This is a genomic window from Bacillus cereus group sp. MYBKT14-1, assembly GCF_051915185.1.
GTDB classification, from domain to species: domain Bacteria; phylum Bacillota; class Bacilli; order Bacillales; family Bacillaceae_G; genus Bacillus_A; species Bacillus_A cereus.
Genome location: NZ_JBQAEF010000007.1, coordinates 114,949 through 230,291, shown reverse-complemented (window position 1 = coordinate 230,291; position 115,343 = coordinate 114,949). Strand labels below are relative to the sequence as shown.

Sequence of the window (115,343 nt, the reverse complement as noted above, 5' to 3'; positions counted from 1 at the left end):
GCTGGAATGTATGGGGTATATTGTAGATATTTCAAAATGGAATGGAACTATTAATTGGGATATTGCAGCATCTCAGCTAGATTTAGTGATTGCTAGAGTTCAAGACGGCTCTAATACGGTGGATTTTATGTATCAAAATTATGTTAGTGAAATGAAAAAGCATAGTATCCCATTCGGTAATTATGCTTTTTGCCGTTTTATATCTATTGCTGATGCAAAGAAAGAGGCACAAGATTTTTGGAATCGTGGTGATCAATCTGCTAAGTTTTGGGTAGCAGACATAGAAGTTCAAACGATGGTAGATATGCAAGGCGGGACACAGGCATTTATTGATGAATTACGCCGTTTAGGTGCGGAAAAAGTAGGATTATACGTAGGGCATCACACGTATTTATCATTTGGAGCATGTAATATTGAAGCTGATTTCGTATGGATCCCTCGTTATGGAGGGAATAAGCCAGCATATCCATGCGATATGTGGCAATATACGGATTCAGGGAATGTTCCTGGGATTGGGAAATGTGATCTGAATCGATTAGTAGGAAATAAGTCACTTTCTTGGTTTATAGATTCCAACAAAGCAAATCAATCTAACATAGTGTATACACAGCAACCGAATGGCATTGGTATTGCAGTTTCGAAATATCCTGATGGATACGGAATAAATTTATATGAAACTCCCATGACCCCTCAATTTACAGGTGCACTCACTCAGAAAATTCCATATTTAATCTTAACGGGTTATTGGGGAGGCGGTGAGCAAGATATGATTTGTTTAGGGAACGATAAGCAGTGGGCATATTTAAAACATTTTAATGTGAAATGGTTTTATGCAACTTCGAAATATCCTGTCGGTTACGGAGTAAATTATTATGAAGAGCCTGAATGTATGAATTATAAAGGGAATATAGATGGATCGACATCTTTTCGAGTGTGGGGTAGAGTGGGAAATGCGGTAGATATCGGGCAGAATAGTTGGATACCTGAAAAATATGTAATTATTAAGTAACTATAGCGGCAGTATTGTTTTTAAGGAGTATGTAAAGAGTCTTCTTACTATACATAATAGTAAGAAGACTCTTTACGTTTAAAAATGAAAATACATGATACATAGTCTACTCATATGAAATGAATTACATGTAGAAAACACACTGTTTTCACAATGACTGTGTATAGTTAATTTGCATAATGATAAAAGTGAGGTATTTGAATTGAAAAAGAAAAAAATATTTATTGGAACAATTATTTCATGCGTGATGCTAGCATTATCTGCATGTGGTTCCTCAGACAACGTAGTAACATCAAAAGTAGGGAATGTTACAGAGAAAGAATTAAGTAAAGAATTACGACAACAATATGGAGAAAGTACTTTATATCAAATGATGTTAAGTAAGGCATTGTTAGATAAATATAAAGTTTCAGATGAGGAAGCAAAAAAGAAAGTAGAAGAAGCAAAAGATAAAATGGGTGAGAACTTTAAATCGACTTTAGAACAACTTGGATTGAAAAACGAAGATGAATTAAAAGAAAAAATGAAGCCAGAAATTGCATTTGAGAAAGCGATTAAAGCAACAGTTACAGATAAAGATGTGAAAAATAACTATAAACCAGAAATGAAAGTAAGTCACATTTTAGTAAAAGATGAAAAAACGGCTAAAGAAATAAAGGAGAAAGTAAATAATGGTGAAGATTTTGCTGCCTTAGCAAAACAGTATTCAGAGGATACTGGTTCAAAGGAACAGGGCGGGGAAATATCTGGTTTTGCTCCTGGGCAAACAGTGAAAGAATTTGAGGAAGCTGCGTATAAATTAGATGCAGGCCAAGTAAGTGATCCGGTTAAAACAACTTACGGTTACCATATTATTAAAGTGACGGATAAAAAAGAATTGAAGCCATTTGATGAAGTAAAGGATAAAATTCGTAAAGATATAGAACAACAAAGACTACAAGATACGACAGGTAAATGGAAACAACAAGTAGTCAATGATTTATTGAAAGATGCTGATATTAAAGTGAATAATAAAGAATTTAAAGATACATTTAAATTTCTAGAAAAGAAATAATGACTGTAATCATAATTAGAAAAGGGAACTCATATAGAGTTCCCTTTTCTAATTAGTGTGTGAGTTATAAATAGATAGTAAGACAATACAATATTACATTTAAATATTAAGAATTACAATGGAAAATTATGGTTTATAATTATTTCAACGAAAGTGGATATTCTACGGTTTTCATTATGCAAGTTTATTACATATATTTACTCTTTAATAATGAATATCGAACATAATTTAAAAAATAATACATATAATGTTTTTGAATAAATATTTAACATGGATAATTAGTAAAAAGCTGAGCATTCGATTGGAAAGGATGTTCTTTTTGTTGTGAAAATTTTAGGATAAAGAATGAATCGTTTTAAACGCGTCATTTACCACATCAATAAATTAAGGTGGGGAGAATATATGAAAGTAATCTTTCAAGGAGAGGGCGGAGCGAAAATTTTTGAGTCATATGATGAAAATATAAGTGATTTATTAGTTATATTAAAGAAACGAAAGGGATTAAAATTGGGATGGTTGAGTATAAAGTGTTAAAGTACGAACTTAATTATTTTCGTCATCCGAAAAAAGCGGATACAGAGAGAGAGTTACATGTAATAGTACAACCTAAGTATATGTAATAAAATATAATAATAAAAATCACTGATTCAGTTTTGTAAAGTTCCATAGAGTATGTAAGAAAAGAGAGTGTTGTAAATGCTCTCTTTTCTTATGCTTTGTGAGTTCGTTCATCATAGTATATGTTTTCAGTTATAGATGGTTAATAAACGATAAAAATTTAAAACTTTTTCGTTTAGGCAGGGATTTTATATTTGAGTAAATAAATATACTATGAAGTATTTTTTATACGAATATTGGAGGAGTATAAAATGAGTTTAGCAAGTTACATAGGCTGTAATGTAGAAATTCCGTTAACGGATCCAGATTCTAATGATGTAATTGTTTTTGGACCGTGTTTTTCAGATGAAAGTATGCTTGAAATTGTACAAGATTATCAATTCCAAACAAATTACACATATGAGGTTTCAACTAATTGGGGAATTGAACTTGTCGAGTGGCAAAATGTAAAGGAAAAAAAAGAAGCGAAAGAAAAACTTTTAACTTTATGCAAGATTATGGAAAGTTATTTGGAAGATGGAGACTATTTCGAATTATTTAGTTGTTGGGTTGGTGATGAAGATAAGGAACGAGTAGGGGAATTGAACTTAAAAATAAATCATTTTAATATAGATGAATTATGTATTCCAGAAAGAACATTAGTTAGGATAGAAAAATAAGCTTTGAATATTTTTTAGAAAAAGGCGATTTCACTTTGTGTGAAGTCGCCTTTTAGTTTTTATATGCATTTTATATAAGAAATGAAAAGTTTATTTGATAAAGGAAAAAATATGGAGATAAATAAAATTATGTTTTTTGTTAAGAAATAATAAGTATAGCTCTTCTCAAAGGAACGTAAGTTCGTGTATAATAAGAACGAATGTTCTTTTAAGAGGTAACCTAATTATAGTTTAGAAGTAAATTCGAGTTTAGTAAGTATTAAAAATAACTAAGGGATAGCATGAATAAATAAATGTATAAATGATCAAGGAGATAAAAAATGAACGATGTAAAGATACAAAAAGAAGAAAGAGAGTGGGTTCCGTTTACAGTAATGTCCGAACAACTTTTAAATATGAGAAAGATTATTGGAGAGAAATTAAAAGTACAAAAACCGCTTTTAACAAATGAAGCAAAAGAGAGGATTTCTGATAAATTATTAACGTCATTACTGTCTGAGAAAGAAATATTGGTAACATATTTTGAAGATGGTTACATATTAACAAGCTACATGACTGTTGTACATATCAATCCGGTAAAACAAATTGTAATTTGTACAGACGCCTTTTATAAAACTTACGTATTTAACGCTATGGATATTATTGAAATAATGTAAAAGAAGCTGAATATTAAATGGCAGCTTTTTTTATTTCTGATTTATGAGACAAATAATATAAGAAAAAGCAGCTAGCTTTGTGCTAGCTGCTGAGCCCCAGGGAAAGGGAGAAAAAGATAGGGTACTCCAAAATCGATAAGAGCTGTCAAACAGCCTGATTATAGTATAGACAAATTAAAATTTTCTATACAAAAAGTTGAACATAAGATTAGGCTGTACCCACTTGGTTTTGATCTGCAAGGTCAGAATCAAATGTATTGGTCGCGCTAACACCGCTAAAAGTATTAACAACAAAACCAACGTTTGATGCGCCGGAACCATTATAAGCTTTCGTATTTTCTTTCGGAGAAACGTTGTAGAAATCACCTAAGTTAAATGATCCATTACTATTTTGTACAACTAAATTTCCTACAACTGATGGCATAATTTTCACCTGCTTTATAATAAGTTGTTAACATTACTATATGGAGTTATAGTCCAGATGGTTCATATAATAAAAATTGTGGAATAGTAAAACGTTTGGAGCATGGATTTCAATAAAAGTGTGTTAAAATTAATATAATAAAGTTGAGTAATTTTTTTAAAAAATTTGTATAATTGATATATATGAAAATAAAGGAGGCAAAATGTAATGAAAGATATTATGAAAAAAGTTGATTTAACAGATGCCAAATCAAGTAATCTTGTTGCACTAATTTATAGTAATGAAGTTATATTAGTTGAAGACGCATTTTGTCCAAATGAAATAAAATTAAAGTTTAATGAAATTGCAATTTTATCTGCAATTAAAACAGCTCATATTGCGAAAGTGTCTATTAGGAAAGAACTTGAAGCGCTTTTTCATGATACGGGTGTTATATTAGTGAAACAAAATGTTGATTATGGTAGTAGCCAATCTATTACCATGCATTTTGAGCAATTTAAAAAGTTGCAAGATGAGATTGAACATTTAAATAAAAGTATGTAATAAAGCAGCTAAATAAAGGTTCTATCATAAAGGTGGAATGTGTTGTGTTGAAAAAGTGGTTTAAAAATTATTTGGGTGAATCGCATTGTAAACATAAATATGTTTTTATTAAGATGCAGGATAATGAGGATTTTAAAAAAGGTACATTAGGTGTAGTTTATATTTACCAGTGTGAGAAATGTGGAAAAGAGAAGTTGAAATATAAAAACAATAATGAAATAAACAATGAATTTTTAGATATATAGCAAAAAGTAACCATGATGGTTACTTTTTTTGTTTATGTATACAATATCAAAACCATTACCAAAGTATGAGTTGAGTTGATACTATAGTAAATCGCTGAATAAAAATGAAGAGAGTAAGATATAGGGAAGGAGGATGAGAGAAATGAAGCGAAAAGAAATTAGTAAATCTGTAATTATTACAGGCGTGACACAAGGGTTAGGGCGTGCGATGGTTGATCGATTTCATGAATTAGGGTGGAACATATATGGTTGTGGACGTTCAAAAGATAAAATTGAAGAACTAAAAAAACAGTACAGTAAAATACATGATTTCCAAGTAATTGATGTTTCAGATTCTCAGCAAGTTAACAATTGGGCAAATTATATACTTAATACACATACAGCTCCCGATATGATAATAAATAATGCATCGATTGTAAATCAAAATGCACAACTTTGGAAAATTACGGCTCAAGAATTCGAAAATGTAATAAATGTAAACGTGAATGGTGTAGTAAATGTAATAAGAGCATTTGTTCCAGCGATGGTAGCTAGGAAAGAAGGAATTATCATTAATATGAGTTCTAGTTGGGGGAGAGAAGGTGAGGCTGAGCTTGCGCCATATTGTGCCTCGAAATTTGCTATTGAAGGTATCACTAAATCTATGGCCCTGGAATTACCCCATGGCATGGCTGTAGTTGCTTTAGATCCTGGAGGGAGTATTAGTACTCCGATGCTGAAGTCATGTGCGCCACAATATATAAATGAATCGCCTACACCTGAAACTTGGTCACATAAAGCAATTGAATATATATTGAATATAACAATAGATAAAAATGGAGATTCATTGACATGCCCAGCATGCATATAAAAAGCACCTTTAAGGTGCTTTTATATTAGTAGCACATTATATCATTCACAAAATTACATCTAAAAAATAAAATAAAAGATTAAGGGTGAGATTTGTTTGTTTTGAAAGCTTTAGAAAATATTTAAATAGATGATAAAAATGAATCCAAGCAGTTTAAAAGTGACAGGGGCATGGTTTCAAGTGGGAGGGAATCTTACAGCTGCTATTGGAACGACAAGAGGATTTATTGGAGAAGAGAAAGTTGAATCGGATCTTGTTATTGTAGGAAGCTCATTACAAGCCCTCGGATATATATTACAAATCATTGCGAGCAATTATGATGATGGGGAAGAAAAAAGAGAAAATCAAAATATAGGCTTAGAGAATCAAAGTAAATTACTTGATCAAATAGGAATTGAGTTATTAGCATTAGGCAATATATCAAATGTAATAGGAACATATTTTAATATAAATGAACAATTGAAAGAAAATGATTATCTTATCATTACAGGGAACAGTTTACAATCGATCGGTGCTTTTTTAGGAGTAGAAGCAGCTTTGTTGGATATAAATGTATTACAGAAAATTATTATACTGGGTAACACCATGCAAAGTTTAGGGGCTGGATTACAAGCGTATCAAGGTGTTTCAAATGTATTGAAAGATGAGAGAGAAAATGAAGATAGTATTTTTGATAAGAAGGATCAGAGAACCATTGCACTCATTGGTATTTGGATACAAGCGATAGGAACGTTAATTTCTGCAATTGGAGTAACTGCAATAGAGGAAGAAAATAGGCTAGAAAACAATGAAAAGGTTGAAATACTTATATAAATAGAAGGAGATACATTGATTTTAGAGGTAGGTTAAGATTAAAATGGTAGTAGGTTTTTTTGCGTATATTTTGAAAAGTGATATATAAAATACAAAATAAGGAGTTTTCAAGGGATGATGTATTTATTAGCAATTCTTCTTCCACCTGTTGCTGTATTATTTTGTGGAAAACCAATTCAGGCAATCATAAATTTCATATTAACATTAATATTTTGGGTTCCAGGAGTTATACATGCAATTCTTGTAGTGCATGATAAAAAAGCTGATCAGCGTTTGAAAAAACAAATTCAAGCATATGATGAAATTAATAAGAGGAATCGAAGATAATTCATCTGCAAAATGTTTTTAAAAGAAAGGAGGATTAACCTCCTTTCTTTTTTAGTGGGTGTTAAGTTTAGATTTTTGTGTGGCGGAAAGAATTTTTAATGTAAGTATTATGATAATAACTTTTAGATTGTGCATGTAATAGGCCAGTATAAATACTTTCTGGTACATTAAAGAAATCGTACATACCATTCTTTAATTGGATTCGCAAAATCATAGAAAAAGGATTATAACCAACAGCAACTATATTTTTTGAAATTACGGGAGATAGCTTCATCATTACGCAACTCCTCACTTTTCATTTTTAATACTTTTTTGTAGATGTTGAGGTTGTGATGTTGAAATCCTTATAATTTAAGAGGTATTATACTTATATGCAATATATTAAATGTTTGTTATACGTAATTATAAGGAAGTTCACACGAAGTACATATCGTTGTGCTATTTTTATTTCACCTTTGATTTATAAATAAGAAAATATTGACCATTTGAAAAAAAGGTATATTATTTATACGAGGTATTAAAAATTCACTTTTTACATTCTATGCTTCAAGGGGCAGCGTTATTAGGAAAAATAGAAGTGAAAATAGTTTGTATAAGAAGTATTCTAAAATTTATAATCTGTGAATTAGGAAAATATTGAATGCTCCAGGTCAATATACTTTCTTAATCAAATTTATTTTAGAAAGTGACCTCAATATTTTTAAGTAAATCAACGGGAGAATTGAAAGGCAGGAGAAAGTAACATGTCAGAAAATTATCGTTCTCGAGAGGAACGACGACAAGTTAAAAAGAAAAAACAACCAGCTTCTAAAACACAAAAGCCAAAAGGTAAAACATCATTCTTTCGCAAGTTTTTAATTACTTGTTTATTACTTGGTATTGTTGGTTTAGTGGCGGGGGTTGCTACCTTTTTCGTAATGATTAAGGATGCACCAAAACTTGAGAAAGCAAAACTTGTTAATCCGTTATCCTCAAAAATTTATGATAAAAACGGGGATTTGGTATATGAATATGGAAAAGAAAAAAGGACGAATGTTACGTATGAGCAAATACCTAAATTAGTAGAAAATGCATTTTTAGCGACAGAAGATTCACGTTTTTATGAGCATAGCGGAGTAGATTTTAAAGGTACTGCCCGTGCTGTTCTAGTAAGTCTTAAAGGGGATTATGGTTCTCAAGGTGGAAGTACGATAACACAGCAAGTTATAAAAAACTACTTCTTATCAATGGACAAAACACCAAAGCGTAAGGCGCAAGAAATATATTTAGCTTATAAGCTAGAACAACAGTATTCAAAACATGAAATATTAGAGATGTACTTAAATAAAATTAACTTAGGAAACCGTTCATATGGGATCGCAACAGCAGCACAAAACTACTATGGTAAAGAATTGAAGGACTTAACATTACCAGAAGTTGCGATGCTTGCAGGTTTACCGAAAGCACCGAATAACTATGATCCAACGAAAAAAGAAAATGTTCAAAAAGCAACAGAAAGAAGAAATGTTGTTCTAAGTTTAATGAACCGACATGGATATATAACAAAACAGGAAATGGAAGAAGCATCAAAAGTTGACGTAGAAAAGGGGCTTAAGCCTGCAGCTCAACTACAAACAATGCCATACCCTGCATTTATGGATGCAGTTGTGAAAGAAGTAGAAAAAGAATTACCAGATGCTAATATCGGTTCTGACGGTTTAGAAATTTATACAACGTTAGATCCGAAAGCACAGAAACTTGCTGATAATATTTTAAATAATAATATCATTGATTATCCGAACGATAAATTCCAAGGTGCATTCACATTTATGGATACGAAAACAGGAGAAGTTCGTGCTATAGGTAGTGGCCGTGGAGAAAATAAAGCTGTATTTAAAGGGCATAATATGGCAATTGAATTAGATCGTGCAGCTGGTTCAACGATGAAGCCGATTTTCGACTACGCTCCTGCAATTGAATATTTAAAATGGGCTACGTACCATCAAATTGATGACTCTCCATTTAAGTATTCAACGGGACAAGAAGTACGAAATGCAGATAGAAGTCATATGGGTCCAATTACAATGCGTGAAGCATTAAAAATGTCGCGTAATATTCCTGCAATTAAAACTGCAAAAGAAGTAGGGATTAGTAAATCGAAAGAATTCTCTGAGAAACTAGGTATTACATTTAATACAGCACCGACAGAATCGACAGCGATTGGTACAAATGAAGTATCGCCAACTGAAATAGCGGGTGCTTATGCGGCATTTGGTAATGAAGGTAAATATACGAAACCGCATTTTGTTAAGAAAGTCGTTTATCCAGACGGTAAGTCACAAAGTTTTGGACAAAAACCAAAACAAGTTATGACAGATTCTACCGCATACATGATTACTGATATGCTTCGTTCTGTAGTTACATCAGGTACTGGTACATCGGCAAATGTAGGCTCTTTAGATGTAGCTGGTAAAACGGGTACGACAAACTATTCATCAAAGCAATTAGCTCAATATAAAATTCCAGAAAGTGCAACTCGTGATAGTTGGTTCGCTGGATATACACCGCAATATACGATGGCAGTATGGACTGGGTATATGAAAGATGGTAAAGACGAGTATATTAGTAGTAAAAATACGAAAATTGCACAGTTGATCTTTAAAGAAATGATGAGCGAAATGGCTACAGATAAATCACGCTTTAAAATGCCAAGTAGTGTTATTCAAGAAGGTAGTGAGCTACGTATAAAAGGTGAAAAACGTGATTCATCGCCAAATACTAGCGTACCGGATACAACGGAGCAACCAAAACAAGATCAACAGCAAAAAACTGAAGAAGAGAAAAAGCAAGAAGAATTAAAGAAACAAGAAGAACTGAAAAAACAAGAAGAACAAAAGAAACAAGAGGAACTTAAGAAGCAAGAAGAACAAAAGAAACTAGAAGAGCAAAAGAAACAAGAAGAACAAAATAATGGAAATGGCCAAGGAACGACACCTCCAGCAAATAACGGAGGAGGTCAAGGAAATACGACACCTCCAGCAAATAATGGAGGAGGTCAAGGAAATACGACACCTCCAGCAAATAATGGAGGAGGTCAAGGAAATACGACACCTCCAGCAAATAACGGAGGAGGTCAAGGAAATACAACTCCACCAGCGACCACACAACCAGAGACTGGCGGTAATGCAGGAGAGACCCCTGCTAATAATGGGCAATAAGAAAAATTTATAAAAAATATTAAAAAGCACTTAAGATTTGTGAAAATTACAATCTTAAGTGCTTTTTTCGTTTAAATGTAGTAGCTATGAAATGATGTGTTTTAAATGTTAAACGTACCATAAAAATTTTGAAAATAAATTGATGGGAAATGATAAAAGACTTGAGCCTGAGGTAGTGGAGCGTGGCTAGGATGATAAAAGGTAGTGCTACTTGGATGGGCACCATGATGCCAAAATGAAGGGGTAGCTTGACCTGGTGATTGGTATTGTTGCCAAATTGCTGGAAGTTCAATGCCGACATCGGAACTTGCTGTATGAACGGCGGGGGCATGTATTTCGGGTATCGAAGGAACCGCGACAGTTACTCTTGATGATAATACCCACATAAAATAATCACTCCTAAGTTGTGATAATAAATTAGTATATTCTTTTCACACGTATAAAGGTACATATATAGGACTTTCGTTTAAAATATGCGTACAAAGTCTTAAGACTAATGTAAGCTGATGGTGGACTATTTAATATGAAAAGATACGTCTATTTGCGGAGGGAAAAGAGATAAAAAAAATATACAATGAGGGTGTTAATCGTAATATTTTACGAGTGTATGGAGGTATTTTTATGGAACGATTATGGACGAAATCATTTATTCAAATGACTTTCGCAATGTTATTTTTATTTACAGGATTTTATTTACTTGTTCCAACGCTCCCGCTCTTTATTAAAGAGATAGGTGGCAATGAATCGCAAGTTGGACTTATGATGGGGATGTTTACAATAGCTGCTGTTGTAATACGACCGATTATTGGAGGAATGTTAGATCAATATGGTAGAAGATCCTTTATTATTTTCGGACTCATCTTTTTTGGCTTAACGATGTATTCCTATAATATAGCATCGACTATTGTCCTTTTAGCTGTTTTACGTGTTATTCACGGAGTAACATGGGCTGTTTCTACAACAGCTGTTGGAACAGCAATAACGGATATTATTCCAGATTCACGCCGCGGTGAAGGTATGGGTTGGTACGGGATGGCGATGACAATTGCAATGGCGATCGGACCTATGATTGGATTATGGGTTGTGCAAATTTATTCATTTGATGGTCTATTTTTATTAGCGACGTTGTTATCTTTTATGGCAGTCGTATTATCATTAATAACGAAGATCCCATTTACGCCACAAAAAGAAAAAGGGAAAATTCAGCTATTTGAGAAATCCGTATTAACAATCACGATTGTAGTATTCTTTTTATCGTTTGCATATGGAGGAATAACAACCTTTTTACCGTTATTTGCATCATCAATTCATGTAAACCCGGGAACTTTCTTTCTTGTATATGCAATTGCATTAACAATTGTAAGACCAATTTCAGGGAAACTATTAGATAAGTATGGAGAAGTATTCATCATACTTCCAGCATTATGTATTACTATTTTAGCTATAGTTGTTTTAACTATCTCAAATGGTTTGATAGGTGTAATTATCGCAGCAACATTATACGGTATTGGATTTGGTTCAGCGCAGCCAGCTTTGCAAGCGGCAATGCTTACAATTGTCGATCCGAGTAAAAGAGGAGTTGCAAATGCTTCATTTTTTACAGCGTTTGATTTAGGAATCGGGTTAGGTGCTATTTTACTTGGAGTTGTTTCACAAATGTTTGGTTATCGTATTTTATTTTCAGGGAGTGCAATTTCAGCATTGATAGCCTTAATTATTTTCGTCTTCTTTGTAAAACAACGATTAGGAAAAAAAGAGTTTGCGTAAACTGGAGGAATAAAGATGAGAATTTCAATTGATCGTAAAGCTCTGCAATGGTTCCAGGAAGAATTACGTATAAAGCACGGTGAATCTGTACGTTTTACTGTAAGGTACGGAGGGGATAGTTCAATTCAGCCCGGATATTCTTTAGGGGTTGTTGCTGAGAAACCCGATGGCGAAATAGTGTCAGTTGAGAAGGAAGGTATTATATTTTTTGTAGATTCTGATGATCTTTGGTATTTTCAAAACTATGATTTATTTGTAAGTTATCATGAGGAAATGGAAGAAATTCAATTTAATTATGTAAAATAATAACTTTATTAAAAATGAATAAGTTTTATATAAAAATTATATTTAAGAGATAGTGAAATAAATATCATATAGTAACGAGCTGTATTTATGTACAGCTCGTTTTTTCTATTTCTCAAATAAAATTAGAATAATTGTATATTTGGCGGTGTTATATGAAAAATCTTTATATCTTGTTTTTGAAAATACGCAAAGAAGTCTATCCTTTCTTTATAAAATATAAGAATTATTTTCAAAAAATTGTATTGTTACAGTAAGAAAAGTGTAGGAAACTTATCATTATAAAATAAATTGAAATCTTCTAAAAACTCTGATACATTGAAATAGAAATGTAGTTTCACAATATTGTAAAGGCTTACAGTTATGTGCACGAAGATCTATTAGGATTGGAGGAAATAATGATGAAAGCTGAAGAGAAATTTTCCCCGGGATTAGATGGTATAGTAGCAGCGGAGACGAAAATCTCGTTTCTTGACACAGTAAAAGGTGAAATTGTAATTCAAGGGTATGACTTAATCGAACTCTCAAAAACAAAAGAGTATTTAGACATTGTGCACCTTTTATTGGAGGAACACCTACCGAATGAAGATGAAAAAGTAACACTTGAAAAGAAATTAAAAGAAGAATATGCAGTACCAGAAGGTGTATTCAACGTACTAAAGGCATTGCCTAAAGAGACGCATCCCATGGATGGATTACGTACAGGTGTGTCAGCGTTAGCTGGTTACGATAATGATATCGAAAACCGCTCGTTAGAAGTGAATAAAAGCCGAGGGTACAAGGTGTTAAGTAAAGTGCCAAACATTGTAGCGAATAGCTATCATATTTTAAATAATGAGGAGCCAATTGAACCTCTTAAAGAATTATCTTATAGTGCGAATTTCTTCTATATGTTAACTGGTAAAAAACCAACTGAACTTGAGGAAAAGATCTTTGATCGTTCCCTTGTTTTATATAGTGAGCATGAAATGCCAAACTCTACATTTACAGCTCGCGTTATTGCATCAACACAATCAGATTTATACGGTGCTTTAACAGGTGCAGTTGCATCTTTAAAAGGAAGTTTACATGGCGGTGCAAATGAAGCGGTTATGTACATGCTTTTAGAAGCTGGTAATGTTGAGAAATTTGAAGAGTTATTACAGAAGAAACTATATAACAAAGAAAAAATTATGGGCTTTGGACACCGTGTTTATATGAAGAAGATGGATCCAAGAGCACTTATGATGAAGGAAGCTTTAAAACAGTTATGTGATGTAAAAGGTGATTATACACTATATGAAATGTGTGAAGCTGGAGAAAAGATTATGGAAAAAGAAAAAGGAATTTATCCAAATCTTGATTATTATGCAGCTCCAGTATATTGGATGCTAGGTATTCCAATTCAACTTTACACACCAATCTTCTTTAGCTCTAGAACAGTGGGGTTATGTGCGCACGTTATTGAGCAACATGCAAATAATCGTTTGTTCCGTCCTCGTGTAAATTATATTGGCGAGCGACATGTACTTAGTAAATAAGAACAACTGGGGAGTTGTTAGCGCCGCCCGCCAGATGGGTGTTTGACCGACACCCATCATTAATAATAACGAATTTTCGACAGAAAGGGAAGAATAGCATGATTAAAACAAATGAAATTAAGCAAAAAGATGCATTATTAGAAGAGATTACCGATTATGTATTAAATAAAGAGGTTACTAGTGCAGAAGCATTCAGTACAGCTCGTTACGTATTACTTGATACACTTGGATGTGGAATTTTAGCACTGCAATATCCAGAATGTACGAAATTACTAGGACCAGTTGTGCCAGGAACAATCGTGCCAAATGGTACACGTGTACCAGGTACGTCTTATGTACTAGATCCAGTAAAAGGTGCATTTAATATCGGATGTATGATCCGTTGGTTAGACTATAACGATACTTGGCTTGCAGCAGAGTGGGGACATCCATCTGATAACCTAGGTGGAATTTTAGCAGTTGCAGATTATATTAGCCGTGTTCGTATTTCAGAAGGAAAAGAAGCTTTAAAAGTACGTGAAGTATTAGAAATGATGATTAAAGCACATGAAATTCAAGGCGTGCTTGCTTTAGAAAACAGCTTAAACAGAGTTGGTCTTGACCATGTATTATATGTAAAAGTAGCAACAACTGCAGTAGTTGCGAAAATGCTTGGCGGAACACGTGAAGAAATCTTTAATGCATTATCACATGCGTGGATTGATAATTCTAGTCTTCGTACATATCGTCATGCTCCAAATACGGGCTCACGTAAATCATGGGCTGCAGGTGACGCAACGAGCCGCGGTGTTCATCTTGCAATGACTGCTCTAAAAGGTGAAATGGGTTATCCAACAGCATTATCTGCGCCAGGATGGGGATTCCAAGATGTATTATTCAATAAACAAGAATTAAAATTAGCAAGACCACTAGAGTCATATGTAATGGAAAATGTATTATTTAAAGTGTCATATCCAGCAGAATTCCATGCACAAACGGCTGCAGAATGTGCTGTGAAGTTGCATCCGGAAATTAAAGAGAGATTAGATGAAATTGACCGTATTACAATTACAACTCATGAATCAGCAATTCGTATTATTGATAAAGAAGGTCCATTAAATAACCCAGCTGATCGTGATCATTGCTTACAATACATTACGGCAATTGGTTTATTAAAAGGAGATATCGTTGCAGACGATTATGAAGATGCAGTAGCAAACGATCCACGTGTAGATGAATTACGTAATAAGATGGTTGTTGTTGAAAACAAACAGTACAGTTTAGATTACCTTGACCCGAACAAGCGCTCAATCGCCAACGCTGTTCAAGTTCACTTTAAAGATGGCACAGTAACAGAAAATGTGGAATGTGAATATCCGCTTGGTCACCGCTTCCGTAGAGACGAAGCAATTCCAAAAGTTGTTCAAAAATTCACTGCAAATATGGCAGGTCATTATTCTAGTAAGCAACAAGAACAAATTCATGAAGTTTGTTTAAATGAAGAAAAACTAGAAAATATGAATGTAAACGAATTTGTAGATCTATTCTTAATTTAATAATAGGGGGGAATTTAGAATGGCTTGGGTTGTGAAAAAGCAGTCAACACAAGAGGAGCTTGCGAATCGATTCCGAGCTTTAGTAGAAGCAAATGAAATTTTGCAAATTCCAGGTGCTCATGATGCAATGGCAGCTCTTGTTGCGAAAAATACAGGTTTTTCAGCTCTTTATTTATCAGGAGCTGCTTATACTGCAAGTAAAGGTTTACCAGATTTAGGTATCGTGACGTCTACTGAAGTGGCTGAGAGAGCAAGAGATTTAGTAAGAGCTACAGACTTACCTGTTCTTGTTGACATTGATACAGGATTTGGTGGTGTACTAAATGTGGCGAGAACAGCTGTAGAAATGGTGGAAGCGAAAGTAGCAGCTGTCCAAATTGAAGATCAGCAATTACCAAAAAAATGTGGACATTTAAATGGTAAGAAACTTGTTACTACAGAAGAATTGGTTCAAAAAATTAAAGCGATTAAAGAAGTTGCACCGAGCTTATACATTGTAGCACGTACTGATGCTCGTGGCGTTGAAGGATTAGATGAAGCAATTGAAAGAGCAAATGCATATGTAAAAGCAGGTGCAGACGCAATTTTCCCTGAAGCGCTTCAATCAGAGGAAGAATTCCGTCTATTTAATAGTAAGGTAAATGCACCTTTGCTTGCGAATATGACTGAATTCGGAAAAACTCCATATTATAGTGCAGAGGAATTTGCGAATATGGGTTTCCAAATGGTTATTTATCCTGTAACTTCACTTCGCGTTGCAGCGAAAGCGTATGAAAATGTGTTTGCTTTAATTAAAGAAACAGGTTCTCAAAAAGATGCACTTTCTAATATGCAAACGAGAAGTGAATTATACGAAACAATTTCATATCATGACTTTGAAGAGTTAGATACTGGTATTGCAAAAACAGTATTATCAGAAGATCAATAGATAAAGCAGCGAAGGCGATGAAAATACATCTTTGGCAAAATAAAATGCTTGATGTGAAAAATCATCGCCTTCTATTTTCAAAAAAGATATTCCACTCATCGTAGACGAGCATAAGCAAAAAGCTATGAAAGCCGAATGATAGGGGGATACATATGGAGAAAACGAAGTTACCATGGGATGAATTTTTTTCACTTAATAAAGATATAAATCATACTTACTTTACACCAGAAGATTTTTCAGGTGATGAAGATTTAATCGCAAAAACGACAGAACAATTCGTTAAACAAGAAATTGTTCCACAAATGGAGAATATTGAACAACATAACTATAAAGTTTCTCGTCAATTATTTGAGAAAGCTGGAGAACTTGGATTATTAGGCATTGAGGTACCAGAAGATTATGGCGGGTTCGAGTTAGGAAAGGCTGTCTCAGGTCTTGTAGCAGAGAAAATGGGTTACGCTGGTGCGTTTAGCGTTTCTTTTAATATACACGCTGGTGTTGGTACATTGCCTTACATATATTATGGAACGAAAGAGCAAAAAGAAAAATATTTACCGAAAATCGCATCGGGAGAATGGATTGGGGCTTATGCTTTAACAGAGCCAAATGCTGGTTCGGATGCATTAAGTGCAAAAACAAGCGCCGTATTGAATGAAGAGGGAACAGCTTGGAAGTTAAATGGTGAGAAGCAATGGATTACAAATGCTCATATGGCAGATGTATACGTTGTTTTTGCGAAGACAAATAAAGGAATGACAGCGTTTATTGTCGAAAGAACATGTGAAGGTGTATCTATTGGATTAGAAGAAAAGAAAATGGGGATTAAAGGTTCTTCAACAGCGACTCTTATTTTAGAAGATGTTGTCATCCCTGCTGAAAATGTTTTAGGGGAAGTTGGGAAAGGGCATCACGTAGCCCTTAATATTCTTAACTTTGCTAGACTTAAACTTGCTTTTGGAAATATTGGAACAGCAAAACAAGCAATTGGTTTGTCGGTTCAATATGGAAAAGAGCGAAAACAGTTCCAAACGGAATTAGTAGACTTTACGATGATTCAAGAGAAAATTGCAAATATGATCATTGCTACATATGGAGCCGAAAGTGCAGCTTATCGTACGGCAGGTGTAATCGATGAAGCAATTCATGAGAGCGATGAAGATCTTATGAAGAAAATGTCCCAATTTGCAATTGAATGTGCACTGAATAAAGTAAATGCTTCTGAAACACTTGCTTATATCGTAGATGAAGCTGTACAAATTCATGGTGGTTACGGTTATATGCAAGAGTATGAGGTAGAACGATTATATCGTGATGCTAGAATTAGTCGTATTTTTGAAGGAACGAACGAAATTAATAGATTAACAGTTGCCAAAATGTTAATGAAGCAAATCGAACAATTAGAAGATACTGAAGTAGAAAGTGATGTAGCAAATGTAGAAAGAAACCATCGTTACATTTTATTAGCGAAAAAATTGTTGAAACAATCTTTGAAAACGCTCTCTAAAACTCCAGGCCTAAAAATTGACCAAGAACAAGAATATTCACGTGTAATTTCAAATATGTTGACGGACGTGTACGTCATGGAATCAGCGTTTTTACGTACGAGAAAAGCGGTAAGTAAAAATGGTGAGGAAAAAGAATGTACGAAGCAATTAATAACGGATGTTATTTGTGAAGAAGGATACCGTAAAGTAGAAGAAGCGGCGATTTCTGTACTTTCAGCGGCTGTCACAGAAGAACAAGATAGACATGTGATTTTAGCTGAAATCCGTCAATTATTAGTGCCTTTATACACGAACGTATTTACGAAGAAGAGAGAAATTGCGAAAGCTATTATAAATCGCGGGAAATATATTGTGTAAATAGGAGGAAAGCGATATGAAAAAGATTGGTTTTATCGGTTTAGGTAACATGGGCCTTCCAATGTCAAAAAATCTAGTTAAATCAGGTTACACAGTATATGGCGTGGACTTAAATAAAGAGGCGGAAGCGTCCTTTGAAAAAGAAGGCGGAATTATCGGTCTATCAATCTCAAAACTAGCAGAAACATGTGATGTAGTTTTTACAAGTTTACCTTCACCTCGCGCTGTTGAAGCGGTATATTTTGGAGCAGAAGGATTATTTGAAAATGGTCACTCGAATGTAGTTTTCATTGATACAAGTACGGTATCGCCGCAGTTAAACAAACAGTTAGAGGAAGCTGCAAAGGAAAAGAAAGTAGACTTTTTAGCAGCACCTGTGAGCGGTGGTGTAATAGGAGCCGAAAACCGTACATTAACGTTTATGGTTGGTGGATCAAAAGACGTATATGAGAAAACGGAATCTATCATGGGCGTACTAGGCGCGAACATTTTCCACGTTAGTGAGCAGATTGATAGTGGTACAACTGTTAAGTTAATTAATAACTTATTAATTGGTTTTTATACAGCTGGTGTGAGTGAAGCTTTAACATTAGCGAAAAAGAATAATATGGATTTAGATAAAATGTTTGATATTTTAAATGTAAGTTACGGTCAAAGTAGAATTTATGAACGTAATTATAAAAGTTTTATAGCACCTGAAAACTACGAGCCAGGATTTACTGTGAACTTATTGAAGAAAGATTTAGGATTTGCAGTTGACTTAGCTAAGGAAAGCGAACTCCATTTACCGGTAAGCGAAATGTTATTAAACGTATATGACGAAGCGAGTCAAGCTGGATATGGTGAAAACGATATGGCTGCTTTATATAAGAAAGTTAGCGAGCAATTAATTTCTAATCAAAAATAAATTATACAAAGGAGAGAATACAATGATTACAACTGAAATTAAACGAGTAAAAAATCACATTAACGGTGAGTGGGTTGAATCGACAGGTACGGAAGTAGAAGCAGTTCCAAATCCAGCGACTGGAAAAATTATCGCTTACGTTCCACTATCTCCAAAAGAAGATGTTGAAAAAGCTGTTGAAGCGGCAAAAGCAGCATTCGAAACATGGTCTAAAGTACCAGTTCCAAATCGTTCAAGAAATTTATATAAATATTTACAGCTATTACAAGAAAACAAAGATGAGCTTGCAAAAATCATTACGCTAGAAAATGGTAAGACGCTAACGGATGCAACAGGTGAAGTACAGCGTGGTATTGAAGCGGTAGAACTTGCAACATCTACGCCAAATTTAATGATGGGTCAAGCACTTCCGAATATCGCTAGCGGAATTGATGGATCGATTTGGCGCTACCCAATCGGAGTTGTTGCTGGTATTACACCGTTTAACTTCCCGATGATGATTCCGTTATGGATGTTCCCACTTGCAATTGCTTGCGGTAATACATTCGTATTAAAAACATCTGAAAGAACGCCACTTTTAGCGGAGCGACTTGTAGAATTATTCTATGAAGCAGGTTTCCCAAAAGGCGTATTAAATTTAGTGCAAGGCGGAAAAGATGTTGTAAATAGCATTTTAGAAAATAAAGATATTCAGGCTGTTTCGTTCGTTGGCTCTGAGCCGGTAGCTCGTTACGTATATGAAACAGGTACGAAACACGGAAAACGTGTACAAGCATTAGCAGGTGCGAAAAACCATGCGATTGTAATGCCAGATTGCAATCTTGAGAAAACAGTACAAGGTGTAATTGGATCTGCATTTGCAAGTAGTGGAGAGCGCTGCATGGCATGCTCAGTAGTAGCAGTAGTGGATGAAATTGCTGATGAATTTATTGATGTATTAGTAGCAGAAACGAAAAAATTAAAAGTAGGCGATGGCTTTAACGAAGATAACTATGTTGGACCATTAATCCGTGAATCTCATAAAGAGCGCGTTTTAGGCTATATTAATAGCGGTGTAGCAGATGGGGCAACTTTATTAGTAGATGGCCGTAAAATTAATGAAGAAGTTGGAGAAGGTTACTTTGTAGGTGCGACAATCTTTGATGGCGTGAATCAAGAAATGAAAATTTGGCAAGATGAAATTTTTGCTCCAGTATTAAGTATTGTACGTGTTAAAGATTTAGAAGAAGGTATTAAACTAACAAATCAATCTAAATTTGCAAATGGTGCGGTTATTTATACGTCAAATGGTAAACATGCACAAACATTCCGTGATAATATCGATGCTGGTATGATTGGTGTAAACGTAAACGTTCCAGCACCAATGGCATTCTTCGCATTTGCAGGAAATAAAGCTTCATTCTTTGGTGATTTAGGTACAAATGGTACAGATGGCGTTCAATTCTATACACGTAAAAAAGTTGTAACTGAGCGCTGGTTTTAATATAGAGTAAACAACCAAATCAGTTATTAGATGAAAACCACCACTATTAATAGTGGTGGTTTTCGTCTTGTTAATTATTTTTTTCAAAAGCTAGTTTAATACCAAATCCAATTAGGACGACTCCTGTTAGCCCTTGAATATAACGTTGCGTCTTCGGTTTTTTCATAAAAGCACTAATTTTATCAATTAAAAATATATAAAATGCAAACCAAATGACTGTTAAAACGAGGTAAGTAAGGCCCATTACAAGAAGTTGAATAAATGTATTATGATTTGGATTTAAAAATTGTGGTAAAAAAGTTAAAAAGAAGACTGCTACTTTAGGATTTAATAAATTTGTAAGAAATCCTTGGCGAAAGCAAGAAGTATGTTCGTTTTCATTATTCAAAGATAGATCATTTGTATCTAAGTTTTCTTTGTTTCTTACTGCTAAAAGGGCTTTAATACCGATATATATTAAATAGAGAGCCCCAACGTACTTGAAAATAGAAAATAAAAGAGCTGACTTTACAATAAGTGCAGAAAGACCAATTACAGCAGCTAAAGTATGAATTAATAGTGCAATACATGTACCAAACACTGTTTTCACTCCACCGACTTTACCAGCAACCAATGTATTTTTCGTAGCCATTGCTGTATCTGGACCAGGTAAAATGATGAGGCAAATAGACATAATGATGAAAAGAAGATAATTTTCTATCATAGCCGTCCCTCCTTTTTATTTTTAGAATATTTGATTAAAATCAGTGTAGCACAAAAATGGATTTAATAAAATTAAATTTTATTAAAAATAATTAAATGAAAAAGACTATATAGTAGCTGTAATTACACTACTATATAGCCTCGATTTTATACCGCTATTTGCGGGTAGTAAGATTTTCATCGCACAAGATTTAGCTGAAGAAAAGAAGTTAGGTGGGGGATGAACAAAACCTCCCCTCATGACAATTTCATTTTATGCATTAAGTAAGTTAAAGAAACGATTCACATCTTCTTCTGAAACGTCACTTAACTGTTTATATTTATAATTCGGATTTTGATCTTTATCAACGACAACGGAGCGTACTCCCTCGAAGAAATCTTCATGTCTCATGAAATTTTTAGCAAGTATAAGGTCCGTAGCGAAACATTCTTCAACGGATTTATCTTTTCCATCAATAAACTGTTTTAATGTTACTTTTAGTGAAATAGGGGATTTTGATAACAGTGTTTCTTTCGTTTTTAGAGCAAAGGAACTTTCATCTTTCTCCAATGAATGGATGATTTCTTCAATTGTATCGAAAGCAAAATGTGAATTGATTACTTCTAATGAAGGAGCAAGCTCGCTTTCTAAGTTTGGAGCAGTTGCAAATGTACGAATAACTTCTTTTAAATTAGTATGTACATCATCTTCTTTATGCCAATTTACACTTTCAAGTTCAGTAAGAAACTCTGGTAATGAATCAGATGTCATAAAGTAATCTGCAGCATTAATAAATAATACGTCAGAAGCTTTTAAAATAGATGCTGTTAAAGCAACGAAGCGTCCTGTATATCCAGGTGCTTTATTTAAGAAATATGCAGCTCCGACGTCTGGGAAGAAGCCGATATTCATCTCTGGCATTGCCCATTTCGTACGCTCAGTTACAATGCGATACTTCGCACCATTTGTAAGACCGACACCACCGCCCATTACAATTCCATCTAAACAAGCAATAATCGGTTTTGTATATTGATAAATATATGTATCAATTTCATACTCTTCTTCAAAAAAACGTTCTGCATGTTGCAATGCCACTTCATTGGAACGCGCTTCATAAAGAGTTTTAATGTCGCCACCTGCACAAAAACCTTTTGTGCCAGCTCCTTTTAACACGATAAGTGCAATACGCTCATCGTGTTCCCACTCTTTAAGTTTTTGTCCGATAGGTTGTAACATGTCATAAGATAAAGAATTAAGTGCTTTTGGACGGTTTAAAGTAATTGTTGCAACGCCGTTTTCACTAACAGAAAATAAAACTTGTTCAGTCATAATGCATCCTCCCTTACATATCTTCTTATTCTTAATTCTTGATATGTACTGAAATGTCCTTTATAAATTTTGTCAAAAGTTGACGGTAAATATTAATTTGGTCACTGCATATTTTGACGAGTTATCTTTGCAGGATTTCAGAGACTGAGGGGGAATATTACAACATTACTGTAAGTGTAATTATTTGAAGTTATAATGATAAAAGCGCTATTATATAGGTGTGAAATGTTCATTATCAATTCTAAAAGTGTGTTTGAAGAAAAAATAAATCGTACAATTGTAATAAAAAATTTTACACTGAATTAGAAATAGAGAAAGGAGAAATCGGAATGCCAGGACCTTTACTATTGTCGGTTATTATTTTGTCTTTTTTAATGATAGGAATAACGCAGTATTTTCATCATACAGATACGACAGAAGAAGTGAAGGATAAAGTACGTCTCGTATTTCCGATTTTTATAATATCTATTTCATTCTGTATTTTATTAAATAAAGATGGCTACATTGTCGCAGTGTTCTCATTTTTCGTCGCAATCGTCTTAATTACTGTTTTATATTATGTAATGAAAGACTTTATACAAAAATAAAGATGTCACAATAGGCATTTTTATTTTGGGAGAAATGTAAAATTTCACATACCGTATTTTATATAAAATACATAAAGCATATAACAATAGAAAAGTGTGTACTTTGCTGTGTATGTACTTGTCAATCTTGCATAGCCACTATACTATTAAAATGTAGAGATTATAAAAAGGGGTTGTATCTATCATGAAATTTGAGATGCACACAAAAATTATTTCAAATGAAAAAGAAGTAAGATTACATATTGAAGAAAATATATTTCAATTAATATTGGATGGTTACCACTTATTTACAATTCAAGAAATATTGCCTTTATATAAATCAAATGAAGAAAGAATTGGAAGTGCAACGATATTGAAACTAGAGTGGGAGAACGGAAAAACTACAATAAACTATCAACTTGTTTCACTAAAATCAGTAAATTAAAAGGAGTAGAAAAATATGAAGTTATTTCATACAGCGGATTGGCATTTAGGAAAGCTTGTTCATGGCGTGTATATGACTGAAGACCAAAAGATTGTATTAGATCAGTTTGTACAGGCTGTTGAAGAAGAAAAACCAGATGCTGTAATTATTGCAGGGGATTTATATGACCGAGCAATTCCACCTACAGAAGCAGTAGACTTATTAAATGATGTGCTGCAAAAAATAGTTATTGATTTACAAACACCAGTTATTGCAGTAGCTGGTAATCATGATAGTCCGGATCGTATCCATTTTGGAAGTAGTTTAATGAAAAAACAAGGATTACATATTGCAGGTCAATTTCAATTCCCGTACGAACCTGTTGTACTAAATGATGAATATGGAGAGGTTCACTTCCATCTAATACCGTATGCAGACCCAAGCATAGTGAGGCACGTGTTGAAAAATGAAGACGTACGTTCTCATGATGATGCGATGCGCATTTTTATGAATGAGCTCTCTGAAACGATGGATAAAGAAGCTAGACATGTATTTGTTGGACATGCATTTGTAACTTCTTCAGGAGAAGCGGAGGAGAATACAAGTGATGCAGAACGACCACTTTCAATTGGTGGTGCTGAATATGTAAATAGTCATTATTTTGATAAGTTTCATTACACAGCGCTTGGACATTTACATCAAGCGCATTTCGTACGTAATGAGACCATTAGATATTCAGGTTCACCACTTGCCTATTCAATTTCTGAAGAGAAACATAAAAAAGGTTATTACATTGTAGAACTGAATGAAACTGGTGAAGTAGCAATTGAAAAAAGGTTACTTTCACCACGTCGTAAAATGCGAACAGTAGAAGCGAAAATAGATGAATTATTACAGCACCCAGTAAGTGAAGATTACGTATTTGTAAAATTATTAGACGAAAACCCTGTCTTACAGCCAATGGAGAAAATACGATCTGTATATCCAAATGCAATGCACGTTGAAAGAGCGATGCAAAGGCGAGAACTCACAGATACAAATGAAGTAACGGTTTCAAGACATAAAACGGATGATTTATCTCTTTTAAAGGCTTTCTATAAAGAAATGAAAGGGTTAGATTTATCAGAAGAGAAAGAACGCCTATTTATAGATGTATTACAAACAGTGCAAGAACGGGAAGGTGAACGAGGATGAGACCGATTCAGCTTATTATGACAGCATTCGGGCCATATAAACAGAAAGAAGTAATCGATTTTGAAGATCTTGGAGAACATCGTATTTTCGCTATTTCTGGGAATACGGGAGCTGGAAAAACAACGATTTTTGATGCGATTTGTTATGTGTTATATGGTGAGGCTAGTGGAGAAGAACGTAGTGATACGAGCATGCTTCGAAGTCAATTTGCTGATGATAATGTTTATACAAGTGTTGAATTAACCTTTCAGTTAAAAGGGAAACGCTATGAAATAAAACGACAACTTGGACATAAAAAACAAGGGAATAAGACCATTACAGGACATGCAGTAGAATTATATGAAGTTATTGATGGAGAAAACGTTCCAGCCGTCGATCGTTTTCATGTAACAGACGTAAACAAAAAAGTGGAAGATTTAATTGGGTTAAGTAAACATCAATTTAGCCAAATTGTTATGTTACCCCAAGGGGAATTCCGAAAACTATTAACATCTGAGACTGAAAACAAAGAAGAGATTTTACGTCGTATTTTTAAAACGGATCGTTATAAATTAATGCGTGAGTTACTTGATCAAAAGAGAAAACAATGGAAAGATGTCTTGCAAGAAAAACAAAAAGAGAGAGAGCTCTATTTCCGTAATGTTTTTAAATTACCAATCCGTGATGGAGCATTATTAGAGACATTAGTGGCACAAGAACATGTAAATACGCATCAAGTAGTAGAAGCGTTAGAACAAGAAACAACCGTGTATAAGATAGAGGTTGAGCAATTACAAGTAGAACAAGATGTTCAAACGAAGCAATTAAAGGATGCAGAAACACGTTTTCATGCAGCAAAATCTGTAAATGAGAAATTTATAGATTTACAACAAAAGAATGAGAAATATAACACTTTACAAGAGAACCGTGCAGCAATTGAAAGGAAAGAAAAATCCTTTAAACGTGCGGAACAAGCAAAGCGCTTATTACCATTTGAACAATGGTATGAAGAAGCGATGGAAAATGAGCAGAAAGCTGAAAGTTTGTTAAAACAGATAAGCGTCAAACAAGAACAGATAATGAATAGCTTTGAACTTGCTAAGGAGAAGTATGAAGTAGTAAAGAATAAAGAAGCTGAACGAGAAGAGGCTAAAAAACTTGTTCAAAGATTAGAAGAGTTACAAGCGATTATTGAATCATTAGCTGAGAGAAAGCTGAATTTACAAAATGCCGAAATTCAAATAGGGAAATTAAAAGAAAGTATGCAAAAGTTAGATCAACAACTAGAAGAGCATACAAACAAAAAACAGAGAATGTCTGATGAATTGCAGCAATTAGAACAAGCACTTGAGCAATATGTAGCTAAAGTAGAAGAACTAACGAATATGCGAGAAGATGCAAAAGTTTTAAAGCAAGCATATGATGTTTGGCAAGAAAAACAAAAATTCGAGCAAGAAAAAGAAGCGGCAAATAATAAAATGCAAGTGGCAGTTCGTGCATATGAAAACATGGAGCGCCGCTGGTTAAGTGAACAAGCTGGTATATTAGCTCTTCATTTACATGACGGTGAATCTTGTCCGGTATGTGGTAGTACGAATCATCCGCAAAAAGCTACAGAACAAAGTAATGCGATCGATGAAAAAGAGTTAAACGATTTAAGAGATAAGAAGAACATTGCTGAAAAATTACATGTGCAAGTAGAGGAGAAATGGAATTTCTATCGACTACAATATGAACAAGTGATAGAAGAAGTTGTGAAGCGCGGCTACAACTCGGAAAAATTAGCTGAAACATATAGTGCACTTGTTCAAAAAGGAAAACAATTAGCTGCAGACGTTAATACGTTAAAAGCAAGTGAAGAAACACGTAAGCAGATTGCTGCGAACATGAAAAGCGTAGAAGAAAAAATAGAAGAACTTCAGAAACAAAAACGAGAAGTGGAAACAATGCAGCACCGTACAGAAATGGAGTGTATGCAACTTCGTACGTCATATGAACATGATAAACGAAATATTCCAGAAAACTTACAAACAGTACAAGCTTGGAAAGCACAGTTTGACCAAGCTATGCAGGAACTTAGGTTAATGGAGGACGAATGGAAGAAAGTGCAGGAAGCGTATCAGCATTGGCAAAATGAAAATATACGTATTCAAGCAGAACAAAAAGGTGCTTCTAATCAATTTGAAAGTGCAAAATTAAAGAAAGAAGAGACTTTCGCACGCTTTATGAAAGAGCTAGAACAAAGCGGGTTTACAGACGAATTCACGTATAAAAAAGCCAAATTAAGCGATCACGAGATGGAAATGTTACAAAAAGAAATTCAAGGTTATTATTCATCGCTTGAAGTGCTTGCAAAACAAATTGAAGAGTTACAAGCTGAATTAAAAGATAAAGAGTATATGGATATTACAGCGTTAGGTGAACACATAACAGAATTACAAATTAATCTCGATATCATTAAAGAAAAACGTCAACGTGCGCAAAATGCGGTAACATATATTTCTGATTTACATGAAAACATTAGACGTATTGATGAGCAAATTCATGAGGAAGAAAAAGCTTTCCAAGAACTTGTTGACTTATATGAAGTAATGAAAGGTGATAACGAGAGCCGTATATCATTTGAACGTTACATCTTAATTGAGTATTTAGAACAAATTGTTCAAATTGCAAACGAACGATTACGTAAATTATCAAACGGACAATTTTATTTAAAACGAAGTGAACGAGTTGAAAAGAGAAATCGTCAAAGTGGATTAGGCTTAGATGTGTACGATGCATATACTGGCCAAACACGCGATGTAAAAACACTATCCGGCGGAGAGAAATTTAATGCATCACTTTGCCTAGCGCTAGGAATGGCAGATGTCATTCAAGCATATGAAGGTGGTATTTCCATCGAAACGATGTTCATCGATGAAGGGTTCGGTTCATTAGATGAAGAATCATTAACGAAAGCAGTAGACGCCTTAATTGACTTACAAAAATCAGGCCGATTTATCGGTGTCATTTCACACGTACAAGAGCTGAAAAACGCAATGCCAGCTGTATTAGAAGTAACGAAGCAGAAGGATGGATGTAGTCAGACGCGGTTTGTGGTGAAGTAAGCTTAGAGAATGGAGTAGGGAATCTACCGATACTTTTAGTGTCATATGTATGAATCATAAAACGTCGTCTCTTCATATTAGAGGCGACGTTTTATTTTATAAAATATCTATGAATTATCTGTAGAAGGCGGCGTATTCTCCAAACGATTATAAGCTTTAAAAGCTGAAATTGCCGATATAACCCCGCCTACTAAAAATAAAGTCGATCCTCCAACTAAGATGATACGACTGACATATGTTTCCCGTGCTTCTTCGACTTCTTCTTGTAATGCTGTAGGCATATGAATCCCCCCTTTATAAAAGTTGTTTTATCTCGCTATTTACCGTGCAGTAAGACCCACATCTAAAAATTCAGGGGAAGCAAAGAATTTAGGTGGGGCCCTGCTGCCCGTAAAAGCCCGATTGGTGAGGGCTGATAATCAGTGGGGGATGAACAAAAGCCCCACTGATTAAAGTTTCACTTTATAAATAGTATATACAAACGCCTAAAATGTGTTAAAATAACTGATGATTTTACGCAGTGAGTAATTAGATGAGTAGGATGCGAGTGGCTAAGTAAATCTTCATCACAAATTTATGTGAACTTCACATAGAGCACATATTAACATTGTATTATGTATATGTACCAAATAAATAAATAAATAAAGTGAATGTAAGTTCTGTTTTCAAAAATTTAAAATCCTTTTATTTCTATATGAAAGTTTTAATCAAGGGTTTTAAAAAATTTGGAAATAGATCTTATGAATATGGAATTCATATAAAAGGGGAATGTCTTATGACAACATATACGAGTGAAATGAGAAAAACTTTAGTTTCAGAAGAAGATGTAGATATTTTAAAAATTATGGCGCATCCAATCAGACTGCAAATTGTAAATGAATTAAGTACGAGAAAAACTTGTAATGTAACACAATTAACAGAGTTACTGAATATTCCGCAATCTACTGTTTCACAACATTTATCAAAAATGAAGGGTAAAGTGTTACGAGCAGAGAGAAGAGGTTTAGAAATTTATTATCATATTAACAATTTAAAAGCGAGTAAGATTGTTAATGTTTTAGGGTATATAAACTAGTGAAATATTTTTATATAAAATAGCCCCTGCTGTTGAGCAGGGGCTATTTTGTGTTGTTTTATGTATTTGTATTTAAAACTTTATAGTTTTTATGATTTACAATTGTTCGATCAAATTCAAAAGTACCACCGCTTACATTTGTAATTTCAACTAAGACCGATTCAGTATAAAGTTTTAATACAGATCCTGTAATCTTTAAATTATTTCGTTGAAAAAGTATAGTATCCCCTACGTTTGCTTTCATAGTACCTCCTCATTAAAGACAGAAATATTTTTTTATTATATATATTAAACCACGGATAGATATATTAGTGAATATTTAGTTTTATTTATTGGGAAAAAATTTGTTCTCTAATAGAAGAGTATAAAGTACTCTTATGTTAAAAGTTATATTTTATTTAAGTTTATCCCGCTATTTGCTGGGCAGTAAGACCCCCACCTCAAAATTCAGTGGAAGCAAAGAAGTTAGGTGGGGGCCCTGCTGCCCATAAAAGCCCGATTGGTGAGGGTTGATTAAAGTTTCACTTTATTATAAGTAAATTGTTTTCAGCATTAGCGAAACAATATTTCTATGTAAATACTGCAGAGAAGCAAATTATTCAAAAAACAGACACTATGTAGCCCAAAACGTAAAGTAGATAAGTAAAGTTTTTTTCAGGAGTATAAGAAAAATATACGTTTATTAATAAGATCTCTAATTGGTAGAATTCCAATTAAAAACATAGAAAAACTTTAATATAAAAAGGTAATCAATTACAAATGGAGAAGTAATATATACGAAAGGAGAGATTTATATGAATAAAGGGAAAAAACAAGTTAGTCAACTTAGTTTTCTGGTGAATTTTATGAACGACAAGGGGAGTCTTGTGAAAATTTAATAGTATTATAGTATCCCCTTGTGAAAAAATGGTTGGGGGAATATATAAATGATAACAGAAATGAATATTAAAGTAGTTTGTGAAGAATCGTTTTCAAAAAGAGAAATAAAAATTTTAGAGACGTTTCTTTCAACTTTATCGGGACATTCTAATGCTCTCGTTACAAAAGAGGGGATGTTTTTAAACCCATTAAGTAAAGAGAAGAGTGTGATTTATTATCACAACTTTGTATTTGTAAAATCACTTACAGAAGAAATGTGTGCAGAATTAAAAGAAGTTTTAACAAGACGTATTAAAAATGCTTTCATTATGATGGAATTTGTAGAGCCAATTGTTACATTTGAAGAAACAATTATAAACGTATAAAAAAAGTCAGGCTTATGAATTGAGCTAATAAAACCGTCTCTTTAATAAATAGTAAAGAGACGGTTTTATTGTTTCACTTTTTAAAAAAGGGTTCAAAAACAAATGTAAATCGAGCTTATACAAAAACTACTTATTAAATAACTGTTACGTATTTAATAAGTAGTTTTTGTATTTCATCCTTCGTTTTTTGTAACTGATTCTACGTTTTTGACGCTCTGTATTGTAAGTGCTTACATGAATGGAAACATCTTATACAATGAAGGTGTCAAATCAAAAGAGGTGACCAAAATGAACATAAAAAAAGTGAATTTAGCGAATAGCATTGAAATAGAAAGAGGAGGCGGAAAGGTATGAAAAAATCAACTGTTAATCCATGGCTTGTTGTCCTTGGCACAGTTATAGTACAAATGGGGCTTGGGACGATATATACATGGAGTTTATTCAATCAGCCTTTAGTTAGTAAATACGGTTGGAGTCTTAACGCTGTTGCGATAACTTTCTCAATTACTAGTCTTTCTTTAGCATTTTCAACTTTATTTGCGAGTAAATTGCAAGAAAAATGGGGACTTCGTAAACTTATTATGATAGCTGGATTAGCATTAGGACTAGGATTAATACTTAGCTCACAAGCGTCCTCATTAATATTACTTTATGTACTAGCGGGAGTTGTTGTAGGTTATGCAGATGGTACAGCATATATCACTTCACTATCAAATTTAATAAAGTGGTTTCCAGAGCGTAAAGGTTTAATTGCTGGTATTTCTGTCTCTGCATATGGTTCAGGTAGCTTAATCTTTAAATACGTTAACGCACAGTTGATTGAATCAGTTGGTGTATCGCAAGCATTTATATACTGGGGTTTAATTGTTACAGCTATGATTGTAATTGGTGCTTGTTTAATCCATCAAGCTGCAGATCAAGGAGCAGTTCATGAAACAAAAACTACGGAATACACAACGAAAGAAATGTTAGGCACAAAACAAGTATACTTATTATTTATCATGTTATTTACATCATGTATGAGTGGCTTATACTTAATTGGTATGGTAAAAGACATTGGTGTTCAACTTGTAGGACTTAGCGCAGCAACAGCAGCTAATGCGGTGGCTATGGTTGCAATCTTCAATACATTAGGTCGTATCATTTTAGGACCATTATCGGATAAAATTGGGCGTTTAAAAATCGTTACTGGTACTTTTGTTGTTATGGCGAGTTCAGTCTTAGTTCTAAGTTTTGTAGATTTAAATTATGGTATTTACTTCGTATGTGTAGCAAGTGTAGCGTTTTGCTTTGGTGGAAATATCACTATTTTCCCAGCTATTGTTGGTGATTTCTTCGGTATGAAAAACCATAGTAAGAACTACGGAATTGTGTATCAAGGATTTGGATTTGGAGCGCTTGCAGGTTCCTTTATTGGTGCACTTCTAGGTGGATTCAAACCAACGTTCATGGTGATCGGTGTATTATGTGTCGTGTCATTCATTATCGCAATTTTAATTCAAGCACCTAAACAGAAAAAAGAACAAGAAGAAGAGTATCGCAGCGTAGCATAAGTATACAAATCTTCTATAACACTATGATTACAAAAAAGCATCCTATTCTATTAATTAGGATGCTTTTTTTATGAGTTATTTTAACAAGGTTAAATTACTTTTGGGATTTTTATAGATGTAAAAGTGAGTGGGATACCCATTTGGATTATATTGGAATATAATAAATTGATACATCGTATTCGAAATATATATTAAATCTTAAATGATAAAGAAGACATTCATTAGTATTTGTAAGATATATTTTCAGAAAAATATTGAGAAAATATATACTTGAGTTTTTCATAAAGCATTGTAAATGAACGTATCTCTAGTTTATCTTCTACAATTTTAAAAAGAGGGGTTCGAATTTTATTTATAATATAAGTACATTCAATGCGTTTACATATGATTTTATTAAGAAGCATTAAAATGCTTTATCTGAAAAATAAAAAAAGATTGACAAGTTTATTGAGAAACATTATCATTTCGGTGTAAGATAGTAAATGAAAAACATTATCAATAAAATGGATTTTAAAGTAATGCGCACTTGACCAATTAGTTTAGTAAGTGTATTATTTTTTACAACACTAATGATAATGAAAATCAATATCATTAGTGTTGCTTAATGAAATTAATGTTTATGTGAAAGGATAGAGAAAATGAACTTAGGGGAATTTGATGGGCAAACAGTTTTAGTAACAGGTGCAGCACAAGGCATAGGCAGTGTTGTTGCCAAAATGTTTTTAGAAAGAGGAGCCAAAGTTATTGCGGTTGATCAAAATGAAGAGGGGTTAAATGTACTCTTAAATCAAAATGAATTAAATAATACACGTATGAAAACGTTTCGTTTAGATGTGAGTGATAGCGCCGCTGTTGAAAACATGGTAAATCATATTGCAAATGAAATAGCGCCAATAGATATTTTAATAAACGTTGCAGGGGTTTTACGTATGGGACCAATTCATTCGTTAAGTGATGAAGATTGGAATAAAACATTCTCTGTAAATACTACAGGGGTTTTCAATATGTCCCGAGCGGTAAGTAAAAATATGATGTTAAGAAAATCTGGGGCAATTGTTACAGTCGGTTCAAATGCGGCAAATACGCCAAGAATGGAGATGGCTGCGTATGCTGCGTCAAAGGCTGCAACGACGATGTTTATGAAATGTTTAGGACTAGAGCTTGCGGCATACAATATACGCTGCAACTTAGTTTCTCCAGGTTCTACTGAAACTGAGATGCAAAGATTACTATGGGCTGATGAGAATGGAGCTAAAAATATAATTGCTGGTTCTCAAAATACATATAGACTCGGAATTCCATTACAAAAAATTGCACAACCTTCAGAAGTTGCTGAAGCCGTGTTATTTTTAGCCTCAGATAGAGCAAGTCATATTACAATGCACAATTTATGTGTCGATGGCGGTGCTACGTTAGGAGTTTAATAAAAATTTAGGAGGTTATTATATTATGAATGAACATATAGCTGTAAAGGAATTGTCAGAAAAACTTTTAGAAGATTATAAGACTGAATCTTCATTCTTTTTCGCTTCACCAACTCGAACTATATTAGCAGAAGGAGAGTTTACTACAGTAAAGCATCGTGAAATTGAAAATTTCCCAGAGCTTGTGCAAGCGACATTAAGTAATGCGAAACAAGCTGGAAATCCAAATCCTATCGTTGTGGGTGCTTTGCCATTTGATCGTAGAAAAGAAGTCCAACTTATCGTACCAGAATATAGTAGGATTTCTGAGCGTTTACAATTGGATACAACAAATCAGCTTGAAACAAATGAGAACGTAACATTTGAAATGACGCCAATGCCAGCCCCTGAAGTTTATATGAATGGTGTGAAGCAAGGAATTAAAAAAATACAGGACGGTGATTTAAAGAAAATCGTTCTATCTAGATCGTTAGATGTTAAATCTTCGGAAAAGATTGATAAGCAAAAACTTCTGCGAGAATTAGCAGAACATAATAAGCATGGTTATACATTTGCTGTGAATTTACCGAAAGATGAAAAAGAGAACAGTAAGACGCTAATTGGAGCAAGTCCTGAATTACTTGTTTCACGTAATGGTATGCAAGTTATTTCTAATCCGTTAGCTGGTTCAAGGCCACGTAGTGAGGACCCAGTAGAAGATAAAAGAAGAGCAGAGGAATTACTTTCTTCTCCAAAAGATTTACATGAACATGCGGTAGTAGTTGAAGCGGTTGCCGCTGCACTTCGTCCGTATTGTCATACATTACATGTTCCAGAAAAGCCATCAGTTATTCATAGTGAAGCGATGTGGCATTTGTCTACAGAAGTGAAAGGTGAACTGAAGGATCCAAATACTTCTTCTTTACAATTAGCAATTGCCCTTCATCCTACGCCAGCAGTTTGCGGAACTCCGATGGAAAAAGCAAGAGAGGCTATACAGCATATTGAGCCATTTGACCGCGAGTTCTTTACAGGAATGCTAGGATGGAGCGATTTAAATGGAGATGGAGAATGGATTGTTACAATTCGTTGTGCTGAAGTACAAGAAAATACACTGCGTTTATATGCAGGAGCTGGAGTTGTTGCTGAGTCAAAACCAGAAGATGAGTTAGCAGAAACATCAGCTAAGTTCCAAACAATGCTAAAAGCTTTAGGGCTAAGAGATAGTTCACTTAATGAAAAATAGGGGGAAGAAAGAATGCTAGTAGGTTATACAGAATGGCCAAAAGAATTTGCCGATCGTTACCGAGAAGAAGGATGTTGGCTTGGTGAAACATTTGGAGGAGTGTTAAGAGAGCGGGCTGAGAAATATGGAGATCAAATCGCGGTTGTAAGTGGTAAGAAGCATATAACATATAGTGAACTTAATAAAAAGGTAGATCGTTTAGCAACAGGTTTACTGAATTTAGGAATAAAGAAAGAGGACAGAGTTGTAATCCAGTTACCTAACATTATCGAGTTTTTCGAAATATGTTTTGCACTATTTCGAATTGGAGCGCTTCCTGTCTTTGCACTGCCGTCACATCGAAGCAGTGAAATTAGTTATTTTTGTGATTTTGGCGAGGCGAGCGCTTACGTTATTTCAGATAAGGCTCTCGGTTTTGATTATCGAAAACTAGCAAGAGAAGTGAAAGAGAAAGTGCCAAATTTACAACATGTAATTGTAGTGGGAGAAGAAGAAGAGTTTGTGAACATAAATGATCTGTATATGGATCCCGTCTCATTACCAGAAGTTCAGCCAAGTGATGTTGCGTTTCTCCAATTATCAGGAGGCACAACAGGTCTTTCTAAATTAATTCCTAGAACACATGATGACTATATTTATAGTTTACGTGTTAGCGCTAAAATTTGTAATTTGAATGCAGAAAGCGTCTATATGGCAGTTCTTCCAGTAGCACACAATTACCCAATGAGTTCTCCAGGGACATTTGGAACTTTCTATGCGGGTGGAAAAGTGGTATTGGCAACTGGTGGTAGTCCAGATGAGGCATTTGCTCTTATCGAAAAAGAAAAAGTTACAATTACAGCGCTCGTTCCGCCATTAGCAATGATTTGGCTTGATGCTGCATCTTCTCGTAATACCGATTTATCGAGCCTAGAGGTTATTCAAGTAGGTGGTGCTAAGTTTAGTGCTGAGGTAGCAAGACGTATACGCCCTACATTTGGATGTACGTTACAGCAAGTATTCGGTATGGCGGAAGGGTTAGTGAACTATACAAGATTAGACGATCCGGAAGAAATTATTATTCATACACAAGGTAGACCAATGTCTGCACTCGATGAAGTACGAGTTGTTGATGAAAATGACAACGATGTACAACCGGGCGAAGTAGGTAGTTTATTAACACGAGGTCCATATACAATTCGTGGTTACTATAAAGCCGAAGAGCATAATGCACGATCATTTACAAAGGATGGATTTTATCGCACAGGTGATCTTGTAAAAGTAAATGAACAAGGATACATCATTGTAGAAGGAAGAGATAAAGATCAAATTAACCGTGGTGGTGAGAAAGTTGCTGCAGAAGAAGTTGAAAATCATCTATTAGCACACGATGCGGTCCATGACGTAGCAATTGTATCTATGCCTGACGATTATTTAGGTGAACGCACCTGTGCTTTTGTTATAGCTCGCGGACAAGTTCCGGCAGTAAGTGAATTAAAAATGTTTTTAAGAGAACGTGGTATAGCGGCTTATAAAATTCCAGATCGAATTGAATTTATTGAATCATTTCCGCAAACAGGAGTCGGAAAAGTCAGCAAAAAAGAACTACGTAAAGTCATTGCTGAAAAACTTATTACAGTAAAATAATAATAAAAACCGGAAGGAAGTGATTAGATGGCTATTCCATCTATTTCAGTATATAAAATGCCAATTGAATCAGAACTACCGAAAAATAAAGTGAATTGGACACCAGATCCGAAACGTGCAGTACTTTTAATTCATGACATGCAAGAATATTTTCTTGATGCATATAGCGATAAAGAATCACCAAAAGTAGAACTTGTTTCAAATATTAAAATGATAAGAGAAAAATGTAAGGAACTTGGTATACCAGTTGTTTATACAGCACAACCTGGTGGGCAAACGTTAGAACAACGAGGTTTATTACAAGACTTTTGGGGTGACGGTATACCTGCTGGACCAGATAAAAAGAAAATTGTTGATGAACTTACTCCTGATGAAGATGATATATTCCTAACAAAATGGAGATATAGTGCATTTAAAAAGACAAATCTATTAGAAATTTTAAATGAACAAGGAAGAGATCAACTCATTATTTGCGGTATTTATGCGCATATTGGCTGTCTTTTAACAGCTTGTGAAGCATTTATGGATGGTATAGAGCCGTTCTTTGTAGCAGATGCAGTTGCTGATTTTTCACTAGAGCATCATAAACAAGCATTGGAGTATGCATCTAATAGATGTGCAGTAACGACATCAACAAACCTACTGTTAAAAGATTTACAAAGTGTAAAAGGTGATGAGGGTGAAGGAATCACTATACAGGAAGTGCATGAACTAGTTGCACAACTACTTCGTGAGCCAGTAGAGAGTATTGATATTGATGAGGACTTATTAAATAGAGGGCTTGATTCGGTCAGAATTATGAGTTTAGTAGAGAAGTGGCGTCGTGAAGGGAAAGAAATCACTTTTGCAGATTTAGCAGAACGTCCAACTGTTACAGGTTGGTACAGTTTACTATCTTCACAAACAGCACAGGTGCTGTAACAAATAGACTACATAATAAAGGGGTAGTAAAGAATGCCTAACAGTCAAAAGATTCGTCATTCGTTATCATCTGCGCAGTCTGGTATGTGGTTTGCGCAACAATTAGATCCGCTTAATCCAATTTATAATACTGGGGAATATGTAGAAATAAACGGAAATATTCATCAAGACATTTTTCAATTAGCTGTACGTAAAGTTGTAATGGAAGCAGAAGCACTTCATGTTCGCTTCGAAGAGGATGAAATTGGCCCATGGCAAGTTATTGAAGAATCACAGTTTCATATGCATTTTATTGACGTTCGTAAAGAAGAAAATCCTGAAGAAGCTGCTAAAGTATGGATGAAAAATGATTTATCTATGCCAGTCAATTTGAAAAAAGATACTTTATTTACTGAAGCACTTATTCAAGTCGAAAATAATCGTTTCTTTTGGTATCAGCGCATCCATCACATTGTGATGGATGGCTATGGATTTTCACTTCTTAGCCAAAAAGTAGCGAATGAGTATACATCACTTATAGAAGAAACAAACAAGAATGAAAAGCCATTTGGTTCTCTTGCAAAAGTTGTGCAAGAAGATATTGAGTATCGTGAGTCTAAACAATTTCAGGAAGATCGTACTTTTTGGTTAGAAAAGTATGCAGATGGACCAGAAGTTGTAAGTTTGGCAGAACGAGCACCGAGAACATCAAATGGATTTTCACGAGAAACAGCTTATTTATCTAGTTCTAGCACGAAAACTTTACTAGAAGATATCAATATTTCGTTAACAAGTTGGCCGGAATTCATTGTGGCTGTAACAAGTATTTATATGCATAAATTAACAGGTGAAAATGATATTGTTTTAGGTTTACCGATGATGGGACGTCTAGGTTCTGTATCTATTCATACACCAAGTATGGTAATGAATTTAGTTCCACTTCGTATTACAGTAACTCCAAATATAACTCTTGCGGAATTATTGCAGCAAGTTTCTAAAGAAATCCGAGATGTACGTCGCCATTATAAATACCGTCATGAGGAATTAAGAAGAGATTTAAAGTTACTAGGTGAAAATCAAAGGTTGTTTGGACCGTTAGTGAATGTTATGCCTTTTGATTACGGGCTTAATTTTGCTGGAAATCGTGGTATTACGCATAACTTATCAGCAGGACCTGTCGATGATTTATCGATAAATGTATATAAACGTTTTGATCAAAATGAGATAATGATTCATTTTGATGCAAATCCTGAAGTATATAATAACGCGGAGCTAGCATTGCATAAAGAAAGATTTATGAATCTATTTGAATTAGTAATAAATAATTATGAGAAAAACGAGTCGATTGGAAAAATAAACATTACTCTGCCTGAAGAAAATCATAAAGTTTTATTGGAATGGAATGAAACGAAGGAAGACGATGAATTAATCAGTCTGCCTATATCATTTGAAAAACAAGTGAAAAAAAATCCCAATAAACTAGCGATTACTTGTGACGGTGTAATCCTTACGTATAAAGAGCTAAATGAACGAGCGAATGAACTAGCACATTATTTAGTAGAAGAAGGAATACGACCAAATCAGTTTGTAGCTTTAGTATTCCCTAGATCAATAGAAATGGTAGTTAGTATGCTAGCAGTCTTAAAGGCTGGTGCAGCGTATTTACCAATAGATCCAGAATACCCAGCAGATAGAGTTACTTATATAGTAAATGATGCAAAACCAGTTTGTATCATAACACATTCATCTGTTTCATCTAAGTTAGTTATAGAAAAGGATATGAAAAAAATTGTATTAGATGACGAAGAAACGAAACTAGCGTTACATACATATTCTCGTATGAATATAGCATGTAAGAATGATGTATCACTGTTAAACCCAGCCTATACAATATATACTTCAGGCTCAACAGGAAACCCAAAAGGTGTAATTGTTCCTATGAGAGGTTTAAGTAACTTTTTAATGGCTATGCAACAAAAGTTTTCATTAAATGAAAATGATCATTTATTAGCAGTTACAACGTTTGCATTTGATATTTCTGCACTAGAAATTTATTTACCTCTTATTAGTGGTGCAAGTTTAACAATTGCGCAAAAAGAAGACATACAAGAGCCTTCTGCATTAACGACACTTTTACATGAAGAAAGAGTGACCATTATGCAGGCTACACCGACGCTTTGGCAGGCGTTAGTAACTGATTATCCAGAGAAGCTACAAGGGCTAAGCATACTTGTTGGTGGTGAAGCTCTTCCAGCGCATTTAGCAAATAAATTACGAGAATTAGGTTGCTCAATAACTAATTTATATGGACCAACTGAAACGACGATTTGGTCTACTTTCATGAACATTGATGAAGGTGAAAAGGGCATACCTCCTATTGGAAAACCAATTTGCAATACAGAAGTGTATGTATTGGATGCAGGGTTACAACCAGTGCCACCTGGAGTTATTGGGGAATTATATATTGCAGGGGAAGGACTTGCAAGCGGATATTTAGGAAAACCTGAGTTAACAGCTGAACGGTTTGTTGCAAATCCTTATGGAGAATCAGGGAAGCGCATGTACCGTACAGGAGATCTTGTGAAATGGCGTAGTGATGGTGCGTTAGAGTACATTAGTCGCGCAGATCATCAAATTAAAATTCGTGGATTCCGAATTGAATTAGCTGAAATTGAAACGGTATTACAACGACATAAAAATATTCAACAAGCGGTAGTAATGGTACGAGAAGATCGCCCAAATGATAAGCGCATCATTGCGTATATCGTTGCAGAAGAAAAGGAACCGATTAATCTTTCAGAAATTCGTTCTTATGTTTCAGAAAGTTTAGCGAATTATATGATACCATCAGCATTTGTTGTGCTAGAAGAATTACCATTAACGCCAAATGGTAAGGTTGACAGAAAGAAATTACCTGCTCCTGATTTTAATGGAATGAACAACGAGAGAGTTGCTAGAAATCCGAAAGAAGAAATATTATGTGATTTATTTGCAGAAGTACTTGGTGTTTCTCGAATTAGCATTGATGATAATTTCTTTGAAATGGGTGGACATTCACTTCTCGCATCTCGTTTAATGGCAAGAATTCGTGAAACGTTAAGTGTGGAATTAGGAATCGGGAAACTATTTGAATCACCAACTGTTGCCGAACTGGCGAAACAATTAAACCATGCAAAAAGCGCAAGACCAGCTATTCAGAAAGCAAGTAGGCCAAATGAAGTTCCACTTTCATTTGCACAGCGCAGGTTATGGTTCTTAAATTGTTTAGAAGGTCCAAGTCCTACTTATAATATTCCGCTAGTCATTCGTATGAATGGAATATTGAATCGGGAAGCATTACAAGGTGCTTTTTATGATGTAGTTGAGAAACATGAAACACTTAGAACAATTTTCCCTAACGTATTAGGTAGTTCCTATCAGAAAATTTTAGATATGGAAAACTTAAATCTAGAAATGGTTATAACTAATACATGTAAAGATGAATTAGAAAGTGTACTTTCAGAGGCGGTAAGATATAGCTTTAACCTCGATTTTGAGCCGGCAGTTCGTTTGCAACTTTTTACAGTGAGTGAAAACGAACATGTATTATTAATTCTATTACATCATATTGTAGGTGATGGCTGGTCGTTACAGCCGTTAACGAGAGATTTTACAGCGGCGTATAAAGCGCGATGTCAAGGTGACAGAGTTCAGCTGGAGTCACTTCCAGTTCAATACGCAGATTATGCACTTTGGCAACAGCAATTGCTAGGTGATGAAACGACACAAGAGAGCCTTATTTCAACACAATTAGATTTTTGGAAAGAAGAACTTAAAGGTTTACCAGACCAAATGGAGTTACCTACAGATTTCCAGCGTCCAATTGAGACGAGTTACCGCGGGGAAACAATTCATTTTCATATAGATGAAGGTATGCATAGTAGGTTAGTAGAGCTTGCACGTAAAAATGGAGTTAGTTTGTTTATGGTATTGCAAGCAGGGCTTAGTGCACTATTTACAAGATTAGGTGCAGGCACTGATATACCAATTGGAAGTCCGATTGCTGGAAGAAATGATGATGTACTTTCAGATATTGTTGGTTTATTTGTAAATACATTAGTGTTACGTACAAATACTTCAGGAGATCCAAGTTTTAAAGAATTATTAAATAGAGTGAAGCAGGTAAATCTTGCAGCTTATGAAAATCAAGATGTTCCATTTGAAAGGCTTGTTGAAGTATTAAATCCAGTACGTACTCGAAACAGCCACCCGTTGTTTCAAGTTATGTTAGCTTTTCAAAATACACCAGAAGCAACGTTTCATGTACCAGATTTAGAAGCGAGCCTTGAAATTCAAAGCGTTGGTTCTGCAAAATTTGATTTAACATTTGAAATTAGTGAGAGTAACGGGGGTGACGGTACTCCGAACGGTTTACATGGATTACTAGAGTTTAGTACCGATTTATATAAACGTGAAACGGTTCAAAAACTAATAGAACGATTCATTTTGTTATTAGATGATGCAACTACAAATCCAGATCAATCCATTGGCAGATTAGAAATATTAACTTTAGCAGAGAAAAATACAGTGTTAGAAAAGTGGAATGGTGGTTTTCAAATTGCACCAGAAATGACATTGCCACAATTGTTTGAAAAGCAGGCTCATATAAATCCAAATTCTATTGCTGTTGTCTTTGAAGATAAGAAATTAACTTATGAAGAGTTAAATAGAAAAGCAAATAAAATAGCTCGATTCCTAATAGCAAAAGGGATTGGTCCTGATCAACTCGTTGCTTTAGCGATGCCAAGATCATTAAACATGGTTGTAAGCTTATTAGCTGTTCTTAAAGCTGGTGCTGGATACCTTCCGTTAGATCCAGATTACCCAGCAGACCGTATTTCATTTATGCTACACGATGCGAAACCATCATGTGTTTTAACGAATTCAGAAGTGGAAATTGAATGTAATGAGGCACTAAAAGTTTTAGTTGATGATGTGAAAGTAATAGCAGAGGTTGAGAAATATAGTGAAGACAATATTGATGAAGTGGAACGAATTAAGCCATTATCTCCATCACATATTGCTTACGTTATTTATACGTCAGGGTCAACGGGCAGACCGAAAGGCGTTATGATACCTCATCAAAATGTAGTGAGACTTTTAGGAGCAACTGATCATTGGTTCCAGTTTGACGGAAACGATGTTTGGACGATGTTCCATTCATATGCTTTTGATTTCTCGGTTTGGGAAATTTGGGGACCTTTATTATACGGAGGGCGTTTAGTTCTAGTTCCACATACTGTAAGTCGCTCGCCGAAAGAATTTTTACAGCTTCTTGTTAAAGAAAAGGTTACGGTTTTAAACCAAACTCCATCAGCGTTCTACCAATTGATGCAAGCAGATCGTGAAAATGAAGAGATTGGCCAAAAATTATCTTTACGATATGTTGTTTTTGGAGGAGAAGCACTTGAGCTAAGTCGCTTAGAAGATTGGTATAGTCGACATCCTCATAACGCACCAAAGCTTATTAATATGTATGGTATTACAGAGACGACAGTACATGTTAGTTATATTGAATTAGATGAAACTATCGTCTCTTTACGGGCAAATAGTTTAATTGGGTGCAGTATACCTGACCTTAAAGTGTATGTGTTAGACAACTATTTACAACCAGTCCCACCTGGAGTAGTTGGAGAAATGTATGTTGCAGGTGCAGGACTTGCGCGTGGATATTTAGGAAGAGCAGGATTAACGGCTGAACGCTTTATCGCAGATCCATTTGGCAAGCCAGGTACAAGAATGTATCGTACAGGAGACTTAGCTCGCTGGCGTAATGATGGGACGCTAGATTATATAGGACGTGCAGATCATCAAATCAAAATTCGTGGATTCCGAATTGAATTAGGAGAAATAGAAGCAGTCATAATGAAGCACCCTAAAGCTGAGCAAGTAGCCGTTATTGTACGTGAAGATCAACCAGGGGATAAACGGTTAGTTTCTTATATCGTTGCATCAAATAATGAAGCAATTGATACGAATGAAATGCGTCAGTTTGCTAGTGGTAGTTTACCAGATTATATGGTTCCATACGCTTTTGTAGTAGTAAATGAGTTACCTTTAACTCCAAACGGTAAATTAGATAGAAAGGCATTGCCAGCTCCAGCATTTATCGCATCATCTTCTAGTCGTGGTCCAAGAACACCGCAAGAAGAAATGTTATGTGACTTGTTTACAGAAGTGCTAAGTGTACCTCAAATTGGAATTGATGACGGATTCTTTGATCTTGGTGGTCATTCACTCCTTGCAGTGCAGCTTATGAGCCGCATGAAAGAGGCGCTTGGAGTGGAACTAAACATTGGTACTTTATTTGCAGCACCGACGGTTGCAGGGTTAGCTGAAAGACTTGAGATGGGGAATGGTCAAAGTGCACTTGATGTGTTGCTTCCATTACGAGCAAGCGGGGAGCAATTACCACTATTTTGTGTACATCCAGCAGGTGGATTAAGTTGGTGCTATGCAGGACTTATGAAATCTTTAGGAACAGATTATCCAATTTATGGTGTGCAAGCACGTGGTATTGCTAAAAATGAAGAACTTCCAAAAAGTTTAGAGGAGATGGCGGCGGATTACTTGAAACACGTTCGTGAAGTACAGCCTCATGGACCATATCGTTTATTAGGTTGGTCGCTTGGAGGAAATGTTGTGCATGCAATGGCGGCGCAATTACAAAATGAAGGGGAAGAAGTAGAATTACTTGTTATGCTTGACTCTTATCCTGGACACTTCTTACCGAATACGGAAGCGCCTACTGAAGAGGAAGCGTTAATCGCATTACTTGCTTTAGGCGGATATGACCCAGATAACATGGATGGTAAACCACTTACAATGGAAAGTGCAGTTGAAATCCTTCGTAAAGATGGAAGTGCATTAGCAAGTCTTGAAGAAGAGACTATATTGAACTTGAAAGAAACATATGTAAATTCAGTAGGGTTGTTAGGGAAATATGTACCGAAAGTTTATAACGGAGATATCCTGTTCTTTAGATCTACTGTTATACCAGACTGGTTTGATCCTATTTCTCCAAATACGTGGCTAAATTATTTAGACGGGCAAATTGTGCAGCACGATATTGATTGTAGACATAAAGATCTATGTCAGCCAGGGCCGCTTACGGAAATTGGACAAGTATTAGCGAAATATTTGCAGAATAAGAAAGGGGTAAGTAGAGTATGACGAATCCATTTGAAAATGATAATTACACATATAAAGTATTAATAAATGAGGAGGGCCAGTATTCTCTCTGGCCTGCTTTTCTCGATGTACCTATTGGCTGGAATATCGTATATGAAGAAGCTAGTAGGCAGAGCTGCTTAGAATATGTTGAATATAACTGGAAAGATTTGAATCCAAAAAGTAATCAAGTTCGCGAAAAAACATTAGCAGGAAAACGATAATGAAAGAAAAACTAAATCCAAAAGTAGTTGTAAGTATCGTTTATATAACTGCGATGTTTATGGCTGCGATGGACGCAACGATTGTAAATGTAGCACTGCAATCGATAAGTAGAGAACTACAAGTACCTGCATCTGCAATGGGGACGGTTAATGTTGGGTATTTAGTTAGTTTAGCTGTTTTCCTTCCGATTTCTGGTTGGTTAGGAGATCGATTTGGTACGAAAAGAGTGTTTTTAATTGCTCTTTTCGTATTTACAATTGCCTCTGCTTTATGCGGAATGGCTAACGATATTACTTCATTGAATATTTTCCGTATTATTCAAGGTGCTGGTGGAGGGCTTTTAACACCAGTTGGAATGGCAATGTTATTTCGAACATTTTCACCAGAGGAAAGACCGAAGATTTCTCGGTTCATTATACTTCCAATTGCTGTAGCACCAGCAATTGGTCCTATCATCGGTGGTTTCTTTGTAGATCAAATGTCTTGGCGTTGGGCATTTTATATTAATCTACCGTTTGGAATCGTTGCATTGCTATTTGGACTTCTATTTTTAGCAGAGCATGTTGAAAAATCAGCTGGTCGCTTTGATTCGCTCGGCTTTATTTTATCAGCACCAGGATTTGCGATGCTCATATATGCGCTCAGCCAGGGACCATCAAAAGGGTGGATTTCTCCAGAAATTATGAGTACTGGAATAGCTGGGGGTGTATTCATTACATTGTTTATAATCGTAGAACTGAAAGTAAAGCAACCGATGTTAGATTTACGTTTATTAAAAGAACCAGTGTTTAGAAAGATGAGTCTTATATCATTATTTTCATCAGCTGGTTTACTAGGAATGTTATTTGTTTTTCCACTTATGTATCAAAATGTGATAGGAGTTTCCGCGCTGGAATCAGGACTTACGACATTTCCAGAGGCGATTGGATTAATGATTTCTTCACAAATTGTGCCATGGTCATATAAAAAATTAGGAGCGCGAAAGGTAATTTCTATTGGATTAATTTGTACCGTGGTTATCTTTGTTTTATTAAGTTTTGTAAATCACGATACGAATCCGTGGCAAATCCGCGCATTATTGTTTGGTATCGGTATTTTCTTAGGTCAATCTGTCGGTGCGGTTCAATTTTCTGCCTTTAACAATATCACGCCGCCTTCTATGGGGAGAGCTACTACTATATTCAATGTGCAAAATCGATTAGGATCAGCAATAGGAGTAGCTGTTTTAGCTAGTATACTAGCTGGTTTTGGAAGTAATAACGCTCAATCCGATTTTTTACCATATCAAGCAGCATTAATTGGATCAGCAATATTTTTGCTCATAGCACTACTATTTTCTTTACGTATTTCCGATAAAGAGGTAATGTCAAAGAAGAAAGAAAAAACATTATCTGTATCAGAAAAAGAGAAAGTACTTGTCAATGAATAACAATATACGCATGCTTTCTTATGAAAATTGATATTCGTTGAATAAAGGAGAGTTTACATGATAGAAAGTAAAGTTGTAGATTCTATTCCAACTTTGAATGAGAATGATTGTCAAATATGGTGGGCAAGAATTTCGGATTTACAATCATGGCATTACAATTTACTAAATGATATAGAGCGAGAGAAAGCAAATTCGTATCATCATTCGGCAGATCGAGCTCGTTTTATAATAGGTTGCGTAATAAGTAGATTAGTTCTCGGTAAGATACTTTCTATGTCACCAGTCCAAGTACCAATTGATCGAATGTGCTCAGTATGTAAAGTGCAGCATGGAAGACCACAATTACCAGAAGGTATGCCGCAATTATCCGTTTCGCATTCAGGTGAGTGGGTTGTCGTTGCTTTTACAAAATCTGCACCTGTTGGCATAGATGTAGAACAAATGAATCCAAATGTAGATGTTATGAAAATGGCAGAAGGTGTATTAACAGACATTGAAATAGCGCAAGTTATGAAACTGCCAAATGAACAGAAAATAGAAGGATTTTTAACATATTGGACTCGAAAAGAAGCGGTGCTGAAAGCGACAGGTGAAGGACTAATGATTCCGCCAGTACATATTACAGTATCAGCTCCAAATGATCCTCCAAACTTGTTGGTTTTTAAGGATAGACAAGAGTTATTAAATAATACAATGATGGAAGATGTAAAGCCTAGTTTAGATTATAGGGCCTCTATTGCAATATTCAGTAAGGAAGTAACTGAAATTACGCAATTAGATGCGGCAGCACTTTTAAATCTTAAATAAAAAAATTATAGAAGAGGTGTTCCTCATGTTAGTAGCGGAAAATAGAAAGAATGAATTCACTTATAACGTACAAGCAATTAAAAATATTTTATTTTCTGGAGATACATCATCCATTCATGCTTTAGAAAAGCTTTTAAATGATACAGTTCAGTTTGATGTTCTTGAACAAGAGGCACTTGGTAGACAGTACATTCCGAAAGAAGCAAAGAATTTCTTTGATAAAGATGGAACATTTCTTTACCGTGTATCTAATGTTAGTTATAAAGGCAAGGTGTTATCTGAAAATCTAATTTTTGCAGACACTTCGTTTTTACCGGACGCAATAAAGAGTGAATTAGAGAGTGGAAATATTCCTGTTGAAAAGCTTATAGAAAAGATGGAAGTAAGAAGAAATGTATTATATGAAGGATATCAGCCATCTGGAAATATTATCGAATTGTTTGATGGATGTTCTGTTACAGCGAATGTGTATCCAACTAGAAAGTATCAAATTGTAAGTAAATGCAAATGTGTATTTTATATTTGTGAAGTGTATCATGCAGAGAATATAAAGCAATTGCTTAAATAAAAACAAGAAACCAGCCTATAAAATGGCTGGTTTCTTGTTTATTTAACAGCTTCTTTTAATTCTTTACCTGCTTTAAATGCAGGAACTTTACCAGCGGCGATTTGAATTTCTTCGCCAGTTTGCGGATTACGTCCTGTACGAGCAGATCTTTCGCGCACTTCAAAAGTTCCAAAACCGATTAGTTGAACTTTATCTCCAGATTGTAATGCATTAGCAATTGTGTCAAATACGGATTGTACAGCTGCAGAAGCGTCCTTTTGAGAAATATCAGCTGATTGAGCTACGTTTTTAATTAATTCTGTTTTGTTCATGTTTTCACCTCATAAAAAAATTTTTGGAATGAATGTTTTAGTATAATAGATAGTAAAGATAAAGCTATCACTATGATTAGATAGAATACTATATAATTATGTTAATTTCGTTGCAAGAGACTGAATCCCTTCTATTATTTAGGGATTAATTAAGAATCGATGCATATAAAAAGCTTTAGTATGAGGATGAGGGGGAGTATATGAATGATTTTTCGTGAAAAAAATGAGAAGGAAAGTATATTAATTCGTCAACATGACCATGGTTCTTTAGCTGGAGAGATTGCAAAACATATAAAAGAAGGCTTTTTTGAAAGTAAAACATATTTAAAAGAAACAGTTGATGCAATATATGAGCATGACAGAGGATGGATAGAGCTTGATAAAGTACCAATTTTGAATGATGCTAAAAATATTCCATATACATTTATGGATTGTCCAAGCCCATTACGTTTTGTTTTTTATACGATTGGTTTGAATGAAATTGAAAATTCTAATCCATACGGGGCATTGCTTTGTAGTAAACATTTTTTATCATTTCCACTAAACGAGGAAGATGAAGAGATGATGTCATTTTATAAACATGAATTAGAACGACAAAAAAGAATCTTGAAAACGTTAACAAAAGAACAGTTTGCGATGTTCGATAAACATTATAAATTATTAAAGTTTTGTGATGAACTTTCTTTATACGTATGTATGAATAAGCCTGGTGTCAAAAAGAAAGATGAAATTGATTTATTTAAAGATGGTTTTGAAGGAACAGAAATGTTTAATAGTGAAGAGGAGAAACTTATTCAAGCTGAATGGGTGGACGAGGAAACAATTCGGATTACACCATTTCCATTTCAAACGGAATTTTATACGTATGTAAAATATAAAACGATAAATAAGCATGAAATGAAAGAAAAAGGGATTGCAAAGGCTGATAGAGAATCAGAAATGAAGAAACAAACCATTCGTTTCATACAATAAGGAGGTAATATAAATTGAAAGATTATATATTAAAACAGTGTGATTATCATGCTTGGGCCAATACAAGATTATTCAATCGATTAAAAGAGTTACCAAACTATGAGACGATTTTTAATGAGCAGATACAGAGTGTATTTCCATCCATTAAGGATACTTTTGTGCATATTTATATTACAGATCAAGTGTGGTTACATATATTGCATGGTAAAAGTATGAATGAAGCAATACAAGACCGAGAAGATTTACGAAAACAAATTGAAACTAAATCGTTACATGAATTAGAAAAAATGTTTGAAAACATGGCAAATCAATATAAAGATTTTTTAATTACAATACAAGATGTGAATGCTGTATTTGTTATTGAGAATCCATATGTAGGGAAATTAGAAACTTCGATTTTAGAATTAGTGCAACATGTCGTAAATCATGGTACATATCATAGAGGAAATATAACAGCGATGATCCGTCAACTTGGTCATTCGTCGACAATGATGGATTTTGTACTGTATTTACATATGGTTAAAAAGCAGGGAGAGTAATATAGTTTGTAAGAAGGAGAGGCTTTAATTGTAGAAGTCTCTCCTTCTATTTTATCCGGCATTAATGGTAGATCGACTGATTAAAATTTTACTTTATTTATTAAGAAGCTTTATTTTCTTGCAATTGCTTAGCGTATTGTACAGCCTTATATGCATTGACTCTACCGTTTTTCCAGTACGTACCTGTACCACTAATTTTATCAGTAGTAGACTCAATAATTTGGCGGATTTGTGTATTGCTATATCCTTGATTTGCTAAAAGAGCAGCGACTCCTGCAACATGAGGTGTTGCCATAGATGTACCACTTAATGATTGATACGTGCTTCCTTTATATGTTGAATATATATTTGAACCTGGTGCTGCAACATCTACCCAGCTACCATAAGTAGAGAATGAAGATTTTCTATCTGATTGATCTGTAGAACCAACTGCAATTACTTCGCTGTAATAAGCAGGGTAATTAGCTTTTGTATTTCCAGCATTTCCAGCAGCTGCAACTATAACAGAGCCTTTATTCCATGCATATTGAACGGCTTGTTGTAATGCAGTACCACCATTTGGAGCTCCTAAACTTAAACTAATTACTTTTGCACCCGAATCAGCAGCTTCTCGAATACCTTGCGCTACAGCATCAAGAGTACCACTTCCTTGATTATCTAATACGCGGACAGCATAAATTGAAGTTTGTGGGGCAACACCAGCAATTCCGATGCTGTTATTCGTAAGTGCTCCAGTAATTCCAGCGCAATGTGTACCATGACCATTACCATCATCAGATGTATTGTCGTTATCAACATAATCATGCCCGTAAATTACTTTCGAAGCCAGATCAGGGTGTGAGCCTTGAACTCCTGTATCAATAATAGCTACTTTTACACCAGGATCACTTCGTTGGCTATCCCAAGCTTGTGGAGCTTGAATCTTTTGTAATCCATATTGATTATTAAAATATGGGTCGTTTGGAGTCCAAAAGGCGTGAACGTAATAATTTGGTTCTGCATATTCCACATCTGGATTATTTTTATAACTCTTTATTTTTTCTTTTACAGTACCTTTTGAAAATTGTACGACTTCAAAACCTAACTTATCATCTTTAGATAAGACATTAGCTCCGACAGATTTATGAAAAGATTGCACATTACTTAAAGATGCATTTTGTTTGAACTTAACGATTAATTGGTTAGGAACGTAATCAGTAGATGATGTTTCAGCACTTGAAGTATTCGTGTTAAAGAAGAAACCACCAATAATAAATGATAAAACAGATAGGAAAACGATGATTTTGTTTTTCAAAAGATTTTTCCTCCCTTTTCTTGGATGAGTTTTTCAGCGACACTTTAATGTCGCATTCCTTTTCAACTATATAGTTAGACCATACGATTTATGACATTTATGTGAAAAACTTTTGGAGGAATAAAAAGGAGTAAATATTGATATAAATATATTTTTAATGATAGTAATTAAGTAAAAGAGGGGATGAAAAAAGGAATGCTCATCATGTATGAGTCATTCCTTTTTTCATAGATTAACTTGCCTGTTTTTTATTATTTTCTTTCAATTTCTCTGCTTGTAAAAAGCGATTCGTTTCAGCAACAACAATACTACTTAATCCAATCAAACCAATCAAGTTTGGAATTGCCATAAGTCCATTTGCAATATCAGCAAATGTCCATACGATTCCTAGCTTTAAATTAGCACCAATTGCAATCATGAAAATAAAGATTGCTTTATAATATTTAACTGCACTTTCTCCGAATAAATAAGCTACACATTTTTCTCCATAATACGACCAGCCTAAAATAGTAGAGTAGGCAAATAAAATAATTGCGATACCGAGAATCATACTACCAGCAGTACCGAATACAGATTGGAATGCAAGTGTTGTAGCTTCAACACCAGTTTTACCTGATTTCCAAGCGCCTGTAGTAATTAATACTAGTCCTGTAATTGTACATACAATAAACGTATCTAGAAAAGTACCAGTCATTGAAACTAAAGCTTGCTTTGCAGGCGAATCGGTTTTTGCCGCCGCCGCCGCAATTGGTGCACTCCCTAAACCAGCTTCGTTCGCAAATACACCACGCGCCATTCCGATTTGGATAGCTGATGCAACTGTTGCCCCAATAAAACCACCAGCAGCTGCTGTACCATTAAATGCACCAGAAAAAATAAGTGAAAATGCTTCTGGAATTTGGTCGTAGTGATAGAAAATAATTATAAGACCAGCAATTATATAAAAGAAAGCTTTAATAGGAACGACATATCCCGTCACTTTCCCGATTTTTTTTACACCGCCTAAAATAACAATTGCGATTAAAAATGACATTACTATACCAGTTAAAGCAGGAGGGAAAGAGAAATTAATTCGCATTGCCTCTGCAACTGAGTTAGATTGCACCATATTACCAATACCGAAAGAAGCAGTTGTACCAAATATAGCGAATAATATAGCAAGCCATTTCTTACCTAAACCACGCTCTAAATAATACATTGGTCCACCTGAATATTCACCATTTTCATTACTAACACGGTATTTCACTGCAAGTATTGCCTCTGCATACTTTGTTGCCATACCGAATAAAGCGGTAATCCACATCCAAAATATTGCACCAGGACCACCAATTGTAACCGCTGTTGCAACACCGGCTATATTACCCATACCAATCGTTGCGGCCATAGCTGTCATGAGTGCTTGGAAGTGACTAATATCTCCAGAAGAAGAAGTATCTTCTGATTTTTTAAACGCTAGTTTGTGAGCGTATAATAGTTTACTAAACTGTAAACCTTTCAAACGCACTGTGAGAATGATACCTGTTCCAACGAGTAGCAACAAAGTTGGTAATCCCCACACGTATTGATTTAGTTGTTCTAATACTTTACTTACTGTCTCCATCTTTATTCTCCTTTTTTAGAAAAAATAAAAACCACTTCAAGTAAATGAAATGGTCTCTGGAGAAACAAGGGATAGAAAAATAAACCGATACAATCGGCTTTTTCTTTCGCTTGTCTCTGTCCTTTTACCTGAGAGATTATCCGCTAAAGTAGCGGATTTGCTCCTTCGGTGCTCGTTTTCCTCCGCGCTCTATGAAAGCGAGAGGGAGTCTCTCCAGAGATTCGTCCCCATGCAGTTCTACTTGTAACCAAGACCTGAGAGTTTCAAAGCTGGTATAACAACTTTTTGCCCCGTCGGTAGATCAATAGACCTTCTCCTGAATGGTTCATCCGAATTATAAAATTTATAAACACATTGATTGTAAATCAATAAAAACATTATAGACATACAAATTGTGAATTGCAATCATTTTTTATTTTAAAATAGTAAATAGTTTTATTTTTTTGTAAGTCCTAATTTATCTTCAACTTCATTTAAAGTAGATAAAGCGATGACAATATGTTGATCCGCAAGTCCTAAAGCTTGTTTTGTTTTTTCAATAGTTTCATTGGTTGGAGTAGAGTTATTTGCTCCGTCTATAATCAAATTTGCTGCATTTTTCATGAAATTTGATGCGGATTTAAACTGAGTTGTGAATTGAAGTAGTTGTTTTTGTATATCTATATCTGTTATGTTTTCTTCAATTTTAAGCGTGTCTATTTCGTTCATAATTGTTTCGTACTGTTTGGAAACAGCACTCATTGTAACTAATAGTTTATTTCGATCTACTGAATCTCCATTCGTGTTAATCTCTTCCCAGGCAGGTAACCAATCTTTTTCGATGATGTCATTATAATGAGTAGTCAATTCATGAATTTTAGGTTGTAATTTCGTTTTGAAAGTTTTTGTCTCCGCTGTTTCTACAGTTGCTTTTTCGTTGTTATTTTTAACATTAGTAACATAGAAAATCGTACCGAAAATGATGAAAATAGAAATAACAACTGTCCATTTAGTAAAAAGTAATTTCTGCAATATGTAACGCCTCCAAAATTTAAAAACTTATAATTATAATATATAACAATGATGTTGTTTAAAGTAGAGAAAATAGGTTAGAAATAATTTAAATTATGTCTTTTCTATACACGAATAATTAAATTTAGTAAAATGATGAAAGCTATATGCGAGAAAAGAGGGTTTTTAGTGAAAATGAATAGAAGAAAACTGGTTTTAAGTATTTCAATGGCTATGTTATTAGTTGGTTTATTTGCACTCATATATGTAGACAAAGAATCTAAAATTAAAGATTTTCCAGTGCCAATGTCAGCAATCCATATTAACGATGATAATGAAGAGGACTATCAATATATAAGTGTAATGCCTATTACAAAGGCAAATGGATGGGAGAACTTAGGGGAAAACGGGCATACTGTTAGTTTTAAAAAAGGGGAAAGGAAGGTAGCAGTAGTACATTATCCGGGAGAAATTACGTATTATTTATTTGAGAAAAAGATGAATAAGGGAGATTAGCTAAAGATGTAATTCATTAAGAGTTACATCTTTTTTTATTCTGAATCATTTGAAATTAAATTCGATAGATGTTTTGATAGATGTAGTGATAAATATGATTAGTTCTATATGCCTATAAAGAGTATTAGGGTGATTATAAAAATATTATGTGAACTAATTATTGTGAGAAGAAGATAAATTATATGCTAAAGGGGGAATTAAAAATGTTACTAAAAACAATCTACTGTAAGGTGGAAGAAGAGAAAAAGAAATTGTTTTCAAATGCGCAAGAAAAATGGAGTGATATACGGCATCTAGATGGTTTTCATGGACAATTTGGTGGATGGTATGAAGATGAGGCATGTGTATTTACTTTATGGGAAGATAGAAGTACATATCAATCATTTATGAATGGTGCTCACGATACAATTTATTTAAATAGTAATCAAGAGGATACGTTTCTTTCGTGTGAAATTGAATTATTTCAAACGTTGTATGATATAACTGATACGCATTTGAAAGACGTTGTTACAGAAGGATCATTCGTAAGAGTTGCTATATGCGATGTAAAGGTGGAAAAGGAAAAGCATTTTTTACATAAGCAAGAAACAATTTGGAATAAAGGAATGGAAAAAGCAAAAGGAATGCTAGGTGGAGTAGTTGGGAAGTCTTTGAAAAATGAAAATCGTTACATAGTGTTAACGTATTGGAAAGATGAACAGACGCATCAACATTATGTGGAAGAGATTTTCCTAGATTTATATAAATTAGCTAATATTCATGAAGATATAGAAGAGATAAAAGGAAAACAAGCTGTATGTAAGGAAGAATGGCTTGTATATTAAACGCTGAAAAAGTGTATAAATGAATGTATAATAAAGATATTTTCTTATAAACAAGTAATTAATAGAAGACGTTATATACCCTTTCATGTTAATATATTTAAGTTATAATAGGAGGCTTACCCTTTTGTATTGTACGGTAGAAGCAGTGTGAGCTTGAAATTTTTTTAGAAAAGGATGTGCCTAATTTGCGTATCAATAAATTTATTAGTGAAGCTGGAAAAGCGTCTCGACGTGGAGCGGATAAACTAATTAATGAGAGAAGAGTAATTATTAACGGTAAGGTTGCAAAAATTGGTGACCAAGTGAACCCAGGTGATGATGTACGAGTAAATGGAGAGCAGCTTCGAATTGCTCGAGATCACGTATATATCGCTTTAAATAAACCAGTAGGTATTACATGTACGAGTGAAAAATCAGTAAAAGGTAATATTATCGATTTAGTGAACCATCCTTTACGAATTAGTCACATTGGACGTCTTGATAAAGACTCAGACGGTTTAATTTTGTTAACGAATGATGGTGATATTGTTAATGAAATTTTACGTGCTGAAAACAAACATGAGAAAGAATATATCGTTTCAGTAGATAAGCCAATTACACCTGATTTCTTAGAGAAAATGGCAGCGGGTGTTAAAATTTTAGGAACAAAAACGCTTCCTTGTGAGGTTACACAGTTATCAAAATATGAGTTCCAAATTATTTTAACACAAGGGCTAAATCGTCAAATTCGCCGTATGTGTGAAGCTTTAGGTTATCAAGTATACACGTTAAAACGTACGAGAATTATGAATATTGAATTGAATAATTTACCGGTTGGGCAGTGGAGAGATTTAACAAAGAAAGAGAAAAGACGTCTATTTGCAGACTTAAATTACGAACCACAAGATTGGTAAAATTGTGAAGTGAAACCAAAAAAATTTGGTTTCACTTTTTTAATTAAATAAATAATTTTTTTAAACACTTGCAAAAATAAAATGAATAAGATATATTAAATAACAATAAATGGATGTTTTACAAAAAGCAAAGAAAAGGACACGAGTTATTTTCCCCGGTTATACAGAGAAGGAAGGAAAGCTGAGAACTTCCTAACGCAGAAAAATAACTTACCACCTTAGAGCTGCACTAGGGAAATTAAGTATCTAGTGCCGTGTATGCGACGTTATCGCAAAAGAAGCCATTATGTTTTTTGTGATGGGAATCTGGGTGGAACCACGGATATAAGCATACTCGTCCCTATATTTAGGGATGAATATGCTTTTTTGCATTCAATTTCATAAAAAGCGAAGAAAAGGACACGAGTTATTTTCCCCGGTTATACAGAGAAGGAAGGAAAGCTGAGAACTTCCTAACGCAGAAAAATAACTTACCACCTTAGAGCTGCACTGGGGAAATTAAGTATCTAGTGCCGTATAAACGACGTTACCGTAAAAGAAGCCATTGCATTTTGTGATGGGAATCTGGGTGGAACCACGGGTAAAAGCACGCTCGTCCCTATGTTAGGGATGAGTGTGCTTTTTATTATGAAATGGAGAGATGAAAAATGAAAGAACAAATGATTGAAATTAAATTTCCAGATGGTAGCGTGAAAGAATTTGTAAAAGGAATTACTTTAGAAGAAATTGCGGGATCCATTAGCAGTAGTTTGAAAAAGAAAGCAGTCGCGGGGAAAGTGAATGATGGGTTATATGATTTACGCCGAAAGATTGAAGAAAATGCGGAAGTAGAAATCATTACTATAGATTCAAATGAAGGTGTAGAAATTACAAGACACTCTGCGGCACATATTTTAGCGCAAGCTGTAAAAAGAATGTATGGTGATATAAATCTTGGGGTGGGGCCTGTTATTGAAAATGGATTTTATTATGATATGGATCTTCCAAGTAGTGTAAACGTAGAAGATTTACGAAAAATCGAAAAAGAAATGAAAAAGATTATAAATGAAAATATAAAGATAGAACGAGTTGAGGTTTCTCGAGAAGAAGCAGCAAAACTGTTTCAAGAAATGAACGATCGCTTGAAATTAGAACTTTTAGAAGCAATTCCTAGTGGGGAAAGTGTAACACTATATAAACAAGGTGAATTTGTAGATTTATGTAGAGGGCCACATTTACCATTTACAGGTTATTTGAAAGCATTTCAATTAACTCACGTTTCCGGTGCATATTGGCGAGGTGATAGTAATAACCAAGTGCTTCAGCGCATATATGGTGTTGCATTCTCTTCTCAAAAAGAATTAGAAGAGTATTTACATTTCGTTGAAGAAGCAACAAAAAGAAATCATCGTAAGTTAGGCAATGAGCTTGAGTTATTTATGTTTTCTGAAGAGGCTCCGGGAATGCCGTTTTATTTACCGAAAGGACAAATGATTCGTAACGAATTGGAAGCATTTTTAAGAGAAATTCAAAAAGAGTACAATTATCAAGAAGTACGCACTCCGTTCATGATGAACCAAGAAGTATGGGAGAGATCAGGGCACTGGGGACATTATAAAGATAATATGTATTTCTCTGAAGTAGATAATAAAAGTTTTGCATTAAAACCGATGAACTGTCCAGGGCACATGCTTATGTTTAAAAATAAATTGCATTCTTATCGTGAATTACCGATTCGTATGTGTGAATTCGGTCAAGTACATCGCCATGAATTTAGTGGTGCGTTAAACGGATTATTAAGAGTACGTACTTTCTGCCAAGATGATGCACATTTATTTGTAACTCCAAAACAAATTGAAAATGAAATCAAATCCGTAATGGCGCAAATTGATTACGTATATAAAACTTTTGGATTCGAATATGAAGTAGAGCTTTCTACTCGTCCAGAAGACTCAATGGGTGATGATAAATTATGGGAGCAAGCAGAAGCAGCATTAGAAAATGTATTACAATCGCTAAATTATAAATATAGACTAAATGAAGGTGACGGTGCATTTTACGGGCCGAAAATTGATTTTCATATTAAAGATGCTTTAAATAGAAGTCACCAGTGCGGAACAATCCAGCTTGATTTCCAAATGCCAGAGAAATTTGATTTAAATTATATAGATGAAAATAATGAAAAGAAAAGACCAGTTGTTATTCACAGGGCAGTTTTAGGGTCATTAGATCGCTTCTTAGCAATATTAATTGAGCACTTTGGAGGTGCGTTCCCGGCATGGGTGGCACCAGTTCAAGTGAAAGTAATTCCAGTTTCAAATGCAGTACATGAACAATATGCCAATGAGATTGCACTTAAATTAGCACAAGCTGGAGTTCGTGTTGAACAAGATGCACGAGATGAAAAATTAGGATATAAAATAAGAGAAGCACAAATGCAAAAAGTACCGTATGTTCTTGTTATTGGAGATAAGGAAATGGAAAACGGAGCTGTAAATGTACGTAAATATGGGGAAGAGAAGTCAGAAGTTATTGCACTAGATGTATTTGTGGCAACTATTGAAGAAGAAATAAAGAATAGAAAATATTGATTGTAAAGAAAACACACTATTAGAAATTAGTGTGTTTTCTTTTTTATCTTACAAAAATGTAAGGTAAATGTAAGCGAAATCGAGGGAACGAGTTGTAGAAAAATGAGAATATGAAGTAGGAAATAGGTTCATGTTACAGGTGTAACTCTTATTGAATGAATAATTAAAAAAATCTTAAGGATTTACATGACAAAATAATAAGAAATATGTGAGAAATTAATTTTATACAAAAGGGATGGAGTGAAAGAGATGTCAACAAATGTAGTTACTGTAGAAAGTGTAGAAAAAACGTATGGAAAAAGAAATGAGAATCAGTCAAAAGCATTAAGGGGTGTATCGTTAAGTATTAAAGAAGGAGAATTTGTCGGGATTATGGGTCCTTCTGGGTCTGGAAAAACGACTTTACTTAATGTGATAAGTACACTTGACCAAGCGACAGGTGGTAGTGTGACGATAGCTGGTACAAATATTACTTCTATGAAGGGCAATGCGTTATCTGATTTTCGCTCTCAAAAATTAGGTTTCATTTTTCAAGATTTTAATCTACTAGAAAACTTATCAATTTATGAAAATATAGCTTTACCACTTTCTCTGCAAGGCGTACCATCAAGTGAGATTACTGGAAAGGTAAATGACGTTGCGAAGAAATTAGGAATTACTGAAATTTTAACAAAATATCCAACTGCTGTTTCTGGTGGACAAAAGCAAAGAACAGCGGCGGCAAGAGCTTTAGTACATAATCCAGCAATTGTATTAGCAGATGAACCGACAGGTGCGCTTGATAGTAAAAACGCAAAAAGTTTATTAGAAGCAATGCAAGATTTACATAAAAATCACAATGTAAGTATTTTGATGGTTACACATGATGCATTTAGTGCAAGTTATTGTGAGCGTATTTTATTTATTCAAGATGGTCTTCTTTATAAAGAATTAAATCGTCAAGGCACTAGAGAGAATTTCTATCAAGACATTTTAGGTGTGCTCGCTCATATGGGCTCAGCTGCTGAGTCTAAGTAGGGGGCGAAACTATGTTATTTAAATTATCACGTCATAGTATGAAAAAAATGTTAAAAGATTATATGGTTTTACTTATTGGCCTCGTTATTAGTATTAGTATTTTCTATATGTTCCAAACGATGGCGATGAATAGCGAATTTACGAAAGATAATAGCCTAATTAGTAGTATTAGACTCGTCTTTTGGGTAGGTGCAATACTATTATCTTTCATTACTGTATTTTATATTATATATGCCAACTCTTTCTTACTCACGTTAAGAAGAAAAGAACTCGGTATGTACATGATGCTTGGTGCAAAAAAGAAAAAAGTAGCACAGTTATTATTTATTGAAACATTCGGTATGGGTATTGTCAGTATTATTATCGGTATTTTAGTAGGGATGTTACTTGCAAGTGTAGCAGGAAACTTTTTAATGAATGGAATGGAAATTTCAGCAAAAGGTAGTTATGCATCTGTATACACACCAGCAATTTTAGTTACAGTTATTTTCTTCTTAATACTATTTTTCATTACTGGCTTAATGAACAGTGTCCGATTGTTACGTAAAACTGAACTAGAGTTAATTCGTGAAGATGAAACACTAGATGAAGTGAAGAAAAGTAAAACTCGCATTATTATAATGACAGTACTTGGTGTATTACTAGTAAGTATAGGGTACTATTTTATGATCAATGTAAAAATATATGCTGAATTAGGTTTTATTATAGCAACCATCGTTACAACACTTGGAACATATTTTATCTTTAGTTCATTACTCCCATTTTTTGTGATGAAAATTAAGGGGAATAAAAAACGAAATGAAACTGGTCTAAATAGTTTTACATATGCACAGCTACGCTTTCGAGTAAATAGTTTATCGAGAGTATTAGGTACTGTAGCGATGTTAATTGCATTAGGCGCAGGTGCGATGACGGCAGGTATGGCTTTCCAAAAAAATGTAGGTATTATGACAGACTTTTCTCGTGTATATGATGTTGTAATTCATGATCCGAATGATCAAGACAAAGCTGCCTTAAAAGAAATGGAAATTGTTGAAGAAAGCAAGTACAACTATAAAGTAGATGGAGAAGCGGTTTATTATTTACGTAACGACTTAACTGCGAAACCACCACTTGTTTCAGACCATTTTGATACAAAAACGTTAAAAGAGCCTGTTCGTAAACGTGTGACTGAACCTTTAACTGAACCTGTATATTCAGCTTTAGAGGCTCCTGAATTAGCAAAATTCCCTCGTATGCCAAAGGATTGGGAAGACGCAGTTGTAAGAGAGATACAAATTACGCATAATCAATTTAGCGGAAAACCAGTAAGAATTGCAGACGAAGAGCATTATAAAGGAATTCAAGGAACAGAACACACTGTAACATTAGCAAAAGTAGATGATATGAAAAAATATAAACCGTTATTGATCGAAATAGACAAGAGACAAAAAGCACAAATTGAAAAAGCAACAGGTGAAAAGGTAGACTTATTTACGAAAATGACAATTTATCAGTTTATGAACAGCTTCATGAGCGGAACAATGTTTATGGGATTTTTCCTCGGAATTGCCTTTTTAGCAATGATGGCAAGTTCCCTTATGTTCAAGATATTAACAGGTGCTTCTCGCGACATACGCCGTTATGAAATGTTACGAAAAATTGGTGTGAGACGCAGTATGTTAACGAAAAGTATATATAAAGAAATTTCATATTTATTTATCTTCCCAGCAATCATTGGCATTTCTCACGTTTTAGTAGGGCTTAACTTATTCAGCTTTATATTAGTTGACCCGTTTGTAAAAGTGTGGGTGCCAATTGGGATATTCTTAGTCATTTATTTCATCTATTACTGGATAACTGTTCAACTTTATAAAGGTATGGTAATGCCGAAAGAAGAGGTAGCTAAATAGTTTATCCCGCTATTTGCCAGGCAGCCCGATTGGTGAGGGCTGATTAAAGTTTTATTTTATGAAAAGAGTCCTTGTTTTGAAAATAGGGGCTCTTTTTTATGTTTTTTACAAATAACGAAAATATTAGATGATGGTCAAAAAATATAATATAACTTCTAATAAATGACTAAAATAATAATGTTTTGTCGAGAGAAACGATACGAAGTATGAAAGAAATACTACAGTTATTTCAAAACAAAGTATATGCATGTTTTTTCTAGGGAGCTATAGAGAAATAGAAAGAATAAAAAAGATAGCTGAAGACAAATTGTTTTCAGCTATCTTTTTTGTTTAATTTAGTGATGTCCAGCTAGTAGAGTAAACGCTATTATTAGGAGAAAACCACTAGTTGCCCACATTAGAAATGTAGGGAAAGAGAGCTGTTTCTTAGCTTTCCAAAGCATTTCATGAATTGTGACATATCCAAGTGAACCAATAGCACTTCCCATAATGAGTCCTTGCAGGTGAAGAGCTTTTCCTTCCATCAAAATGCCAAAAACTGTGCCAGTACCGAGAATAAGAGAAAGTAATAAAGTCGTTAATAAAAAGGAAATATATTTATGTTTTGTAAAAAGAAATGGAATAATTAAAGCTAATCCTTCTGGAATATGGTGAACGACAATTGCTATTAAAAAGGGAATGGCAGAGTCATTATGATTTATAAAAGCTGTACCTAACGCAAATCCACTAGGTATATTATGAATAAATATAGCGAAAGAGAGAAAAAGGAAGGTTTGCCATGCTTGTTGATCTTTTTTATGTATCATTGGATGGTGACAATAGTTATCTAATAAGCTCATAACTAAAATACCGATGGCTATACCAAGTATAGGCCCAATCATTTCGTAGCTTGAAAATGTTTCAGGAATAATTTCAAGGGATAAAAGCCCAAGTAAAATACCGCCACATAATGCGTATAAACGATGCATCTTTTCTTCAATGAGTTGGCGTGTTGCTACTCCAACAGCACCGCCTAATAGTAATCCACCAAATGAAAAAAACGTAACAATCATTGGAATCCATAATCGTTCCATAGTATCACACTCCGATTCTTCCACTTATTTTTAGCTTACGAAAAGGAAAGTTAGAATAGTCCAAGTAATTGTGTTTGAGTATAGAGAAAAAAGTAGTGATTCGTTATAATCTATATATTAAACTTAAGTGAGGAAATGAAAAGGGGAATTGGTTATGCAACAAATTAAAAAAATAGGAAACTCATTTTGGTATATGACACCTGTTTCTGAAACAGATAGACCTATCTTAGGAATGGTCGTTGGACAAGAAAAAACGTTAATGATTGATGCAGGGAATTCAGAAGAACATGCACAATTATTTTTAGAAATGTTAAAAGAACAAAATGTATCGAATCCAGATTTCGTAGCACTAACCCATTGGCATTGGGATCATATTTTTGGATTGCCTGTACTACAAGATGCATTGTCTATTGCACATTCTGAAACGAAAAAAGAGATGCGTACACTTGTTTCTTATGAATGGACAGATGAAGCTTTGGACGCACGCGTAAAAGAGGGTACTGAAATTGCATTTTGTGCGGATTGCATAAAAAAAGAGTTTGAAGAAAAAGCGAGAAATATTAACATTATTCCTCCGACCTTAACGTTCCAGAATCAAATGGAATTAGATCTTGGTGAAGTGACATGCGTGTTAAAACATGTGGGCGGAGATCATGCACATGATTCAGTTGTTATTTACGTGAAAGAAGAAAAGATATTATTTTTAGGAGACTGTATATATGCAGATATTTTTTCTTCGAAGTGGAACTATACGACGAAAAGAACGTTTGCATTAATAGATGAATTAGAAAAATTTGATGCTGAGACATATATTCTTTCTCATGGAGAAGCGATAAATCGAGAGGAGTTTTTACAAGAGATTCGTATGTTAAAAACAGTAGGAACTTATACAAAAATGCATAAAGGCGATGAAGAGAAGATAAAGGCAGCGTATAAACAAGAACTAGAAAGAGAATTAAATGAAGATGAGTTAGAAACAATAACTTATTTTGTCAATGGTTATGAAATGAATAATCAATAAGACACTACATTAATCCAATATAATTAAATTGCACAAAAAGAGTATTGAAATTTAATTCAATACTCTTTTAAATATTAAGTCCCAAGCAATTTCTAAATTTTTTGGCTGGTTCATCATCTGGATTTATACCACTTTCAAAACTAGTAGTGAAAGGTAACCACTGCCAATCTTCGCATCCTACAAAAGCTACTCTTGACCAATTCTCAATGAATTCAATGAAATTATTCGCAATCTTATACCCATGTCCTTCTCCATCGTCGTGGCTTAGGTAAATTATTGGAGCATCTATATCATCTTTCATATCAAATGCTAAATAATCTCCATTTCCCACTTCACAAAATGCTAATTTGTTGTGCCAAACTACATCATATTCATCATCTAGATTTGAAAAAAACTCGTCAATCAAGTCTTTACGTTCTTTTTCGAATTCAGAAAGACTTTCTAAACTCCAGTGGGGTGTTCCGCAAAAAATATCAGTAAGTTCATTTGGTAGCTCTACATCGTCAGGTAAAAACCAGCGTAAGCTAAAATTTCCTGAGAACTCTAAAAGTACCTTTTTGAAGCTATTTGGTAGTTTAATACCCAGTTTTTCTTCTACTTGGATTATTTGTTCAAGGGAAGATGGTTCATCTATACAAACTTCTTGAACTTCACCACCTATGTATTTAATTCTAGAAGTTATAATTTCTATTCGTTCTTTTAGTAACTCATAATCCATCTTATCACCTCATGTTATATTAATTAAAGTATATCATTCTTAATAAATTTTTTTCGTGTTATTGAGGTTTCAAGTAGCAGCTTTTTTAGCTAATTTAGTAATATATTCAAAGAATACATCACGTTTTACATCATAAACGACATTTACAGGTCGTCCATCAGCAGTTTCCTCTGTACGCCCCTGGCTTGGTCCGTATGTATGAACGATACTATTAATCGTTTGAGTTTTTGCGAGGTTAGTGTTTCCGACAAGCGCAGTTGTTAGTACATCCCACAAGTAGTAAGTAGAGTTCGTTGAAAAGTGAACGAGGGGAGGAACCATCGCATAGCATTGGCCAAGGAAATCTACACCAATATACTTTCGTTCTTTTGCCCAACGTTCACGTATGTCTATAGTTAATGGAACTTGGTTTGTACTTTCTAGTGTCACTAAGTCGATTTCAATTTTTGATTCCCATACACGAGCCACTGCTTCAGGGTCCCAAAATGAATTCCACTCAGCTGTTCCGTCATGCTCTGGTTCATGTACATTGCCTGCGGTAAGAAATGTACCACCCATCCAAACGAGACGTTCAATTTTATCTTCTATGATGGGAGTTTCATATAATGCACGAGCAAGGTCAGTTAGGGGCCCAGTAAATAATAAAGTTGTTTTTCCTTCCGTTTGTAGAAGCGTTTCTATTAAATGATGATGCGCGGGTTTTGCCACCACGGGTGTTACAACTTTTCCAGACTCATTTAAAATTGGTAGAGCATCTACATAAAATGCATGCATCCGCCAGTCTTTTGGAAACGGGTTTTGCCCGCGAGAGTTTGAAGCGGCTACTGCAATATTACCTTTGCCGAAGCGATCAATAATTTTCCGACTTGCAGACATTGCGGGTTCTAAATAGCAGTCTGCTGGGATAACAGATACACCGGTAAGTTCAACGTTTTCCATTTGAAGTAATAAAAATAATGAAATTAAATCATCTACGCCGCCATCATGATTGAAGTACACTTTTTTCTTCATTGTAATCTCCATCCTATATGATTTAGTTAGAAATTAAATATGAATTGAGGAGAAGTCATCAATAATTTCCACCACTTCAATTTCTCCATTAATCAGTAGCTCAGGAAGTTCATTTCTAATATTTCCTTTCCAATACTTTCTAGCTTGTTCGATTTTTTGAGAAAAAGGAATACCATCTTCTTTTGGTAAAAGATTCCCGTCACCTTCAAAAGAACTTCCGATTACTCGTAGTTTAACAATCTGTAAAACTTCTCGATTGTAAGAATCAAATAATGCTTTCCATTTTAAAGCATCTTCATAGCTTTTTGCAGCGTATAAACAAGATAACCTGGAAGGATATTCAGGGAATTCTTGTAGTCTAACCATTTCTACAATTGTTTCTCTAGCTGCTCTAATTGTTTGATTCATATAACTCATGACTACTTTAGCATTTTCATTATTTATATGTAATTCGTTATTTTTATAGTGTTTATTTAAAATTTGTATGCCATCTTCACCACTAGCATTTAATTGTTCTCTTTCAAAAAAGAAGTGATATAGAGTATTGTGTTGATTTTTGTTAAAAGGAATCATTTGTCCGATATGCATTTTTTTCCTTGTTACGATGTGATATGCGTAAAATTCTGTTTCATTCATGGTTATCCTCCTAGTAATAATGTAATGCAATGTTAAATTTAGTAATTCAACATTGAAATATATAAAACCTTTATAAGTAAAAGTGAGAATTTGAGTTGAAAGTAAAGAAAATACATGAAAACGTTTTAAATTTGTTCACAAAATGTTCACTTACGAAGGGGGTTCCAATGTCGATATAATGACAAAGACTCAAAGAGAGAGGATGATGAAATTTGCCAACAACAAGAAAAGAAAACCTCCAATTTGGCATGATGATGTGCCTTGGAATGGTTATCGTAATGACGTTTTACAATTTACTAATGAATGAAACAGGAGGACCAATTTATATTAAAGAGATTGCATTAGAACTATTAATTGGCTTTAATATTGCGCTATTAATTGAAATAAGTATAGTTGGACCTTGTGCGAAAAAAATTGTATTCATGTTGCCATTTGATAAATCGAAAAAAGTAAATATTATTATTGCGATGGCGACAGCTATGGTTATTGGAATGGTTTTCTTCATGTCGTTTTATGGAATGGCAATGATGTATTTTCATAATGGATTACATGGTGAATCTTTTGTTTCAATGTATTTCTCAATTTTTATTAAAAACTTCATTATGGCGTATCCATTACAATTAATTATTATGGGGCCGCTTGTGCGTTTCTTATTTGGAAAGTTTGTTTTGAAGAATAAACCTATTAATGTAGCGTAATTATAATTATTAAAATTATATATAATAATATAAAGATAAAAATACATCTCAATTATTTTGAGGTGTGTTTTTTTATGGTCATTCGCAGTTATTTTCATACTGATGTGACATTTGTCCTTTTGTTTATATAGGATTATAGCTTTTAATTAAGTCAGAAATAAAAGATGAGGAGATGATTTTTTGAAAGGCATTGTATTTGCTGTATTTGCTGGCATATTTATTACACTTCAAGGCACATTTAATGCGAAACTTAGTTCACATATTGGTATATGGTCGACAAGTATTATTACGCATTTAATTGGATTCCTTATTGCAACAACTGTATTTTTGTTAAAGAAAGAAGAGAAAGTAACAGATTTAAAGAGTGTGAAAAAAGTATATTTAGCAGCGGGTGCATTTGGTGGATTCATTATTTGTGCAGAAACTATGGCGATATATGCATTAGGAGTTACATTGACAGCCGGCACACTAATGGTTGCTCAATTGTTAACGGCAACAGTTATTGAAATGAAAGGACTGTTTCATATAAAAAAGATACAGATGGAGAGATATCATATTGTGGGAACAATAGTAATGATTATAGGTATTGTTGTATTTAATATGTAAATGAAAGGGGAAATGAATATGGAGGATAGATCAGGTTTAATTACGCATTATTTAAAAAACAATAAAACACTCGAGGTTTTTTCAGAAATAGATACAGCTTATTTTCAATTAAATCACTTTGAAAAAGGCGAGCTTATTTGCAATATAGATGACGAAATGGATCGTTTATATTTTGTTGTTAAAGGGAAAGTAAAAGTTTATACGATTACACCTGAAGGGAAGAAACTAATTCTTCGCTTTATCAATCCATTGGCCATTGTTGGTGATATTGAACTAATTCAAAATAGCAAAGCACATAATGTCGTTGAGGCTTGTTCAGATGTTGTAGCAATCTGTATTTCTAATACGGTTATTAGAAACAAGTTATTACATGATCCTATATTTATGAAGTTCTTGCTTGAAAACATTGCGAACACGTTAAAAATATCGACTCGTTTTACTGCTCTTAATTTACTGTATCCTGTAGAAGTACGTGTAGCTAGTTATTTACTTTCAATTTCAACAGATAGTAACGGGAATATGTATAAAGGGGATTTGAATGCAACTTCGGTAACGAGTATTGCAGATTTTATAGGGGGAAGTTATAGGCACGTAATTCGGGTATTACAAAGATTTTATAATGAAAAACTAATTGAAAAGAGTAATGGAGTTATTGTAATTAAAGATTTTTCTAGAATGAAGGAAGTCGCTAAAGATAATATATATGAGCAATGAAAGGGAGAGGAAGATTTTGATTGGATTTAGTTTAGCTATATTAGCAGGAATATTAATTAGCGTACAATCTGTTTTTAATGCAAAAGTAAATGAAAATGTAGGACAGTGGTTAACGACTACATGTGTCCTTGGAATAGGTCTCATTAGCTCTATTCTATTTTATATCATTACAGAAAACAGTATTAACATTAAAGTGTATACTACAAATTATTTGTTTTATGTAAGTGGACTGTTTGGCATCGGGTTAATTATTTGTATAATGGGTGCAATAAAGAGCTTAGGTCCAGCATATACGGTGCTAATTAGTCTTATTACTCAATTGGTCGTTGCATTATGCATTGATACATTTGGATTATTTGGAATGGAGAGCATTCCTTTACAAGTAAATAAATTAGTTGGTATAGGTTTATTAATTGTGGGAGTAGGAATTTTTAAAAATCTATTTTCGAATAAGAGAGCTATTAGAATAACTGAGGATGAGATTTAAAGGCTATAAGGATGTTAATAATCAGATTATAGATGTTTATGTATTGGGGAAGGCATTTCATACATGTCTCTGTTAGTGAAGGGTTTATATATATTTGATAAAAAAACGTGAATTAGCCATTAGTGTAGTTGAAAAGAAGACGTCAATAAGTTGAGGTCTTCTTATGTATTGTTCTGAGGTTATCTGAACTTAAGTATAAGGGGATGAGAAGTGGTTTAAGTTAAGAAGAATATGACCGAAAATAAAATATTACTAAACATATATAACTAATGAATACAATGTCTTTTTCAGTTATTAAGTTGTAAATCATTTTATGATAAAATCTTTTACATAATTTAATAAAGGGGTAGTATTCAATGGGTTATTTCTCAAATGGTTTATTAGTTTTGTTTGTGCTAATCGTATGCAGTTGTATATTTTTTGGTTGATAATATAATGAGAGTCTTACATAAAAGAAGTTATCTCAAGTGAGATAACTTCTTTTTATTTTATGTTGAGAAGGAATTCTATCTTTCTTATTGAAGTTTGTTCTAGTTATTTTTACATCGATCAGATTTGTGTAAAGGGAATTTTATGAAATATAAACAAGCCAGAGAATAGGGAGTATTTACATGGAGAATAGTATACGCTACACAAGTGAACATCCTACAGATTTTAATGGATTATTATCCTTATACGAATCTTTAGGATGGAATTCTCTTAAATTAACGGTTAACGAGTTAGAACGAATGTGTAAGCAAAGTTGGTATGCAATTTATGTTTTTGATGATAAGAGGTTAGTAGGGATGGGGCGTGTCATATCAGATGGAGTCATAACAGGCATTATTTGTGGAGTTGGTGTATTGCCAAAATATCAGTCTAGTGGCATCGGAAAAGAAATAGTGAAACGATTAATCCATCACTGCGAACAAAACAAGGTTATTCCGCAACTTATGTGTGTGGAAAAATTGCAATCTTATTATGAATCTATAGGGTTTGAAGCATTCTCTATTGGGATGACAAAACATATTATGAGATAGCGGTGCTTTATATTTTCAGTTTACTCGTACATATTTTCAAACTTCAGTTATAAAGGAGAATTGCTGTATGGAGATTGCTGAAGGGGTAGAAATGTTACAACTTAAATTTCAAGAATTTATCATTCACCCAATTCTTTTATGGAATGATGAAATGGCAGTTTTAATAGATACTGGTTTTCCTGGACAATTCGAAGATATACAAGTAGAGATGGAGAGAGTTGGGGTATCTGTTGATAAGCTAAAAGTTGTGATTTTGACACACCAGGATATAGATCATATAGGTAGCCTTCCTGATGTATTGGAGAATGGTGTAAGCGATATTAAAGTATATGCGCACGAGTTAGATAAGCCATATATTGAGGGAGATTTACCTTTATTGAAAGATGTACATGTAGAGAATCCACCAAAAGGAAAAGTGAGTGGCACAGTGATTGACGGGCAAGAACTTCCGTATTGCGGTGGAATACTAATTCTCCATACTCCAGGGCATACTCCGGGGCATATTAGTTTATATTTGAAACAAAGTAAAACTCTTATTGCAGGAGACTCGATGTATAGTGTGAATGGAAAGTTAGGAGGAATTCACGCCCCAACAACTTTAAATATTAAAGAAGCGCAGGAGTCTTTGAAGAAGTATTTAAATCTAGATATTAAATCTGTAGTTTGTTACCACGGGGGATTAAGTAAGGGGAATATAAAGATTCAACTTCAAAATTTGTAAAAGTCGAAGATAATAATTTTTTGATAATGGATGCTAAAGTGTAGTCTAATTATTGGTATATACATAAAACACTTAAATGATAAAAAAGCATGTTTGAAGAAATACAAACATGCTTTTTTATTAAAGGAAACCCATGTAATTTTAACGTCCTAATCCGTTCCAATAAAAAGAAACGATTTCTTGTGCTAATTCATCTATATTTGTAAGAATAGGATTGTCATTTTCATCTTTAAAATTCCCAATTGATAATAAAGATACGAATGCATGAGCGGCAAATTTAGGGTTTCCTTTTTGGATTTCTCCAAATTGCATCGCTTTAGCGAGTGCTTTTTCTAACACTTCATACATGCTATCTTCAGCTTTTTTTAATTCCTTCAATTGTTCTTCAGATAACGACAGTTTTGCATCTTTCATAAAATTTTTCATATCGATATCCATTGTGGCATGTAAGTAAACTTTAGCAAAGTTTAATAATCTCTCTTCTAAAGTATTGTTTGTAGAGAGTATTTGCCACATATTCTCACGTATACGTACCATCATTTGAATCATAGTAGCGGTAAATAAATCTGCTTTTGTTGAATAGTAATAGTAGACGGTTGCTTTTGTAACACCACAAACTTTTGCTACTTCCTCCATAGAAACGACTTGATAATTTTGAGTAAGAAATAACCGAGTTGCAACTTCTAAAATGGTTTCTTTTGTAGATTTTGTATTTTTATTTTGACGCGGCCTTCCGAGAGGACGTTGTTTTTGTTCCAAATACATTCGCTCCTGACATTTATGATTGAGATAATTATAACATAATTTTCAATCATTCTTGATTAATTAACCGACCAGTATATATAATTAATAGTGGAGGAAAAAAGGAAGGTGGGTTTTTTATGAAAAAGCACCCGTTACATATGTTAGGGAGGCTTGTAGCAGGTAAAAATACGCAATGGATCACTTTATCGGTATGGATTCTTATTACATTATTACTTTCATTTACGTTACCACAAGTAAATAGTACGAAAGAACCGAACCCGAAAAATTTACCCGAAACAGCTATGTCGCAGCAAGCGGAAGCACTTATGAAAAAAGAGTTTCCGAATAATGCAGGGAATCCTTTATTAGTAGTATGGTATAGAGATGGTGGATTACAGTCGCAGGATTATAAACTCATACAAGACGTTTATAAAGAGTTAAAAGCTAGTCCTTTAAAGGAACAATCAACGTTACCACCATTTGATACAATCCCGGAACAAGTATTATCAAAAAGTGCATCAAAAGATGGTACATCATTTGTTACACCAGTATTCTTTAACAAGTCAGCTGGAACAGATATATTAAAAGGAAATCTTGATGATTTAAGAAAGATAGTGAATAGTAAGGTGGATGTAGATCCATTTAAACAAAAAATAAGTGATTCTGGATTACATGTTCGATTATCTGGACCAGTAGGCATTCAAACAGATGCAGTTAGTTTATTTAGTCAAGCAGATGTGAAATTGTTAGTGGCTACTGTACTACTAGTGTTAGTTTTGTTAATTTTACTGTATCGTTCACCAATTTTAGCGATTTTACCTATACTTGTTGTTGGCTTTGCATACGGTATTATTAGTCCTACACTCGGTTTTTTAGCTGATCACGGATGGATTAAAGTAGATGCCCAAGCGATATCAATTATGACAGTATTATTGTTTGGCGCTGGAACGGACTATTGTCTATTTTTAATTTCGAGATATAGAGAGTACTTGTTAGAAGAAGAAAGTAAATATAAAGCATTGCAACTTGCGATTAAAGCATCTGGCGGTGCAATAATAATGAGTGCGTTAACTGTTGTACTTGGATTAGGAACATTACTACTTGCTCATTATGGTGCCTTTCATCGATTTGCAGTACCATTTAGTGTTGCTGTATTTATAATGGGAATCGCGGCTTTAACGATTTTACCAGCACTATTATTAATTTTCGGTAGAATTGCATTTTTCCCGTTTATACCGAGAACAACTTCAATGAATGAGGAGTTTGCAAGAAAGAAAAAGAGGGCTGTAAAAGTTAAAAAATCAAAAGGCTCTTTTAGTAAAAAACTTGGAGATATTGTAGTACGAAGACCATGGACAATAATTATGCTAACTGTATTTGTATTAGGTGGATTGGCTTCATTCGTACCACGTATTCAATACACATATGACTTATTAGAGTCGTTTCCAAAAGATATGCCTTCACGCGAAGGTTTTACGTTAATTAGTGATCATTTTTCAGCTGGTGAACTAGCACCAATAAAAGTTGTTGTTGATACGAAAGGAAAAGAGCTTCCTATTAAACAAGAACTAGAGAAATTTTCTTTCGTAAATACAGTGAAAGAGCCAAAAGAGGGAAAAGAAAATAAGCAAATACAAATGTATGAAGTTTCTTTAGCAGAAAATCCATACGCAATTGAAGCATTAGATCAAATCCCTAAATTGAAAAGCAGTGTAGAAAAAGTATTAAAAGATGCTGGGATTAGTAATGCTGAAGAGCAATTGTGGATTGGTGGAGAAACAGCTTCATTATATGATACAAAGCAAATTACTGAACGTGATGAATCAGTAATTATTCCAGTAATGATTAGCATTATCGCTTTACTATTACTTGTCTATTTACAATCGGTTGTTGCAATGGTTTATTTAATTGTAACTGTTGTCTTATCATTCTTCTCAGCGTTAGGAGCAGGATGGATATTACTTCATTACGGTATGGGAGCGCCGGCCATTCAAGGTGCGATACCGTTGTACGCATTCGTATTTTTAGTTGCTTTAGGTGAAGATTATAATATCTTTATGGTTTCAGAAATATGGAAAAACAGAAAGACACAAAATCACTTGGATGCAGTAAAAAATGGTGTAATACAAACAGGTAGTGTTATTACATCGGCAGGTTTAATTTTAGCAGGAACTTTTGCAGTGTTAGGTACACTTCCAATTCAAGTATTAGTTCAATTTGGTATTGTAACTGCAATTGGCGTATTACTAGATACATTTATCGTAAGACCGTTACTTGTACCCGCAATTACAGTTGTGTTAGGCCGATTTGCTTTTTGGCCAGGTAAACTTTCAAGAAAGAGTGAAGAAATACAAAAGGTGGATGCATAGTTAAAAAAGCCAAGGATATTTTCCTTGGCTTTTTTCAATGTAGTTAATTAATTTTTTGAAGTTAAATCATCAGCTGCAGCGTGATCAGCATCTTCAATTGTTGTTTCGGGCATTCCGTATAAGCCGTTCATTGCTTGTTCTTCGATAGTAAGATTTGCAGTATTATTATTTTGAATAGATGTAGTGTTTTCAGTAACATTTTCTTTTTTATTCATATTTTTGTTATTCATGTATGTATCCTCCAAATTTCATTTGATTTATCTATAGTATGTGGATGGATTTCCAGAAATATGTGAATTGATTCTTACAGCCCTTTCCGAACGGGAAAGCCCATCGCCTTTAGGCATGGGATGAAAGTGAGGTTGGATACGGAGTACCACTAAAAATCGCTAAGTTTGTGGTACTTTAAGTATCCAAAATATTGGTATCTTTTGTGGTGTAGTTTAAAAGTAAACTGATACAATGTGAATATGATAAATGATTATAGAAGAACCAAAACAACTGTGTCATTAATTAACTACCATTTTGTGTTTTGCCCGCGATACAGAAGAAAAATTTTTCTTAACACAAAAGTAGAAGAACGTTTCAAAGAGTTGGTTCAAGAAATATGCGGAGAAATGGATGTTGCTATTGTCGCAATGGAATGCGACAAAGACCACGTTCACTTGTTCTTAAATACACTACCAACACTTAGTCCTGCTGACACAATGGCGAAAATTAAAGGAGTGACATCGAAGCGTTTGAGAGGAGAGTTTCCTCATCTTCAACACTTGCCAAGTCTATGGACACGTTCCTATTTTGTTTCTACTGCTGGAAATGTATCGACTGAGACAATTAAACAGTATGTTGAAAATCAAAAGACGAGGGGGTGAAAATTGTGTCACAAACAATCACAGTCAAAGTTAAATTGCTTCCAACAAAAGAACAAATTCAGTTATTGGAACAAAGTAGCTATGAGTATATCAAAGTCATTAATACACTTGTATCTGAAATGGCTGAAGCGAAGAAGAGCACTAAGAAAAGTACAAAAGATGTTGAAGCGAATCTTCCAAGCGCAGTGAAGAACCAAGCAATTAAAGACGCTAAAAGTGTGTTTTCTACAAAGGTGAAAAAAAGTAAATACAAAGTTATTCCGATTCTAAAGAGACCTGTTTGTGTATGGAACAATCAAAACTATTCGTTTGACTTCACGCACATTTCAGTTCCACTCATGGTAAATGGAAAATCAACTCGCTTAAAGGTTCGTGCTTTATTAACTGATAAATATAATCGCAATTTTAATTTGTTAACACACAAGTTAGGTACACTTCGTATCACGAAGAAATCTAATAAGTGGATTGCTCAAATATCTGTCACAATTCCTACAAATGAAAAAACAGGAACGAAGATTTTAGGGGTAGATTTAGGTCTTAAAGTCCCTGCGGTAGCCATCACAGACGATGAGAAAGTTCGTTTCTTCGGCAATGGTAGACAAAACAAATATATGAAACGTAAGTTTCGTAGTGTTCGTAAGAAGTTAGGTGAAAATAAGAAATTAAATGCCATTCGACAACTTGATGATAAAGAACAAAGATGGATGCAAGACCAAGACCACAAAGTAAGTCGTGAAATCATTGACTTTGCAACCGATAATAACATTTCTGTTATTCGTTTAGAACAACTAACGAATATTAGACAGACGGCAAGAACAAGCCGTAAAAACGAGAAAAATCTACACACTTGGTCATTCTATCGTTTAGCACAATTCATTGAATACAAAGCGAATTTAGTTGGTATTAAGGTAGAATATGTGAACCCTGCTTATACAAGTCAAACATGTCCGAAATGTTCTGAAAAGAACAAAGCACCAGACAGAAAATACAAGTGCCGATGTGGATTTGAGAAACATCGTGATATTGTTGGGGCGATGAATATTCGCTACGCAACTGTGATTGATGGTAACAGTCAATCAGCCTAAGATGCTATACGCACTGTCTTAGGAGGGGCAATGAGATGCCCTCATCTTGAAGTCTGTTCAAAACAGAAATGGACTGCGAACGTTTAGTCATTCAAGAATCACACCCGTCAATCCGTAAGGATTAGGGCTTGCGACTTTAGTCGTGGGAGTCTCAAATATGTTATATAATTAAATGAATAATTAGGGTGAGTTGTAAACTGTTAGGAGTGAACAAGTATGGTGAAAGCAAGGGAATTAGCCTTCTAAAATAAAAAGAAAATTTTAGGAGGCTATTAGAATGAAGTTCCATGTAATTGATAGAGAAGATTGGAATAGAGAGCAGTATTTTGAGCATTATTTAAAGTTGAAATGTACATTTAGTATGACTGTGAATGTTGATATCACGATGTTATTAGGGGAAGTATATCAAAAGGGAATAAAATTTTATCCCGTTTTTATATATTTAATTTCTAGAGTAGTAAATAATCATAAAAAATTTCGAACATGTTTTAACGATGAAGGAGTTTTAGGCTATTGGGAGGAGATGATACCGAGTTATACAATCTTTCATAAAGATGATAAGTCTTTTTCAAGTATATGGACGGATTATTCAAGTGATTTCCGCACTTTCTATAATAATTATGAAGACGATATGAGATGCTATGCTAATGTTCATGGTCTTTTCACGAAAGAAAATATTCCGCCTAATGTATTTCCTATTTCTAGCATACCTTGGACTAGTTTTACTGGATTTAATCTTAATATTAATAATGATGAAAATTTTCTATTGCCAATTATAACTTGTGGGAAATATTTTAACGAAGGAAACAAGGTTATGCTACCAGTTTCATTACAAGTACATCATTCGGTTTGTGATGGATATGATGCGAGTCAATTTATAGAAGATTTACAGCAGTTAAGTAATACTTGCAACGAGTGGCTTAAGTAATATCTAATTTTTAATTATATAAAGTGAAACTTTAATCAGTGGGGTGTCAGCCCCCGCTGATTATTAGCCCGACCCCCACCTAACTTCTTTGCTTTCGCTGAATTTTGAGGTGGGGGTCTTACTGCCCGGCAAATAGCGGGATAAAATTGAAAATGAATAAAAGAAGAGAACATGTTTATATTACATGGTCTCTTTTTATTATTCATTAATACTAAGTAATCGTGGAAAATATAGGGTGATTTGTAGTTTAATAGTAAAGAGAGTGATTAGTGTTAATTTTCTTTGTTTTTAAGAATTTAAGGATATAAATGTTTTAATAGGGGGAATAAAGTGAAATTCGTAAGCATTGAAAAAGATGAGATCTTAATTGGGAATATGGCAAAATTGTATTGTAAAGTATTTGAAAAAACAAATTTCAATGAAATGATCGAGCGAATGAATAGGCATATAGAATATACAGGTTTTAAAGGTATAGTAGCAATAAATGATGAAAATGAAGTAGTTGGCTTTACTTATGGTTATCGCTCAATGGAGGGACAGTACTATAATCAATTAATGAGAGAAGCGTTACATCTAGAGCAAGTAGACGAATGGTTACAAGATTGTTTTGAATTTGTAGAGTTAGCAGTCCACCCACAATATCAAAATGAAGGTCTTGGAACGAAATTACATAATGAATTACTAGAAGGGATTCCAAATAGAACGAGTGTTTTAACAACACAAATAAACAATGAAAAAGCACGTTCGTTATATGAAAGATTAGATTGGGTAAATGTATTAGAACCATTTCATCCAAGTAAAAATGATGTTCCATATGTAATAATGGGAAAAGCATTAAAAACAAAAGTGAATTGATAATTATGCCATTCACAAAAATGGTTGGTTTGTAATAATGAAGGGGAAAACGAAAATGACGAAAATATCTATAGAAAAAGCTACAATTTTAGATGCTGAGAAATTAACAGAAATAATGAAAAGAACATTTGATGCAGAAGCAAAACAATGGCTATACGGCCAAGATGATGTCATTGATTATAACATTCAACCGCCAGGATATTCTTCAGTTGAAATGATGGAATATTCCATTGAAGAATTGGATTCTTTCAAAGTTGTAATGGATAAAGAAATAATCGGAGGGATAATAGTTACGATTTCTGGTAAGTCGTACGGTCGAATTGATCGTATTTTTGTAGATCCTGTTTATCAAGGAAAAGGAATTGGATCACATGTTATGAAATTAATAGAAAAGGAATATCCGAACATAAAGATTTGGGATCTCGAAACATCTAGTAGACAAATTAACAATCATCACTTTTATAAAAAGATGGGTTACCAAATGATTTTTGAATCGGAAGATGAGTATTGTTACGTGAAAAGAATAAAAACAAGCTCAAACAAAGCCAGTGTAGTTACAAATAAAGATATGAAAAATAGTCAATACGAAAACTGTAATTTAGCAAATACAGAGTATTATCAAGTGAATTTAAAAAACAGTTCATTTGTTGGTAGCAATATAATGAATATGAATATGAGTAATTGTAATGTAAGTCAATCCAAGTTTAGAAATATAAATTTTAGAAGGTCATCATATGCAGATTTAAATCTTTCTGGCAGTAAATTTAATTTGGTGACTTTAGGTGGAGTGCAATTTAAAAATACAAGTCTCGGAGATGAGAAGGAACCTATTGTATTCGATAAATGTGATTTGGAATGTAGCACTATAAGTAATAGTAATCTGAAAAATATTGAAATAGAAAATTGTGATATAGTCGGCATGAAACTAAATGGTATTTTAATTGAAAATTTGCTTGATTTATATAACAAGGTGAAAAGTTAACCAAATCCATATCCATATAGTCTTTAATCTTTTTGGAAATTAAGTATTATATCGAAATAATTATGTAAAAATGACATAAATAAATCCGGGCGAGAAGGTCATTCGTGAACGTTTCTAGAATACACACAAATATATTGTTATTTATATGGAGGAGAGAAAGATGGGAATCAACGTTAGAGCAGTAGAAATACAAGATGCTAGAGCAATTCATCGTATATGTATACAGGATGATGTTTTACCGTATATGGTTTTCTTACCTAGCATGCGTGTAGAGGCTATGGAAAATAGAATTCGAAATTTAGCACCAAATCAATTTGAATTTGTTGCAGAATATGATGGAGAAGTTGTTGGGTTTGTAGGTTTAACACAAAGTCCGGGCCGAAGATCTCATTCAGGCGATTTATTCATTGGGGTAGACAGTGAATATCATAATAAAGGAATTGGGAGAGCACTTCTTACGAAGATGCTTGATTTGGCTGATAATTGGTTAATGTTAGAGAGAGTAGAACTAGGTGTGTTAGAAACGAATCCAAAAGCAAAAGCTTTATATGAAAAATTTGGATTTGTAGAAGAGGGAGTAAAGATAGGGAATTTGAAAGCTCATGGAAAGTTTATTAATGAAATTATGATGAGTCGTTTTAGACCGAATGGTTTAATTGTACATAATGAATAGTTGTGAACTTAAAAGAAAGTTGTACACTTTAAAAGAAAGTTGTACATGTTAAAAGAAAGTTGTACATGTTAAAAGAAAGTTGTACATTAAATAATATAATTGTTAGGTAAGAGCATAATACAAAAAACATGTTGTTTTTTGTATTATGCTCTTTATTATGAATTCAAAGTTTTTTATCTCCAAATTTAGACCTGATACGTTTGAAATATGGTTGTATAATTACAACAAAGTCGTGGATTATACAAGAAAGTTGTAGAATATACAACATAGTTATGGACTTTACAACAAAGTTGTAGACTCATTATGAAGTTCAGAGAAAATAATATATAGTGGTAAAAAAGCATGATATATAAATGTCATGCTTTTTATTTTGTATTAAATGTGATAAATCAATTTTTTGATTTATCAGTTGTAAAAGTAATGAAGTATATATTATAAATATCAAAAAAAGTTGATGAAAGGAAATTACCATGAAAGAAATAACATTGTATACTCAATCAACTATCCAATCTTTTGAGATATATGAAAAGAAGTTCAAAGCGTTAGCAGATCAAAAAAGGTTACACATTTTGTACGAATTGTGCCAACGTGGAGAAACTTGCGTATGTGATTTAAATGGTGTACTTGAATTACCACAATCAAAACTTTCATATCATTTAAAACTTTTACTTGATGCGAATCTTATTACAAAAGAAACAAAAGGAACATGGAGTTACTATAATATTAATAAAAAAGAAGTTGATGCACTATTATCTGAGCAATTATGCTGTATATTTCGTCCTATGTCATAATGCTGTTTGGGATGAAATAGCATTTTAATATATTTTAAATCAATTTTTTTTGATTTAAAGAATTTAATTAAGAAACTACACTTATAAATTTAGATAAAATAAGGAGGATTTTTTTCATGAAACCTATTCAAATTTTATGAAAAGTACAAGAGTGTTGTGGAACGAAAAATCAAACACTACAAAACAATACTGATATGCAGAGATTTAAACAATTACCAATAGCCATTATTGGGGAAAGGACCCATAGGATTGGCAGCGGCAGCACATTTAGCAAAACAGGGTGAATCATTTATCTTATTAGAAGCTGGTAAAAAAAGAACCCTTCATGTTAAATATACATTAAACCCATAATGGCTTGATAAAAAAAGCATATATCTTAATTTACTAAGTAATAAAAGATATATGCTCTTTTTTTAATTAGGCTCTATTAGGCCTCATTATACCATTTTGAGAAAATTCTACGTTTAGACACATTTTAAAACATTTCCTGTACGTTAAGAGGCATCTTTTCAGAAAACTATATATTTATGAACAGAGGGTAAAACTCAATAATATCAACGTTTTCTGACTATAATTATGTTCATAAAGTGTGTAAACAAATCAGTTTTCAATTAGACCTAATTTTTTATTTTTCTGAACATATAGTTACCTTGAAAAAAGTTTATAATGATAAGGTTTTGTATCTCTTAGCGTACAATTTTCCCAGAATGGGGTTCGACCGAGATATACACGTGTAAAAATAGGTCATAGGCTTACCTTTATTTCTATATTCGATTTATAGGGCTTATAAGTACCGTTTTGTCTATTATGGGCACAACTAATCATCCATCTATTAGCTACTGAAAACACTTTGTTCCAACTGTATGATTAGGATGTATGATAATAAGTTAAAAAATACTATGGAAATTCGTGATTACAATTACTTTTAGAAATAAATGTATGACTAATATCCGAAATTACATTTATCTCGGGTGTACCCCAGAATGATATGGTGGCCCTCAACTAGGAAAAGAATACCGTTTTTTGATACTCCGTGGTATTAAAATCTTTCAAGTTCAGGTAAACATATAGCTCCCCTATAAATCCCCTGAAAAAATCGGCATATCTACATTTAAATCTGACTAAAGATGGTATTAGGAGCTTCAAGACGCTAAGGTGCTTCCTTGTTTAAAATATCCTATCCCGTTAATTTCTATATACATTAAACAACATTTGTTTTTTAGAATGTGAAGGTGAAAAAACGCACATAAGACTAATATCTTCTCTTAGAAACGTTTTTTACATGATGATATTTTATGTTGGTCCTATATGACCACAAAGATTAGATAAATAAACTATATTTTAATCCTATGAATGGAGATGAAAAAGCTTGCGCAAAAGAGACTTCCAGAAAAATGTTTTTGGGCATGAATTTATCATAAAAAAAGAGGATAGAAAAAATTTTTACGGTCATAAAAGCGTAATGATTTGGTTAACTGGTTATTCTGGATCAGGAAAATCAACACTTGCAAATGCTCTTCAACTCGAATTATTTAAAAAGGGAATTTGTGTTTATGTGCTCGATGGAGATAATCTAAGGCTTGGAATTAATAAGGATCTCTCGCATGCAAAGAAGGATAGAAAAGAAAATGTAAGACGAACAGCAGAAATTGGTAAACTTTTTGTAGATGCTGGTTTTGTTGTTCTTGCTGCATTAATTTCCCCTTATCAAAGTGACCGTGAGGCCGCAAGGTTACTATTTGATAAAGACGAATTTATAGAAATTCATGTACATTGTCCTATTGAAGAATGTGAAAAACGAGATCCAAAAGGGCTTTATAACAAGGTGAGAAATGGAGAAATAATCCATTTCACTGGAATTGATGACCCATATGAAAAACCACTAAATGCGGAAATCACTCTTGATACAAGTCAACTTTCGATTGAAGAGTGCACTTTTAAAGTTATGAGTTATCTATTTGATACAGTCAAAATAACTGAGTAAAAGGAGGGAAAGATTTGACTTTAGTAATTCCTCACGGTGGGAAATTAATTGATCGAATTAATCTTAATTTTGATATCTCTACTATTACTCATGAAATTGAATTTGATACAATGGCCTTATCTGATTTGGAATTAATTGCGAATGGAGCATATAGTCCTTTAACGGGGTTTCTTTCAAAAGAAGACTATGAATCCGTTCTTTCTAGACTGCGGTTTAAAAATGAAGTTGTTTGGAGTATTCCTATAACACTCGCTGTCACAGAAAAAGTAGCAGATACACTAATAATTGGGAGTTAACTTAACTTAACTTAACTTAACTTATAATAATATTGTTTATGGTGTATTAGAGTTAAAAGAAAAATATGTACCAAATAAAGTTGAAGAGGCAAAAAAGATGTTTCAAACAACGGACTCTCAACACCCTGGCGTAAAAAAACTTTTTAGTCGCCCAGAGGTTATTAAAATTTTAATTGATGGATTATTTAAAACTTAGAATACATAATAATTTTAATGCAAAAATTATTATGTGTCGAAAAAATATTTACTATGCCACAACTAGATTTTAAAGTGGGTTTAGTAGCCTTCTATCTATAAAGATAGAAGGCTACTGTATTTTGGGAGGGCAAATTTAATTTGCACTAGGGAAACATTCAATCTTTTATCAGACAAGTATACACATTATAAGAACTAAAAAAAGAGACGGAAACCATCTTTGTTCAAGCGAACCATGTCTTGTAGTTTACCCTATACAAAGAGAAATAAATTTGTGTATGAGATACAATTGAAAATTAATTATCCAAACCACTGGAATACTTATATACTTTGAAATCCTGATAAAAAATAGAATGTACAAGTTGTAAACATTCATTATCATAAAAGCTTTTATACGTAGGAAGTCTTTGGAAGAGAGGAGTGGTTATGTCTACATCTGCATAATTTCCTTCATGTGACATTTTATCAGATTGATGATGCCATGACTTTGTTATGATATGGAGTGGAGATTTTTTTAGATTATATTTCATTTCTAACGCACGAATTGTCATGTTAAATCGCTCAAGGTAAATATAATTGGAAACAAATTGCTCTTCTCCAGGTATATATTGTTGATCAATATGTGGGTCTAAGTAAGCTTGCTGCTTTTTTATATGCTGAATATAATATAAATATTGTTTGAACGAAAATCCTTTTACACTGTTTTCATCCTTATAAAGGAATTGTTTAATAGGCTTCCATTGCGGTAGCTGATATCCTGGGGGACCTATATGTGCAACAAAAGAACTAACCGCCCTATAATAAGGATTCCTGACTAATTTATATGTCTTTTTTTGATTCGTTTGTAACGCTTTTATCAGTTCACTTTGGTAGGTGGGTGCTGCTTTATATACCTCATACTCGTAATTATGAATAAAAGAATGATATTTAAATGCTGTTTTTAATTCATTAATTTGATAAAAAAACCAATGCGCAAGGGAGGTACAACCACTTTTTTGGCTCCAAAATAAAATGAGAGGAAAATCTTTTTGAAAATGTGGTATACGTCCTTGTGCAACTATAACGTTAGATGCATTTGAATTTGACATCACGTTTTCCCCTTTTTATATATTAATGTGATCTAATAATTGACGTATCCGATGATTATACGTATGTTCCCGCAATGTTCTTTTGTATGCATTCGTTGCAATTTGTAACCGTTCTTTTTCATGCGCTAAATAATACTCTGCTTTTGTAATGAATTCTGTAGAGGAATGAAACGTTTCTATTTCAGAACCTAACGTGTAATGTTTCATAAGATTAGAACGTACATCTGTTAATTGAAAAGCACATGAATTTGCAATTTCAAATGTCCGGTTATTGATAGAATGTGCTTCAATTTGTAAAGAGTTACAATTCAATGTTTGATCCTGTGTAGAACGGTGCATATTGATATTAATTTTAGTGGAAGTGTAATATCCTAAACTCTCCTCGTACGTCCCTAAGGGTTTTAATTTAATTTTATCTTTCAATAATTCATAATGCTGCAATTTCTCCCAACCGTAACCTATAATACATGTGTTTTTTTGTTTTAAATAATCAGCAATTGAATCAATAAAAGACAATCGATTTTCAAATGCAGTACCTAAGAAAGTAATATCATATAAATAAGAGACATTATTATGTGCCGGTTTATATATACTTGGGTCTGATGCTAAAGGGACATAAAATACATCATTACATCCCAATTGCTGATAAAAATCTATGATTCCTGAATCTTGTGTAAAGACATAGTCATACTGAGGCACAATGTGTTGTGTAAGATCAGAATAATAAGGATCATCTGTTAACCATAGTCCAGTTTTAAAACCATACTCTTTTAACATTGGAATGACATGATTGAAATCTGGATTTAAACCATGTAGAGCTAGGATGAAATCTGGTTTTGTTTTGATCGCTGTTTTAATAGCCTCTTTATTGGAAACCATTGTGACAGTTTTTACGACTTTCTTAAGAGCATTATATATAGACATTTCTAATGATGGATAATAAAAAGGGATGCCAGATTGCACGAACAAAATATTTTTATTTAAAATGCTCATCCTTGTCTCCTTTCTAAATTCATATTAAAAAACGCAACAAAGAATACATTAAATTATTATCTTAAAGCATGAACCAGAAAAGTTAATTTTGAATATAATAAATAATATCATCATTTACGCAGTTCTAACTTTCTACTTTTTCATTGTTTTTTTATCATCCTATGTTAATACCTTTTATGAATTGAATAAAATTTAAAATTCTATTGTATTTATATCATACTATTACTTTTTATGAGGATAGGAGCGAATTTATAATGTGTGAAACTATCAAAAGAGTCATTACGCATGGGGGGCGCATCCCACACTTTCAACAAGATTTCCCTCTCATTTTATTTTGGAGCCATAGAAGCGGTTGTACATCTTTTGCAAATTGGTTTTTTTATCAAATTGGATTATATGCTGAGGCTATTAAATATGATCCTTTCATTCATTATTATGAATTCCAAGTATATAAAAATAAAACAAGTTACTATGAAGAATTAGAAAGAGAAGTTTTACAGTTAAAAAAAGATACTTTTAAGTTGGTACGAAATCCATTTAAAAGAGCAGTTAGTTCATTTCTATTGCTGTATGACAATCCTTATGCAGAAAAACAATGGAAAAACATTAAACAGTATTTCTATAATGATCAAAATAGTAATAAAGGAATATCTTTTAAACAATTCTTATATTACGTGAAAGCACTTGACCCGAAATCTAATTCTTTAGATCCTCACTTTTCACAACAGTATATTCAAGGGGAAGAAAAAATAATTAAAAACCATATAAAACTAGAAAACTTTAACGAAATAATCTCTAAAATTGAACAAGAATATGGTTTACTACAATCAGATTTATCCCTCCTTACACAATCTCCCCATCATAGAGCACATAAAATGACCTTTAAAGGGAATTATGCAGATGTAGATATAACGGATCCTTCATTACCTAAGTTACCGACATATAAAAGTTTCTATGATAAAGAAACCTTAGACCTAGTTGTGGAAATATTCCAAGATGATTTTCTAATGTACCAGTATTCCAAAGACAGCCTTTGATTTTCATTTTATAAAAGAAAGCCTCTTAGTAAACAAGTATTTTATTCACATCAATCAGGTTATCTTAAATTTAGTTATTGATGGTAAAGAGGAGAATTATATAATGAGTATTTCAATTATAATTATGGGGATGGTTGTAGGGGTGCTAGTTGGAATGACAGGAATAGGAGGAGCTGCATTACTGACGCCATTTCTATTAACGGTAGGCATTACCCCTTCTATAGCAGTTGGTACAGATCTACTGTATAATTCTATCACTAAAATGTTTGGAATAACCCAACATTGGAAACAAAAAACAATCAACTTCAAACTCGTAAGATATTTAGCTTTAGGGAGTATACCTAGTGCAATTATTGCAATAACAACCATTCACTTTTTACCAATTCTGCATCAAAATCGAGAAGAAGTGCTCAAATATATAATAGGTTATGTTCTAATTGTTGCAGCCATCTGTATTTTTATAAAAATCCTTTTCTACAATCAATCTGTTCCAAATTACTTTCAAAAACAATCTTTAGAACAAAAGAAGAATGTAACTATTTTTATTGGAGCTATACTTGGTTTTGTTGTTGGACTTACCTCTGTTGGCTCTGGTTCTTTATTTGCTATTGTTATGATATATTTATATCAAATGAAGCCATCTGAATTAGTAGGAACAGATATTACACATGCTTTTATATTAGTTACAGTTGCAAGCATACTAAATATGAAGTTAGGAAATGTAGATTATATACTAACAATTAATTTGCTTATCGGTTCTATTCCAGGAGTTATCATAGGTAGTAAATTATCTAGCAAGATTCCTGTTAAACCACTACAATTACTTTTAGCTTTAATTATTTTCGTTAGTGGACTAAAATTAGTCATTGCGTATTGAAATTTAGAAAACATGACAAATTTTCGTTTAAAAATGTTTTAGTTTTTTATCTAAAAAGTTTTTCACCTCATCTAGATTATTATGGTGTTTATTGCCTATTCTATAATTGATCTCCTTGACAAATTTTTCAGGGCTTTCCAGTAGCTTATCAAAATGTACATCAATAATATCTTTGTTTTCTTGCTCAAGTAGATTCCGGTAATATAGAAGGTTTTCATGATAACGTGTTAAGATACTCGCAGCAGTTTGTTCGTCAATCTTATTCCTGTTTACAAGAGAAGATACAGATTCTTGTATTGGTCGCCAAGTAAATATATATGTAATGTCCTCTAATTGATTCAGACATGGTTTCCATATATCAAATGTTAAAATCATTCTAGGGTCTTTCAATCCCCATAGAGGTTTAATATGTTTACTTAAAAAAGAGAATGTATCACTTGATAGTTCAGTGGAGCAACGAAGCTCTTCTCTTTTAGGTGGGTTATCCCAAGTAGCACCAATTGAATTAAGAATTTTATCATTTAAATACACAAAATCCACATTCTCAAAGTAACCTTTTGGATTAGTAGATGAAGGCTTTAATAACGAATCTCCCATATGTATCCCTAAGACATCCAATATTCCAGCTGTCGCACTGGAACCAGAACGATGAGAAGATAATATTAAAAATAGTTTACTTTTATTTGGAATACTCAAAGAAACTCCTCCTTTTAACAACTTTCATTATTTTTTGAGAAATACATTTTAAGGGTTTCTTTATTTCAAAATAATTTTCAGCAAAAAAATAGTATAAGAAATTACTGCCCCCATCATTTACACCCTCAAAAAACGTGCATATAATATTATGTATGTTTATATCCAATATAGATCTTGGTCAAAAGAGCACTATATCTAGGCTTTCTTTTGGATTTTATGTGGATAAGTATTATATACAATAACATAGGTTTATTAGAAAAGAGCCACATTTATAGTATTATAAATGTGGCTCTTTTCTTTTTCAGGTACATCAGGAGCAACAGGAAATACATTTATGTATTGTATACATATGTTTGGTTATAAAAATTAGAATAAAAATAAGAAATATATTTGGTATTCCTTTTCTATGATTTCTGTTCAAGGTTCTAATTGTTGCCTTCATAAACAATTAAAAATAGTACTGTTAACTTTAAAATATTGAGAATTAATTAAAATATGGTGAATTCAAAAAAGATGTGGCTCTTTTAGTTATAGAGACACAAAAGGCACATCGTCGATATATTTGAAGCCAATTTAAGAGAAAGATATCTCGATGCATCTCATTATAGTTTAATCGTAACAGGCAACCTCGGACACGAAATTGCTTATGACTTACAACATAAACATGGAACAAAAGTAACAGGTAAGTATTTTCAAGATTGCGGAATACTCATGTATAGAGAAGGGCAACCTGTAATAGCCGGAGGAAGTGGCCCAGGCTGTTCGGCAACAGTCGTATACGTACATTTATTACCGATTACAAGCTCCGGTAATGCCCTCGTTCACGGGTGCGATGGAAGAAGCTGCAAAACACCGGAATTATCGGTGTAATTCCCAGCATGTTTAAAGTAACAAGTACCGGTGTATCAGCAGATATCATTTTCAGATTCATCGGCACGCTACTATTGAAAGCAAAAGGAAAAGAGGTATTTGTATGAAAGCAATTGCTAGCGTAAAAACCTGTCTTTCATGAATGTAGGCTAGAAATGGAAAGCTTCATTGCTGATTTAAAGAATAGAGTTTTAGTGTTAGAACGTGAAGGACCTCAATATAGCGTGTTTTATTAAGTAGACTGGAGGAAATTACTATGTCGAACCTACCTGAATGGACACTTGTCATTCTCCGCTCTGTATGCATATTAATTATTTTATTTGCTATCACAAAATATTTAGGAAAAAGGCAAATCTCTCAACTTTCTTTTTTCGAGTACATAGCTGGAATGACAATTGGTAGTATCGCAGCTCAAGTATCTACAGGGCTAGACCAAAAGTTTTTCCATGGCGTCTTTGCAATACTTATTTTCGCTTCGATTCCTTTTTTTGTGGGGATTATTTCTTTAAAAAACAAAGCTGCAAGAGATTTCTTTGAAGGTAAGTCTACAGTTTTAATAAAGGATGGCAAAATACTTGAGGATAATTTAAAGAAAGAAAAGTATACAAGTGATGAATTACTTGAACTTCTCCGAGGAAACGGGGCCTTTAGTATATCCGAAGTAGAGTTTGCCGTCTTAGAACCGAGCGGAGAATTAAATGTATTATTAAAGAAAGCTTCTCAGCCCCTTACTGCAAAAGACCTCGGCTTAAAAGTACCAAATGAAAAAGAACCGCAAACTGTTATTATGGATGGAAATGTACTAGATGAGCCTCTTTCAGCAAGCGGGCATAACCGCGCTTGGTTACATTCTGAGCTTGAAAAACTCGGTGTTGTCATTGAGAATGTCTTTCTCGGTCAAATTGACTCATATGGACAACTCACTATCGACATTTACAATGACCAACTCCAAATGCCTTCTCCTCAAAACAAACCTTTATTATTAGCATCTTTAAAAAAATGCCATGCTGATCTTGAATTATTTTCTTTAGAAACGAAATCTAAAAATGCAAGTGAAATGTATAGAAAAAATGCACAAAAAATTGAAGCTATTTTAAACAAGATAACCTACCTTTTAAAGGAATAAAAAGGATGTTCTGTCATCTTTGTATATTTTAGTGAGTAAAAACAATATATATGGGAGTACCTCATGCACATCATGCTAACGGATTAAAAGCTGCAAATTAAACAAAAATAGCCATAATCTATTTATAATTAGATTGTGGCTATTTTAAGTGGCCCAAAAAAGAAAGAATTGTTGTTGTGCACCAAAGATAAGAGGTCATCAAAAAAGATATTGTATTGAAACACGTGATGCTTCACAAAGATATAATAATGAACATTTTTATATTATGTATATATAATTTATAGTGAGTGAAAAAATAAAAGAACTCGTTTTTTATAAACGGATTCTACTCTTTAGGTGTGCAAGAAATTCAAGGTAACTGGACCAAAGCACCTTTTAGAATTTCTTTTGATATTAATGTATTCAAAGAAATTAAAAACGTTAATGGAAATTAACAAAATCTCTATTTGAATATAAAAAGCCCTAGAGGGGACTAGGACTTTTTACATAATAAATCTTTCTGTAGTTAAAGGATTTACTAAAGATAACACAAAAATATTTCAAAAATGTATCAAAAAAGTGGGGAAAATCGTTGTTTTAATTGGTTTAGTCCCTTGAAGGGCGCTTCAAAGAGCTAAGGTTCAAGGGATTTTAAACTCTTGTTTAACTACATGAGAACTCCCTAAGGAAAATCTATGGTATTTTAACACCCAACTGATTATTTAGAGAATTATATATTGATAAAAGAACCCCGGATTGTCCGCGGGACTTCTAAGGGTAAGTTGTCAAGTAATGACGTACTCGACTAATTAAACATATCATGAATTTATTTGGTAATAATATGGTAAATATATTCAGATATATAAGGTCATCATTTTGAACAAAAATACTGTTTTACACAACAAAACAGCCAGTTAATAAAACTAACTGCTTGTTGTACGAAAGAAATGTTTCGCTTATAAAAATGATTAAAAATGTTATACAGGAGTATAACAACAGTACATCTGTCTCAAATATTCAGTAAAGTATTAATTCGAGTACAAAAGGGTAATGTAAAATTAAGATTTTTTGTTAAAGGAGGATTATATGAATTTTATTTTGGAAGCATTTATTTTAATTTTGAGCGGCATTCTTTTATTACGAATAGCAGGTAGAAAATCTATTTCGCAAATGACGTTAGCACAAACTGTAGTAATGATTTCTATTGGTACAATTATTGTACAACCTATTGTAGAAAAAAGTGTATTAAAGGCTATTGTAAGTGCACTTATATTTGTCATTTCAGTGGTTATTTTAGAATATCTACAATTAAAATCAAATGCATTTGAGAAGTTTATTACTGGTAAATCTAAAACAGTGATTGAAAATGGCATTTTAAATGTTGTTGCTCTAAAGAAAATGCGTTTAACAGTGGATCAATTAGAAATGAGATTACGTAATCAGGGAATTTCAAAAATTGAAGATGTAAAAACTGCAACGCTAGAACCCAATGGTCAATTAGGGTATGAGTTAAAAGAGGATGCAAAACCATTAACAGTTGGAGACCTAAAAAAGCTAATTCAACCACAATTTTTAAATCAAAATATGATGTCAAATAATCTAAAAGATTTACAAGAAAAAAATAATAATTCAAATATATTCCAAGAAATTAATGCTCACTCTCATCAAGAACATCATGATTTAAAGTGAAAAAATAAAAAGAGCAGTTAGCTTTTGCTAGCTGCTCTAATCATGGACGTGGGGTCTGCTATAGTATTATCGTAATAGTCAATTTTATTCAGTTAAGTGTGAATATAGTTGGAAAATAACATACTGCATTGATACTATTAACATGTATCTAATTGTAATATTTTAGTAATGGTTCTTTGTATATATTGCTCTATTCATAAGAGTGAAATTAAACTTTTAATAAAATCCTTATGATTAGAGAATTAATGAATTGCAACCTGTATTTAACAATTTGTGGGAGAGGGAGACAGGAAATTCTGATAAGTTAAAAAGATTATGTAATTTATTACGAGGTAATTAGGTATGGAATGCTAAAAATCAATGTTTTCAGTTAGAGATGTAATATACAGAATGGTTTGTCAAGGGCAAGGAATTTTAATTTATTTTCAGCTATAAACAATGTTCAGCAAATTATGTTAACGGACCGTTAAATTACAGAACTTTCAGCTATAAACAATGTTCAGCAAATTATGTTAACGGACCGTTAAATTACAGAACTTAGTGATTAGTTTTTATGTATTCTTGAAAAATTAGCGTACATTTTAGCTGGTATATAAATGGATTAGTGTACTATTGGTGGAATTGTTATATTCTTTTCATTTCGCAAAGAAATATACAATTCAAGGTTGTAATTTACTGTAGCAAAAAAGATATCATTTATATTATTAACTCCTTGAACTGATAATTGTTGGTTTAGCCAATCCTCGTTTATATGTAATTTTTCTAAAATATTTAAACAAACTTTTCCTTCTAAGATAACAGGGAAAGAAATAGCAGACATTTTGTTTTGTATTTTAATATCTTCAAGTGTAATTGTATTTTTTGAGGGCTTTTTTAATACGCTTAATGCACCATTTGCTTCAATAATTGCTGTTTCAACATCATTTATATCAAATACGTTTTTTTCTCTTAACATTTGTAGAACATTATCAATAGAATAACGTATCTTTTTTAGATTCTTATCGAGAATTTTTCCATCTTGAATAACAATTGTTGGTTCGAAAGTAAGCAATTTATCCAGTTTTCGATTTGATATTTTCCAACTAGCAACACTTTTTTGGAGAATACCCATTGCAATGATAGTTATTACCGTTGGAAAATGCTTAATACTAGGATCAGCTATATCAGCGCCAACAACAGCACCTAATGTAATAATAATGAGAAAGTCGAATATAGGTAATTCACCAATTGCTCGTTTCCCCATAAATAGAGTGACAAATAGTAATAAAGGTAAGATGGTGATTATTCTTAATAGTACTAGTGATATTTCTTTTAAAAAATCAATCATAATTACACCTCTTTAGAAAACTTGTAATTGCGTTTGTGCTACTGTTATAACAGAGCATATATACTTGAAAATAGTGATCTGTAGCTAAAAATTAATAATCTTAATTTTGTGCAATAAAGCAATTAGTAAATGGAACTAACTGCTTTATTACATCGTACAAGCCCACACTTACAGCAATGATTTGTAACCTTGATTTACAAACGTAGTATAAATGACATTAGAAATAGTATGCGAAACGAAAGCGGATTTAATGAGTATTTTTTATTTTTTTGTATAGACAGGGTGCACCTAAAGGAAGTATTAAATATTTAATGAAATTGCATTAGCGATAGGATAATGCTTGTTTCCCTAATGCTTCCCACGATTGAATGAAAATATCTTGGCTTACTTTGTGTGCTTTTTTCACAGTTAATGGGTCATTGATATAAATGTATTTGTCCTCTAAACCTACAATAACAACAGCGTGTAAATCCAAAGGAGCTTTAATTTTTTTGTCATCATGTTTCCAAGACTCCCATCTATCTGGAAGGCGATAATCTCCTGTAGTCCATACTACCACAGGTTTACCGAGCTTAATTTGAGCTAACACAGTATTAAAAGTTTTTCCTGTTAAGTTTACTATGCGATTTGGTAGATAACGTTCCATTAATTCTTGCAACGGTTGAACGTGGACAGCGTATCCCTTATTTTTCCCAGTTATATCTCCGACAAAACCTTCTTTAGGATCTCCCCATTGAATGATGTCTCCACTTTTATTTGTAGACAGTGGAGTAGGGTCTTTTTTTATCTCGTTAGCTAAATCCATTTTATTAACTTTAATACCTGCATGCTGTAATACCATCGCTAAACTTGTAACTTCGCATCCATATTTTAATTCCGGCTTTTGCGAAATAAGCGGCACATCTAGAATAATTTTTTTAGTGGCTAAAGTGGGAGATGGCTGTAAAGGTTTACTTTTTGGAAATGAATGTGTTGTATTTTGAGTCAATTTGTTATCTTTATGTTTAACTTGTAATTCATTCTTTTTAAGAGTGGGTGGTTTTTCTGAACACCCCGTTAAAATTAAAGTTAAGACATACAAAGTTAGAAATCTTTTCATATCATTCACCTTTTTACTATTACTTACTTGATACCATAATATCCGATTCCCCGATACTTTTTAGAGGGGTAGAGGGTTTAATGAGCTTCCTTTTATACAACAAAACAGACTAACTACGTGTAATAAAACGGAATTCCAGGCGTACCGGGTAATAATTTGTGACTTTAAGTTACAGTTATAGTATGAGCGAGTTGAGGAGAGCTATGCAGGGATAAAAAGCATTAAAAGTATTAAAAGCTTTATTCTAAAAGTGACTAGTGAAGCAATTGTATATCTATATAAAATGTTTTGGAAATAAAAATGACCTTTTTGAACATTTTATGTTTTACGAAGAGAGAAATGAATATTGAATCCTTCACAAAATAGGAAGTGAGTATATTTCTTTCTTTTTATACAAATTATTAAGTGTGAAATACTTATGAAATCAGTAGCTTTAATTAAGAGATTGTAAATTGTCGAGGTGATTCAATACATGCCAAAGTTAGAGGTAGAGGGATGTAGCCTTTACTATATAGTAAAAGGAGAAGGGACTCCTATCATTTTTATTCACCCTCCTACGCTTACCAGCGAAAATTTTGAGTATCAGATCGAAGAACTATCGAGAAATTTTAAAGTAATCGCTTTTGATGTTAGAGGACATGGCAACAGCCAGAGTTCGAGTCAGCCAATTACGTATTCACTAATTGCTAAAGATATGAAAAGTTTACTGGACCACTTGGAAATAAAAAAGTCTTTTGTATGCGGGTATTCAACAGGAAGTACAGTTGCCTTGGAATTTTTATTAACTTATCCCGAAAATAGTTTAGGAGGAATTCTAATAGGCGGAATGTCAGAAGTGCGTCAAGGTTATTTAAAAAATAAGATTTCTCTTGGTGTCCAATTGGCGAAAGCAAGAGCAATTTCATTTTTAGCATTTGCCATTTCGTGGGGGAATTCTAATACAAAAAAATTATTTAAAACAATGTTTCGAGAAGCTCGGAAAGGTAATGCCAAAAATATCGAACAATATTATCGCTATAGTTTGCACTATAATTGTACCAATCGCCTTAAAGACATTCATCTACCTATGTTATTGGTTTATGGACAAAATGACAAAACTTTTTATAGTCATGCAAATTTACTACATGAAGAATTGCCATGTAATGAATTAAGATTTATTACTGGTGCAAAACATCAAATACCAACAAAAGCGGCTACAGAGTTAAATCAAATGATTGAGCAGTTTGTTTGTACGCATTCTAAGGTGTCTAAAGAAGTTCTTAAATCATAAAGTATTATCTCAAATCTAAAAGGGAATTAAAATTAATATTTTCAAAAAGGATAACGGGATGAGTTTTGTTTCTAACTTGAAAAATTATGATTAACAGTAGATCAATTAGAAATGAAAACGTGGAAACAGAGGATTTTCGAAAATTGAAGATGAATAAAGCAATCCATGTACCTAAAGGCAATGAAGGTATGAGTTAAAGGAAGATAAATAAAAAATTAACAAGTGTAAATGTTAAAATGTTAATTCGGATCATCATATCCAAAAAAGAAAATTGTACGTATTAAACCAGATTAGCCGATTTCCTGTAAAACAAGGAACCGGCTATCTGCTTTTTTATGAAGTTGTTGTCTTTTATTAGTAACAGTTATTAGTTTGGATTATTTTGTTTCTTTTGTGTGTTAGGCGTAATTTCATCCGCAAACTCCATACTTGCCAAGTTTACTTTGGACGGAATAAATGTTCTTGTTTTCTTTTGAAAACCTTGAAACGTATGTTTTATAGGTCTTATCATACTTGAATTACGTGTTGCTAATACACCTAAAACTGTTCCTAGCCCTAATAAAGAAGCCCAAATCCATCCTTTATTGTTCTTCTTTTTATTTCCGAATAACTCAAACATTTGTTGAGTTATTTTATTTGAATTAAATAATGACATCAAAAAGTTAAGGATATTCATTTTTGTCCCCCCTGAAAAAATCGTAAAAAGAAACACGCGTTTCAATTTCACATAATTTATGATGCGATATTTTATAGAGATTTATGATGCCAACTTATACTAATAATTCTTGACTTTCAAACCGGAACTTTTTAAAATTACCCAAGTGTTTTTTCTGAAATACGAAAAATAGTTTTATAAAAAAATCAAAAAGGAACTGAAAAGTTATGTATTATTTAGATTAGAAATTTATCAATTCTTTTTCAATAGTCGGTTATGTAATGTCGACAGGGTGAGTAACGCAAGAATTGAGCCTACTAAGGCAAGTGACATATCCCATTGTGCATCCCATATATCGCCTTGCATACCTAAAAAATCTTTTGCTGCTTTTCCTCCCTTTGCTATTTTAAAAGCTAACCATTCGATGATTTCGTATAATGCAGCAATAGCAAGTGAAATACTTACACTAATTGTAACTAACCAAGGGCCTTGGGTAAGTTGGGTTTTCCGTAATAAGATTTCTCTTATCACAATGATAAACAAGCCTTTTATCAAATGTCCAAATCGATCGTAGTGATTTCGCTTTAACTCAAAAGAATCTTGTATCCAATTAAATAGAGGAACCTCTGAGTATGTGTAATGGCCTCCGACAAACATTATAATGGACAACGTTGTAATAATTATATATGAGAGAGTAGTGAGACGAAACTTATTGTACGTTGTAATTATAATGGATAGACCGAAAATAGCAGGAATAGCTTCTGCTGCCCATGTTGAGTATTTTGCAGGATTAATAACAGACCATATACAAACAGCCATAACAATCAATAATAAAAATAAGTGAATCACTGCAAGTTTGTTTCTTATCACTTTTTTCACTCCTATTGAAAGTTTTTTACTTAAAGTATTTGAAAAAACACAATTCATATACAGAGTACTTAGAATTGTTCACCTTAGTTTATACTTACGGACAGCTTTTTTAATGAGAAGAATAATAAGAAAGGATTTGCATACTACATATTTCTCTTTCGGGAGGGAATAATATGTATATAACATTTCAAAAATAAAGGAGAACATCTGCATGAATTACAAAATGTTTAGGGCTATCAATCGTCTAGCGGGTCGTAATTCAACTATGGATACGTTTATGATATTTATTTCACAAAAGGCTCGATTCTTGTACGTTTTTATATTAGCCTTAATGTGGTTTAGAGGAAATTCCTACAAAAAAATTATTTTATTTGCTGGGGTATCAGTTGGGTTCTCATTATGTATAAACCGTTTCATTCAGCTGATTTATTTTAAGCCTCGTCCGTTTGTTATACATCGTGTGCGTTTACTTATCCCATCAAAGAATAATTCTTCATTTCCTAGTAAACATACAGCCTTAGCATTTGCCTTATCGACCTCTGTCTTACTTCGCGAACGGTTATTTGGCTCAATTATGTGGTTTTTAGCAATTTTGACAGGTTTCTCACGTATTTGGCTAGGACATCATTATCCATTTGATATAATAGGAAGTGCTTTTATAGGAATCTTAACCAGTATGGCTATTAATAATACTACATATGTATTTAATTCTTTTGTTACCTGGATTATAAGTGTATATAGAAAAATAATTTTTGTGAACTAGAGACACTGCTTACAACACCTTTGATAAATCATAGTATATAATTTGCATATTTTTTATTAATGCTACTTTTCCTCGAGATATGTTTTGCGGTAAACTACAGGCATTTAGTTAATTACTTGAAGAAAAGAAAATATTTACTTGCTTTTATGTCTACTATTTTATCTGTAGGTTTTTTATGCGGTTGCAATTGCGTTGATGAAAATGAGCCATATCCAACGGAAGAAATTCGAGAAATAATTAATAATATAGGGGTTATCATTCACATACTGTTACCAAACAGTCTAATTGGAGTAGAGCGGTATATATATAGTGATTTAATGGAATAGAACAAGTAAAAAAACACCTCTTACTATCGTATTTATTAAAATACGATAGTAAGAGGTGTTTTTAGTTATAATAGTAGCATTCAAAGAATTACAGATAGAATAATCCATTTATAAGTATTGGATTATTTTTCTGTTGATGTTTACACAAGATATATGTATAATTTAAATCGTAATCATTACGATTTAAATTGGAGGTTTCATAATGAAAATTGCATTTACAAAGAAGGTAGGTATATTAACTATTAGTTCAATGTTGGTATTAGTAGGTTGTCAGACTTCAGGTTCATCTAAAAAGCAAGAGCAAACATCTGAAAGTCATACATATGAAAATGAGCACAATCACAGTCACAGTCATAGTCATAGTCATAGTCATGCTCATGATGAAGAAACAGAAAAAATTTATGAAGGGTATTTTGAAGACAACCAAGTGAAGGATCGATCACTCTCCGATTGGAAAGGAGAGTGGAAATCTGTATATCCATATTTGCAAGATGGAACGCTGTATGCGATGAAAGTCGTACGTACAGTGTTAAGCGGGGGAAGAGATGGAGATAACTTCAAATTCTTGCTTATCGCAACGAATGGAAGAAACCTTTTTGAAAAGGTAATTTTGTGAGGGTACGTCCTTTTCAAAAAGGCTAGAAACAAAAAGGCTAGTAACAAAGTTTACGTTGAGGCTACTTATTATAATACAAGATATTACTTATTGCTTCTATATGTTTAATGTTGAAAAATTTATGTTCTTAATAAAAAGTTCATTTTGTAATAGTTAAAACATAAAACACGAGCACTTCGGAAAGTGCTCGCCTGTAAAGACTATCCATTCTAAAAAGAAAGGATACAACATATCATATAAATTTTTTACTTAAGTGTGTATCTTTTGTGAAAAAACTACATTTTGCACAACAAAGCAGCTAGCTTAATTGGTTAACTGCCTGTTGTACAAAAGAAAATTAGGCCCTACAAGTAAATGATATGTAACTTTAAGTTACGATTATAGTATGAATCGAATTTAAAATGTTATTCGAGAACAACCTAATAAAATTTTTATTTTATAAAATATTCCCATGTAAAAAAGCACTTTCATTAGTGCACTTTGTAAAAAGGGTGTAAGTGGCCAACTCATGTTATAAAAAAAGGTGCAATTTTCAAAACCTGCTGAAATGGTGAAAACAAAAAGCAGCTAGCAAAAGCTAACTGCAATGAGAAAATTACATCCACGAATCTAAGGAGTATCAATATTTCGTGAGTTATGTATAGTATGTATGGAAATTTCAAGTTTATGTAATAACACACTATTTGATTAGGCGTAAAAGATTAACTCACAATTATTTAAGAGACATACAACATTAATTGTATGGTTATCAAATTTAGTGATTGCATCTTATTTCTTACTCATTATAGGAAATCGTTTTTTAAATTCGCATTTTGATGATACTATCCATTTGGTGAAATGTTAGTTACCAAGTATCTTGCTCAGTCCTTTACACTTCCATAATGATTGGAAGAATCATAGGACGACGTCCGATTTTTGAAAATAGAAATGGCTCTAACACATCTACAAGGGTCTGTTTTATTTGAGCCCAGCTCACAATTCCTTCATTTAATAAAGAAGTTATACACTCAAAAACAACATTTTCTATTTCTTTCATTAATACTTCTGATCCACGCATATATACAAAGCCTCTTGTAACAATTGCTGGCTGAGATATTAATCGCTTTTGTTTACAATCTAAATTCAGACTTATAATAATGATTCCTTCTTCAGATAGAATTCTACGGTCACGTAAAACAATGTTGCCAATATCACCTATACCACTCCCGTCAACATACACAGCCTGAGAAGGTATGGTTTTACTACTAATACTTGCTTCTCCTTTAGAGATTTCTAATATTTGACCATTATCCATAATAAAACAGTTTTCTATAGGAACACCACATTCTACAGCTAATTCTACATGCTTTTTTAACATACGATATTCTCCGTGAATAGGCATGAAATAGTTCGGTTTTAAAAGGGAGAGCATCAATTTTTGTTCTTCTTGTGCTCCATGGCCAGATGTATGAATATCACTTATTTTATGATGAATTACATTTGCACCTACTCGATATAGTTGATTAATCGTTCTGTTAACGCTTAACACATTCCCTGGAATCGGAGAGGAAGAAAGAACAGCTGTATCCCCAGGAATAATTTGAATTTGTCGGTGATTATTATACGCAATTCTTGATAAAGCTGCCATTGGTTCCCCTTGACTTCCCGTACATATAATAGTTACTTGATGACTTGGAATATGATTGATTTCATGCACGCCAACGAATATGTCCTCTGGAGCTTGGATGTATCCTAAGTCTCTTCCGATTTGAATTGTTTTTTCCATACTTCTTCCGACAACTACAACTTTACGATTATACAAAATAGAAGCCTCTACAACCTGTTGCAATCTGTGAACGTTAGATGCAAAAGTGGCAAATAAGATACGTCCTTGTGCCCCTGAAAAGATTTCCTTTACAGACTGCCCAACCTTTTTTTCTGACATTGAAAAGCCAGGAACTTCACTATTTGTACTGTCGGATAGTAAACACAATACACCTTCTTTTCCGATTTCAGCAATTTTGTGTAGGTTCGCCTCTGTGCCAACGGGTGTAAAATCGAATTTGAAATCACCAGTATGTACTACATTTCCATTTGGAGTAGTGACTACTATACCAAATGCGTCAGGAATACTATGTGTTGTTCGGTAAAATCGTACTTTCGTGTGTTGAAATTCAACTTCTGTTTCATCCAATATATTTATTATTTGAACATGGTGGATATTATGTTCTTTAAATTTACTTTTAATTAATGCTGCAGCTAGTTTCCCAGCATATATCGGTACTTGTATGCGTTTAAATAAAAAGGGAACCCCGCCGATATGATCTTCATGTCCGTGTGTAATGAATAATCCTTTTATTTTATCTTTATTTCTTTCTAGATACGTATAATCGGGGATAACATAATCGATACCTAATAGTTCAGATTCAGGAAATTTAAATCCAGCATCTACAATGATAATTTCATCCTCATACTCAATCACATACATGTTCTTTCCAATCTCTCCAAGGCCACCTAAAGCAAAAATCTTTGTTTTTCCACTTTGTAGTGTTTTCATGTGCCAACTCCTTACATATTAAAATATTTCAAGTTTCCTTTATGATAAAAATTCCTGATTTTGAATAAGAATTTTCAAAATCAGGAATCATACAAAAAATATATTATTTTACAATCAGTACAGGACATTGAACCCTTTTAGCTACTTTATGGCTCACACTTCCTAGTACCATTTCTTGCAACGCATTGAGTCCACGACTACCAAGTACCACTAATTCAAAATGACCCTTATTCGCATGCTCTACAATGGTTGGTCCTGGTTCACCATGTAATATTTTAACTTCATAAGAAATACGATTTGCTTTTAATTTTTCCTCAATAGGTAAAAGTCTCTTACGACGGGATAACTCTAATTCTTCTTTCCCTTGTGCATGAATAACTTCATTCTTTGCTTTTGCATAATCAACTACTAATACAATTTCAACTGTACATTCATTAGCTAAGGATGCAATTTTTATCGCTTCTTGTGTAGCACGTAAGGAATGTTCAGAACCATCTACAGCTAATAGGATTTTTTTATACATATTTTCCACTCCTAATCATGAATTAATGTGAAGAAGCTTTTCTATTTGGGTTATTATATACAGCTAATTTTTCTACGAGTTTCTTACTAGAAGAGTTTAAGTTTGTAATGGTAACAATATTTTGATTTTCTTGGTACTTAATAACAACTTTGTCGATAGCTCCAACTGCCGAATCATCCCAAACATGCGTGTTTGCGAAGTCAATGACAATGCTTCTATTTTTAACATTGAAATCAAATGATTCTACGAATCCTTCTACAGATGCAAAGAACAATTGACCATCCACATCAAATCTCATATTTGAACCATCTTGTTGTTTTGTAACTTTTATCTTTGAGATTTTAGCAACAAAGAATATAGCACTTAATAACACACCAGCAATTACACCTTTTGATAAATCATGTGTTGCAACGACGATGATAACTGTTACTAACATAACTGTTGCATCACTTCTTGGAGCTTTTACTAAATATGAGAATGAAGACCAATCAAATGTACCAATAGAAACCATAATCATAATACCTACTAGAACAGGCATTGGGATTTGTACAACTAAATCTCCTAATACGATGATGAGAAACATTAAAAATAATCCTGCAATTAGCGTAGACAATCTACCACGTCCACCCGATTTTACGTTGATTACAGATTGCCCAATCATTGCACAACCTGCCATACCACCAAAGAAACCATTGATAACATTGGCAATTCCTTGTCCTCTTGATTCTTGATTTTTATTGCTATCGGTTCCAGTCATATCATCTACGATAGATGCTGTTAGTAAAGATTCTAATAATCCTACAATTGCTAACGCAATTGAATGGGGGAAAATAATTTGTAGTGTTTCAAACGTAAATGGTACGTCTGGAATAAAGAACGATGGTAATGTTCTTGTAATTGCTCCCAAGTCACCGACAGTTCGTAAGTCTAAATGCATATAAATCGCAACAGCTGTTAATAATACAATCGCTATCAATGGAGCTGGAATGGATTTAATAAATCGCGGTACGATATAGACAATTGCTAATGTAATTGCCACAAATACATATGTCAGATTGGAAATGCCAATAAAATGTGGTACTTGAGCCATAAAAATTAAAATTGCTAAAGCATTAACAAAACCAATCATGACAGCACGTGGGATAAATTTCATTAATCGTGCTACTTTACATACACCAAAAATAATTTGTATAACACCAGTTAAAATTGTTGCTGCTAATAAATAATTTAGCCCGTGCTCTTTTACTAAAGGAACCATAAGTAATGCCATTGCACCGGTTGCTGCTGAAATCATTCCAGGACGACCACCTACAAAGGCAATAATAACTGCAATACAAAAGGATGCATATAATCCCACCATCGGATCTACACCTGCAATAATGGAAAATGCGATTGCCTCTGGAATTAATGCTAGTGCAACTACAATCCCCGCAAGGATATCAGCTCTAACATTTGAGAACCATTCTGCTTTTAATTTTTCTACCACTGTTTTATACACCTCATATCATTTATTTTGTGGCTTTTAAGTCTCATAAAAGCCGCGTTCACGATTTAATAAAAACAGTCTAACACTTATCGTCCCAAAAAGGAACCTTTTTGATACTAATATTACAACTCCAAGTTATGGTATGATAAAAGAAACATCTAAATTGTTAGGAGAGCATGTATGTTAATCGGATATATGAGACCATATCAAGATGACTTGAAATGTGAAGAACAACTTAAAAGCTTAGAGAAATATAATTGTACGATGATTATCTCAGAGGAACATTCATCGGCAAAAAAAAGAGTACAACTTAAAAATATGATAGATAACCTAAAACAAGATGATAAAATTGTTGTTACAAAACTTTTCACATTAGCTGATTCAACACGTCATCTTGTTGAGTTATTACAAGTCATTGATAATAAAGGTGCTTACATTTACTTTGTTCAAGAAGATATTGATACCAGTAATGCAAATGGGTATCATTTTGGAGATATTGTAAAACATCTTGTAGATTTTCAAAGTGATGTAATTAGTGAAAAAACGAAGAAAGGATTGTATGAAGCGAAACAAAAGGGAGTTACAACAGGGCGTCCTAGAAAGCCTGATGAAAATGTGAAACGTGCGATTGTTATGTATCAAAGTGGTAACTATAGTTTAGCTGAAATACGAGAAGAAACTGGAATCAGCAAATCAACTTTATATAGATATTTAGAAAATTGAATAAGAAATTTTAATCATGAAAAAGTCACTTTCCTGTACGCTGAGGAAAGTGACTTTTTGGTTATCTTTGAACGTATTACGGATGAATGTTCAAATAATACGGAATCATTACTTTGTAAAGGCTTTGTAAATTATTTTATAACCAATTGAAAAAGTTATATGCCAATGATAAATTAATAACGAAGTTCGATATTGCTTTACGATTTTGATGCTATAGGAGGGGGAAAACTTGGAGGATAAATTATTAAGAAAGTTATTTTTAGGGTTTATCCAAATCCACATTTTACATCATGCTAAGGAACATCCCATTTTTGGTGCATGGATATTAGAAGAACTGAGGGAACATGGCTATACTATAAGTCCTGGAACTTTATACCCTATTCTTCATGCGATGGAAAGTGATGGTCTTTTGAATAAAGAGGATCGTAATGTAGCCGGGAAAATCAGAAAGTATTATACAGCTACTGAAAAAGGGAGAGATATTCTAGTGGAAGCACGAAAGAAAGCATACGAACTTTTTAAAGAAATTAAAGACTAATAAGAAAGGACGTGTAGAATGAATCATACAACACAGCAAAGCAGATTTAAGATTTTATTAGAAGTACTGCTTGTTTCTACCCGACTTGGACTTACATCTTTCGGGGGGCCAATAGCACATCTCGGTTACTTTCACGAAGAGTATGTTCGCAAAAGAAAATGGATGGATGAAAAAAGTTATGCTGATTTAGTTGCGTTATGTCAGTTTTTACCTGGCCCTGCTAGTAGTCAAGTTGGTATTGGTATTGGTGTAATGCGTGCAGGTGTATTAGGAGGAATTCTTGCTTTTATAGGTTTCACCCTTCCTTCTGTTATTGCATTAATCATATTTGCATTAGTTTTACAAGGTTTAAACATTGGAGATGTTAGTTGGATTCATGGACTAAAAATCGTAGCGGTGGTAGTAGTAGCGCATGCGATTTTAGGAATGGCTCAAAAGTTGACACCGGATTTACAACGTAAATCAATTGCATTATTTGCTTTAGTTGGAACGTTATTATGGCAAACAGCTTTCACACAAGTTGGTGTAATTGTATTATCGGGGCTAGTGGGTTATCTTATCTATAAAAATCATGCGGATAACGATGAAGCGAAACTAAGTTTCCCAATCTCCAGAAAGTTAGGAGTAATTTGTTTATCGTTATTTTTTGGATTACTTATTTTCCTTCCAATTCTAAGAGAGGTTACATCGTTAAATTGGATTGCAATGTTTGATAGTTTTTATCGCGCAGGTTCTTTAGTTTTTGGTGGAGGTCATGTTGTGTTACCGTTACTGGAACGTGAATTTGTACCTACGGGCTGGATGGATGAAGCGTCATTTTTAGCTGGTTACGGTGCTACTCAAGCTGTACCTGGCCCATTGTTTACATTTGCAGCGTATATTGGTGCTGTTATTTGTGGATGGCAAGGTGGATTATTGGCAACTATAGCTATTTTCTTACCAGCATTTCTTCTTATTTTAGGTACATTACCGTTTTGGGATCAACTAAGACGAAATCCTAAGATCAAAGGTGCTTTAATGGGAGTAAATGCGGCAGTAGTCGGCATTTTAATCTCAGCTTTCTATCATCCAATTTGGACAAGTGCAATCTTACAACCTGTTGATTTCGCTTTTGCCGCCGTATTATTTAGTATGTTAGTGTATTGGAAGTTACCACCTTGGATTATTGTAGTGGTTGGTGCTGTTGGAGGCACACTAATATCACTGTTTTAAAATATATAATTGTATTTTAAACTACCACTTTATTTAGTGGTTTTTTGTTTTACATAAAAACGAAAGAAAATATGTTTTTTGTAACAAAAACGATAATTTTCGATAAAATTAAAATGTAAATTGAGGAATTATATAGGATTCGGCTCGACACGGTTAACTACAATTGACCAAAAAGTTTTTAATAGGACTTATTGTATATCTTCTGGGTGGAAAAAGTAGAATGCTTTATAAGAATTGGGTATTAAGGTACAGTGTAAAGATACTATAAATATAAATTGTTTTCAGTTGATTATATAAGCGGTTAATTATATACTTATTTCGAGAAGGGAAGAAAATTAAAAATGAATCCATTTAATGAATATTAAGTTTAATTTTCGCTCAATATATAAGTATATACTTATGTGATTATGAATAGGAGATGTGGATATGGAAAAAACGGTTATAGAATTAACAAGAGCGTCACAGTTATTAAAGCTACTAGGAGATAAAACAAGGCTAACAATTGTATCAATTCTCAAACAACGTGAATGCTGTGTTTGTGAACTTCTCGAAGTATTTGATATGAGCCAACCTTCTATCAGTCAGCATCTTCGAAAGTTAAAAGATTTAGGTTTAGTGCAGGAAGAGCGTAGAGGTCAGTGGATTTATTATTCTTTAAATCAAGCAAGTGATTTATACACGCTTTTAGAAGATATTTTAGCGCATGTACCAGACCAAACAGAGAAAATTAAACAAATTGTGAAGAGCAATCCTACACTCCGGTGTGGTTGTTAATAAATAGTTAGAAAGGGAAGTGAGAGGGATGAGCAACACGGGGAAAAAACGTCTGTCTTTCCTAGATCGATATCTAACCCTATGGATTTTTCTTGCGATGGCAGTAGGAATTGGAGTTGGATATCTATCGCCTGGATTCGTTGATGGAATGAATAGTTTACAGGTAGGAACAACGTCTATTCCACTTGCAATTGGCCTAATTTTAATGATGTACCCACCGCTTGCAAAAGTTCGTTACGAAGAGATGGGGCGCGTTTTTAAAGATGTAAAAGTATTAGTATTGTCACTGGTGCAAAACTGGATTATTGGTCCTGTTTTGATGTTTGCTTTGGCTGTTATATTCTTACCAGATAAGCCAGAATATATGGTGGGCTTAATCATGATAGGTTTAGCTCGTTGTATTGCGATGGTTATTGTATGGAATGACTTAGCAAAAGGTGATACAGAATATGCGGCAGGATTAGTAGCATTTAACTCTGTATTCCAAATGTTATTTTTCTCAGTATATGCTTATGTGTTTGTAACAGTTATTCCAGAATGGTTAGGAATTGAAGGTGCTGTTGTAGATATAACAATGGCAGAGGTTGCAAAATCAGTGTTTATATATTTAGGAATTCCATTCATCGCAGGAATGCTAACACGCTTAATCTTTGTAAAAACGAAAGGACGAGAATGGTATGAAAAAGTATTCATTCCAAAGATTAGTCCAATTACTTTAATCGCATTACTATTTACAATCATTGTGATGTTCTCTCTAAAAGGAGAAGTGATTGTTAGCGTACCATTTGATGTTGTACGCATTGCAATTCCATTACTCATTTACTTTGTAATCATGTTCTTTGTCTCTTTCTTTATGGGCAAAAAAATCGGTGCAAGTTACGGGGTATCAACAACATTAGCGTTTACAGCTGGAAGTAATAACTTTGAATTAGCGATTGCGGTAGCTGTAGGTGTATTTGGAATTCAGTCAGGTGCAGCCTTTGCAGCGGTTATCGGACCTTTAGTTGAGGTGCCAGTTATGATAGCACTTGTTAATGTAGCACTTTGGTTCCAACGTAAATACTTTCAAACACAATAAAAATAAACAATCATAATAAAGGTGGAATTATCATGGAAAACAAGAAAACAATTTACTTTTTATGCACAGGAAACTCATGTCGTAGCCAAATGGCAGAAGCTTGGGGTAAAAAATATTTAGGTGACAAATGGAATGTACTTTCTGCTGGTATTGAGGCACACGGAGTAAATCCGAATGCAATTAAAGCAATGAAAGAAGTAGACATTGATATTACGGACCAAACATCTGATATCATTGACCGTGACATTTTAGACAAAGCAGATTTAGTTGTAACACTTTGTGGTCACGCAAATGATGTATGTCCGACAACACCACCTCATGTAAAACGAGTTCACTGGGGATTTGATGATCCAGCGGGTCAAGAATGGTCTGTATTCCAAAGAGTTCGCGATGAAATTGGCGCACGCATTAAAAAGTATGCTGAAACAGGAGAATAATTGAAAACAAAATAGGCCGAGAATTCTTTCTCGGCTTTTTTATAAAGAAGGGGAGAAATCAGAGATGAAAAAGATTGAAATTTTTGATCCTGCAATGTGTTGTTCTACTGGAGTTTGCGGTCCAAGTGTTGATCCAGAGTTAATTCGTATTTCAGTTGCTGTTAACAACTTGAAGAATAAAGGAATTGATGTGACTCGTTATAATTTGGCAAGTGAACCAGATGCATTTGCCAATAATGTTGTTATTAGTCAACTATTAACAGATAAAGGACCAGACGTATTGCCTGTAACCTTGGTAGATGGAAAAGTAGTAAAAGAAAAAAGTCACCTGACAAATGAAGAACTTACACAATTAACAGATATAACAGTAGAAGAGTTGAGTCAAAAGCCAGTCGTACGTTTAAAGTTAAACGTGAAAAAATAAAGAAAGAAGTGAAAGGCAATGACAAACTTATATAATCCAAACACAATAGCATTCACACCATTTTTGTTCTTTACTGGTAAAGGTGGAGTAGGAAAAACATCTACTGCATGTGCAACAGCTATTACGTTAGCTGATATGGGGAAACAAGTTTTATTAATAAGTACTGACCCAGCTTCTAATTTACAAGATGTGTTTGAAATAGAACTTACGAATAAACCGAAAGAAATTCCAAGTGTTCCAAATCTACAAGTAGCAAACTTAGATCCTGAAACAGCAGCACTTGAATATAAAGAACGTGTTGTTGGTCCATACCGTGGAAAGCTCCCTGATGCTGTTATTGCAACGATGGAAGAGCAATTATCTGGTGCTTGCACAGTAGAAATGGCTGCATTTGATGAATTCTCTACGGTACTTACGAATAAAGAATTAACATCAAAATTTGATCACATTATATTTGATACAGCACCAACAGGTCATACGTTACGTCTTCTTCAACTTCCTGCGGCTTGGAGTGGTTTCCTGGAAGAAAGTACTCATGGGGCTTCTTGTTTAGGACCATTAGCAGGACTTGGGGATAAAAAAGAGTTATATAATCAAACGGTTCAGGCACTATCTAATCCAAACCAAACGATGTTAATGCTTGTTACACGACCGGATAGTTCTCCATTACAAGAAGCGGAACGAGCAGCTCATGAATTAAAAGAAATTGGTGTTTGTAATCAATTTCTACTTGTAAATGGAATCTTGAAAGACTATATGCAAAATGATGATGTCTCGAATGCATTGTTTAAGAGACAATCACATGCGTTAGAAACCATGGCAGGAGAATTAAAAAATCTTCCTACTTATGAAATTCCATTAGTACCGTTTAATGTTACTGGGATAGAAAATATGAGAAAACTGGTTCAACCAATGGGAAATCTCTCAATTTCGAATGAAGAAGCAAGTACCGTCTCTATTCCTTCACTTCAGACATTGATTACTAATCTTTCAGAATCAGGAAAACGAGTGATTTTTACAATGGGAAAAGGTGGTGTCGGAAAGACTACGGTAGCTTCAGCAATTGCAGTAGGTCTGGTGGAAAAAGGACACCATGTTCACCTAACTACAACTGATCCCGCAGCACATATTGATTATGTCATGCATGGAGAACAAGGGAATATTACGATAAGTCGAATTGATCCAAAAGTAGAAGTTGAAAACTATCGTAAGGAAATCATAGAGCAAGCAAAAGATACAGTTGATGAAGAAGGTTTAGCGTATCTTGAAGAAGACTTACGTTCTCCTTGTACGGAAGAGATTGCAGTCTTTCGTGCTTTGGCCGATATTGTTGAAAGAGCTAATGATGAAATTGTAGTAATTGATACAGCACCAACAGGTCATACCTTATTATTACTAGATGCAGCACAAACGTACCATAAGGAAATTGCACGTTCTACCGGTGAAGTACCACAGTCTGTGAAAAACTTATTACCACGTTTACGTAATCCAGAAGAAACAAGCGTTGTAATTGTAACACTTGCAGAAGCAACACCAGTTCATGAAGCAAGCCGTCTGCAAGAAGATTTAAAACGTGCGGATATTACTCCTAAATGGTGGGTTATCAATCAAAGTTTTTACGCAACACATACAAGTGACTTCGTGTTAAGAGGAAGAGCACAGTCTGAAATACAGTGGATTCAAGAAGTGCAAAAGGAATCACAAAATAACTGTGTTATCATCCCTTGGCAATCGGATGATATTGTAGGATATGAGAAGCTTAAAGCTTTAGTGAAATAAAACATTTTTAATTAGTTACTATGAAGGGGAGAAATGAAAATGAATATTACAGATAAAGCAAAAGAATTTATTGAAACTGCTATGAAAGAAAATGGTATTACAACATTACGGTTTACATTTGATGGTGCTGGCTGCTGTGGTCCTAGCTATGGTATTAATTTAGGCGAAGCACAAGAAAATGATGTCACAGAAATAGTAAACGGTATTCAAGTCGCAATAGATCCAAAGGTAGCTGAAATCGTTAATACTTTAACATTAGACTATGTAGAAGACCAACAGGGTGCAGGCCTTGTTATCAGTGGCGGATCGAATTGCTGCTAAATAATAATTGAAGGAGACTTACAAACATGACTAACTATCACGAACTCGTAAAAGGAAAAGTATATATTGGTGGAGTGGAAGCAATACAAGAGGCAGTAAAAAAGCATGGGATTACAGAAGTGTTTGATTTACGTGCTGGAGGAGAGGAACCAGAAGGGTTTCCGGCTGGAACAAAACGTCATGCTTATCCAATCGTAGAAGGTGTAGAAGGGCAAGATGAATCAGTAAGAAATGCAATTGCAGCGGTCAAGGAAGCTGTTGAACAAGATAAAAAAGTATTTTTCCATTGTTCTGGTGGACGCAATCGTACAGGTACAGTTGCTACGGGCTTATTGCTAGAATTAGGTCACGCTTCCAGTGTGGAAAATGCAGAACAACAAGTAAAGGCAGTTCGTTCTATCATTGCAATTAAACCAGAGTTAAAACAAGTATTACGAAACCTATATCAATAATAAATGTAAAACGGATATTTTTATAAAATATCCGTTTTTTTATGAACGAGGATATGTATTATACGCATAAAAATGTCCAATAATGGGAATGATAAAATTTTTTTTAGAGGGGATGAAAAAATGGCAAAGCGTAAAAATGATTGGACAGAAAAGAAAATAGAGAAATATATCAAAGAAGGAAGAGGACAAGGGGAATTAAATAACTATAAACCTTGGTTAACAATCCAAAATGTTTCTTCAATCGGGAATAGCTCTCGTCTGAAAGGATGGAAAACAAATAGAAGACATGAGTTATTGTCTGATTTAGAGCGAAATTATTTTTTTATAATGGAATGGAAAGAAGAAGTCATAGATATCCGCGAACAATTTCCATTAAACAGGGAATTGACATATAAAATCGCTGAAGAGAAAGGGATTCACCATCCCATTTGTACGAGAAAGGAATCGTTAATTGTATTAACAACAGATTTTTTTCTCACGGTTCGAAAAGGAAAAGAAATAAAATATATTGCTAGGACTATAAAACCGAGTAGTGAATTAGAAGATGAAAGAATAATCGAGAAATTTGAGATAGAAAGGGAGTATTGGGAAAGAAAAGGGAGTGATTGGGGAGTTGTAACGGAAAAGGATATCCCTTTAGAGATGGCTCACAATATTTCATGGATTCACAAACACTATTATCTAGAGGGAATTGAAGATAAAAATTTTGTGAAAGTTTTCTTTAGTTATTTAAAAAAGTTTCAAAATGTTGATCAGACCCTCATAGAATTCTGCAATAAATTTGAAGGCGAGTACAATTTAGAACAAGGTTCATCAATTAATTATTTTAAGCATTTATTAGCCCGGAAGTTAATTTATGTAGATATGAGTAAACAAAAATTAAATATGAGAAGTTTAAGTATGGGCGAGTTAACTTTTAGTGAGAGAGGAGATGAGAATTTTGATTACGCTATCAGTTAATGAAACGTTTAAATCGATTGATAATTCAAAGGTCTACAGGATACTGTGGATTGATGAAAGTAATGTTATTACATATTTAATTGATGTATGTGATGAAAAAGCTATGCCATTTGTAGATACTTTGAAAAGCCTTCATGAAGGTTTTAGAAATGGACAGTATGTAAAAGTAAGTACCCATGAATTATTTCCAATTGTTAATCATGAAGAATTAACAGAAAAAGATAAGTTAATTAGAGATAAGGCATGGAGTTTTATACAAAGTTTAGTATGTAAAGAACCTAGCATTTTTAAAAGAAATGAAAGGGGAAAACTCATTATGCAAACGACAGAAAAATTTGGTTGTACTAATAAAACTATTTATAAATATTTGAAAAGATATTGGCAAAGAGGGAAAGTCAAAGACAGTTTACTTCCTGATTATAGGAATTGCGGGAATAAGGGTGAGTTAAAGAATTGGGGGGCAAATAAAACTGGTAGACCTAGAATTACAAACAGTACGGGAATTAATATTACGTCAGAAATAAAAGAAATGTTTAAGAGGGCTGTACAAAGTTATTATTTTTCAAATCAGGAAAATACACTAGCATATACCTATAAAATGATGATTAGAGATAACTTTCAATCAAATACATATTATCAAGATAGTACCAAGTATATTAGGATTGCTGATAAAGATAGCATCCCTACTTTAGGACAATTCTATTATTGGTTTAGTAAAGAATATGGTGTAGAAGAAGCTACAACTGCTAAGTATGGAAGAAAGAAATTTGAAAGAGATCATAGGGCAGTTTTGGGCTCTTCTTCTTTTGAGGTTTTTGGGCCGGGATCTAGGTATCAAATTGATGCAACTATCGCTAATGTTTATATCGTTTCTCGTTATAATGCTGATTGGGTATTGAAGAGACCGACTATTTATTATGTAACAGATGTCTTTACCCATTTAATTACCGGTTTTTATGTTGGATTAGAAGGACCCTCGTGGGTTGGAATGATGATGGCACTTTTAAATTCTACTGTCAATAAGAAGGATTTCTGTGCAAAATATAGCATTAATATTACGGATGATTGTTGGCCAGCAGCACATTTACCAGAAATCATTTTAGGAGATCGTGGAGAGCTGGAAGGATATAATGTAAATCATTTGATAGAAGGGCTTAATATTACGGTGGAAAATAATCCATCTTTTCGTCCGGATTGGAAAGGTATTGTTGAAAAATTGTTCGATACATCTCAAGAAAAAATAAGACCATTTTTACCTGGATATGTTTCGAAAGATTGGGGGAAAAGAGGAGCAAAAGACCCACGTCTAGAGGCGAAACTAGATATAGAACAATATACAAAAATCATTATCAATTTTATTTTGCATTACAATAAAAATTTCTATATAAAGAATTATATACGTGACGAAGATATGATAGTTGATAGCGTAAAACCAACACCAGTTGAATTATGGAAATGGGGCGTAAAAAATCGTGCGGGGAAATTAAGAGTCATTCATCCCGATATCATGAAATTTTATTTAATGCCTAGGGGGATTGCTACGGTAACTGCAAAAGGAATCAGATTTGAAAAAATGTTGTATAGCTGTGACACGGCAATACAGAAATCATGGTTTGCTACAGCAAGAACTAAGAAAAGCTGGAAAGTAGATGTTTCCTATGACCCTCGAAATATGAATAATATTTATATTCATACAAAGGATGGAAAGATATTTGAAAAATGTTATTTGTTAAAGCATCAAGAGCGATATCAAAATAAAACCTTAGAGGAAGTTAGACAGTTAAATACTGTAGAAAGTAAAGGCTATAAAGAGGAAGAACATAGTTTACTTCAAAGTGAAATTAATTTTTTCGATAATATTCAATCGATTGTTAAAGCAGCTGTTAAAGAAAAAAATAAAAAACAAACAAAGAATGTAACAAAGGCAATGAAAATTAAAGGCATAAAGCATCATACTCAAGTGGAAAGAAAAATACAAAGAGCTGAAGAAGTATTTAAGTTAGATATCAATGAAGAGGATATTTTAACAGAGGTTGTTCATATTGATAAACAACAAGAAGGGGAATTTAAGCGTCGTTCAGTTAAGGAATTATTTAATAAAAGGAGGGAACAGAAGTATGAGTGATTCTATAAGAGAATTTCAGTTGAATAATGGGGTGTATGCATTACTAGCTCAATATCAACAACAGGAGTTAGTTGATTATCAAGGTAACCCTTTGATTGAATCTTTACCTAGTATATTGTCATATGAAGAAGCTTTTGATCAACTTAGCTTTTTACCTGATTATCATGAAAAAGAAAGAAATTTATCAGATCATTATCGATATCATGCTTTATTACGTTTGACCCGTTTTTTTCAACCGATTGCTCAAACGTTAGACTTAGAAAGACGTTTTTCAAGATTTTTACGCTATGGATATGTAAATCGTAACCCTCTTCAAAAGCAGCATGTACAAGTCCTAAATGAATTACATCATCAATTAGGAAAAAGAGATAGATTAGGCTTACCGGCAGACATACGAGCTACCGCATCTAGTTTTACATTAATGGGTTTCTCTGGAATCGGAAAATCAACAGCTATAGAGCGGATACTTTCACTATACCCTCAACTTATTATCCATCGATACCCCCTTAATACACTTCAAATTGTATGGCTAAAATTAAATTGTCCACATGATGGTTCTTTAAAATCATTATGTCAAAATTTCTTTGAGAAGATAGATTATTTAATTGGAACGAAATATCTTGAATCTTATGGTAAATCTTCTAATTCTATAAGTTCAATGGTAACTAGAATGGGACAAATTTCAAGATTACATTGTGTTGGTGCGTTAATTATAGATGAAATTCAGCATTTGTTAGCAACAAAAGGGGATGCCTCAGAAAAAATGATGAATTTCTTTGTTACTCTTATTAATGAAATTGGTATTCCAGTAATGTTAATTGGAACTATGAGAGCTAGGAGCCTTTTACAAAAAGATTTTAGACAAGCACGTCGTGGTAGTGGGCAAGGAGATATGGTCTGGCAACAAATGGGTAGTAATGAAGATTGGGAAGTTTTAATTACAAGTATGTGGGATTATCAGTGGACAAAACAACATGTAGAACTCAATCAGGAGTTATTAGAGGTTATATATGAAGAAAGTCAGGGAATTACTGATATAGCTATAAAGTTATTTTTACTAGCTCAGGGGAGAGCAATTGAGACGGGTGTAGAAAAAATTTCACCAGAACTATTAAAAAAAGTAAGTAAAGAAGATCTAAGGCTTGTTCAACCTATGCTTAAAGCCCTTAAATCTGGTTGTGAAACTGAAATAGCACAGTATGAAGATATTGTATCGTTAGACATTCAAGATTATATACTTAATAAACTTCCAATAATTGATATGAGAGCCAAACTTCAAGATAAAAAGGAAAAAGTTGCACAAGAGCGTCAGAAAAAAGAATCAACAATGGTAGAAAAACTGATTATTTCTCTCATTAATTTAGATATTAGCGAAAAGGATGCAGAAAAGGCAGCAAAATATGTATTGAGTAAATCACCTAACCTTGTAATGGGTGAGTTAATGAAAGAAGCCCTACAGTATATTGAGGAAAAAGGGAACGCAAAGAAAAAAGCTGTAGTAGTTGATGGGAATAAATTGCAATCTATCATTCATAGGGGGAAAAAAAACAGGGAATCTGCGTATGAAATACTAAATAGCGAAGGATATATTAAAAACTCTTTAGAAAAATTTTAATTATAAAGGAACAAGGTGATGTAGAATGCTTAATTATTTTCCTGTGCCGTATGAGGATGAATTATTTTATAGTATAGTGGCTAGATATCATATGTGGGGTCCAGATTCATCAAAAAATCCTACTATGGAGAAATTATTTAATAAAAGTAGATTTGACTTTGGTATTGAATCCATCGGGGCGTTAAAAGGTTTAGTTGATAACTTACAGGTGTTCTCAGAGATATTTACCATAAGTTATTTTATAGAAAGGCATTCACTGATTCCGCTTATTAGACCATTTAAAACAAAAGAATGGTACGAAGAATTAAGCAAAGGAAGCTCTTCAAAAATTTATCATAATTTATTTAGTTCGAAAAAAGGCAATATAAAATCGAAAGAGCATTTATATTATTGTTTAGCATGTGTAAAGGAACAATATCAAAATTATGGCGAAGGATATTGGAATAGGATACACCAAGTTCCAGGAGTTTTTGTATGCATTAAACATCAAGCACCTTTAATGAAACATCTGGTTAATATTAAGAATTTTAAGTCTCATAATTTTATTTATCCTAGCTTAAATGATAGAAATAGCGATGAAATATTCTTGGAAAGTGAAATTGTGGATGAATTAATAGGAATTGCAGAAGATGTAAAGTATTTATTGGATAAAAACTTTTCATCCTTTTCACAAGATTTTTATGTTGAAAAATATGAAACACTTTTGAAAGTTAACGGGATTGGATATCCCGTGCTAAAAAGACATCAGAGACTAAGTGAGTTGCTTCAAGACCATTATTCACAAAAACTATTAAGGATGTTAGAATCATCATTTCAAATAGATGAAAGATTATCATGGATAAATTATATTTTAAGTCACAGTAGTATCCAATTTTGTCATCCAATTAGACACATCTTAATAATGCGATGTTTGTGTGGTTCAGTAAAAAACTTTTTTGAAGATGAGTATATATATGAACCTTTTGGAAAGGGGCCATGGGTGTGCATGAACCCTCTAGCTAATCATTATTTAAAAAAATGTGTAGAGAAGGTAGAAATCGGTATTTTTGGAATGCACCCAGAAATTCAAGGAGATTTTGAGTGTACCTGCGGATATATATATAGACTCAAGGAATGGGAACAAAATCCTTTAGAAGTTGCTACATTTAGTAAAAGAATTGTCCAAAGGGGACATGTATGGGAAAAGGAATTAAGTAAGCTTGTATCTAATAAAGTAACACTGAAAGAAATTGCCATGAAAACAGGACATTCACCATCGACTATAAGGTATATATTGGATAAGAAAAACAACCTTGAAGTAGAAAAAAGAAAACACAGGAAGAAGGTGGAACGGGAAAAGAAGGCAGCCCAATACAAGCGTATATGGATAAAAGCACAAAAAAAACACCCAGATTATACTAGAGGGGGATTAAAGAATTTAAACAAAGCGGTATATGCATGGTTAAGTATTTACGAAAGAGCGTGGTTAAAAGAACATTTACCGCCTAAAGATCTGGGAAAAAATTCAAAGAAAAGGAGTATAGACAGTTACCATCATCAAGATTTGATGTTTACAGAAGAAGCAAAAAGAGTAGTTAATGATTGGGCTAAATATGAAAAAATTAGAGGGAAGTTAATAAGAAAAACGTATGCTTCTGTTACAAAAATATTAGGTATACATAAAAGATGCCTAATAAAAGAGCGCCATCCAGTATTGAAAGAATACATTACTACAATAGAAGAGTCTCTACAGGATTTTCAAAAGAGAAGGATTCGGTATGTATTAGATACTAAGTTCAAGGGGAAGGCTGTTTCTGTATCTACATTAATAACTGCAACTAGTATAAGTAAATATGTAAGAAATGAAGAAGGAGATATAAAAGAATATCTATATAAAATGATGGAAGCTCATAATCAAAAATACCTATAATTAGAATG

Annotated in this window: 107 protein-coding genes, 5 pseudogenes, 1 riboswitch and 2 other annotated features; of the genes and pseudogenes, 85 read left to right on the top strand and 27 right to left on the bottom strand. The window is 33.5% G+C overall.

What is annotated here, in order from left to right; translation table 11 throughout:
- Positions 1–10: 10 nt before the first annotated feature.
- The 5 genes and pseudogenes from ACTFO4_RS18995 to ACTFO4_RS18975 all read left to right on the top strand — a co-directional run bounded on the left by ACTFO4_RS18995 (position 11) and on the right by ACTFO4_RS18975 (position 3,996).
- A complete protein-coding gene (locus tag ACTFO4_RS18995) occupies positions 11–1,009 on the top strand; it encodes a glycoside hydrolase family 25 protein (protein WP_103622823.1) in 999 nt (332 codons plus the stop codon).
- A gap of 202 nt (positions 1,010–1,211) precedes the next feature.
- Positions 1,212–2,063, top strand: a complete 852-nt coding sequence (locus ACTFO4_RS18990) for a peptidylprolyl isomerase PrsA (RefSeq protein ID WP_000727348.1) — start codon at positions 1,212–1,214, stop codon at positions 2,061–2,063.
- 402 nt (positions 2,064–2,465) lie between these two features.
- Positions 2,466–2,683, top strand: a pseudogene (locus tag ACTFO4_RS18985) (hypothetical protein).
- Positions 2,684–2,932: 249 nt separating this feature from the next.
- Complete coding sequence (locus tag ACTFO4_RS18980) at positions 2,933–3,340, top strand: hypothetical protein (protein ID WP_000050503.1); 408 nt, start codon at positions 2,933–2,935, stop codon at positions 3,338–3,340.
- Between the two features lie 320 nt (positions 3,341–3,660).
- Positions 3,661–3,996, top strand: a complete 336-nt coding sequence (locus ACTFO4_RS18975) for a YolD-like family protein (protein WP_002024004.1) — start codon at positions 3,661–3,663, stop codon at positions 3,994–3,996.
- Positions 3,997–4,204: 208 nt separating this feature from the next.
- Here the strand turns inward: ACTFO4_RS18975 and gerPF are convergent, their stop codons facing one another.
- A complete protein-coding gene (gene gerPF / locus ACTFO4_RS18970; protein ID WP_001141569.1) occupies positions 4,205–4,420 on the bottom strand; it encodes a spore germination protein GerPF in 216 nt (71 codons plus the stop codon).
- 207 nt (positions 4,421–4,627) lie between these two features.
- Between gerPF and ACTFO4_RS18965 the strand changes: the two genes are divergently transcribed.
- From ACTFO4_RS18965 to ACTFO4_RS18945, 5 genes are all read left to right on the top strand, one after another.
- Positions 4,628–4,963, top strand: coding sequence for a hypothetical protein (locus ACTFO4_RS18965; RefSeq protein WP_000651907.1), 336 nt, complete (start codon positions 4,628–4,630; stop codon positions 4,961–4,963).
- A gap of 44 nt (positions 4,964–5,007) precedes the next feature.
- Complete coding sequence (locus ACTFO4_RS18960; RefSeq protein WP_017674105.1) at positions 5,008–5,208, top strand: hypothetical protein; 201 nt, start codon at positions 5,008–5,010, stop codon at positions 5,206–5,208.
- Between the two features lie 142 nt (positions 5,209–5,350).
- On the top strand, positions 5,351–6,058 hold the full coding sequence (locus ACTFO4_RS18955) for an SDR family oxidoreductase (RefSeq protein ID WP_017674104.1): 708 nt from the start codon (positions 5,351–5,353) through the stop codon (positions 6,056–6,058).
- 138 nt (positions 6,059–6,196) lie between these two features.
- Positions 6,197–6,871, top strand: a complete 675-nt coding sequence (locus ACTFO4_RS18950; RefSeq protein WP_031312343.1) for a DUF6944 family repetitive protein — start codon at positions 6,197–6,199, stop codon at positions 6,869–6,871.
- Between the two features lie 114 nt (positions 6,872–6,985).
- Positions 6,986–7,198, top strand: a complete 213-nt coding sequence (locus tag ACTFO4_RS18945; protein WP_070757404.1) for a YqaE/Pmp3 family membrane protein — start codon at positions 6,986–6,988, stop codon at positions 7,196–7,198.
- 67 nt (positions 7,199–7,265) lie between these two features.
- Here ACTFO4_RS18945 and ACTFO4_RS18940 read toward each other — a convergent pair whose 3' ends face one another.
- Positions 7,266–7,475 (bottom strand): KTSC domain-containing protein, encoded by a 210-nt coding sequence (locus ACTFO4_RS18940; protein ID WP_000977081.1) that lies wholly within the window; start codon positions 7,473–7,475, stop codon positions 7,266–7,268.
- Between the two features lie 466 nt (positions 7,476–7,941).
- Here ACTFO4_RS18940 and ACTFO4_RS18935 point away from each other — a divergent pair, with 466 nt between their 5' ends.
- Positions 7,942–10,395 carry a transglycosylase domain-containing protein gene (locus ACTFO4_RS18935; RefSeq protein WP_001293964.1) on the top strand — a complete coding sequence of 818 codons (2,454 nt, stop codon included), beginning with the start codon at positions 7,942–7,944 and terminating at the stop codon, positions 10,393–10,395.
- A gap of 101 nt (positions 10,396–10,496) precedes the next feature.
- Here ACTFO4_RS18935 and ACTFO4_RS18930 read toward each other — a convergent pair whose 3' ends face one another.
- Positions 10,497–10,781, bottom strand: a complete 285-nt coding sequence (locus ACTFO4_RS18930; RefSeq protein ID WP_000270101.1) for a hypothetical protein — start codon at positions 10,779–10,781, stop codon at positions 10,497–10,499.
- Between the two features lie 235 nt (positions 10,782–11,016).
- On the opposite strand from ACTFO4_RS18930, the gene ACTFO4_RS18925 reads away from it, so the two are divergent.
- The 8 genes from ACTFO4_RS18925 (at position 11,017) to ACTFO4_RS18890 (ending at position 20,700) form a co-directional block, all read left to right on the top strand.
- Positions 11,017–12,162: an MFS transporter gene (locus ACTFO4_RS18925; protein ID WP_061457158.1), complete on the top strand. Its 1,146-nt coding sequence runs from the start codon at positions 11,017–11,019 to the stop codon at positions 12,160–12,162.
- A gap of 15 nt (positions 12,163–12,177) precedes the next feature.
- Positions 12,178–12,468 (top strand): HesB/YadR/YfhF family protein, encoded by a 291-nt coding sequence (locus ACTFO4_RS18920; protein ID WP_001222842.1) that lies wholly within the window; start codon positions 12,178–12,180, stop codon positions 12,466–12,468.
- A gap of 395 nt (positions 12,469–12,863) precedes the next feature.
- The gene (gene mmgD, locus ACTFO4_RS18915; RefSeq protein WP_440014086.1) at positions 12,864–13,985 is read left to right on the top strand and encodes a citrate synthase; all 1,122 of its coding nucleotides are present in this window, start codon (positions 12,864–12,866) and stop codon (positions 13,983–13,985) included.
- A 98-nt stretch (positions 13,986–14,083) separates the two neighbouring features.
- Positions 14,084–15,520, top strand: a complete 1,437-nt coding sequence (prpD, locus tag ACTFO4_RS18910; protein ID WP_000598123.1) for a 2-methylcitrate dehydratase — start codon at positions 14,084–14,086, stop codon at positions 15,518–15,520.
- Between the two features lie 19 nt (positions 15,521–15,539).
- Positions 15,540–16,448, top strand: coding sequence for a methylisocitrate lyase (gene prpB / locus ACTFO4_RS18905; RefSeq protein WP_000312639.1), 909 nt, complete (start codon positions 15,540–15,542; stop codon positions 16,446–16,448).
- Between the two features lie 152 nt (positions 16,449–16,600).
- Positions 16,601–18,310 carry an acyl-CoA dehydrogenase family protein gene (locus ACTFO4_RS18900; RefSeq protein WP_025687878.1) on the top strand — a complete coding sequence of 570 codons (1,710 nt, stop codon included), beginning with the start codon at positions 16,601–16,603 and terminating at the stop codon, positions 18,308–18,310.
- 16 nt (positions 18,311–18,326) lie between these two features.
- Positions 18,327–19,217 (top strand): NAD(P)-dependent oxidoreductase, encoded by an 891-nt coding sequence (locus tag ACTFO4_RS18895; RefSeq protein WP_000719409.1) that lies wholly within the window; start codon positions 18,327–18,329, stop codon positions 19,215–19,217.
- A 22-nt stretch (positions 19,218–19,239) separates the two neighbouring features.
- On the top strand, positions 19,240–20,700 hold the full coding sequence (locus ACTFO4_RS18890) for a CoA-acylating methylmalonate-semialdehyde dehydrogenase (RefSeq protein WP_000633344.1): 1,461 nt from the start codon (positions 19,240–19,242) through the stop codon (positions 20,698–20,700).
- 70 nt (positions 20,701–20,770) lie between these two features.
- Here the strand turns inward: ACTFO4_RS18890 and ACTFO4_RS18885 are convergent, their stop codons facing one another.
- Both ACTFO4_RS18885 and ACTFO4_RS18880 read right to left on the bottom strand, forming a co-directional pair.
- On the bottom strand, positions 20,771–21,403 hold the full coding sequence (locus tag ACTFO4_RS18885; RefSeq protein ID WP_000572360.1) for a LysE family translocator: 633 nt from the start codon (positions 21,401–21,403) through the stop codon (positions 20,771–20,773).
- A gap of 252 nt (positions 21,404–21,655) precedes the next feature.
- The gene (locus ACTFO4_RS18880) at positions 21,656–22,711 is read right to left on the bottom strand and encodes an enoyl-CoA hydratase/isomerase family protein (protein WP_000139776.1); all 1,056 of its coding nucleotides are present in this window, start codon (positions 22,709–22,711) and stop codon (positions 21,656–21,658) included.
- Between the two features lie 329 nt (positions 22,712–23,040).
- On the opposite strand from ACTFO4_RS18880, the gene ACTFO4_RS18875 reads away from it, so the two are divergent.
- The 4 genes from ACTFO4_RS18875 to ACTFO4_RS18860 all read left to right on the top strand — a co-directional run bounded on the left by ACTFO4_RS18875 (position 23,041) and on the right by ACTFO4_RS18860 (position 27,981).
- Positions 23,041–23,298, top strand: coding sequence for a hypothetical protein (locus ACTFO4_RS18875; RefSeq protein ID WP_001119404.1), 258 nt, complete (start codon positions 23,041–23,043; stop codon positions 23,296–23,298).
- 184 nt (positions 23,299–23,482) lie between these two features.
- The gene (locus ACTFO4_RS18870; protein ID WP_000667344.1) at positions 23,483–23,722 is read left to right on the top strand and encodes a DUF2584 family protein; all 240 of its coding nucleotides are present in this window, start codon (positions 23,483–23,485) and stop codon (positions 23,720–23,722) included.
- 15 nt (positions 23,723–23,737) lie between these two features.
- Positions 23,738–24,895, top strand: a complete 1,158-nt coding sequence (locus tag ACTFO4_RS18865) for an exonuclease SbcCD subunit D (RefSeq protein ID WP_000765150.1) — start codon at positions 23,738–23,740, stop codon at positions 24,893–24,895.
- Complete coding sequence (locus tag ACTFO4_RS18860; RefSeq protein WP_061457159.1) at positions 24,892–27,981, top strand: AAA family ATPase; 3,090 nt, start codon at positions 24,892–24,894, stop codon at positions 27,979–27,981. The genes ACTFO4_RS18865 and ACTFO4_RS18860 overlap by 4 nt, the downstream gene beginning before the upstream one ends.
- A gap of 107 nt (positions 27,982–28,088) precedes the next feature.
- Here ACTFO4_RS18860 and ACTFO4_RS18855 read toward each other — a convergent pair whose 3' ends face one another.
- A complete protein-coding gene (locus ACTFO4_RS18855; RefSeq protein ID WP_001141668.1) occupies positions 28,089–28,262 on the bottom strand; it encodes a hypothetical protein in 174 nt (57 codons plus the stop codon).
- Positions 28,263–28,756: 494 nt separating this feature from the next.
- Here ACTFO4_RS18855 and ACTFO4_RS18850 point away from each other — a divergent pair, with 494 nt between their 5' ends.
- Entirely contained in the window at positions 28,757–29,056 is a 300-nt protein-coding gene (locus tag ACTFO4_RS18850; RefSeq protein ID WP_000214801.1) for an ArsR/SmtB family transcription factor, read from the top strand.
- Positions 29,057–29,114: 58 nt separating this feature from the next.
- Here ACTFO4_RS18850 and ACTFO4_RS18845 read toward each other — a convergent pair whose 3' ends face one another.
- Complete coding sequence (locus tag ACTFO4_RS18845) at positions 29,115–29,300, bottom strand: YkvS family protein (RefSeq protein ID WP_000646793.1); 186 nt, start codon at positions 29,298–29,300, stop codon at positions 29,115–29,117.
- Positions 29,301–29,982: 682 nt separating this feature from the next.
- Between ACTFO4_RS18845 and ACTFO4_RS18840 the strand changes: the two genes are divergently transcribed.
- The 11 genes from ACTFO4_RS18840 to ACTFO4_RS18790 all read left to right on the top strand — a co-directional run bounded on the left by ACTFO4_RS18840 (position 29,983) and on the right by ACTFO4_RS18790 (position 47,266).
- Positions 29,983–30,300, top strand: coding sequence for a hypothetical protein (locus tag ACTFO4_RS18840; RefSeq protein ID WP_000627302.1), 318 nt, complete (start codon positions 29,983–29,985; stop codon positions 30,298–30,300).
- Positions 30,301–30,650: 350 nt separating this feature from the next.
- Positions 30,651–31,853 (top strand): L-lactate MFS transporter, encoded by a 1,203-nt coding sequence (locus ACTFO4_RS18835; RefSeq protein WP_061457160.1) that lies wholly within the window; start codon positions 30,651–30,653, stop codon positions 31,851–31,853.
- Positions 31,854–32,491: 638 nt separating this feature from the next.
- Complete coding sequence (dhbA, locus tag ACTFO4_RS18830; RefSeq protein WP_061457161.1) at positions 32,492–33,277, top strand: 2,3-dihydro-2,3-dihydroxybenzoate dehydrogenase; 786 nt, start codon at positions 32,492–32,494, stop codon at positions 33,275–33,277.
- 25 nt (positions 33,278–33,302) lie between these two features.
- Positions 33,303–34,502 (top strand): isochorismate synthase DhbC, encoded by a 1,200-nt coding sequence (dhbC, locus tag ACTFO4_RS18825; protein WP_078420655.1) that lies wholly within the window; start codon positions 33,303–33,305, stop codon positions 34,500–34,502.
- A gap of 12 nt (positions 34,503–34,514) precedes the next feature.
- Entirely contained in the window at positions 34,515–36,128 is a 1,614-nt protein-coding gene (locus tag ACTFO4_RS18820) for a (2,3-dihydroxybenzoyl)adenylate synthase (protein WP_017674098.1), read from the top strand.
- 27 nt (positions 36,129–36,155) lie between these two features.
- Entirely contained in the window at positions 36,156–37,049 is an 894-nt protein-coding gene (locus tag ACTFO4_RS18815) for an isochorismatase family protein (RefSeq protein ID WP_001007284.1), read from the top strand.
- 33 nt (positions 37,050–37,082) lie between these two features.
- Entirely contained in the window at positions 37,083–44,240 is a 7,158-nt protein-coding gene (locus tag ACTFO4_RS18810) for an amino acid adenylation domain-containing protein (protein WP_410987864.1), read from the top strand.
- A complete protein-coding gene (locus tag ACTFO4_RS18805) occupies positions 44,237–44,461 on the top strand; it encodes an MbtH family protein (RefSeq protein WP_000184055.1) in 225 nt (74 codons plus the stop codon). Before ACTFO4_RS18810 ends, ACTFO4_RS18805 begins: the two co-directional genes overlap by 4 nt.
- Positions 44,461–45,891, top strand: a complete 1,431-nt coding sequence (locus tag ACTFO4_RS18800) for an MDR family MFS transporter (protein ID WP_061457162.1) — start codon at positions 44,461–44,463, stop codon at positions 45,889–45,891. The genes ACTFO4_RS18805 and ACTFO4_RS18800 overlap by 1 nt, the downstream gene beginning before the upstream one ends.
- A gap of 57 nt (positions 45,892–45,948) precedes the next feature.
- Entirely contained in the window at positions 45,949–46,698 is a 750-nt protein-coding gene (gene sfp, locus ACTFO4_RS18795) for a 4'-phosphopantetheinyl transferase Sfp (protein ID WP_017674097.1), read from the top strand.
- 25 nt (positions 46,699–46,723) lie between these two features.
- A complete protein-coding gene (locus tag ACTFO4_RS18790) occupies positions 46,724–47,266 on the top strand; it encodes a hypothetical protein (RefSeq protein ID WP_000959125.1) in 543 nt (180 codons plus the stop codon).
- Positions 47,267–47,304: 38 nt separating this feature from the next.
- Here the strand turns inward: ACTFO4_RS18790 and ACTFO4_RS18785 are convergent, their stop codons facing one another.
- The gene (locus ACTFO4_RS18785) at positions 47,305–47,577 is read right to left on the bottom strand and encodes an HU family DNA-binding protein (protein ID WP_001043905.1); all 273 of its coding nucleotides are present in this window, start codon (positions 47,575–47,577) and stop codon (positions 47,305–47,307) included.
- A gap of 204 nt (positions 47,578–47,781) precedes the next feature.
- Here ACTFO4_RS18785 and ACTFO4_RS18780 point away from each other — a divergent pair, with 204 nt between their 5' ends.
- Positions 47,782–48,549, top strand: a complete 768-nt coding sequence (locus tag ACTFO4_RS18780) for a DUF3891 family protein (protein WP_078420648.1) — start codon at positions 47,782–47,784, stop codon at positions 48,547–48,549.
- Between the two features lie 14 nt (positions 48,550–48,563).
- Positions 48,564–49,088 carry a DinB family protein gene (locus tag ACTFO4_RS18775; RefSeq protein ID WP_000656267.1) on the top strand — a complete coding sequence of 175 codons (525 nt, stop codon included), beginning with the start codon at positions 48,564–48,566 and terminating at the stop codon, positions 49,086–49,088.
- Between the two features lie 100 nt (positions 49,089–49,188).
- Here ACTFO4_RS18775 and ACTFO4_RS18770 read toward each other — a convergent pair whose 3' ends face one another.
- From ACTFO4_RS18770 to ACTFO4_RS18760, 3 genes are all read right to left on the bottom strand, one after another.
- Positions 49,189–50,382 carry a S8 family peptidase gene (locus ACTFO4_RS18770; RefSeq protein WP_078420647.1) on the bottom strand — a complete coding sequence of 398 codons (1,194 nt, stop codon included), beginning with the start codon at positions 50,380–50,382 and terminating at the stop codon, positions 49,189–49,191.
- A 232-nt stretch (positions 50,383–50,614) separates the two neighbouring features.
- Positions 50,615–51,982: an alanine/glycine:cation symporter family protein gene (locus tag ACTFO4_RS18765; RefSeq protein WP_000451037.1), complete on the bottom strand. Its 1,368-nt coding sequence runs from the start codon at positions 51,980–51,982 to the stop codon at positions 50,615–50,617.
- Positions 51,983–52,088: 106 nt separating this feature from the next.
- Positions 52,089–52,209, bottom strand: a riboswitch (glycine riboswitch).
- 208 nt (positions 52,210–52,417) lie between these two features.
- Positions 52,418–52,993, bottom strand: a complete 576-nt coding sequence (locus tag ACTFO4_RS18760; protein ID WP_001170889.1) for a hypothetical protein — start codon at positions 52,991–52,993, stop codon at positions 52,418–52,420.
- Between the two features lie 132 nt (positions 52,994–53,125).
- On the opposite strand from ACTFO4_RS18760, the gene ACTFO4_RS18755 reads away from it, so the two are divergent.
- The 6 genes from ACTFO4_RS18755 to ACTFO4_RS18730 all read left to right on the top strand — a co-directional run bounded on the left by ACTFO4_RS18755 (position 53,126) and on the right by ACTFO4_RS18730 (position 60,684).
- Positions 53,126–53,488: a hypothetical protein gene (locus ACTFO4_RS18755; protein WP_002197739.1), complete on the top strand. Its 363-nt coding sequence runs from the start codon at positions 53,126–53,128 to the stop codon at positions 53,486–53,488.
- A gap of 203 nt (positions 53,489–53,691) precedes the next feature.
- Positions 53,692–54,312: a YdbC family protein gene (locus tag ACTFO4_RS18750; RefSeq protein WP_078420646.1), complete on the top strand. Its 621-nt coding sequence runs from the start codon at positions 53,692–53,694 to the stop codon at positions 54,310–54,312.
- A gap of 185 nt (positions 54,313–54,497) precedes the next feature.
- Positions 54,498–55,205: a 23S rRNA pseudouridine(2604) synthase RluF gene (gene rluF, locus ACTFO4_RS18745; protein WP_001222171.1), complete on the top strand. Its 708-nt coding sequence runs from the start codon at positions 54,498–54,500 to the stop codon at positions 55,203–55,205.
- Between the two features lie 121 nt (positions 55,206–55,326).
- Positions 55,327–55,550: a binding site (T-box leader), on the top strand.
- A 36-nt stretch (positions 55,551–55,586) separates the two neighbouring features.
- Positions 55,587–55,808 (top strand) — a binding site (T-box leader).
- A 44-nt stretch (positions 55,809–55,852) separates the two neighbouring features.
- Complete coding sequence (gene thrS / locus ACTFO4_RS18740) at positions 55,853–57,775, top strand: threonine--tRNA ligase (protein WP_410987865.1); 1,923 nt, start codon at positions 55,853–55,855, stop codon at positions 57,773–57,775.
- A 249-nt stretch (positions 57,776–58,024) separates the two neighbouring features.
- Positions 58,025–58,792 carry an ABC transporter ATP-binding protein gene (locus tag ACTFO4_RS18735; RefSeq protein WP_000106428.1) on the top strand — a complete coding sequence of 256 codons (768 nt, stop codon included), beginning with the start codon at positions 58,025–58,027 and terminating at the stop codon, positions 58,790–58,792.
- Between the two features lie 11 nt (positions 58,793–58,803).
- Positions 58,804–60,684, top strand: a complete 1,881-nt coding sequence (locus tag ACTFO4_RS18730) for an FtsX-like permease family protein (RefSeq protein WP_061457165.1) — start codon at positions 58,804–58,806, stop codon at positions 60,682–60,684.
- 335 nt (positions 60,685–61,019) lie between these two features.
- On the opposite strand, the gene ACTFO4_RS18725 is transcribed toward ACTFO4_RS18730, so the two are convergent.
- A complete protein-coding gene (locus ACTFO4_RS18725) occupies positions 61,020–61,757 on the bottom strand; it encodes a ZIP family metal transporter (RefSeq protein WP_078420643.1) in 738 nt (245 codons plus the stop codon).
- Between the two features lie 154 nt (positions 61,758–61,911).
- Between ACTFO4_RS18725 and ACTFO4_RS18720 the strand changes: the two genes are divergently transcribed.
- Positions 61,912–62,778 (top strand): MBL fold metallo-hydrolase, encoded by an 867-nt coding sequence (locus ACTFO4_RS18720; RefSeq protein ID WP_061457167.1) that lies wholly within the window; start codon positions 61,912–61,914, stop codon positions 62,776–62,778.
- A gap of 67 nt (positions 62,779–62,845) precedes the next feature.
- Here ACTFO4_RS18720 and ACTFO4_RS18715 read toward each other — a convergent pair whose 3' ends face one another.
- From ACTFO4_RS18715 to ACTFO4_RS18705, 3 genes are all read right to left on the bottom strand, one after another.
- A complete protein-coding gene (locus ACTFO4_RS18715; protein WP_017674090.1) occupies positions 62,846–63,496 on the bottom strand; it encodes an SMI1/KNR4 family protein in 651 nt (216 codons plus the stop codon).
- 69 nt (positions 63,497–63,565) lie between these two features.
- Positions 63,566–64,519: a nucleoside hydrolase gene (locus tag ACTFO4_RS18710; protein ID WP_088338814.1), complete on the bottom strand. Its 954-nt coding sequence runs from the start codon at positions 64,517–64,519 to the stop codon at positions 63,566–63,568.
- Positions 64,520–64,540: 21 nt separating this feature from the next.
- The gene (locus ACTFO4_RS18705) at positions 64,541–65,143 is read right to left on the bottom strand and encodes a DUF2441 domain-containing protein (RefSeq protein ID WP_086402013.1); all 603 of its coding nucleotides are present in this window, start codon (positions 65,141–65,143) and stop codon (positions 64,541–64,543) included.
- A 212-nt stretch (positions 65,144–65,355) separates the two neighbouring features.
- Here ACTFO4_RS18705 and ACTFO4_RS18700 point away from each other — a divergent pair, with 212 nt between their 5' ends.
- The 6 genes from ACTFO4_RS18700 (at position 65,356) to ACTFO4_RS18675 (ending at position 69,388) form a co-directional block, all read left to right on the top strand.
- A complete protein-coding gene (locus ACTFO4_RS18700) occupies positions 65,356–65,841 on the top strand; it encodes a DUF2798 domain-containing protein (protein ID WP_440014079.1) in 486 nt (161 codons plus the stop codon).
- 180 nt (positions 65,842–66,021) lie between these two features.
- Positions 66,022–66,447 carry a DMT family transporter gene (locus tag ACTFO4_RS18695; RefSeq protein WP_000676415.1) on the top strand — a complete coding sequence of 142 codons (426 nt, stop codon included), beginning with the start codon at positions 66,022–66,024 and terminating at the stop codon, positions 66,445–66,447.
- Between the two features lie 18 nt (positions 66,448–66,465).
- Positions 66,466–67,161 carry a Crp/Fnr family transcriptional regulator gene (locus ACTFO4_RS18690; RefSeq protein WP_440014077.1) on the top strand — a complete coding sequence of 232 codons (696 nt, stop codon included), beginning with the start codon at positions 66,466–66,468 and terminating at the stop codon, positions 67,159–67,161.
- Between the two features lie 16 nt (positions 67,162–67,177).
- Positions 67,178–67,648: a DMT family transporter gene (locus ACTFO4_RS18685; RefSeq protein ID WP_017674086.1), complete on the top strand. Its 471-nt coding sequence runs from the start codon at positions 67,178–67,180 to the stop codon at positions 67,646–67,648.
- A 611-nt stretch (positions 67,649–68,259) separates the two neighbouring features.
- Positions 68,260–68,667: a GNAT family N-acetyltransferase gene (locus ACTFO4_RS18680; RefSeq protein WP_017674085.1), complete on the top strand. Its 408-nt coding sequence runs from the start codon at positions 68,260–68,262 to the stop codon at positions 68,665–68,667.
- Positions 68,668–68,734: 67 nt separating this feature from the next.
- A complete protein-coding gene (locus ACTFO4_RS18675) occupies positions 68,735–69,388 on the top strand; it encodes an MBL fold metallo-hydrolase (RefSeq protein ID WP_000401455.1) in 654 nt (217 codons plus the stop codon).
- 141 nt (positions 69,389–69,529) lie between these two features.
- Here the strand turns inward: ACTFO4_RS18675 and ACTFO4_RS18670 are convergent, their stop codons facing one another.
- Positions 69,530–70,147, bottom strand: coding sequence for a TetR/AcrR family transcriptional regulator (locus tag ACTFO4_RS18670; protein ID WP_017674084.1), 618 nt, complete (start codon positions 70,145–70,147; stop codon positions 69,530–69,532).
- A 122-nt stretch (positions 70,148–70,269) separates the two neighbouring features.
- Between ACTFO4_RS18670 and ACTFO4_RS18665 the strand changes: the two genes are divergently transcribed.
- On the top strand, positions 70,270–72,501 hold the full coding sequence (locus ACTFO4_RS18665) for an MMPL family transporter (protein WP_017674083.1): 2,232 nt from the start codon (positions 70,270–70,272) through the stop codon (positions 72,499–72,501).
- Positions 72,502–72,548: 47 nt separating this feature from the next.
- On the opposite strand, the gene ACTFO4_RS18660 is transcribed toward ACTFO4_RS18665, so the two are convergent.
- Positions 72,549–72,731 (bottom strand): DUF4021 domain-containing protein, encoded by a 183-nt coding sequence (locus ACTFO4_RS18660; protein ID WP_001060657.1) that lies wholly within the window; start codon positions 72,729–72,731, stop codon positions 72,549–72,551.
- 240 nt (positions 72,732–72,971) lie between these two features.
- On the opposite strand from ACTFO4_RS18660, the gene tnpA reads away from it, so the two are divergent.
- The 11 genes and pseudogenes from tnpA to ACTFO4_RS18605 all read left to right on the top strand — a co-directional run bounded on the left by tnpA (position 72,972) and on the right by ACTFO4_RS18605 (position 81,163).
- Positions 72,972–73,373 carry an IS200/IS605 family transposase gene (gene tnpA / locus ACTFO4_RS18655; protein WP_000606465.1) on the top strand — a complete coding sequence of 134 codons (402 nt, stop codon included), beginning with the start codon at positions 72,972–72,974 and terminating at the stop codon, positions 73,371–73,373.
- Positions 73,374–73,378: 5 nt separating this feature from the next.
- A complete protein-coding gene (locus ACTFO4_RS18650) occupies positions 73,379–74,458 on the top strand; it encodes an RNA-guided endonuclease TnpB family protein (RefSeq protein WP_000084148.1) in 1,080 nt (359 codons plus the stop codon).
- Positions 74,459–74,735: 277 nt separating this feature from the next.
- On the top strand, positions 74,736–75,386 hold the full coding sequence (gene catA / locus ACTFO4_RS18645) for a type A chloramphenicol O-acetyltransferase (RefSeq protein ID WP_017674082.1): 651 nt from the start codon (positions 74,736–74,738) through the stop codon (positions 75,384–75,386).
- 330 nt (positions 75,387–75,716) lie between these two features.
- Positions 75,717–76,241: a GNAT family N-acetyltransferase gene (locus tag ACTFO4_RS18640; protein ID WP_000673968.1), complete on the top strand. Its 525-nt coding sequence runs from the start codon at positions 75,717–75,719 to the stop codon at positions 76,239–76,241.
- A 37-nt stretch (positions 76,242–76,278) separates the two neighbouring features.
- The gene (locus ACTFO4_RS18635; RefSeq protein WP_002025754.1) at positions 76,279–77,223 is read left to right on the top strand and encodes a GNAT family N-acetyltransferase; all 945 of its coding nucleotides are present in this window, start codon (positions 76,279–76,281) and stop codon (positions 77,221–77,223) included.
- A 160-nt stretch (positions 77,224–77,383) separates the two neighbouring features.
- A complete protein-coding gene (locus ACTFO4_RS18630) occupies positions 77,384–77,896 on the top strand; it encodes a GNAT family N-acetyltransferase (RefSeq protein ID WP_000512619.1) in 513 nt (170 codons plus the stop codon).
- 470 nt (positions 77,897–78,366) lie between these two features.
- Positions 78,367–78,687 (top strand): ArsR/SmtB family transcription factor, encoded by a 321-nt coding sequence (locus ACTFO4_RS18625; protein WP_429656415.1) that lies wholly within the window; start codon positions 78,367–78,369, stop codon positions 78,685–78,687.
- A gap of 116 nt (positions 78,688–78,803) precedes the next feature.
- Positions 78,804–78,999, top strand: a pseudogene (locus ACTFO4_RS18620) (glutamate synthase); the annotation flags it as partial.
- A 1,057-nt stretch (positions 79,000–80,056) separates the two neighbouring features.
- Positions 80,057–80,671 carry an adenylyl-sulfate kinase gene (cysC, locus tag ACTFO4_RS18615; RefSeq protein WP_429656416.1) on the top strand — a complete coding sequence of 205 codons (615 nt, stop codon included), beginning with the start codon at positions 80,057–80,059 and terminating at the stop codon, positions 80,669–80,671.
- A 14-nt stretch (positions 80,672–80,685) separates the two neighbouring features.
- Complete coding sequence (locus ACTFO4_RS18610; RefSeq protein ID WP_429656417.1) at positions 80,686–80,967, top strand: hypothetical protein; 282 nt, start codon at positions 80,686–80,688, stop codon at positions 80,965–80,967.
- 31 nt (positions 80,968–80,998) lie between these two features.
- Entirely contained in the window at positions 80,999–81,163 is a 165-nt protein-coding gene (locus ACTFO4_RS18605) for a hypothetical protein (protein WP_440014102.1), read from the top strand.
- A gap of 295 nt (positions 81,164–81,458) precedes the next feature.
- Here the strand turns inward: ACTFO4_RS18605 and ACTFO4_RS18600 are convergent, their stop codons facing one another.
- Together ACTFO4_RS18600 and ACTFO4_RS18595 are read right to left on the bottom strand one after the other, a co-directional pair.
- Positions 81,459–82,250 (bottom strand): sulfotransferase family 2 domain-containing protein, encoded by a 792-nt coding sequence (locus ACTFO4_RS18600; protein WP_440014072.1) that lies wholly within the window; start codon positions 82,248–82,250, stop codon positions 81,459–81,461.
- A gap of 15 nt (positions 82,251–82,265) precedes the next feature.
- A complete protein-coding gene (locus ACTFO4_RS18595) occupies positions 82,266–83,243 on the bottom strand; it encodes a CgeB family protein (protein ID WP_440014070.1) in 978 nt (325 codons plus the stop codon).
- Positions 83,244–83,497: 254 nt separating this feature from the next.
- Here ACTFO4_RS18595 and ACTFO4_RS18590 point away from each other — a divergent pair, with 254 nt between their 5' ends.
- Positions 83,498–84,280, top strand: coding sequence for a sulfotransferase family 2 domain-containing protein (locus tag ACTFO4_RS18590; RefSeq protein WP_440014068.1), 783 nt, complete (start codon positions 83,498–83,500; stop codon positions 84,278–84,280).
- A gap of 103 nt (positions 84,281–84,383) precedes the next feature.
- Complete coding sequence (locus ACTFO4_RS18585) at positions 84,384–85,157, top strand: sulfite exporter TauE/SafE family protein (RefSeq protein ID WP_150158075.1); 774 nt, start codon at positions 84,384–84,386, stop codon at positions 85,155–85,157.
- Positions 85,158–85,184: 27 nt separating this feature from the next.
- Here ACTFO4_RS18585 and ACTFO4_RS18580 read toward each other — a convergent pair whose 3' ends face one another.
- Positions 85,185–85,853 carry a sulfotransferase family protein gene (locus ACTFO4_RS18580; RefSeq protein ID WP_150158074.1) on the bottom strand — a complete coding sequence of 223 codons (669 nt, stop codon included), beginning with the start codon at positions 85,851–85,853 and terminating at the stop codon, positions 85,185–85,187.
- 552 nt (positions 85,854–86,405) lie between these two features.
- Here ACTFO4_RS18580 and ACTFO4_RS18575 point away from each other — a divergent pair.
- From ACTFO4_RS18575 to ACTFO4_RS18560, 4 genes and pseudogenes are all read left to right on the top strand, one after another.
- A pseudogene (locus ACTFO4_RS18575) lies at positions 86,406–86,645 on the top strand (stage V sporulation protein AD); the annotation flags it as partial.
- Positions 86,646–86,848: 203 nt separating this feature from the next.
- Positions 86,849–86,959: pseudogene (locus ACTFO4_RS18570) on the top strand (DUF1657 domain-containing protein); the annotation flags it as partial.
- A gap of 20 nt (positions 86,960–86,979) precedes the next feature.
- Positions 86,980–87,849, top strand: a complete 870-nt coding sequence (locus tag ACTFO4_RS18565; protein ID WP_429656422.1) for a DUF421 domain-containing protein — start codon at positions 86,980–86,982, stop codon at positions 87,847–87,849.
- Positions 87,850–88,914: 1,065 nt separating this feature from the next.
- On the top strand, positions 88,915–89,517 hold the full coding sequence (locus ACTFO4_RS18560) for a DUF421 domain-containing protein (protein WP_001009361.1): 603 nt from the start codon (positions 88,915–88,917) through the stop codon (positions 89,515–89,517).
- A gap of 601 nt (positions 89,518–90,118) precedes the next feature.
- On the opposite strand, the gene ACTFO4_RS18555 is transcribed toward ACTFO4_RS18560, so the two are convergent.
- The gene (locus ACTFO4_RS18555) at positions 90,119–90,844 is read right to left on the bottom strand and encodes a DUF421 domain-containing protein (RefSeq protein ID WP_000564871.1); all 726 of its coding nucleotides are present in this window, start codon (positions 90,842–90,844) and stop codon (positions 90,119–90,121) included.
- Positions 90,845–91,166: 322 nt separating this feature from the next.
- Complete coding sequence (locus ACTFO4_RS18550; RefSeq protein ID WP_440014064.1) at positions 91,167–91,943, bottom strand: C39 family peptidase; 777 nt, start codon at positions 91,941–91,943, stop codon at positions 91,167–91,169.
- A 472-nt stretch (positions 91,944–92,415) separates the two neighbouring features.
- Here ACTFO4_RS18550 and ACTFO4_RS18545 point away from each other — a divergent pair, with 472 nt between their 5' ends.
- Positions 92,416–93,213 (top strand): alpha/beta fold hydrolase, encoded by a 798-nt coding sequence (locus ACTFO4_RS18545; protein WP_440014063.1) that lies wholly within the window; start codon positions 92,416–92,418, stop codon positions 93,211–93,213.
- Positions 93,214–93,580: 367 nt separating this feature from the next.
- Here ACTFO4_RS18545 and ACTFO4_RS18540 read toward each other — a convergent pair whose 3' ends face one another.
- Positions 93,581–93,889 carry a hypothetical protein gene (locus ACTFO4_RS18540; protein WP_150158069.1) on the bottom strand — a complete coding sequence of 103 codons (309 nt, stop codon included), beginning with the start codon at positions 93,887–93,889 and terminating at the stop codon, positions 93,581–93,583.
- A 231-nt stretch (positions 93,890–94,120) separates the two neighbouring features.
- The gene (locus ACTFO4_RS18535; RefSeq protein ID WP_440014061.1) at positions 94,121–94,738 is read right to left on the bottom strand and encodes a DUF2238 domain-containing protein; all 618 of its coding nucleotides are present in this window, start codon (positions 94,736–94,738) and stop codon (positions 94,121–94,123) included.
- A 211-nt stretch (positions 94,739–94,949) separates the two neighbouring features.
- Here ACTFO4_RS18535 and ACTFO4_RS18530 point away from each other — a divergent pair, with 211 nt between their 5' ends.
- Together ACTFO4_RS18530 and ACTFO4_RS18525 are read left to right on the top strand one after the other, a co-directional pair.
- Positions 94,950–95,501, top strand: a complete 552-nt coding sequence (locus ACTFO4_RS18530) for an undecaprenyl-diphosphatase (RefSeq protein ID WP_150158067.1) — start codon at positions 94,950–94,952, stop codon at positions 95,499–95,501.
- 528 nt (positions 95,502–96,029) lie between these two features.
- A pseudogene (locus ACTFO4_RS18525) lies at positions 96,030–96,389 on the top strand (ZinT/AdcA family metal-binding protein); the annotation flags it as partial.
- Positions 96,390–97,311: 922 nt separating this feature from the next.
- Here the strand turns inward: ACTFO4_RS18525 and rnjA are convergent.
- The 3 genes from rnjA to ACTFO4_RS18510 all read right to left on the bottom strand — a co-directional run bounded on the left by rnjA (position 97,312) and on the right by ACTFO4_RS18510 (position 100,988).
- The gene (gene rnjA, locus ACTFO4_RS18520) at positions 97,312–98,979 is read right to left on the bottom strand and encodes a ribonuclease J1 (RefSeq protein WP_438876693.1); all 1,668 of its coding nucleotides are present in this window, start codon (positions 98,977–98,979) and stop codon (positions 97,312–97,314) included.
- A gap of 103 nt (positions 98,980–99,082) precedes the next feature.
- Positions 99,083–99,502, bottom strand: coding sequence for a universal stress protein (locus ACTFO4_RS18515; protein WP_000277010.1), 420 nt, complete (start codon positions 99,500–99,502; stop codon positions 99,083–99,085).
- 22 nt (positions 99,503–99,524) lie between these two features.
- The gene (locus tag ACTFO4_RS18510) at positions 99,525–100,988 is read right to left on the bottom strand and encodes a SulP family inorganic anion transporter (RefSeq protein ID WP_440014058.1); all 1,464 of its coding nucleotides are present in this window, start codon (positions 100,986–100,988) and stop codon (positions 99,525–99,527) included.
- Between the two features lie 180 nt (positions 100,989–101,168).
- Between ACTFO4_RS18510 and ACTFO4_RS18505 the strand changes: the two genes are divergently transcribed.
- From ACTFO4_RS18505 to ACTFO4_RS18440, 14 genes are all read left to right on the top strand, one after another.
- Positions 101,169–101,711: a recombinase family protein gene (locus ACTFO4_RS18505; RefSeq protein ID WP_150158062.1), complete on the top strand. Its 543-nt coding sequence runs from the start codon at positions 101,169–101,171 to the stop codon at positions 101,709–101,711.
- 229 nt (positions 101,712–101,940) lie between these two features.
- Positions 101,941–102,249 carry a PadR family transcriptional regulator gene (locus ACTFO4_RS18500; protein ID WP_150158061.1) on the top strand — a complete coding sequence of 103 codons (309 nt, stop codon included), beginning with the start codon at positions 101,941–101,943 and terminating at the stop codon, positions 102,247–102,249.
- Positions 102,250–102,267: 18 nt separating this feature from the next.
- A complete protein-coding gene (locus tag ACTFO4_RS18495) occupies positions 102,268–103,461 on the top strand; it encodes a chromate transporter (protein WP_438876694.1) in 1,194 nt (397 codons plus the stop codon).
- A 426-nt stretch (positions 103,462–103,887) separates the two neighbouring features.
- Complete coding sequence (locus ACTFO4_RS18490; RefSeq protein ID WP_044822174.1) at positions 103,888–104,235, top strand: ArsR/SmtB family transcription factor; 348 nt, start codon at positions 103,888–103,890, stop codon at positions 104,233–104,235.
- 28 nt (positions 104,236–104,263) lie between these two features.
- Positions 104,264–105,313, top strand: a complete 1,050-nt coding sequence (gene arsB, locus ACTFO4_RS18485; protein ID WP_000072357.1) for an ACR3 family arsenite efflux transporter — start codon at positions 104,264–104,266, stop codon at positions 105,311–105,313.
- 32 nt (positions 105,314–105,345) lie between these two features.
- A complete protein-coding gene (gene arsC, locus ACTFO4_RS18480; protein WP_000428327.1) occupies positions 105,346–105,750 on the top strand; it encodes an arsenate reductase (thioredoxin) in 405 nt (134 codons plus the stop codon).
- A 64-nt stretch (positions 105,751–105,814) separates the two neighbouring features.
- Positions 105,815–106,174 (top strand): arsenite efflux transporter metallochaperone ArsD, encoded by a 360-nt coding sequence (gene arsD, locus ACTFO4_RS18475; RefSeq protein ID WP_000717836.1) that lies wholly within the window; start codon positions 105,815–105,817, stop codon positions 106,172–106,174.
- Between the two features lie 18 nt (positions 106,175–106,192).
- Positions 106,193–107,953 (top strand): arsenical pump-driving ATPase, encoded by a 1,761-nt coding sequence (gene arsA / locus ACTFO4_RS18470; RefSeq protein WP_440014054.1) that lies wholly within the window; start codon positions 106,193–106,195, stop codon positions 107,951–107,953.
- 39 nt (positions 107,954–107,992) lie between these two features.
- Complete coding sequence (locus ACTFO4_RS18465; RefSeq protein WP_440014052.1) at positions 107,993–108,274, top strand: HesB/IscA family protein; 282 nt, start codon at positions 107,993–107,995, stop codon at positions 108,272–108,274.
- 26 nt (positions 108,275–108,300) lie between these two features.
- Positions 108,301–108,726, top strand: coding sequence for a protein-tyrosine phosphatase family protein (locus ACTFO4_RS18460; protein ID WP_150158057.1), 426 nt, complete (start codon positions 108,301–108,303; stop codon positions 108,724–108,726).
- A gap of 120 nt (positions 108,727–108,846) precedes the next feature.
- The gene (locus ACTFO4_RS18455; protein WP_150158056.1) at positions 108,847–109,686 is read left to right on the top strand and encodes a TnsA endonuclease N-terminal domain-containing protein; all 840 of its coding nucleotides are present in this window, start codon (positions 108,847–108,849) and stop codon (positions 109,684–109,686) included.
- The gene (locus tag ACTFO4_RS18450; RefSeq protein ID WP_223840579.1) at positions 109,658–111,811 is read left to right on the top strand and encodes a Mu transposase C-terminal domain-containing protein; all 2,154 of its coding nucleotides are present in this window, start codon (positions 109,658–109,660) and stop codon (positions 111,809–111,811) included. Before ACTFO4_RS18455 ends, ACTFO4_RS18450 begins: the two co-directional genes overlap by 29 nt.
- A complete protein-coding gene (locus tag ACTFO4_RS18445) occupies positions 111,804–113,426 on the top strand; it encodes an ATP-binding protein (protein WP_151617184.1) in 1,623 nt (540 codons plus the stop codon). Before ACTFO4_RS18450 ends, ACTFO4_RS18445 begins: the two co-directional genes overlap by 8 nt.
- Before the next feature lie 25 nt (positions 113,427–113,451).
- Positions 113,452–115,335 carry a TnsD family Tn7-like transposition protein gene (locus ACTFO4_RS18440; protein WP_438876697.1) on the top strand — a complete coding sequence of 628 codons (1,884 nt, stop codon included), beginning with the start codon at positions 113,452–113,454 and terminating at the stop codon, positions 115,333–115,335.
- Positions 115,336–115,343 lie beyond the last annotated feature (8 nt).

Excerpts from the sequence above, each read along its gene's own strand:
- ACTFO4_RS18820 (WP_017674098.1), top strand. The coding sequence starts at position 34,515 with ATGCTAGTAGGTTATACAGAATGGCCAAAAGAATTTGCCGATCGTTAC.
- ACTFO4_RS18590 (WP_440014068.1), top strand. The coding sequence starts at position 83,498 with ATGTGTGAAACTATCAAAAGAGTCATTACGCATGGGGGGCGCATCCCA.
- ACTFO4_RS18625 (WP_429656415.1), top strand. The coding sequence starts at position 78,367 with ATGAAAGAAATAACATTGTATACTCAATCAACTATCCAATCTTTTGAG.
- ACTFO4_RS18965 (WP_000651907.1), top strand. The coding sequence starts at position 4,628 with ATGAAAGATATTATGAAAAAAGTTGATTTAACAGATGCCAAATCAAGT.
- ACTFO4_RS18790 (WP_000959125.1), top strand. The coding sequence starts at position 46,724 with ATGTTAGTAGCGGAAAATAGAAAGAATGAATTCACTTATAACGTACAA.
- ACTFO4_RS18935 (WP_001293964.1), top strand. The coding sequence starts at position 7,942 with ATGTCAGAAAATTATCGTTCTCGAGAGGAACGACGACAAGTTAAAAAG.
- ACTFO4_RS18755 (WP_002197739.1), top strand. The coding sequence starts at position 53,126 with ATGATGAAAGCTATATGCGAGAAAAGAGGGTTTTTAGTGAAAATGAAT.
- ACTFO4_RS18530 (WP_150158067.1), top strand. The coding sequence starts at position 94,950 with ATGAATTACAAAATGTTTAGGGCTATCAATCGTCTAGCGGGTCGTAAT.
- ACTFO4_RS18540 (WP_150158069.1), bottom strand. The coding sequence starts at position 93,889 with ATGAATATCCTTAACTTTTTGATGTCATTATTTAATTCAAATAAAATA.
- ACTFO4_RS18845 (WP_000646793.1), bottom strand. The coding sequence starts at position 29,300 with ATGAAAGCAAACGTAGGGGATACTATACTTTTTCAACGAAATAATTTA.
- ACTFO4_RS18870 (WP_000667344.1), top strand. The coding sequence starts at position 23,483 with ATGAAATTTGAGATGCACACAAAAATTATTTCAAATGAAAAAGAAGTA.
- ACTFO4_RS18690 (WP_440014077.1), top strand. The coding sequence starts at position 66,466 with ATGGAGGATAGATCAGGTTTAATTACGCATTATTTAAAAAACAATAAA.
- ACTFO4_RS18750 (WP_078420646.1), top strand. The coding sequence starts at position 53,692 with ATGTTACTAAAAACAATCTACTGTAAGGTGGAAGAAGAGAAAAAGAAA.
- ACTFO4_RS18835 (WP_061457160.1), top strand. The coding sequence starts at position 30,651 with ATGAAAAAATCAACTGTTAATCCATGGCTTGTTGTCCTTGGCACAGTT.
- rnjA (WP_438876693.1), bottom strand. The coding sequence starts at position 98,979 with ATGAAAACACTACAAAGTGGAAAAACAAAGATTTTTGCTTTAGGTGGC.
- arsD (WP_000717836.1), top strand. The coding sequence starts at position 105,815 with ATGAAAAAGATTGAAATTTTTGATCCTGCAATGTGTTGTTCTACTGGA.
- ACTFO4_RS18850 (WP_000214801.1), top strand. The coding sequence starts at position 28,757 with ATGACAACATATACGAGTGAAATGAGAAAAACTTTAGTTTCAGAAGAA.
- ACTFO4_RS18715 (WP_017674090.1), bottom strand. The coding sequence starts at position 63,496 with ATGGATTATGAGTTACTAAAAGAACGAATAGAAATTATAACTTCTAGA.
- ACTFO4_RS18900 (WP_025687878.1), top strand. The coding sequence starts at position 16,601 with ATGGAGAAAACGAAGTTACCATGGGATGAATTTTTTTCACTTAATAAA.
- prpB (WP_000312639.1), top strand. The coding sequence starts at position 15,540 with ATGGCTTGGGTTGTGAAAAAGCAGTCAACACAAGAGGAGCTTGCGAAT.
- ACTFO4_RS18630 (WP_000512619.1), top strand. The coding sequence starts at position 77,384 with ATGGGAATCAACGTTAGAGCAGTAGAAATACAAGATGCTAGAGCAATT.
- ACTFO4_RS18565 (WP_429656422.1), top strand. The coding sequence starts at position 86,980 with ATGTCGAACCTACCTGAATGGACACTTGTCATTCTCCGCTCTGTATGC.
- dhbC (WP_078420655.1), top strand. The coding sequence starts at position 33,303 with ATGAATGAACATATAGCTGTAAAGGAATTGTCAGAAAAACTTTTAGAA.
- ACTFO4_RS18445 (WP_151617184.1), top strand. The coding sequence starts at position 111,804 with ATGAGTGATTCTATAAGAGAATTTCAGTTGAATAATGGGGTGTATGCA.
- ACTFO4_RS18785 (WP_001043905.1), bottom strand. The coding sequence starts at position 47,577 with ATGAACAAAACAGAATTAATTAAAAACGTAGCTCAATCAGCTGATATT.
- ACTFO4_RS18705 (WP_086402013.1), bottom strand. The coding sequence starts at position 65,143 with ATGAATGAAACAGAATTTTACGCATATCACATCGTAACAAGGAAAAAA.
- ACTFO4_RS18465 (WP_440014052.1), top strand. The coding sequence starts at position 107,993 with ATGAATATTACAGATAAAGCAAAAGAATTTATTGAAACTGCTATGAAA.
- ACTFO4_RS18595 (WP_440014070.1), bottom strand. The coding sequence starts at position 83,243 with ATGAGCATTTTAAATAAAAATATTTTGTTCGTGCAATCTGGCATCCCT.
- ACTFO4_RS18880 (WP_000139776.1), bottom strand. The coding sequence starts at position 22,711 with ATGACTGAACAAGTTTTATTTTCTGTTAGTGAAAACGGCGTTGCAACA.
- thrS (WP_410987865.1), top strand. The coding sequence starts at position 55,853 with ATGAAAGAACAAATGATTGAAATTAAATTTCCAGATGGTAGCGTGAAA.
- ACTFO4_RS18865 (WP_000765150.1), top strand. The coding sequence starts at position 23,738 with ATGAAGTTATTTCATACAGCGGATTGGCATTTAGGAAAGCTTGTTCAT.
- ACTFO4_RS18840 (WP_000627302.1), top strand. The coding sequence starts at position 29,983 with ATGATAACAGAAATGAATATTAAAGTAGTTTGTGAAGAATCGTTTTCA.
- ACTFO4_RS18675 (WP_000401455.1), top strand. The coding sequence starts at position 68,735 with ATGGAGATTGCTGAAGGGGTAGAAATGTTACAACTTAAATTTCAAGAA.
- ACTFO4_RS18545 (WP_440014063.1), top strand. The coding sequence starts at position 92,416 with ATGCCAAAGTTAGAGGTAGAGGGATGTAGCCTTTACTATATAGTAAAA.
- ACTFO4_RS18495 (WP_438876694.1), top strand. The coding sequence starts at position 102,268 with ATGAATCATACAACACAGCAAAGCAGATTTAAGATTTTATTAGAAGTA.
- ACTFO4_RS18660 (WP_001060657.1), bottom strand. The coding sequence starts at position 72,731 with ATGAATAACAAAAATATGAATAAAAAAGAAAATGTTACTGAAAACACT.
- ACTFO4_RS18925 (WP_061457158.1), top strand. The coding sequence starts at position 11,017 with ATGGAACGATTATGGACGAAATCATTTATTCAAATGACTTTCGCAATG.
- ACTFO4_RS18895 (WP_000719409.1), top strand. The coding sequence starts at position 18,327 with ATGAAAAAGATTGGTTTTATCGGTTTAGGTAACATGGGCCTTCCAATG.
- ACTFO4_RS18875 (WP_001119404.1), top strand. The coding sequence starts at position 23,041 with ATGCCAGGACCTTTACTATTGTCGGTTATTATTTTGTCTTTTTTAATG.
- gerPF (WP_001141569.1), bottom strand. The coding sequence starts at position 4,420 with ATGCCATCAGTTGTAGGAAATTTAGTTGTACAAAATAGTAATGGATCA.
- ACTFO4_RS18860 (WP_061457159.1), top strand. The coding sequence starts at position 24,892 with ATGAGACCGATTCAGCTTATTATGACAGCATTCGGGCCATATAAACAG.
- ACTFO4_RS18505 (WP_150158062.1), top strand. The coding sequence starts at position 101,169 with ATGTTAATCGGATATATGAGACCATATCAAGATGACTTGAAATGTGAA.
- ACTFO4_RS18805 (WP_000184055.1), top strand. The coding sequence starts at position 44,237 with ATGACGAATCCATTTGAAAATGATAATTACACATATAAAGTATTAATA.
- ACTFO4_RS18980 (WP_000050503.1), top strand. The coding sequence starts at position 2,933 with ATGAGTTTAGCAAGTTACATAGGCTGTAATGTAGAAATTCCGTTAACG.
- ACTFO4_RS18930 (WP_000270101.1), bottom strand. The coding sequence starts at position 10,781 with ATGTGGGTATTATCATCAAGAGTAACTGTCGCGGTTCCTTCGATACCC.
- ACTFO4_RS18560 (WP_001009361.1), top strand. The coding sequence starts at position 88,915 with ATGAATTTTATTTTGGAAGCATTTATTTTAATTTTGAGCGGCATTCTT.
- ACTFO4_RS18920 (WP_001222842.1), top strand. The coding sequence starts at position 12,178 with ATGAGAATTTCAATTGATCGTAAAGCTCTGCAATGGTTCCAGGAAGAA.
- ACTFO4_RS18720 (WP_061457167.1), top strand. The coding sequence starts at position 61,912 with ATGCAACAAATTAAAAAAATAGGAAACTCATTTTGGTATATGACACCT.
- ACTFO4_RS18995 (WP_103622823.1), top strand. The coding sequence starts at position 11 with ATGGGGTATATTGTAGATATTTCAAAATGGAATGGAACTATTAATTGG.
- ACTFO4_RS18810 (WP_410987864.1), top strand. The coding sequence starts at position 37,083 with ATGCCTAACAGTCAAAAGATTCGTCATTCGTTATCATCTGCGCAGTCT.
- arsB (WP_000072357.1), top strand. The coding sequence starts at position 104,264 with ATGAGCAACACGGGGAAAAAACGTCTGTCTTTCCTAGATCGATATCTA.
- ACTFO4_RS18585 (WP_150158075.1), top strand. The coding sequence starts at position 84,384 with ATGAGTATTTCAATTATAATTATGGGGATGGTTGTAGGGGTGCTAGTT.
- ACTFO4_RS18710 (WP_088338814.1), bottom strand. The coding sequence starts at position 64,519 with ATGGAGATTACAATGAAGAAAAAAGTGTACTTCAATCATGATGGCGGC.
- ACTFO4_RS18725 (WP_078420643.1), bottom strand. The coding sequence starts at position 61,757 with ATGGAACGATTATGGATTCCAATGATTGTTACGTTTTTTTCATTTGGT.
- ACTFO4_RS18855 (WP_001141668.1), bottom strand. The coding sequence starts at position 28,262 with ATGCCTACAGCATTACAAGAAGAAGTCGAAGAAGCACGGGAAACATAT.
- ACTFO4_RS18550 (WP_440014064.1), bottom strand. The coding sequence starts at position 91,943 with ATGAAAAGATTTCTAACTTTGTATGTCTTAACTTTAATTTTAACGGGG.
- ACTFO4_RS18800 (WP_061457162.1), top strand. The coding sequence starts at position 44,461 with ATGAAAGAAAAACTAAATCCAAAAGTAGTTGTAAGTATCGTTTATATA.
- sfp (WP_017674097.1), top strand. The coding sequence starts at position 45,949 with ATGATAGAAAGTAAAGTTGTAGATTCTATTCCAACTTTGAATGAGAAT.
- arsA (WP_440014054.1), top strand. The coding sequence starts at position 106,193 with ATGACAAACTTATATAATCCAAACACAATAGCATTCACACCATTTTTG.
- arsC (WP_000428327.1), top strand. The coding sequence starts at position 105,346 with ATGGAAAACAAGAAAACAATTTACTTTTTATGCACAGGAAACTCATGT.
- ACTFO4_RS18975 (WP_002024004.1), top strand. The coding sequence starts at position 3,661 with ATGAACGATGTAAAGATACAAAAAGAAGAAAGAGAGTGGGTTCCGTTT.
- ACTFO4_RS18490 (WP_044822174.1), top strand. The coding sequence starts at position 103,888 with ATGGAAAAAACGGTTATAGAATTAACAAGAGCGTCACAGTTATTAAAG.
- mmgD (WP_440014086.1), top strand. The coding sequence starts at position 12,864 with ATGATGAAAGCTGAAGAGAAATTTTCCCCGGGATTAGATGGTATAGTA.
- ACTFO4_RS18950 (WP_031312343.1), top strand. The coding sequence starts at position 6,197 with ATGAATCCAAGCAGTTTAAAAGTGACAGGGGCATGGTTTCAAGTGGGA.
- ACTFO4_RS18600 (WP_440014072.1), bottom strand. The coding sequence starts at position 82,250 with ATGTCAAATTCAAATGCATCTAACGTTATAGTTGCACAAGGACGTATA.
- ACTFO4_RS18635 (WP_002025754.1), top strand. The coding sequence starts at position 76,279 with ATGAAGGGGAAAACGAAAATGACGAAAATATCTATAGAAAAAGCTACA.
- tnpA (WP_000606465.1), top strand. The coding sequence starts at position 72,972 with ATGATAAATGATTATAGAAGAACCAAAACAACTGTGTCATTAATTAAC.
- ACTFO4_RS18890 (WP_000633344.1), top strand. The coding sequence starts at position 19,240 with ATGATTACAACTGAAATTAAACGAGTAAAAAATCACATTAACGGTGAG.
- ACTFO4_RS18555 (WP_000564871.1), bottom strand. The coding sequence starts at position 90,844 with ATGATTGATTTTTTAAAAGAAATATCACTAGTACTATTAAGAATAATC.
- ACTFO4_RS18455 (WP_150158056.1), top strand. The coding sequence starts at position 108,847 with ATGGCAAAGCGTAAAAATGATTGGACAGAAAAGAAAATAGAGAAATAT.
- ACTFO4_RS18940 (WP_000977081.1), bottom strand. The coding sequence starts at position 7,475 with ATGATGAAGCTATCTCCCGTAATTTCAAAAAATATAGTTGCTGTTGGT.
- ACTFO4_RS18665 (WP_017674083.1), top strand. The coding sequence starts at position 70,270 with ATGAAAAAGCACCCGTTACATATGTTAGGGAGGCTTGTAGCAGGTAAA.
- ACTFO4_RS18680 (WP_017674085.1), top strand. The coding sequence starts at position 68,260 with ATGGAGAATAGTATACGCTACACAAGTGAACATCCTACAGATTTTAAT.
- ACTFO4_RS18780 (WP_078420648.1), top strand. The coding sequence starts at position 47,782 with ATGATTTTTCGTGAAAAAAATGAGAAGGAAAGTATATTAATTCGTCAA.
- ACTFO4_RS18515 (WP_000277010.1), bottom strand. The coding sequence starts at position 99,502 with ATGTATAAAAAAATCCTATTAGCTGTAGATGGTTCTGAACATTCCTTA.
- prpD (WP_000598123.1), top strand. The coding sequence starts at position 14,084 with ATGATTAAAACAAATGAAATTAAGCAAAAAGATGCATTATTAGAAGAG.
- dhbA (WP_061457161.1), top strand. The coding sequence starts at position 32,492 with ATGAACTTAGGGGAATTTGATGGGCAAACAGTTTTAGTAACAGGTGCA.
- catA (WP_017674082.1), top strand. The coding sequence starts at position 74,736 with ATGAAGTTCCATGTAATTGATAGAGAAGATTGGAATAGAGAGCAGTAT.
- ACTFO4_RS18955 (WP_017674104.1), top strand. The coding sequence starts at position 5,351 with ATGAAGCGAAAAGAAATTAGTAAATCTGTAATTATTACAGGCGTGACA.
- ACTFO4_RS18735 (WP_000106428.1), top strand. The coding sequence starts at position 58,025 with ATGTCAACAAATGTAGTTACTGTAGAAAGTGTAGAAAAAACGTATGGA.
- ACTFO4_RS18440 (WP_438876697.1), top strand. The coding sequence starts at position 113,452 with ATGCTTAATTATTTTCCTGTGCCGTATGAGGATGAATTATTTTATAGT.
- ACTFO4_RS18730 (WP_061457165.1), top strand. The coding sequence starts at position 58,804 with ATGTTATTTAAATTATCACGTCATAGTATGAAAAAAATGTTAAAAGAT.
- ACTFO4_RS18885 (WP_000572360.1), bottom strand. The coding sequence starts at position 21,403 with ATGATAGAAAATTATCTTCTTTTCATCATTATGTCTATTTGCCTCATC.
- ACTFO4_RS18460 (WP_150158057.1), top strand. The coding sequence starts at position 108,301 with ATGACTAACTATCACGAACTCGTAAAAGGAAAAGTATATATTGGTGGA.
- ACTFO4_RS18765 (WP_000451037.1), bottom strand. The coding sequence starts at position 51,982 with ATGGAGACAGTAAGTAAAGTATTAGAACAACTAAATCAATACGTGTGG.
- ACTFO4_RS18450 (WP_223840579.1), top strand. The coding sequence starts at position 109,658 with ATGAGAATTTTGATTACGCTATCAGTTAATGAAACGTTTAAATCGATT.
- ACTFO4_RS18815 (WP_001007284.1), top strand. The coding sequence starts at position 36,156 with ATGGCTATTCCATCTATTTCAGTATATAAAATGCCAATTGAATCAGAA.
- ACTFO4_RS18945 (WP_070757404.1), top strand. The coding sequence starts at position 6,986 with ATGATGTATTTATTAGCAATTCTTCTTCCACCTGTTGCTGTATTATTT.